The 115,343-nt window shown below is 58.9% G+C and carries 89 protein-coding genes, 4 tRNA genes, 2 pseudogenes and 1 riboswitch (1 of these 96 running past the window's edge); of the genes and pseudogenes, 53 read left to right on the forward strand and 42 right to left on the reverse strand.

The annotated features are described in order from the left end of the window. From AD668_RS06800 to AD668_RS06820, 4 genes are all read right to left on the reverse strand, one after another. Positions 1-1,119 (reverse strand): IS3 family transposase gene (locus AD668_RS06800; protein WP_156322309.1). Its coding sequence is split into 2 segments (ribosomal slippage), with 1,120 coding nucleotides annotated over them: positions 1-885 and positions 885-1,119; the frame shifts between segments, so codons are not numbered across the junction. This gene is flagged as partial in the annotation. 502 nt (positions 1,120-1,621) lie between these two features. Next, positions 1,622-2,869 carry a ribonucleotide-diphosphate reductase subunit beta gene (locus tag AD668_RS06810; protein ID WP_007978181.1) on the reverse strand — a complete coding sequence of 416 codons (1,248 nt, stop codon included), beginning with the start codon at positions 2,867-2,869 and terminating at the stop codon, positions 1,622-1,624. A 526-nt stretch (positions 2,870-3,395) separates the two neighbouring features. Next, the gene (locus AD668_RS06815; RefSeq protein ID WP_053156074.1) at positions 3,396-3,671 is read right to left on the reverse strand and encodes a hypothetical protein; all 276 of its coding nucleotides are present in this window, start codon (positions 3,669-3,671) and stop codon (positions 3,396-3,398) included. 196 nt (positions 3,672-3,867) lie between these two features. Continuing rightward, positions 3,868-4,131 carry a DUF2790 domain-containing protein gene (locus AD668_RS06820; protein WP_053156077.1) on the reverse strand — a complete coding sequence of 88 codons (264 nt, stop codon included), beginning with the start codon at positions 4,129-4,131 and terminating at the stop codon, positions 3,868-3,870. A gap of 474 nt (positions 4,132-4,605) precedes the next feature. Between AD668_RS06820 and acs the strand changes: the two genes are divergently transcribed. The 14 genes from acs to astE all read left to right on the forward strand — a co-directional run bounded on the left by acs (position 4,606) and on the right by astE (position 20,877). Then, on the forward strand, positions 4,606-6,561 hold the full coding sequence (gene acs, locus AD668_RS06825; protein WP_053156080.1) for an acetate--CoA ligase: 1,956 nt from the start codon (positions 4,606-4,608) through the stop codon (positions 6,559-6,561). A gap of 703 nt (positions 6,562-7,264) precedes the next feature. Continuing rightward, a complete protein-coding gene (locus tag AD668_RS06830) occupies positions 7,265-8,038 on the forward strand; it encodes an ABC transporter substrate-binding protein (RefSeq protein ID WP_053156082.1) in 774 nt (257 codons plus the stop codon). Between the two features lie 83 nt (positions 8,039-8,121). Further along, positions 8,122-8,811, forward strand: coding sequence for an ABC transporter permease (locus tag AD668_RS06835; protein ID WP_046819608.1), 690 nt, complete (start codon positions 8,122-8,124; stop codon positions 8,809-8,811). Further along, positions 8,808-9,506, forward strand: a complete 699-nt coding sequence (locus AD668_RS06840) for an ABC transporter permease (RefSeq protein ID WP_053156085.1) — start codon at positions 8,808-8,810, stop codon at positions 9,504-9,506. The genes AD668_RS06835 and AD668_RS06840 overlap by 4 nt, the downstream gene beginning before the upstream one ends. A 1-nt stretch (position 9,507) precedes the next feature. After that, entirely contained in the window at positions 9,508-10,620 is a 1,113-nt protein-coding gene (locus tag AD668_RS06845) for a M14 family metallopeptidase (RefSeq protein WP_053156089.1), read from the forward strand. A 27-nt stretch (positions 10,621-10,647) separates the two neighbouring features. Further along, the gene (locus AD668_RS06850; RefSeq protein WP_053156092.1) at positions 10,648-11,412 is read left to right on the forward strand and encodes an ABC transporter ATP-binding protein; all 765 of its coding nucleotides are present in this window, start codon (positions 10,648-10,650) and stop codon (positions 11,410-11,412) included. Positions 11,413-11,660: 248 nt separating this feature from the next. Then, positions 11,661-12,641, forward strand: coding sequence for a transcriptional regulator ArgR (argR, locus tag AD668_RS06855; RefSeq protein ID WP_053156095.1), 981 nt, complete (start codon positions 11,661-11,663; stop codon positions 12,639-12,641). A 328-nt stretch (positions 12,642-12,969) separates the two neighbouring features. Further along, positions 12,970-14,190 (forward strand): aspartate aminotransferase family protein, encoded by a 1,221-nt coding sequence (locus tag AD668_RS06860; RefSeq protein WP_053156098.1) that lies wholly within the window; start codon positions 12,970-12,972, stop codon positions 14,188-14,190. 221 nt (positions 14,191-14,411) lie between these two features. Further along, entirely contained in the window at positions 14,412-15,431 is a 1,020-nt protein-coding gene (gene aruF / locus AD668_RS06865) for an arginine/ornithine succinyltransferase subunit alpha (RefSeq protein ID WP_053156101.1), read from the forward strand. A gap of 70 nt (positions 15,432-15,501) precedes the next feature. Continuing rightward, entirely contained in the window at positions 15,502-16,527 is a 1,026-nt protein-coding gene (gene astA / locus AD668_RS06870; RefSeq protein ID WP_053156104.1) for an arginine N-succinyltransferase, read from the forward strand. Continuing rightward, complete coding sequence (gene astD / locus AD668_RS06875) at positions 16,524-17,993, forward strand: succinylglutamate-semialdehyde dehydrogenase (protein ID WP_172681801.1); 1,470 nt, start codon at positions 16,524-16,526, stop codon at positions 17,991-17,993. The genes astA and astD overlap by 4 nt, the downstream gene beginning before the upstream one ends. Positions 17,994-18,156: 163 nt before the next feature. Beyond that, complete coding sequence (gene astB / locus AD668_RS06880) at positions 18,157-19,503, forward strand: N-succinylarginine dihydrolase (RefSeq protein ID WP_053156109.1); 1,347 nt, start codon at positions 18,157-18,159, stop codon at positions 19,501-19,503. 60 nt (positions 19,504-19,563) lie between these two features. Beyond that, positions 19,564-19,854, forward strand: a complete 291-nt coding sequence (locus AD668_RS06885; RefSeq protein ID WP_053156112.1) for a hypothetical protein — start codon at positions 19,564-19,566, stop codon at positions 19,852-19,854. A 12-nt stretch (positions 19,855-19,866) separates the two neighbouring features. Next, positions 19,867-20,877: a succinylglutamate desuccinylase gene (gene astE / locus AD668_RS06890; protein WP_053156115.1), complete on the forward strand. Its 1,011-nt coding sequence runs from the start codon at positions 19,867-19,869 to the stop codon at positions 20,875-20,877. 126 nt (positions 20,878-21,003) lie between these two features. On the opposite strand, the gene AD668_RS06895 is transcribed toward astE, so the two are convergent. Then, positions 21,004-21,516, reverse strand: a complete 513-nt coding sequence (locus AD668_RS06895) for a 6,7-dimethyl-8-ribityllumazine synthase (protein ID WP_053156117.1) — start codon at positions 21,514-21,516, stop codon at positions 21,004-21,006. 101 nt (positions 21,517-21,617) lie between these two features. Beyond that, a riboswitch (FMN riboswitch) is annotated at positions 21,618-21,788 on the reverse strand. Positions 21,789-21,984: 196 nt separating this feature from the next. On the opposite strand from AD668_RS06895, the gene ltaE reads away from it, so the two are divergent. The 7 genes from ltaE (at position 21,985) to AD668_RS06935 (ending at position 27,949) form a co-directional block, all read left to right on the forward strand. After that, positions 21,985-22,989, forward strand: a complete 1,005-nt coding sequence (gene ltaE, locus AD668_RS06905) for a low-specificity L-threonine aldolase (protein WP_053156122.1) — start codon at positions 21,985-21,987, stop codon at positions 22,987-22,989. Between the two features lie 146 nt (positions 22,990-23,135). Further along, on the forward strand, positions 23,136-25,754 hold the full coding sequence (gene alaS, locus AD668_RS06910) for an alanine--tRNA ligase (protein WP_053156125.1): 2,619 nt from the start codon (positions 23,136-23,138) through the stop codon (positions 25,752-25,754). 92 nt (positions 25,755-25,846) lie between these two features. After that, complete coding sequence (locus AD668_RS06915) at positions 25,847-27,088, forward strand: aspartate kinase (protein WP_053156406.1); 1,242 nt, start codon at positions 25,847-25,849, stop codon at positions 27,086-27,088. 186 nt (positions 27,089-27,274) lie between these two features. Next, positions 27,275-27,463, forward strand: coding sequence for a carbon storage regulator CsrA (csrA, locus tag AD668_RS06920; protein ID WP_002554426.1), 189 nt, complete (start codon positions 27,275-27,277; stop codon positions 27,461-27,463). Positions 27,464-27,525: 62 nt separating this feature from the next. Continuing rightward, a tRNA-Ser gene (locus tag AD668_RS06925) sits at positions 27,526-27,616 on the forward strand. A gap of 107 nt (positions 27,617-27,723) precedes the next feature. After that, positions 27,724-27,800, forward strand: a tRNA-Arg gene (locus tag AD668_RS06930). Positions 27,801-27,872: 72 nt separating this feature from the next. Further along, positions 27,873-27,949, forward strand: a tRNA-Arg gene (locus AD668_RS06935). A 19-nt stretch (positions 27,950-27,968) separates the two neighbouring features. On the opposite strand, the gene AD668_RS06940 is transcribed toward AD668_RS06935, so the two are convergent. Continuing rightward, positions 27,969-28,487, reverse strand: a complete 519-nt coding sequence (locus AD668_RS06940) for a cell envelope protein SmpA (protein WP_053156128.1) — start codon at positions 28,485-28,487, stop codon at positions 27,969-27,971. Between the two features lie 320 nt (positions 28,488-28,807). Between AD668_RS06940 and mgtE the strand changes: the two genes are divergently transcribed. Beyond that, positions 28,808-30,250 (forward strand): magnesium transporter, encoded by a 1,443-nt coding sequence (gene mgtE / locus AD668_RS06945; RefSeq protein WP_053156131.1) that lies wholly within the window; start codon positions 28,808-28,810, stop codon positions 30,248-30,250. A 100-nt stretch (positions 30,251-30,350) separates the two neighbouring features. Here the strand turns inward: mgtE and AD668_RS06950 are convergent, their stop codons facing one another. The 3 genes from AD668_RS06950 to AD668_RS06960 form a co-directional block, all read right to left on the reverse strand. Further along, positions 30,351-30,677 (reverse strand): Arc family DNA-binding protein, encoded by a 327-nt coding sequence (locus tag AD668_RS06950; protein ID WP_003178899.1) that lies wholly within the window; start codon positions 30,675-30,677, stop codon positions 30,351-30,353. A 410-nt stretch (positions 30,678-31,087) separates the two neighbouring features. Further along, a complete protein-coding gene (locus AD668_RS06955) occupies positions 31,088-31,267 on the reverse strand; it encodes a PA3371 family protein (protein WP_053156134.1) in 180 nt (59 codons plus the stop codon). A 21-nt stretch (positions 31,268-31,288) separates the two neighbouring features. After that, positions 31,289-31,522, reverse strand: coding sequence for a hypothetical protein (locus AD668_RS06960; protein ID WP_053156140.1), 234 nt, complete (start codon positions 31,520-31,522; stop codon positions 31,289-31,291). 290 nt (positions 31,523-31,812) lie between these two features. On the opposite strand from AD668_RS06960, the gene AD668_RS06965 reads away from it, so the two are divergent. Beyond that, positions 31,813-31,889, forward strand: a tRNA-Arg gene (locus tag AD668_RS06965). 369 nt (positions 31,890-32,258) lie between these two features. On the opposite strand, the gene AD668_RS06970 is transcribed toward AD668_RS06965, so the two are convergent. The 3 genes from AD668_RS06970 to AD668_RS06980 form a co-directional block, all read right to left on the reverse strand. Next, on the reverse strand, positions 32,259-32,474 hold the full coding sequence (locus AD668_RS06970) for a hypothetical protein (protein WP_053156143.1): 216 nt from the start codon (positions 32,472-32,474) through the stop codon (positions 32,259-32,261). A 146-nt stretch (positions 32,475-32,620) separates the two neighbouring features. After that, positions 32,621-32,899: a hypothetical protein gene (locus AD668_RS06975; protein WP_053156146.1), complete on the reverse strand. Its 279-nt coding sequence runs from the start codon at positions 32,897-32,899 to the stop codon at positions 32,621-32,623. Positions 32,900-32,914: 15 nt separating this feature from the next. Continuing rightward, positions 32,915-33,838: a LysR family transcriptional regulator gene (locus AD668_RS06980; RefSeq protein WP_053156149.1), complete on the reverse strand. Its 924-nt coding sequence runs from the start codon at positions 33,836-33,838 to the stop codon at positions 32,915-32,917. Positions 33,839-33,976: 138 nt separating this feature from the next. On the opposite strand from AD668_RS06980, the gene AD668_RS06985 reads away from it, so the two are divergent. Both AD668_RS06985 and AD668_RS06990 read left to right on the forward strand, forming a co-directional pair. Next, positions 33,977-35,350 (forward strand): nucleobase:cation symporter-2 family protein, encoded by a 1,374-nt coding sequence (locus tag AD668_RS06985; RefSeq protein ID WP_053156150.1) that lies wholly within the window; start codon positions 33,977-33,979, stop codon positions 35,348-35,350. A 41-nt stretch (positions 35,351-35,391) separates the two neighbouring features. Further along, a complete protein-coding gene (locus AD668_RS06990) occupies positions 35,392-36,774 on the forward strand; it encodes an amidohydrolase family protein (protein WP_053156153.1) in 1,383 nt (460 codons plus the stop codon). A 412-nt stretch (positions 36,775-37,186) separates the two neighbouring features. On the opposite strand, the gene AD668_RS06995 is transcribed toward AD668_RS06990, so the two are convergent. Both AD668_RS06995 and AD668_RS07000 read right to left on the reverse strand, forming a co-directional pair. Further along, positions 37,187-38,764 carry an arylsulfatase gene (locus AD668_RS06995; protein ID WP_053156156.1) on the reverse strand — a complete coding sequence of 526 codons (1,578 nt, stop codon included), beginning with the start codon at positions 38,762-38,764 and terminating at the stop codon, positions 37,187-37,189. A gap of 364 nt (positions 38,765-39,128) precedes the next feature. After that, a complete protein-coding gene (locus AD668_RS07000; protein ID WP_053156159.1) occupies positions 39,129-39,695 on the reverse strand; it encodes a TetR/AcrR family transcriptional regulator in 567 nt (188 codons plus the stop codon). Positions 39,696-39,808: 113 nt separating this feature from the next. Here AD668_RS07000 and AD668_RS07005 point away from each other — a divergent pair, with 113 nt between their 5' ends. The 3 genes from AD668_RS07005 (at position 39,809) to aspT (ending at position 44,278) form a co-directional block, all read left to right on the forward strand. Then, a complete protein-coding gene (locus AD668_RS07005) occupies positions 39,809-40,456 on the forward strand; it encodes a glutathione S-transferase family protein (protein ID WP_256220582.1) in 648 nt (215 codons plus the stop codon). A 493-nt stretch (positions 40,457-40,949) separates the two neighbouring features. Then, entirely contained in the window at positions 40,950-42,572 is a 1,623-nt protein-coding gene (locus AD668_RS07010; RefSeq protein WP_053156162.1) for a mechanosensitive ion channel family protein, read from the forward strand. A gap of 14 nt (positions 42,573-42,586) precedes the next feature. Further along, positions 42,587-44,278 carry an aspartate-alanine antiporter gene (gene aspT / locus AD668_RS07015; protein WP_053156164.1) on the forward strand — a complete coding sequence of 564 codons (1,692 nt, stop codon included), beginning with the start codon at positions 42,587-42,589 and terminating at the stop codon, positions 44,276-44,278. A 9-nt stretch (positions 44,279-44,287) separates the two neighbouring features. On the opposite strand, the gene AD668_RS07020 is transcribed toward aspT, so the two are convergent. From AD668_RS07020 to AD668_RS07055, 8 genes are all read right to left on the reverse strand, one after another. After that, complete coding sequence (locus AD668_RS07020) at positions 44,288-46,384, reverse strand: HlyD family efflux transporter periplasmic adaptor subunit (RefSeq protein WP_053156167.1); 2,097 nt, start codon at positions 46,382-46,384, stop codon at positions 44,288-44,290. Next, positions 46,384-47,730 carry an efflux RND transporter periplasmic adaptor subunit gene (locus tag AD668_RS07025; RefSeq protein WP_172681800.1) on the reverse strand — a complete coding sequence of 449 codons (1,347 nt, stop codon included), beginning with the start codon at positions 47,728-47,730 and terminating at the stop codon, positions 46,384-46,386. Before AD668_RS07025 ends, AD668_RS07020 begins: the two co-directional genes overlap by 1 nt. After that, complete coding sequence (locus AD668_RS07030; protein WP_053156170.1) at positions 47,727-48,518, reverse strand: efflux RND transporter periplasmic adaptor subunit; 792 nt, start codon at positions 48,516-48,518, stop codon at positions 47,727-47,729. The genes AD668_RS07025 and AD668_RS07030 overlap by 4 nt, the downstream gene beginning before the upstream one ends. Then, on the reverse strand, positions 48,499-50,034 hold the full coding sequence (locus AD668_RS07035) for a TolC family protein (protein WP_053156173.1): 1,536 nt from the start codon (positions 50,032-50,034) through the stop codon (positions 48,499-48,501). The genes AD668_RS07030 and AD668_RS07035 overlap by 20 nt, the downstream gene beginning before the upstream one ends. 43 nt (positions 50,035-50,077) lie before the next feature. Continuing rightward, on the reverse strand, positions 50,078-61,408 hold the full coding sequence (locus tag AD668_RS07040; RefSeq protein WP_053156176.1) for a VCBS domain-containing protein: 11,331 nt from the start codon (positions 61,406-61,408) through the stop codon (positions 50,078-50,080). Between the two features lie 268 nt (positions 61,409-61,676). Beyond that, positions 61,677-62,972, reverse strand: a complete 1,296-nt coding sequence (locus AD668_RS07045; RefSeq protein WP_053156179.1) for an OmpP1/FadL family transporter — start codon at positions 62,970-62,972, stop codon at positions 61,677-61,679. A gap of 160 nt (positions 62,973-63,132) precedes the next feature. Then, positions 63,133-63,798 (reverse strand): DUF3313 family protein, encoded by a 666-nt coding sequence (locus AD668_RS07050; RefSeq protein ID WP_053156182.1) that lies wholly within the window; start codon positions 63,796-63,798, stop codon positions 63,133-63,135. 132 nt (positions 63,799-63,930) lie between these two features. After that, positions 63,931-65,961, reverse strand: a complete 2,031-nt coding sequence (locus AD668_RS07055; RefSeq protein WP_082344432.1) for an alkyl/aryl-sulfatase — start codon at positions 65,959-65,961, stop codon at positions 63,931-63,933. Between the two features lie 544 nt (positions 65,962-66,505). Here AD668_RS07055 and AD668_RS07060 point away from each other — a divergent pair. Further along, the gene (locus AD668_RS07060; RefSeq protein ID WP_053156185.1) at positions 66,506-67,327 is read left to right on the forward strand and encodes a hypothetical protein; all 822 of its coding nucleotides are present in this window, start codon (positions 66,506-66,508) and stop codon (positions 67,325-67,327) included. Between the two features lie 323 nt (positions 67,328-67,650). On the opposite strand, the pseudogene AD668_RS07065 reads toward AD668_RS07060, so the two are convergent. After that, positions 67,651-68,032 (reverse strand): annotated as a pseudogene (locus AD668_RS07065) (IS110 family transposase); the annotation flags it as partial. Positions 68,033-68,608: 576 nt separating this feature from the next. Between AD668_RS07065 and AD668_RS29415 the strand changes: the two are divergent. After that, positions 68,609-68,845, forward strand: coding sequence for a hypothetical protein (locus tag AD668_RS29415; RefSeq protein WP_156322310.1), 237 nt, complete (start codon positions 68,609-68,611; stop codon positions 68,843-68,845). Between the two features lie 279 nt (positions 68,846-69,124). Here AD668_RS29415 and AD668_RS07080 read toward each other — a convergent pair whose 3' ends face one another. From AD668_RS07080 to AD668_RS07100, 4 genes are all read right to left on the reverse strand, one after another. Further along, on the reverse strand, positions 69,125-70,498 hold the full coding sequence (locus tag AD668_RS07080; protein ID WP_053156194.1) for a phage/plasmid primase, P4 family: 1,374 nt from the start codon (positions 70,496-70,498) through the stop codon (positions 69,125-69,127). Positions 70,499-70,776: 278 nt separating this feature from the next. Further along, positions 70,777-71,085 (reverse strand): helix-turn-helix domain-containing protein, encoded by a 309-nt coding sequence (locus tag AD668_RS07090; RefSeq protein ID WP_256220584.1) that lies wholly within the window; start codon positions 71,083-71,085, stop codon positions 70,777-70,779. A gap of 137 nt (positions 71,086-71,222) precedes the next feature. Continuing rightward, on the reverse strand, positions 71,223-71,762 hold the full coding sequence (locus AD668_RS07095; RefSeq protein WP_053156199.1) for a hypothetical protein: 540 nt from the start codon (positions 71,760-71,762) through the stop codon (positions 71,223-71,225). A 17-nt stretch (positions 71,763-71,779) separates the two neighbouring features. Next, positions 71,780-73,159: a tyrosine-type recombinase/integrase gene (locus tag AD668_RS07100; RefSeq protein WP_053156202.1), complete on the reverse strand. Its 1,380-nt coding sequence runs from the start codon at positions 73,157-73,159 to the stop codon at positions 71,780-71,782. 328 nt (positions 73,160-73,487) lie between these two features. Here AD668_RS07100 and AD668_RS07110 point away from each other — a divergent pair. Then, positions 73,488-74,710 (forward strand): IS3 family transposase gene (locus AD668_RS07110; RefSeq protein ID WP_172681774.1). Its coding sequence is split into 2 segments (ribosomal slippage): positions 73,488-73,839 and positions 73,839-74,710, totalling 1,224 coding nucleotides; the frame shifts between segments, so codons are not numbered across the junction. 109 nt (positions 74,711-74,819) lie between these two features. On the opposite strand, the gene AD668_RS07115 is transcribed toward AD668_RS07110, so the two are convergent. Continuing rightward, positions 74,820-75,191 (reverse strand): YajD family HNH nuclease, encoded by a 372-nt coding sequence (locus AD668_RS07115; protein WP_053156205.1) that lies wholly within the window; start codon positions 75,189-75,191, stop codon positions 74,820-74,822. 49 nt (positions 75,192-75,240) lie between these two features. After that, positions 75,241-75,927: a spermidine synthase gene (locus AD668_RS07120; protein WP_053156208.1), complete on the reverse strand. Its 687-nt coding sequence runs from the start codon at positions 75,925-75,927 to the stop codon at positions 75,241-75,243. Between the two features lie 95 nt (positions 75,928-76,022). On the opposite strand from AD668_RS07120, the gene AD668_RS07125 reads away from it, so the two are divergent. Further along, complete coding sequence (locus AD668_RS07125; protein WP_053156211.1) at positions 76,023-76,313, forward strand: hypothetical protein; 291 nt, start codon at positions 76,023-76,025, stop codon at positions 76,311-76,313. On the opposite strand, the gene AD668_RS07130 is transcribed toward AD668_RS07125, so the two are convergent. Next, a complete protein-coding gene (locus AD668_RS07130; protein ID WP_053156214.1) occupies positions 76,310-76,783 on the reverse strand; it encodes a cyclic nucleotide-binding domain-containing protein in 474 nt (157 codons plus the stop codon). The genes AD668_RS07125 and AD668_RS07130 overlap by 4 nt on opposite strands. A gap of 143 nt (positions 76,784-76,926) precedes the next feature. Next, entirely contained in the window at positions 76,927-78,981 is a 2,055-nt protein-coding gene (locus AD668_RS07135) for a S9 family peptidase (RefSeq protein ID WP_053156218.1), read from the reverse strand. Between the two features lie 103 nt (positions 78,982-79,084). Here AD668_RS07135 and AD668_RS07140 point away from each other — a divergent pair, with 103 nt between their 5' ends. Genes AD668_RS07140 through AD668_RS07150 form a run of 3 tightly spaced genes read left to right on the forward strand, consistent with a single transcriptional unit; the run spans position 79,085 to position 80,946 of the window. Continuing rightward, entirely contained in the window at positions 79,085-79,582 is a 498-nt protein-coding gene (locus AD668_RS07140; protein ID WP_053156221.1) for a hypothetical protein, read from the forward strand. Positions 79,583-79,614: 32 nt separating this feature from the next. Further along, complete coding sequence (locus tag AD668_RS07145) at positions 79,615-80,391, forward strand: class II glutamine amidotransferase (protein WP_053156224.1); 777 nt, start codon at positions 79,615-79,617, stop codon at positions 80,389-80,391. Between the two features lie 12 nt (positions 80,392-80,403). Then, positions 80,404-80,946, forward strand: a complete 543-nt coding sequence (locus AD668_RS07150) for a DUF2937 family protein (protein ID WP_053156228.1) — start codon at positions 80,404-80,406, stop codon at positions 80,944-80,946. 68 nt (positions 80,947-81,014) lie between these two features. Here the strand turns inward: AD668_RS07150 and AD668_RS07155 are convergent, their stop codons facing one another. After that, the gene (locus tag AD668_RS07155; RefSeq protein ID WP_053156231.1) at positions 81,015-81,929 is read right to left on the reverse strand and encodes a LysR family transcriptional regulator; all 915 of its coding nucleotides are present in this window, start codon (positions 81,927-81,929) and stop codon (positions 81,015-81,017) included. A 146-nt stretch (positions 81,930-82,075) separates the two neighbouring features. Between AD668_RS07155 and AD668_RS07160 the strand changes: the two genes are divergently transcribed. The 4 genes from AD668_RS07160 to AD668_RS07175 all read left to right on the forward strand — a co-directional run bounded on the left by AD668_RS07160 (position 82,076) and on the right by AD668_RS07175 (position 85,799). Further along, on the forward strand, positions 82,076-83,362 hold the full coding sequence (locus tag AD668_RS07160; protein WP_053156234.1) for an MFS transporter: 1,287 nt from the start codon (positions 82,076-82,078) through the stop codon (positions 83,360-83,362). Positions 83,363-83,428: 66 nt separating this feature from the next. Next, complete coding sequence (locus tag AD668_RS07165; RefSeq protein WP_053156237.1) at positions 83,429-84,181, forward strand: 5-oxoprolinase subunit PxpA; 753 nt, start codon at positions 83,429-83,431, stop codon at positions 84,179-84,181. Next, on the forward strand, positions 84,178-84,882 hold the full coding sequence (gene pxpB / locus AD668_RS07170) for a 5-oxoprolinase subunit PxpB (protein ID WP_053156239.1): 705 nt from the start codon (positions 84,178-84,180) through the stop codon (positions 84,880-84,882). The genes AD668_RS07165 and pxpB overlap by 4 nt, the downstream gene beginning before the upstream one ends. Beyond that, a complete protein-coding gene (locus AD668_RS07175; RefSeq protein ID WP_053156242.1) occupies positions 84,879-85,799 on the forward strand; it encodes a biotin-dependent carboxyltransferase family protein in 921 nt (306 codons plus the stop codon). The genes pxpB and AD668_RS07175 overlap by 4 nt, the downstream gene beginning before the upstream one ends. Positions 85,800-85,899: 100 nt before the next feature. Here AD668_RS07175 and AD668_RS07180 read toward each other — a convergent pair whose 3' ends face one another. Together AD668_RS07180 and AD668_RS07185 are read right to left on the reverse strand one after the other, a co-directional pair. Next, entirely contained in the window at positions 85,900-87,078 is a 1,179-nt protein-coding gene (locus tag AD668_RS07180) for a VWA domain-containing protein (RefSeq protein ID WP_053156245.1), read from the reverse strand. A gap of 11 nt (positions 87,079-87,089) precedes the next feature. Beyond that, positions 87,090-87,935, reverse strand: a complete 846-nt coding sequence (locus AD668_RS07185) for a MoxR family ATPase (RefSeq protein WP_053156248.1) — start codon at positions 87,933-87,935, stop codon at positions 87,090-87,092. Between the two features lie 204 nt (positions 87,936-88,139). Between AD668_RS07185 and AD668_RS07190 the strand changes: the two genes are divergently transcribed. Together AD668_RS07190 and AD668_RS07195 are read left to right on the forward strand one after the other, a co-directional pair. Next, positions 88,140-88,370, forward strand: coding sequence for a DUF4160 domain-containing protein (locus AD668_RS07190; RefSeq protein ID WP_053156252.1), 231 nt, complete (start codon positions 88,140-88,142; stop codon positions 88,368-88,370). Further along, positions 88,358-88,858: a DUF2442 domain-containing protein gene (locus AD668_RS07195; RefSeq protein ID WP_053156255.1), complete on the forward strand. Its 501-nt coding sequence runs from the start codon at positions 88,358-88,360 to the stop codon at positions 88,856-88,858. Before AD668_RS07190 ends, AD668_RS07195 begins: the two co-directional genes overlap by 13 nt. Here the strand turns inward: AD668_RS07195 and AD668_RS07200 are convergent. After that, entirely contained in the window at positions 88,855-89,931 is a 1,077-nt protein-coding gene (locus tag AD668_RS07200) for a DUF748 domain-containing protein (RefSeq protein WP_053156258.1), read from the reverse strand. The two genes, AD668_RS07195 and AD668_RS07200, sit on opposite strands and share 4 nt — an antisense overlap. Before the next feature lie 137 nt (positions 89,932-90,068). Between AD668_RS07200 and cysK the strand changes: the two genes are divergently transcribed. From cysK to AD668_RS28625, 3 genes and pseudogenes are all read left to right on the forward strand, one after another. Next, the gene (gene cysK / locus AD668_RS07205) at positions 90,069-91,043 is read left to right on the forward strand and encodes a cysteine synthase A (protein WP_053156261.1); all 975 of its coding nucleotides are present in this window, start codon (positions 90,069-90,071) and stop codon (positions 91,041-91,043) included. A gap of 226 nt (positions 91,044-91,269) precedes the next feature. Beyond that, positions 91,270-92,208 (forward strand): aspartyl/asparaginyl beta-hydroxylase domain-containing protein, encoded by a 939-nt coding sequence (locus tag AD668_RS07210; RefSeq protein ID WP_053156265.1) that lies wholly within the window; start codon positions 91,270-91,272, stop codon positions 92,206-92,208. Positions 92,209-92,657: 449 nt separating this feature from the next. Further along, positions 92,658-92,915, forward strand: a pseudogene (locus AD668_RS28625) (type VI secretion system tip protein VgrG); the annotation flags it as partial. 331 nt (positions 92,916-93,246) lie between these two features. Here AD668_RS28625 and AD668_RS28630 read toward each other — a convergent pair. The 5 genes from AD668_RS28630 to AD668_RS07235 form a co-directional block, all read right to left on the reverse strand. Continuing rightward, a complete protein-coding gene (locus AD668_RS28630) occupies positions 93,247-93,993 on the reverse strand; it encodes an SUMF1/EgtB/PvdO family nonheme iron enzyme (protein WP_256220585.1) in 747 nt (248 codons plus the stop codon). Between the two features lie 423 nt (positions 93,994-94,416). After that, a complete protein-coding gene (locus AD668_RS07220; protein WP_053156270.1) occupies positions 94,417-95,358 on the reverse strand; it encodes a LysR family transcriptional regulator in 942 nt (313 codons plus the stop codon). 69 nt (positions 95,359-95,427) lie between these two features. After that, positions 95,428-96,957 (reverse strand): tripartite tricarboxylate transporter permease, encoded by a 1,530-nt coding sequence (locus AD668_RS07225; RefSeq protein WP_053156273.1) that lies wholly within the window; start codon positions 96,955-96,957, stop codon positions 95,428-95,430. Beyond that, entirely contained in the window at positions 96,954-97,487 is a 534-nt protein-coding gene (locus AD668_RS07230) for a tripartite tricarboxylate transporter TctB family protein (RefSeq protein WP_053156276.1), read from the reverse strand. Before AD668_RS07230 ends, AD668_RS07225 begins: the two co-directional genes overlap by 4 nt. Before the next feature lie 51 nt (positions 97,488-97,538). After that, positions 97,539-98,552 (reverse strand): tripartite tricarboxylate transporter substrate binding protein, encoded by a 1,014-nt coding sequence (locus AD668_RS07235; protein WP_053156279.1) that lies wholly within the window; start codon positions 98,550-98,552, stop codon positions 97,539-97,541. A 449-nt stretch (positions 98,553-99,001) separates the two neighbouring features. On the opposite strand from AD668_RS07235, the gene AD668_RS07240 reads away from it, so the two are divergent. The 6 genes from AD668_RS07240 (at position 99,002) to AD668_RS07265 (ending at position 106,550) form a co-directional block, all read left to right on the forward strand. After that, a complete protein-coding gene (locus tag AD668_RS07240) occupies positions 99,002-100,339 on the forward strand; it encodes an MFS transporter (RefSeq protein WP_053156282.1) in 1,338 nt (445 codons plus the stop codon). Then, a complete protein-coding gene (locus tag AD668_RS07245) occupies positions 100,332-101,303 on the forward strand; it encodes an amidohydrolase (RefSeq protein WP_082344433.1) in 972 nt (323 codons plus the stop codon). The genes AD668_RS07240 and AD668_RS07245 overlap by 8 nt, the downstream gene beginning before the upstream one ends. Continuing rightward, positions 101,300-102,304 carry a 4-hydroxythreonine-4-phosphate dehydrogenase PdxA gene (locus AD668_RS07250; protein ID WP_053156286.1) on the forward strand — a complete coding sequence of 335 codons (1,005 nt, stop codon included), beginning with the start codon at positions 101,300-101,302 and terminating at the stop codon, positions 102,302-102,304. Before AD668_RS07245 ends, AD668_RS07250 begins: the two co-directional genes overlap by 4 nt. Before the next feature lie 320 nt (positions 102,305-102,624). Further along, positions 102,625-103,800: an L-rhamnonate dehydratase gene (locus AD668_RS07255; RefSeq protein WP_053156289.1), complete on the forward strand. Its 1,176-nt coding sequence runs from the start codon at positions 102,625-102,627 to the stop codon at positions 103,798-103,800. A gap of 52 nt (positions 103,801-103,852) precedes the next feature. After that, positions 103,853-104,848 carry an AraD1 family protein gene (gene araD1 / locus AD668_RS07260; protein ID WP_053156292.1) on the forward strand — a complete coding sequence of 332 codons (996 nt, stop codon included), beginning with the start codon at positions 103,853-103,855 and terminating at the stop codon, positions 104,846-104,848. 121 nt (positions 104,849-104,969) lie between these two features. After that, positions 104,970-106,550 carry an aldehyde dehydrogenase (NADP(+)) gene (locus AD668_RS07265; protein WP_053156295.1) on the forward strand — a complete coding sequence of 527 codons (1,581 nt, stop codon included), beginning with the start codon at positions 104,970-104,972 and terminating at the stop codon, positions 106,548-106,550. A gap of 104 nt (positions 106,551-106,654) precedes the next feature. Here AD668_RS07265 and AD668_RS07270 read toward each other — a convergent pair whose 3' ends face one another. Next, positions 106,655-107,563, reverse strand: a complete 909-nt coding sequence (locus tag AD668_RS07270; RefSeq protein WP_053156300.1) for a DMT family transporter — start codon at positions 107,561-107,563, stop codon at positions 106,655-106,657. Between the two features lie 159 nt (positions 107,564-107,722). Between AD668_RS07270 and aceK the strand changes: the two genes are divergently transcribed. The 3 genes from aceK to AD668_RS07285 all read left to right on the forward strand — a co-directional run bounded on the left by aceK (position 107,723) and on the right by AD668_RS07285 (position 114,963). Then, positions 107,723-109,441, forward strand: coding sequence for a bifunctional isocitrate dehydrogenase kinase/phosphatase (aceK, locus tag AD668_RS07275; protein ID WP_053156305.1), 1,719 nt, complete (start codon positions 107,723-107,725; stop codon positions 109,439-109,441). A gap of 169 nt (positions 109,442-109,610) precedes the next feature. Next, on the forward strand, positions 109,611-113,522 hold the full coding sequence (gene hrpA / locus AD668_RS07280; protein WP_053156308.1) for an ATP-dependent RNA helicase HrpA: 3,912 nt from the start codon (positions 109,611-109,613) through the stop codon (positions 113,520-113,522). A 319-nt stretch (positions 113,523-113,841) separates the two neighbouring features. Continuing rightward, positions 113,842-114,963, forward strand: a complete 1,122-nt coding sequence (locus tag AD668_RS07285; RefSeq protein ID WP_053156312.1) for a beta-ketoacyl-ACP synthase III — start codon at positions 113,842-113,844, stop codon at positions 114,961-114,963. 229 nt (positions 114,964-115,192) lie between these two features. Here the strand turns inward: AD668_RS07285 and AD668_RS07290 are convergent, their stop codons facing one another. Then, positions 115,193-115,343: the 3' end of a putative porin gene (locus AD668_RS07290; RefSeq protein ID WP_053156315.1), read on the reverse strand. 1,172 nt of this gene lie beyond the right edge of the window; 151 of the gene's 1,323 nt are visible here — the last part of the coding sequence; its start codon lies beyond the right edge, outside the window; its stop codon occupies positions 115,193-115,195.

Consider the following 115,343-nt stretch of genomic DNA (forward strand, 5'->3'; position numbering starts at 1 on the left):
TTTCAAACTCTACCGGCGACAGCTGATTGTTGAAACCATGACGACGTTTTGCGTTGTAGAACATCTCGATGTAATCGAACACATCACTACGAGCATCTTCCCGCGTGGTGTAAATTTTCCGCTTGATCCGTTCCCGTTTCAGAAGCTGGAAAAAGCTCTCGGCCACGGCATTATCATGACAGTTGCCTCGGCGACTCATGCTGGCAACCAAATTGTTCGCCTTCAAAAAGCTGCGCCAATCGGAGCTGCTGTACTGGCTACCTTGGTCGCTATGAACCATTACCTCTTGTTTCGGTTTACGCCTCCAAACCGCCATCAATAACGCATCAATAGCCAAATCACTGGTCATCTGAGACTTCATTGACCAGCCTACAACCTGACGAGAAAACAGATCCAGCACCACAGCCAAGTACAACCAGCCTTCATATGTACGAATGTAGGTGATGTCGGTGACCCAAACCTTGTTGGGTTCCACGACATCGAACTGGCGCTTCAGCAAATTGGGTGAGGCGACCGCTGGCTTACCGCCGTACTTTCCAGGGCGACGTCGATACCCTGTCTGAGAGCGCAGACCTTCAAGACGCATCAGCCTCGCTACACGATGGCGACCACAGTCTTCACCGACCTCGCGCAGATCGTCATGGATTTTGCGATAGCCATAAACGCCGCCACTTTCCAGCCATGAATGCTTGATCAAACCCAGCAGTCGTTGGTCGTCTTTGGCGCGTGCAGATTGCGGCTCAGACAACCAGGCGTAATACCCACTGGGGTGGACTTTCAGCGTCAGGCAAAGCCGTCGTATGGAATAGTCATCTGCTCGCTGCTTGATAAAGGCGTACTTCAACCGCACTCCTTGGCAAAGTACGCGGCGGCCTTTTTTAAGATGTCTCGCTCTTCAGTAACCCGCTTGAGTTCTGCTCGCAGACGACGCAGTTCAGCGTGCTGATCATCGTCCTGCTGCCGTTCTTCTTGAGGTTTGCTGTAGCGCTTTATCCAGGCGTAGAGGCTATGCGTCGACACGCCAAGACGGGCCGCTACATCAGCGACAGGCAGCTTCTTTTCGGTCACTTGATTGACCGCTTGGATTTTGAATTCTTCGGGGTAACGCGGGTTGCTCATGGCACCTCCTAATTGGCCTCAGTTTAAGGCAAAGAGGTGTCTACGAAACCCGGGGCGATTCAGACTGTTACAGAGAAGAGATCAGACATGGCCGATCTCCAGGATTCGGAGAGTGGCGAGAAGGTTGCGCGCAGGCATATATATTACCTCTACGTTTGGACTTTGGCGGGCCTGACCCCAACGTAGATCGGACATAAGAAGCTCCAACGAGCAACAGCCTCACACAGCCGTACGATAAATCACCAAAGGTGACTGCTCGTCTGTGTAATTGGCTAGCTTTCTACGTTGGGCGTTTCTTAGGCACCTGCCATAGAGCTTAAGGCTGCTTGAGGTCGCTCTCAATACAGACGGCTCTGGAATGTATGTAGGAGATTTAGCTAAAACTGAGATTGCGAGTAAGCGTTTTCCTACTCCATAAAAAAGCCCCGATCAGATCGGGGCTTTTTGCTTTCTCGATTTGTCGACTCAGACTGCAATCGTCAAATCTCGGCAAGCTCAGGAATCAATCCCAGCTCAATGCCCCACCAGTCTGATACTCAATAACTCTTGTCTCAAAGAAATTCTTCTCTTTCTTCAAGTCCATGATCTCGCTCATCCAAGGGAACGGGTTAGTCGTCCCTGGATACTCTTCCTTCAAACCAATCTGGCTCAAACGACGGTTAGCGATGAACTTGAGGTAGTCCTCCATCATCGCCGCGTTCATGCCCAACACGCCGCGAGGCATGGTGTCACGAGCGTATTCGATTTCCAGTTGAGTGCCCTGCAGGATCATCTGCGAAGCTTCTTCCTTCATTTCGGCATCCCACAGGTGTGGGTTTTCGATTTTGATCTGGTTGATCACGTCGATGCCGAAGTTCAGGTGCATGGATTCGTCGCGCAGGATGTATTGGAACTGCTCGGCGACGCCGGTCATTTTGTTGCGGCGGCCCATGGAGAGGATCTGGGTGAAGCCGCAGTAGAAGAAGATGCCTTCCAGAACGCAGTAGTAGGCGATCAGGTTGCGCAGCAGTTCTTTGTCGGTTTCGACGGTGCCGGTTTCGAACTTCGGATCGGAGATCGAGCGGGTGTACTTCAGGCCCCAGGTGGCTTTTTTCGCGACCGATGGGATCTCGTGGTACATGTTGAAGATTTCGCCTTCATCCATGGCCAGCGATTCGATGCAGTACTGGTAGGCGTGGGTGTGGATCGCCTCTTCGAAGGCCTGGCGCAGGATGTACTGGCGGCATTCCGGGTTGGTGATCAGGCGGTACACGGCCAGGACCAGGTTGTTGGCAACCAGGGAGTCGGCGGTGGAGAAGAAGCCGAGGTTGCGCATTACGATGCGGCGCTCGTCGTCGGTCAGGCCTTCCGGGTTTTTCCAGAGGGCAATGTCGGCGGTCATGTTGACTTCTTGCGGCATCCAGTGGTTTGCGCAGCCGTCCAGGTATTTCTGCCAGGCCCAGTCGTACTTGAACGGCACGAGTTGGTTGAGGTCGGCGCGGCAGTTGATCATGCGCTTTTCGTCAACGGCGACACGGGCGGAGGCGCCTTCGAGTTCGGCCAGACCTTCGGCGACGTCGAGCGAGTCCAGTGCAGCTTTGGCGCGGGCCACGGCGGCGGAGTCGGCAGCGGTTACGGCGCGGGCTTCCAGGGCGGCGGCACCGCCGGCGCTGTCGAGACGGTCCATGTTGGCTTCGGTGGCGTGGCCAGCGTTAGCGCTCTTGACTGCTACTTCCGTGTCTTCTTTGTCGAATTCGTCCCAGCTCAGCATGACGTGTCGTCTCCTGCGTGAGGGCCAGTGTGCCCGTGTGAAAATGGATGGTTGGTTTTTCACACAGCCGTACTGGCCGCGTTGGATCTAAAGGAATCGTTTTTTGCAGCAGCTATACGCAGGCATCAAACAGAATTTTGTACGGGGTTCCGAGAGCCTCTGATGGGCGCAGCAAGCTTTGATCGCTTGTGCGGGGCTTCAGACTGGCTTTTCATCCCTGTAAGGGGATATTGCAGGCCCGTTTAAGGCCGCATTATAAGGAAGTTTTGCCGGCTGTGGTGCGGCGAAATGGCTTACAAATCGGTTGACGGGGACGGTTTTTCGATCGGAGTGAGGGTTTACAGGGCTTTGCACGAGGTTGGCGGGGGAAGATTTTTTTTCTTAATTTTTTGCCGCCGATTATTTTTGTTCAAGAAATAACCAAAAAAGGCTTTTTTCACTACATCTTGTGTTTAGGTGGGGTTTTCTCAGGCTCCAGACACAACTAAGCCCGACCGAAGTCGGGCTGTGAAGTCACGCTGGCGGATCAGCTCAGGCGAGCGGCACCGACGTGATCAGCACCATCGGCGGCGAGGCGGGCAGCGCCAGTGTGGTCGGCGCCGTCGGCGGCGAGTTTGCCTGCACCGACGTGATCGGCACCATCGGCAGCGAGGCGGGCGGTGCCGGTATGGTCAGAACCGTCGGAGGCGACAGCTGCTTCAGTGGTGTAAGCCGCTGAGCCGGTGCGGTCATAACCATCGGCAGCGAAGGTGTTGGCAGCCAGGACGGAGAGGGTCAGTGCGAGGATCAGTTGGGTTTTCATGGTCGTTGCTCCAGTTTCGTAAGCGTTGTTTGTGTTGGGTTGCAGTTGATAATACGCCGACTAATTCGATTAAAAAGCGCAAATAAATGCTTAAAGTAATCGAATTAATCGATCATTAAGGTTCGGCACTGCATCTGTCTGATTGCGGCAGGTGGGTCGAACCTTTTGGAGGGGAGGGGAGGGGTGAAGCGGGAGATCAGCCGTTGGAGCAACCGTTGCCCATCATGCTGTATCGCAGGATGTGCCGTTGGCCTTGGGAGTCTTCGTATTCCATTTTCATCGGGACCACTTCACACACGTTAGGCGCTTCGCTCATGGAGATCACTTTGGCGATGTCCAGGTGGGTGGAGTAGGTGTATTCCTCTATGGCCGGTTGTTGCTGCGCGACATCAGTCGGGACCTCGTTGGCCATGGCGGTTGCGCACAGGCTGCTGAGGGCCAGAACTAATAAAGCTTTCATTTCGGATTTACCTTTTGGAGGTCGAAAGGGGGCACGCAATCTTTTTGGGATTGCGTGTGGAGCTTCGGTATCAGGGGTTTTGATTAACTGCCTTCGTGGGGGCTGCAACGTGGTTAATCAGGTTGCCTTGTTGGCGAAGTGGATTTTAGGGGTGAGTGCTTCAGGCATATAGCCGTGGTTTTGATAAACACTTTTGACAGATCCTGTAACAATCCCTGAATAGCCTCTTCTTTTGTAGGAGCGAGCGTGCTCGCGATGAGCCAGAGAGCACCGTGGGGTGTCAGATTGGGCGCGTTATCGTTGACGACCATCGCGAGCAGGCTCGCTCCTACAGGTGCCGCGGTGTTAGAGGGTTTGAGGGCTTATCAGGGCAATTTGTAGGGACTTGTTACTACCATCGTCGAATGGTTCTATAGGGCTGGCCCGGCTACAACTGGGCCATACAAAAACAACTATTCCACCGAGGTAAGAAAGATGAGTGCGGCTTCCCTGTATCCCGTTCGTCCCGAGGTTCTGGCTAACACGCTGACCGACGAGGCGACCTACAAGGCGATGTACCAGCAGTCGGTCGTCAACCCCGACGGCTTCTGGCGCGAGCAAGCCAAGCGCCTCGACTGGATCAAGCCTTTCACCACGGTGAAGCAGACGTCCTTCGACGATCACCATGTCGACATCAAATGGTTCGCTGATGGCACCCTGAACGTTTCCTACAACTGCCTCGACCGTCATCTGGCCGAGCGCGGCGATCAAGTGGCAATCATCTGGGAGGGCGACGACCCTTCCGAAAGCCGCAACATCACCTACCGCGAACTGCACGAACAAGTGTGCAAGTTCGCCAACGCCCTGCGTGGTCAGGATGTGCACCGCGGCGACGTGGTGACTATCTATATGCCGATGATCCCCGAAGCCGTGGTCGCCATGCTGGCCTGTACCCGGATCGGCGCGATTCACTCGGTGGTGTTCGGCGGTTTCTCGCCGGAAGCCCTGGCCGGTCGCATCATCGACTGCAAATCCAAAGTGGTGATCACCGCTGACGAAGGCATTCGTGCCGGCAAGAAGATCCCGCTCAAGGCCAACGTCGACGACGCGCTGACCAACCCGGAAACCAGCAGCATCCAGAAAGTCATTGTGTGCCAGCGCACCGGTGGCGAAATCAAGTGGAACCAGCATCGCGACATCTGGTTCGAAGACCTGATGAAGGTGGCGGGCACCGTGTGTGCGCCGAAAGAGATGGGCGCCGAAGAAGCGCTGTTCATCCTTTATACCTCGGGCTCGACCGGCAAGCCAAAGGGCGTGCAGCACACCACTGGCGGCTACTTGCTGTACGCCGCCATGACCCACGAGCGCGTGTTCGACTACCGTCCGGGTGAAGTCTACTGGTGCACCGCCGACGTCGGCTGGGTCACCGGCCACAGCTACATCGTCTACGGCCCGCTGGCCAATGGCGCGACCACGCTGCTGTTCGAAGGCGTGCCGAACTATCCGGACATCACCCGGGTGGCGAAGATCGTCGACAAGCACAAGGTCAACATCCTCTACACCGCTCCGACCGCGATCCGCGCGATGATGGCTTCGGGCCAAGCCGCTGTAGAAGGCGCCGATGGCAGCAGCCTGCGCCTGTTGGGTTCGGTGGGCGAGCCGATCAACCCGGAAGCCTGGGACTGGTACTACAAGAATGTCGGCAAGTCCCGTTGCCCGATCGTCGACACCTGGTGGCAGACCGAAACCGGCGGCAACATGATGAGCCCGCTGCCGGGCGCTCACGCGCTCAAGCCGGGTTCTGCGGCACGTCCGTTCTTCGGCGTGGTGCCGGCCCTGGTGGATAACCTGGGCAACATCATCGAAGGCGAGGCCGAGGGCAACCTGGTGATTCTCGATTCGTGGCCAGGCCAGGCGCGGACGCTGTTTGGCGACCATGACCGCTTCGTTGATACCTACTTCAAGACCTTCCGCGGCATGTACTTCACCGGTGACGGTGCGCGTCGTGATGCTGATGGTTACTACTGGATCACCGGTCGCGTGGACGACGTGCTCAACGTGTCCGGCCACCGTATGGGCACCGCCGAGATCGAAAGCGCGATGGTCGCTCACCCGAAAGTCGCCGAAGCCGCCGTAGTCGGTGTGCCGCACGACATCAAGGGGCAGGGCATTTATGTCTACGTCACTCTCAAGAATGGTGAAGAGCCGAACGAGCAGCTGCGCCTGGAACTGAAAAACTGGGTGCGCAAGGAGATCGGTCCGATTGCTTCGCCGGATGTGATCCAGTGGGCGCCGGGGCTGCCGAAGACCCGTTCGGGCAAGATCATGCGCCGGATTCTGCGCAAGATCGCGACGGCTGAGTACGATGGGTTGGGCGACATTTCCACCCTGGCCGATCCGAGTGTGGTGCAGCATTTGATTGATACGCACAAGACGATGAATGTCGCGTAAGCGCTGATTCTGAGTCACTGAAAGCCCCGTCAGGTGATTAGCCTTGCGGGGCTTTTTTGTGCCTGAGGGTTTTGTGTTGCTGGGCTGGCCTCATCGCTAGCAAGCTAGCTCCTACAGGGGATTTTTTTGGTGGGGAGGTTTTTGGCGCGACACAAAACCATTGTGGGAGCTAGCCTGCTAGCGATGGCGAGCTTTTCGACACCACATCAACAACAGCCAATAATTATCGGCATCGCTCGTGGGAACATTCCTGCTGTTACCTGCGTTCTTTCAAGTTACTTAATGTGTAACCGCATCGACCCAGCACGGGGCATTGGGAAACGCCAAGCCCCGTTTCAGGGCCTCAAAACCACCGGAAAAAAATAAGACTCTACGCTGCGCTTGCCGGATTAGAAGGGTTTGCCAATAATAGGCCCGCAACTTGCTACATAGATCGGTTCACTGTCTTTTGCTCTCGCATGATTTTGCAGGGCTGTCAACGCGCTCAAACGGCTTTCTCGGTGCTTCTGTAATTAGTTGTCGCATTGAAGAAATATCGGCTTACGGCCTGTCGTTAGAATGCCGATCACTCGCTCGTCGTTGCCCGTGTTGAAATTCAACGCCCGCTTCCCAGGACGCAGCACTGTTTTGCGGTTCCACTCATTCGCATATTGGGCTGTCGCTCACTCTGCCGTTTTAGCCCTTTACCGATGGAGTTCCCAAGATGAAGAAACTCGTGCTGCTTGGCGCCCTGGCACTGTCCGTGCTGTCCCTGCCAACCTTCGCCGATGAAAAGCCTCTGAAAATCGGTATCGAAGCGGCTTACCCTCCATTCGCTTCCAAAGCACCGGACGGCAGCATCGTCGGCTTCGACTACGACATCGGCAACGCCCTGTGCGAAGAGATGAAGGTCAAGTGCGTGTGGGTCGAGCAAGAGTTCGACGGTCTGATCCCGGCGCTCAAAGTGCGCAAGATCGACGCGATCCTGTCGTCCATGTCGATCACTGAAGACCGCAAGAAGTCCGTGGACTTCACCAACAAGTACTACAACACTCCGGCACGTCTGGTCATGAAGGCCGGCACCCAGGTCAGCGATGGCCTGACCGAGCTCAAGGGCAAGAACATCGGTGTGCAGCGCGGTTCGATCCACGAGCGTTTCGCCCGCGAAGTCCTGGCCCCGCTGGGTGCCGAGATCAAGCCATACGGTTCGCAGAACGAAATTTACCTCGATGTGGCCGCCGGCCGCCTCGACGGCACCGTGGCAGACGCTACGCTTCTGGATGACGGCTTCCTGAAGACCGACGCCGGTAAAGGCTTCGCGTTCGTCGGCCCGGCATTCACCGACGTCAAATACTTCGGCGACGGCGTAGGTATCGCGGTTCGCAAGGGTGACGCGCTGAAGGACAAGATCAACACCGCGATCGTGGCCATTCGCGAGAACGGCAAGTACAAGCAAATCCAGGACAAGTACTTCGCCTTCGATATCTACGGCAAGTAACACGGCACGTCCGAAATGGCGCAAGCAGCAGGATTTCTGAGGTTTGCGCCATTTTTTCATCCGAACTTTCGAGGACCTGAATCATGTTGAAAGGCTACGGGGCTGTCATCCTCGATGGCGCTTGGCTGACGCTTCAGCTCGCCTTGTCGTCCATGGTCCTGGCCATTGTTCTGGGCCTGATCGGCGTGGCTCTGCGTCTGTCGCCAGTGCGTTGGCTGGCGTGGCTGGGCGACCTCTACTCCACGGTGATCCGCGGTATTCCCGACCTGGTGTTGATCCTGCTGATTTTCTACGGTGGTCAGGACCTGTTGAACCGCGTCGCACCACTGCTGGGTTTTGACGAGTACATCGACCTGAACCCGTTGGCCGCCGGCATCGGCACCCTGGGTTTCATCTTCGGTGCGTACCTGTCGGAAACCTTCCGTGGCGCGTTCATGGCGATCCCCAAGGGGCAGGCCGAAGCCGGCATGGCGTACGGCATGAGCAGTTTTCAGGTGTTCTTCCGGGTGTTGGTGCCGCAGATGATTCGCCTGGCGATTCCGGGCTTCACCAATAACTGGCTGGTACTGACCAAGGCTACCGCGCTGATTTCGGTAGTAGGCCTGCAAGACATGATGTTCAAGGCCAAGCAGGCGGCAGACGCCACCCGCGAACCTTTCACCTTCTTCCTCGCAGTGGCGGCGATGTACCTGGTGATCACCAGTGTCTCGTTGCTGGCGTTGCGTCACCTTGAGAAGCGCTACTCGGTAGGCGTAAGGGCGGCTGATCTATGATCTTCGACTACAACGTCATTTGGGAGGCTTTGCCGCTGTACCTCGGCGGCCTGGTGACTACCCTCAAGTTGCTCGCACTGTCGCTGTTTTTCGGCCTGCTGTGCGCGTTGCCTTTGGGCTTGATGCGCGTCTCGAAAAACGCCGTCGTCAACATATCGGCCTGGCTCTACACCTACGTGATTCGCGGCACGCCGATGCTGGTGCAGCTGTTCCTGATCTACTACGGTCTGGCGCAATTCGAAGCGGTACGTGAGAGCTTCCTCTGGCCGTGGCTGTCCAGCGCCACGTTCTGTGCGTGCCTGGCCTTCGCGATCAACACCAGTGCCTACACCGCCGAAATCATCGCCGGCAGCCTGCGGGCCACGCCGAACGGCGAGATCGAAGCGGCCAAGGCCATGGGCATGTCGCGCTTCAAGATGTACAAGCGCATCCTGCTGCCGTCGGCCCTGCGCCGGGCGCTACCGCAGTACAGCAACGAAGTGATCATGATGTTGCAGACCACCAGTCTGGCGTCCATCGTGACCCTGATCGACATCACCGGTGCGGCGCGCACGGTCAACGCGCAGTACTACCTGCCGTTCGAGGCGTACATCACCGCCGGCGTTTTCTACCTGTGCCTGACCTTCACTCTGGTGAAGCTGTTCAAGCTGGCCGAGCGTCGCTGGCTGGGCTACCTGGCCCCGCGGAAGCACTGATATGGAACGCATCGATCATGCTTTGCCGTGGAGCCACCTTGGCAGCGAGCGCCAGATTTCGGTGTTCCGTTTCGGTAATGGCGAGCGCAAGGCTTATATCCAGGCGAGCCTCCACGCCGATGAACTGCCGGGCATGCGCACGGCGTTCGAGCTGAAAAAGCGTCTGGCCGAACTTGAAGCCCAAGGCTTGCTCAACGGTGTGATCGAACTGGTGCCGGTGGCAAACCCACTGGGCCTTGGTCAATTGCTTCAGGGTAATCATCAAGGGCGTTTCGAGGCGGGCAGCGGCAAGAACTTCAACCGTGATTTCGTTGAGTTGAGCGCGCCAGTGGCCGCACAACTCGATGGGCATCTGGGCGATGACCCGCACGCCAATATCCAGTTGATCCGCCAGACCATGAGCGATCATCTGGCCGCGTTGCCACCGGCGAGCAGCCAGTTGCAGGGCATGCAGCGCGTCCTGCTCAGTCACGCCTGCACCGCTGATGTCGTGCTGGATCTGCATTGCGATGCCGAGGCGGCGCTGCACATGTACGCCTTGCCGCAGCATTGGCCGCAGTGGCGCTCGCTGGCCGCGCACCTGAACGTGCGGGTCGGTTTGCTGGCGGAAGATTCTGGCGGCAGTTCGTTTGACGAAGCCTGTTCGCTGCCGTGGTTGCGTCTGTCGCGTCTGTTCCCCGATGCGCAGATTCCACTGGCGTGCCTGGCGACTACCATTGAATTAGGTGGTCAGGCCGATACCGGTCGCGCCGAGGCCCAAGCCTACGCCGAGGGCATTCTGGCGTTCCTCGCCGAGCAAGGCTTGATCAGCGGCCAATGGCCGAAACCTGCGCAAGACCCTTGCGAAGGCCTGCCGTTCGAGGGCACCGAATTGCTGTTCGCGCCGCACCCCGGTGTGGTGAGTTTCCTGCGTAAACCCGGCGAATGGGTTGAGGCGGGCGATGAGATTTTTGAAGTGATCGATCCGTTGGCGGATCGGGTCAGCACGGTGTGTGCTGGTACGTCCGGGGTGCTGTTTGCCATTGAACGGCTGCGTTATGCCCAACCCGGTTTCTGGCTGGCCAAGGTGGCGGGGCGCGAAGCGCTGCGTCACGGGCGCTTGCTCAACGACTGACTGACTGTTTTTGTGAGAACCGACCGCATGTACAAGCTTGAAGTCCAAGACCTGCATAAACGCTACGGCAGTCACGAAGTGCTCAAGGGCGTGTCCCTGAAAGCGGCGGCTGGCGATGTGATCAGCATCATCGGCTCCAGTGGCTCTGGCAAAAGTACTTTCCTGCGCTGCATCAACCTGCTGGAGCAGCCGCACGCGGGCAAGATCCTGCTCAACAACGAAGAGTTGAAGCTGGTGGCGAACAAGGACGGCGCGCTGAAGGCTGCCGACCCGAAACAGTTGCAACGCATGCGTTCGCGCCTGTCGATGGTGTTCCAGCATTTCAACCTGTGGTCGCACATGACCGCGCTGGAAAACATCATGGAAGCGCCGGTTCACGTGCTCGGTATATCGAAAGCTGAAGCGCGTGAGAAAGCCGAGCACTACCTGAACAAGGTCGGCGTGGCCCATCGCAAAGACGCTTACCCGGGCCATATGTCCGGTGGCGAACAACAGCGTGTGGCGATTGCCCGTGCGCTGGCGATGGAGCCTGAAGTGATGCTGTTCGATGAGCCGACCTCGGCCCTCGACCCGGAGCTGGTCGGCGACGTGCTGAAAGTCATGCAGGCCCTGGCTCAGGAAGGCCGGACCATGGTCGTGGTGACCCACGAAATGGGCTTCGCCCGTGAAGTGTCGAACCAGTTGGTGTTCCTGCACAAAGGTATCGTCGAAGAAAGTGGCAACCCGCGTGAAGTGCTGGTCAATCCGCAGTCCGAGCGGTTGCAGCAATTCCTGTCCGGCAGCTTGAAGTAATCAAGACTGCCGTTGCGCACCGCGATAGTGCATGCTTCGCGATTTAGAGGCCGACCCCAATCCCCTGTAGGAGCCGGCTTGCCGGCGATGGCGGTATGTCTGTGCCAGATATGCAGCCTGGCCCATCGCTATCGCCAGCAAGCCGGCTCCTACAGGTTTGATCGTTGCTGGTTTTGAGATTTGCGTTCATTTACGGGCTAGCATTGGCCCATGCCTTCATCACTGTTTTTCGCTTCGGATTGCCCACAATGACTGCCCATCGAATTGGTTTCCTGATTTGGCCCAGCACCAAAGCACTGACGCTTGCGCTGGCTGAGGAGGCCTTGCGTGTTGCCCAGCGTGTGCATCCGGACGTGGTCTACGAACTGACGTTCCTGCAGGCCGAACCGCCGACCGAAGGCGCCTGGCAATTGCCCGGTGAAGCGTGGACCGGCAAGCTCGAAAACTTTCAGAAACTGTTCCTGCTCGCTGACGAGCCGCCGACCACAATGGCGCCTGCGCTCAGCAGCGCGCTCAAGCAACTGGTGCGCGCCGGTTGCGTGATTGGCGGCCTGTCGGCCGGTGTCTATCCGCTGGCGCAACTGGGTTTGCTCGATGGCTATCGTGCTGCCGTGCACTGGCGCTGGCAGGACGATTTCGCCGAGCGCTTCCCGAAAGTCATCGCCACCAGCCATCTGTTCGACTGGGACCGCGATCGCCTGACCGCGTGCGGCGGCATGTCGGTACTCGACCTGTTGCTGGCGGTGCTGGCCCGAGATCACGGCGCTGAACTGGCCGGTGCCGTGTCGGAAGAACTGGTGGTCGAGCGCATCCGCGAGGGCGGCGAACGCCAGCGCATTCCACTGCAAAACCGCCTCGGCTCCAGCCATCCGAAACTCACCCAGGCGGTGTTGCTGATGGAAGCCAATATCGAAGAGCCACTGACCACTGACGAAATCGCCCAGCACGTGTGCGTGTCCCGTCGGCAGCTGGAGCGCATCTTCAAGCAGTACCTCAACCGCGTGCCGAGCCAGTATTACCTGGAGCTGCGCCTGAACAAGGCCCGGCAAATGTTGATGCAAACCAGCAAGTCGATCATCCAGATCGGCCTGTCGTGTGGCTTCTCCTCGGGGCCGCATTTCTCCAGTGCCTACCGCAATTTCTTCGGCGCCACGCCGCGGGAAGATCGCAACCAGCGGCGCAGCAGCAGCCCGTTTGAATTGTCGTCGGTGCCTTCCGAGCGCGGCTAGCTCCAGCGCCCGTCGATCATGTGCCCTGTAGGAGACGGCTTGCCGGCGAAGGCGTCCTCAAGGGCCGTGTATGGCTCTGGGCCACCTTCGCTGGCAAGCCAGCTCCTACAAGGGCGCCGGTTTCCCGCGGAACTGCCTATAAGCGCTCGCGACAGTTTAAACTGCGCCTTTGCGACCCTATATGTCGCATTGCCGTAAACCCGGGAAAATCCGGGGTTTGCGCTATAAGAAGTTGTCGCTTGGCGGCAAGGCCGGGCTGAAAACTGTCCTTACAATCCTCACCAAGCTCGCCAGTTTCAGGCGAGTGTTTTCTCTTCAGGAGACTCCGATGTCCGTTGAGCACGCTGCGGTACAACGCGCCGATTTCGATCAGGTAATGGTTCCCAACTATGCGCCTGCCGCATTCATTCCTGTGCGTGGTGCCGGTTCCCGCGTTTGGGACCAGTCCGGCCGCGAGCTGATCGACTTCGCCGGCGGGATTGCCGTCAACGTATTGGGCCACGCGCACCCCGCGCTGGTCGGTGCCTTGACCGAACAGGCGAACAAGCTGTGGCACGTGTCCAACGTGTTCACCAATGAGCCGGCCCTGCGCCTGGCCCATAAGCTGATCGACGCCACGTTTGCCGACCGCGCCTTCTTCTGCAACTCCGGTGCCGAAGCCAACGAGGCCGCTTTCAAGCTGGCCCGTCGTGTTGCGTTCGACCGTTTCGGCAGCGAGAAGTACGAGATCATCGCCGCGCTCAACAGCTTCCACGGCCGTACTCTGTTCACCGTGAACGTCGGTGGCCAGTCGAAGTACTCCGATGGCTTCGGTCCGAAAATCACCGGCATCACCCACGTGCCCTACAACGATCTGGCTGCGCTCAAAGCCGCCATTTCCGACAAGACGTGCGCCGTGGTGCTGGAGCCGATCCAGGGCGAAAGCGGTGTGATCCCTGCTGAACTCGAATACCTGCAAGGCGCTCGCGAGCTCTGCACCGCGAACAACGCGCTGCTGATCTTCGACGAAGTGCAAACCGGCATGGGCCGTACCGGTCATCTGTTTGCCTACCAGCACTACGGCGTGATCCCGGACATCCTCACCAGCGCCAAGAGCCTGGGCGGCGGTTTCCCGATCGCGGCGATGCTGACCACCGAAGACCTGGCCAAGCACCTGGTCGTCGGCACCCACGGCACCACTTACGGCGGCAACCCGCTGGCGTGCGCTGTCGCCGAAGCCGTGATCGACGTAATCAACACCCCGCAAGTGCTGGCTGGCGTCAACGCCAAGCATGACAAGTTCAAGGCGCGCCTTGAGCAGATCGGCGAGAAGTACGGCCTGTTCACCAAGGTCCGTGGCATGGGCCTGCTGATCGGTTGCGTGCTGAGCGATGCCTGGAAAGGCAAGGCCAAGGACATCTTCAACGCCGCTGAGCAAGAAGGCCTGATGGTCCTGCAAGCCGGCCCGGACGTGGTGCGTTTCGCCCCGAGCCTGGTGGTGGAAGACGCCGATATCGATGCCGGTCTGGACCGCTTCGAACGTGCCGCTGCAAAACTGACACAAGCCTGATAGACCCTTCGACGCCTGAGCTATCAGGCGTCGAACCGAATTTTTTATGCCGGACCAGTCCTGACGCCCCCCCTGTAGGAGCCGGCTTGCTGGCGATGAGGCCCTTAAGCCTTGCGACGATCAACCTGCCGCCATCGCCACCAAGCCGGCTCCTGCAAAGGGTGTTTCAAGTTGAACCCGGTGTTTTTTCCTATAAGAGTTTTACGATAAGGAGTGACACCATGCTGGTGATGCGCCCCGCGCAAATGGCTGATCTGGGCGAGGTACAGCGTCTGGCTGCGGACAGCCCGATTGGTGTCACTTCCTTGCCGGATGACGTTGAACGCCTGAGCGACAAGATCGCCGCGAGCGAAGCTTCGTTTGCCGCCGAAGTGAGCTTCAACGGTGAAGAGAGCTATTTCTTCGTTCTTGAAGACTCGACCACCGGCAAACTGGTGGGCTGTTCGGCCATCGTGGCCTCGGCCGGTTATTCCGAGCCGTTCTACAGTTTCCGCAACGAAACCTTCGTGCACGCCTCCCGCGAGCTGAAGATTCACAACAAGATCCACGTGCTCTCGCAGTGCCACGACCTGACCGGCAACAGCTTGTTGACCAGTTTCTACGTGCAGCGTGAGCTGGTGGGTTCGCCTTGGGCTGAACTCAATTCCCGTGGCCGCTTGCTGTTCGTCGCCAGCCATCCAGAGCGCTTTGCCGATTCGGTGGTGACCGAGATCGTCGGCTACAGCGATGAAAACGGTGACTCGCCATTCTGGGATGCCATCGGCCGCAACTTCTTCGACCTCAACTATGCCGAAGCCGAGCGTCTGTGCGGGCTCAAAAGCCGCACGTTCCTCGCCGAACTGATGCCGCATTACCCGATCTACGTGCCGTTGCTGCCGGACTCCGCGCAAGAAGCCATGGGCCAGGTACATCCACGAGCACAGATCACCTTCGACATCCTGATGCGCGAAGGCTTCGAGACCGATCACTACATCGACATCTTCGACGGCGGCCCAACGCTGCATGCCCGCGTTTCGGGGATTCGTTCGATTGCCCAGAGCCGCGTGGTGCCGGTAAAGATCGGCGAGCCGGCCAAAGGTGTCGGCCGACAGTACCTGGTGGCCAATGCCCAGTTGCAGGATTACCGCGCGGTCATGCTCGAGCTCGACTACGCGCCGGGCAAACCCGTGATCCTGGATCTGGAAGCGGCCGAAGCCCTGGGCGTCGGCGAGGGTGCGAGCGTGCGCCTGGTAGCGGTTTAACGTCGCAATTGATGCCTAGAAAGCAGCGAAGTTTCACGGGGGGCGCAAGCGACCCGTCTGAGGAGATAGCATGATCGTTCGTCCCGTACGCAGCAGCGATTTACCCGCTCTGATCGACCTGGCCCGTAGCACCGGCACTGGCCTGACCACCTTGCCGGCCAACGAAGAACGTCTGGCCCATCGGGTCGGCTGGGCCGAGAAGACCTTCCGCGGCGAAGCCGGGCGGGGAGATGCGGATTATCTGTTCGTGCTCGAAGATGACGACGCTCGAGTGGTCGGTATTTCCGCCATCGCCGGTGCCGTTGGCCTGCGTGAGCCTTGGTACAACTTCCGGGTCGGTCTGACGGTCAGTGCTTCCCAAGAGCTGAACATCTATCGCGAAATCCCGACGCTGTTCCTGGCCAACGACCTGACCGGCAACTCCGAGTTGTGCTCGCTGTTCTTGCACGCCGATTACCGCAGTGGTCTCAACGGTCGCATGTTGTCCAAGGCGCGCATGCTGTTCATCGCCGAATTCCCGCAATTGTTCGGCAACAAGATCATTGCCGAGATGCGCGGTGTCTCTGATGAAGCCGGGCGCTCGCCGTTCTGGGAGAGCCTGGGTCGACACTTTTTCAAAATGGAATTCAGCCAGGCCGATTACCTGACCGGCGTGGGCAACAAGGCGTTCATCGCCGAACTGATGCCGAAATTCCCGCTGTACACCTGCTTCCTGTCGCCGGATGCGCGCAACGTGATCGGTCAGGTACACCCGGACACCGAACCGGCGCTGGCCATGCTCAAAAGCGAAGGCTTCAGCTATCAGGGCTACGTCGACATCTTCGACGCCGGCCCGGCCATCGAGTGCGAAACCGGCAAGATCCGCGCGGTGCGCGACAGTCAGGCACTGGTGCTGGCCGTTGGCACGCCGGGCGACGACGCAACGCCGTTCATTATCCATAACCGTAAACGCGATGACTGCCGCATCACTGCTGCACCGGCACGTCTGGCCGCGGGTACGCTGGTGGTCGACCCGCAGACCGCCAAACGTCTTCAACTGAACGCCGGCGACCAAGTGCGCGCCGTGGCGTTGTCCGCTGCCCGGGAGTCGAAATAATGAAGTCGCTATACATTGCAGGTGAATGGCTGGCAGGCGGGGGCGATGCCTTCGAATCGCTGAACCCGGTGACCCAGCAAGTGCTGTGGTCCGGCACCGGCGCCACCCCTGATCAGGTTGAATCAGCGGTGCAAGCTGCACGTCAGGCGTTCCCGGACTGGGCTCGTCGGACCCTGGAAGAACGCATTTCGGTGCTGGAGGCCTTTGCCGCTGCGCTGAAGAGCCACGCTGACGAACTGGCGCACACCATCGGCGAAGAAACCGGCAAACCCCTGTGGGAAGCCGCAACCGAAGTCACCAGCATGGTCAACAAGATCGCGATCTCGGTGCAGAGCTATCGTGAACGCACCGGCGAGAAGAGCGGCCCGCTGGGCGACGCCACTGCCGTACTGCGTCACAAACCTCATGGTGTGGTGGCGGTGTTCGGGCCTTATAACTTCCCGGGCCACTTGCCTAACGGTCACATCGTGCCGGCGCTGCTGGCCGGTAACAGCGTGCTGTTCAAGCCAAGCGAACTGACACCGAAAGTCGCCGAGCTGACGGTCAAGTGCTGGATTGAGGCGGGGCTGCCGGCAGGCGTGTTGAACCTGCTGCAAGGCGCTCGCGAAACCGGTATCGCCCTGGCGGCGAACCCCGGCATCGACGGGCTGTTCTTCACCGGTTCCAGCCGCACCGGCAATCACCTGCATCAGCAATTCGCCGGTCGTCCGGACAAGATCCTCGCGCTGGAAATGGGCGGCAACAACCCGCTGGTGGTCGATCAGGTCGCCGACCTCGATGCCGCGGTGTACACCATCATTCAATCCGCGTTCATTTCTGCCGGTCAGCGTTGCACCTGTGCCCGCCGTTTGCTGGTGCCGCAAGGCGCGTGGGGCGACTCGTTGCTGGCGCGTCTGGTCGCGGTCAGCTCGACTCTCTCGGTCGGTGCTTTCGATCAGCAGCCGGCGCCGTTCATGGGCTCGGTGGTGTCCCTTGGCGCGGCGAAAGCGTTGATGGATGCGCAAGAACATCTGTTGGCCAATGGCGCTGTGGCGTTGTTGGAAATGACTCAGCCGCACGCTCAATCGGCGTTGCTGACACCGGGCATTCTGGACGTGAGCGCAGTAGCCGATCGTCCTGACGAAGAGCTGTTCGGCCCGTTGCTGCAAGTGATCCGCTACGCTGATTTTGAGGCGGCGATCACTGAAGCCAATGACACCGCTTACGGTCTCGCTGCCGGTTTGCTGTCGGATTCCGAAGCGCGTTATCAGCAGTTCTGGCTGCAGAGCCGTGCCGGGATCGTCAACTGGAACAAGCAACTGACGGGTGCCGCGAGCAGCGCGCCATTCGGCGGCGTTGGCGCCTCGGGCAACCATCGCGCCAGCGCTTACTACGCGGCGGATTATTGCGCGTACCCGGTGGCCTCGCTGGAAACGCCGAGCCTGGTGATGCCTGCCACCCTGACGCCAGGCGTGAAGATGGTGTGATGCCCATCGCTGGCAAGCCAGCTCCCACAGGTCCTGCGTCGAACACAAGATTTGTGAACACCGCTGAACCTGTAGGAGCTGGCTTGCCAGCGATCGGCCGCGAAGCGGCCGCCAATCCTTTGTTACTGATGCCTATAAAAAACAGATTCGTGGAGCCTCGCTGATGAAATCCTATGAAGTCAATTTTGACGGTCTAGTGGGGCCGACCCATAACTACGGCGGTCTGTCCTACGGCAACGTCGCCTCCCAGAGCAACAGCCAGCAGTCTTCCAACCCGAAGGAAGCCGCGCTGCAAGGCCTGGCGAAGATGAAAGCGCTGATGGAAATGGGCTTCCAGCAAGGCGTGCTGGCACCGCAAGAACGTCCGGACGTGGCAGCCCTGCGTCGCCTGGGCTTTGGCGGCACCGACGCTCAAGTCATCGAGCGCGCCGCCAAGGAAGCGATGCCGCTACTGGTCGCCAGTTGCTCGGCGTCGAGCATGTGGGTGGCCAACGCCGCCACTGTCAGCCCCAGCGCCGACACCGCGGACGGCCGCGTGCATTTCACCGCCGCCAACCTCAACTGCAAATATCACCGCAGCATCGAGCATCCGACCACCAGTCGTGTGCTGGGCGCGATGTTCGCTGATCAACAACACTTCGCGCACCACGCCGCGTTGCCGGCCGTGGCGCAGTTCGGTGATGAAGGCGCGGCCAACCACACGCGTTTCTGCCGTGAGTACGGCGAAGCCGGCGTCGAGTTCTTCGTGTTCGGTCGCAGCGCGTTCGACACCCGCTACCCGGCACCGCAGAAGTACCCGGCGCGCCAGACCCTCGAAGCGTCCCAGGCCGTTGCCCGTCTGCATGGTTTGAGCGATGACGGCGTGGTCTATGCCCAGCAGAACCCGTCGGTGATCGATCAGGGCGTGTTCCACAACGACGTGATCGCCGTGGGCAACGGTGAAGTGCTGTTCTATCACGAGGACGCGTTTCTCGAGACCGAGAAGATGCTCGCAGAATTGCAGAGTAAACTTGCCAAGGTCGGTGGGAAATTTCAGTCGGTTTGCGTACCGCGTTCCGCGGTAACCGTAGAAGACGCGGTTCGGTCCTACCTGTTCAATAGCCAGCTTCTGTCGCGTTCTGACGGCTCCATGCTGTTGATCGTGCCGGAAGAATGCCGTGGCAACGAGCGTGTCTGGCAATACTTGCAGGGTTTGACCAGCTCCGGCGGCCTTATCCGCGAAGTGAAAGTCTTCGATCTCAAGCAGAGCATGCAGAACGGTGGTGGCCCGGCTTGCTTGCGACTGCGCGTCGCACTCAACGAAACCGAACTGGCGGCGGTCAATCAAGGGGTTATCATGACCGCACCGTTGTACGGCTCGCTGACCGAATGGGTCGACAAGCACTACCGCGACCGCATGACCGAAAACGATCTGGCGGACCCGCAGTTGCTGCTTGAGTGCCGGACGGCACTGGATGAACTGACGCAAATCCTTAAACTGGGCGCGGTTTATCCATTCCAGATCAATTGATCGACGGTGCGTTGTCCGATACGACAGCGCACCGCTTCATCTCAAACGAGAGCGTAAAACATGAGCAATTCCCTGCAGCTGATCCTTGAAGACACCGACGGTACGCAACTGGAGACTTCCTGCACCCGCGTCGCGGTCCTGTGGCAAGGCAAAGAGCTGTGGATCCAGCAGGACGGCCGCGGCCAACTGTTGATCGGCGTGGACGTCGAAGAAGGCGACGCCGAATACGCAAACCTGCTGTTGCGCCCATTGGCGACTAATCTGGTAAGTCTGCAGCTGGAGATGGAACCGGCTGAACTCGGCGACGACGAGGATCACGTTCACGGCCCGGATTGCAATCACGACCACTAAGGAAGCCGCTCTATGCTCGCCCTCGGCAAACTGCTTGAACTGACCCTCGCCGGCCGCGAACCGGCGGAGAAGACTCAACTGACTGTCGAAGGCGTGCGTATGCGCTGGTTGAGCGAAGGTGCGCTGGAAGTCCGGCCACCTGAAGCTCGCGACAATGGCCTGGACCTGCTGCTGTCGGCGGGTATCCATGGCAACGAAACAGCGCCGATCGAGTTGCTTGATCGCCTGTTGCATGACATAGCCCGCGGCGACCTGAAGCCGCGCGCCCGTATTCTGTTCCTGTTTGGCAACCCGGAAGCGATTCGCAAGGGCGAGCGTTTCGTCGAGCAGGACGTCAATCGGCTGTTCAACGGCCGTCACGAACAAAGCAGCGGTTGCGAAGCCCTGCGTGCTTGTGAGCTGGAGCGGTTGGCGGCGAGTTTCTTCAGCCTGCCGGATCGCCAGCGCTTGCATTACGACCTGCACACCGCCATCCGTGGCTCAAAAATCGAGCAGTTCGCCTTGTATCCATGGAAGGAAGACCGCCAACACTCGCGCCAGGAGCTGGCTCGCCTGCGTGCTGCCGGCATGGAAGCGGTGCTGCTGCAAAACAAACCGTCCATCGTGTTCAGTTCCTACACCTACGACAAGCTCGGGGCCGAGGCATTCACCCTCGAGCTGGGCAAGGCGCGGCCGTTCGGGCAGAACGACGGGGTCAATGTGTCTCTGCTGGAAAAACGCCTCAAGCAGATCATTGAAGGTACCGAGCCGGAATTGACCGACACGGCGCTGGACGGTTTGCAGCTCTACAGCGTGGCACGGGAAATCATCAAGCACAGCGACAGCTTCCGCCTGAACCTGCCAGTGGACATCGAGAATTTTTCGGAGCTGGAAGTGGGTTATCTGTTGGCGGAAGACATCGCCAATACCCGCTGGATCATCGAGGAGGAGGGCGCCCGGATCATCTTTCCGAACCCCAAGGTGAAGAACGGCCTGCGCGCCGGCATCCTGGTCGTGCCGACCACCGACGAAAACCTGGCCTGAAACAACACGATTCACTCTGTAGGAGCGAGCATGCTCGCGATGGTCGTCAACGATAACGCTGGGAGTCTGACACCCCGTGGCGCTCTTGGGCCCATCGCGAGCATGCTCGCTCCTACAGGGTTGTGTTTAGACCGCTAGTGCACGCGGCTCGATGCGGCGCAGGCTGCGAATCTTGCGCAGCGTATCCGCACAGGTCTTCGCCGCTTCCTGGCCTTTGTGCACGAAGTGATCGAAGAAGAACTTGTGATGCAGTTCTTCGCCTGCATGGAAGTGGTGCGGGGTCAGGGACACCGAGAACACAGGCACTTCGGTTTCCAGTTGCACTTGCATCAGGCCGCTGACCACCGACTGGGCGACAAACTCGTGACGGTAGATGCCGCCGTCCACCACCAGGGCTGCGGCGACGATGCCGGCATAACGACCGGTCCTGGCCAGTAGCTTGGCGTGCAATGGCATTTCAAATGCACCGCCGACTTCGAAGAAGTCGATGTCGGATTCCTGATAACCCTGGGCAATCATTTCGGCGACGAAGCCTTTGCGGCTCTGGTCAACAATATCCTTGTGCCAGCAGGCCTGGATGAACGCTACGCGCTCGCCCTGATGGTGTTTGCTTTTGCTGTCGATTGCGGTGGGTTGCATGTTCTGACTCCTGTTTGTGTGAAAAACAGGGCTTTATGAATCGAAGGGGATTTGAGGGTACGCGCATGCATGAATGCCTGCGGACGGCCCTATGGTGCCAATCCCGTTCTCTCTTCATCCGGACTATGACCGTCGGCCCCGGGATCACACCGGGTCTGCTGACCTTGTCGCCAGTCACCGCCGAAGCCATGCTGCCGCCAAGCGCTCGCGGGCTATGCGCGTTGCGCGCAATTACCGCCGGTGGGGAGTTGCGCCCCGCCCTGAGAACGTTTTTGCCGCCGAAAAGTGTGGCGGCGCAGCGTTTTTAACACATATTTCCTTTATTCGCATCGGTGCTTTTGGATGATTGTTATCGAGTATTGCGATGTATTAGCGGGCATTATCCTTATCCAAGGGTTGAATATTCATGGGGATGCCCGCAGTAATTCCTCCTGAAAGGGATTTCCCCTGCTTACCGAGGCCAGATTCATGAGCGTTATCGATCTTCGCAGCGACACCGTTACCCAACCTTGCGCCGGCATGCTCGACGCGATGGCCAAAGCCGCCACAGGTGACGATGTGTATGGGGAGGATCCGACGGTCAATCATCTGGAGGCCGAACTGGCCCGGCGCCTGGGCTTTGCCGCCGCGTTGTTCGTGCCGACCGGCACCATGAGCAATCTGCTGGGGCTGATGGCTCATTGCGAGCGCGGTGACGAGTACATCGTCGGTCAGCAGGCTCACACCTATAAATACGAAGGTGGTGGCGCAGCGGTGCTCGGTTCGATCCAGCCGCAACCACTGGACGTGCAGGCCGACGGTTCGCTGGACCTGACGCAAGTCGCGGCCGCGATCAAACCGGATGACTTCCATTTCGCCCGCACTCGTTTACTGGCGCTGGAAAACACGATGCAGGGCAAGATTCTGCCGCTGGAGTACCTGGCCCAGGCCCGCAGGTTTACCCGCGAACATGGCCTGCAACTGCATCTGGACGGCGCGCGGCTGTATAACGCAGCAGTCGGACTGGGCGTCGATGCCCGAGAAATTACCCGGTATTTCGATTCCGTCTCGGTGTGCCTGTCCAAAGGCCTGGGCGCGCCGATCGGCTCGGTGCTCTGCGGCTCCGAGGCGTTGATCGGCAAGGCGCGCCGTTTGCGCAAAATGGTCGGTGGTGGCATGCGTCAGGCCGGGATTCTGGCGGCAGCCGGCCTGTACGCGCTGGATAATAACGTCCAGCGCCTGGCCGACGATCATGCCAATGCACAATTGCTGGCAGAAGGCCTGCGCACGGGGGGTTTCGAGGTCGAGCCGGTGCAGACGAACATGGTTTACGTGGCGATGGGCACCAAGGCCGAGGCGATCAAGGCATTTGCCGGCGAGCGCGGCATCAAGCTCAGTGCTGCCGCTCGTCTGCGCATGGTCACCCACATGGACGTCAGCCGTGAGCAAATCGAGCAGGTCGTCGCGACATTCGTCGACTTTTCCTGCAAGTGATAGGGTTAGCGGTCCAATTGACCGTTTCTATCGTATAAACACGCTGTACCGCGCGCGCAGGGCCGATATAATGCGGCCCTTTGCCGTCGTTTCGTCTGATGACGTTTCGAACAGGCCTTTGGCCGCAGCCTCCGTGGAAGAACCTAATGAAAAGCGCAGAAATCCGTGAAGCCTTCCTTCGCTTCTTCGAAGAGCAAGGCCACACCCGTGTCGCCTCCAGCTCTTTGATTCCGGGCAACGACCCAACCCTGCTGTTCACTAACGCGGGGATGAACCAGTTCAAGGACTGCTTCCTGGGCCAGGAAAAGCGCGCGTACACCCGCGCCACCAGCAGCCAGAAGTGCGTACGCGCCGGCGGCAAGAACAGCGACCTGGAAAACGTCGGTTATACCGCTCGTCACCACACCTTTTTCGAGATGCTGGGTAACTTCAGCTTCGGCGATTACTTCAAGCGTGATGCCATCACCTACGCCTGGACCTTCCTGACCGGCGTGCTGGAGCTGCCAAAGGAAAAGCTCTGGGTGACCGTCTACGCCTCCGACGACGAAGCCTATGACATCTGGACCCAGGACATCGGCGTCCCGGTCGAGCGCATGATCCGCATCGGCGACAACAAAGGCGCGCCTTACGCGTCCGACAACTTCTGGACCATGGGCGATACCGGCCCGTGCGGCCCATGCACCGAGATTTTCTACGATCACGGCGACCACATCTGGGGTGGCCCGCCGGGCTCGCCGGAAGAAGACGGCGACCGCTATATCGAGATCTGGAACAACGTTTTCATGCAGTTCAATCGCACCGCCGATGGCGTGTTGCATCCGTTGCCAGCGCCGTCGGTCGACACCGGCATGGGCCTGGAGCGAATCAGCGCGGTGATGCAGCACGTCAATTCCAACTACGAAATCGACCTGTTCAAGAACCTGCTGAGCGCGTCGGCCGAAGCGATCGGCTGTGAAAATGGCGATCAGTCTTCGCTGAAAGTGGTTTCCGACCACATCCGTTCGTGCGGCTTCCTGATCGCCGACGGCGTGCTGCCGTCCAACGAAGGTCGTGGTTACGTGCTGCGCCGGATCATCCGTCGCGCTTGCCGTCACGGTAACAAGCTGGGTGCCACCGGCAGCTTCTTCTACAAGATCGTCGCGGCGCTGGTCGCCGAGATGGGCGAAGCCTTCCCGGAACTGAAAGCGCAGCAGAGCAACATCGAGCGCGTCCTCAAGGCTGAAGAAGAGCAGTTTTCCAAGACTCTGGAGCACGGCCTGAAGATTCTCGAGCAGGATCTGCTGGAGCTCAAAGGCACCGTGGTACCGGGCGACGTGGTGTTCAAGCTGTATGACACCTACGGTTTCCCGATGGACCTGACCGCCGACATCGCCCGTGAGCGCGAGCTGACCATCGACGAAGCCGGTTTCGAGCGCGAGATGGAAGCCCAGCGCGTGCGAGCGCGTTCGGCCAGCTCGTTCGGCCTGGACTACAACACCCTGGTCAAGGTTGACGTGGCCACCGAGTTCACTGGCTATACCGATACCAGTGGTTCGGCAAAAATCGTCGCCCTGTACAAAAACGGCCAGTCGGTCGATGTACTGAGTGAAGGTGACGAGGGCGTAATCGTTCTCAACAAGACGCCGTTCTACGCCGAGTCCGGTGGCCAGGTGGGCGACTGCGGTTACCTGCAGGCCGGCAATGCTCGTTTCGACGTGCGCGACACCACCAAGACCGGTGGCGCATTCCTGCACCACGGCGTGCTGGCTTCGGGCAGCCTGATCGTTGGCGCGCCAGTGGAAACCCACGTCGATTCTGACGTGCGTCACGCCACTTCGCTGAACCACTCGGCCACGCATTTGCTGCACGCAGCATTGCGCAAAGTACTGGGCGATCACGTGCAGCAGAAAGGTTCGTTGGTCGACAGTCAGCGCCTGCGCTTCGACTTCAGCCACTTCGAAGCGATCAAGCCTGAACAGATCAAAGCGCTGGAAGACATCGTCAACGCCGAGATTCGCAAGAACTCCGCCGTTGAAACCGAAGAAACCGATATCGAAACCGCCAAGCAAAAAGGCGCCATGGCGCTGTTCGGCGAGAAGTACGGCGACAACGTGCGCGTGTTGAGCATGGGCGGTGATTTCTCCGTCGAGCTGTGTGGCGGCATCCACGCCAACCGTACCGGCGACATCGGCCTGCTGAAAATCATCAGCGAAGGTGGTGTGGCTTCGGGCGTGCGTCGTATCGAAGCGGTCACCGGCGCAGCTGCGCTGGCGTACTTGAACGCGGCCGAAGAACAACTCAAGGAAGCGGCCAGCCTGGTCAAGGGCAGCCGCGACAACCTGATCGACAAGTTGTCGGCTGTGCTGGAGCGCAACCGTCTGCTGGAAAAGCAACTCGAGCAGTTGCAAGCCAAGGCAGCCAGCGCGGCGGGCGACGATCTGTCGGCGCAGGCACAGGACGTCAAAGGCGTGAAAGTGCTGGCCGTGCGTCTGGACGGTCAGGATGGCAAGGCGCTGCTGGCGCTGGTCGATCAACTGAAAAACAAACTCGGTCGCGCAGTGATCCTGCTCGGCAGTGTCCATGAGGAAAAGGTCGTTCTGGTTGCAGGCGTAACCAAAGACCTGACTGGCCAACTCAAAGCCGGTGATTTGATGAAGCAAGCCGCTGCGGCAGTGGGCGGGAAGGGCGGTGGTCGTCCAGACATGGCGCAAGGCGGCGGTACCGACGCTGGCGCACTGGATGGGGCACTGGCTCTGACTGTTCCGTTTGTAGAGCAGGGTTTATAAGGCAATGCCTCCGGTCTGCAGTCTAGTGGCGGGCCGGAACGCTGTTTTGAGTGATTATTTGGGCGCCCTTCATGGGCAGAGGCGGCTTTGAAATGGCTTTGATCGTACAGAAATTTGGAGGCACCTCGGTCGGTACTGTCGAGAGAATCGAGCAGGTCGCCGACAAGGTTAAGAAATTCCGCGATGCCGGCGATGACCTGGTGGTTGTGCTGTCTGCAATGAGCGGCGAAACCAACCGTCTGATCGATCTGGCCAAGCAAATCAGTGGCGAAGATCAACCGGTTCCCCGTGAACTGGACGTGATCGTTTCCACCGGTGAGCAGGTGACGATTGCCCTGTTGGCCATGGCGCTGATCAAGCGTGGTGTGCCGGCGGTTTCCTACACCGGCAACCAGGTGCGGATCCTGACGGACAGCGCGCACAATAAAGCGCGTATCTTGCAGATTGATGACCAGAAGATTCGTGGTGACCTGAAGGCCGGTCGCGTGGTGGTTGTCGCCGGTTTCCAGGGCGTCGATGAGCACGGCAACATCACCACTCTCGGTCGTGGTGGTTCCGACACCACCGGCGTAGCGCTGGCGGCAGCCCTGAAGGCTGACGAGTGCCAGATCTACACCGACGTCGACGGTGTCTACACCACTGACCCGCGTGTGGTCTCCGTGGCGCAGCGTCTGGACAAGATCACCTTCGAAGAGATGCTGGAAATGGCCAGCCTCGGTTCCAAGGTGTTGCAGATCCGCGCGGTCGAGTTCGCCGGCAAGTACAACGTTCCGCTGCGCGTATTGCACAGCTTCAAGGAGGGGCCGGGCACCCTCATTACTATTGATGAAGAGGAAACCATGGAACAGCCGATCATTTCCGGTATCGCTTTCAACCGCGATGAAGCCAAGCTGACCATCCGTGGCGTGCCAGACATCCCGGGCGTTGCCTTCAAGATTCTCGGCCCGATCAGTGCCGCGAACATCGAAGTCGACATGATCGTGCAGAACGTTGCGCACGATAACACCACCGACTTCACCTTCACTGTGCACCGCAACGACTACCAGGCCGCGCAAGCGGTGCTGGAAAAGACCGCTGCCGAGCTGGGTGCCCGCGAAGTGGTTGGCGACACCAAGATCGCCAAGGTGTCGATCGTCGGCGTTGGCATGCGCTCTCACGCAGGCGTGGCCAGCCGCATGTTCGAATCCCTGGCCAAGGAAAGCATCAATATCCAGATGATCTCGACTTCGGAAATCAAGGTTTCCGTAGTGATCGAAGAGAAGTACCTGGAACTGGCTGTGCGCGCTCTGCACACGGCTTTCGAACTGGACGCACCGGCCCGACAGGGCGAGTAATGCGTTTGCCAGAGGGCGCGGTCTGACCGCGCCCTTTGTTTTTTGAATGGCGTGACCCCGAGCCTGTTCTTTTGCTCGCGCTGGTCAATACTCAGGCATGTAGGGCTGCGACCGCTCCGGTTGTGGGTCGAGTGCCTTTTTTTTGCAGACTGTTGTCCCTGAAATGAATTGCGTGAGGAGAAAGGTATGCTGATTCTGACTCGTCGGTGCGCAGAAAGCCTGATTATCGGTGATGGCGAAATCACCGTGACCGTGCTCGGCGTCAAAGGAAATCAAGTGCGCATCGGCGTCAACGCCCCTAAAGAGGTGGCGGTTCACCGGGAAGAAATTTACCTGCGTATCAAGAAAGAGAAGGACGAAGAACCAAGCCATTAATTTTTATCGTTTTTTATGTTTGCAAACGGGGAAGAAGCTGGTTAATATACGCCCCGTGTTGCGGAGAGCTGGCCGAGTGGCCGAAGGCGCTCCCCTGCTAAGGGAGTACACCTCAAAAGGGTGTCGGGGGTTCGAATCCCCCGTTCTCCGCCATTATTTGCGTAGTACGTTGTAATCTGGCTTTTTCGGTAAGTTGTTGAAATTACTAGAAAAAGTGTTTGACATAGAGATTAGACGGCCTATAATGCGCGGCAACAAATGCACTCGTAGCTCAGCTGGATAGAGTACTCGGCTACGAACCGAGCGGTCACAGGTTCGAATCCTGTCGAGTGCACCATTTAAGAGTTATTTATAGTAATGTAAGTAACTTGGCTTCAACCAGTTGTGATCTGGTCTAAAAACACAAACTGCACTCGTAGCTCAGCTGGATAGAGTACTCGGCTACGAACCGAGCGGTCACAGGTTCGAATCCTGTCGAGTGCACCATACAACAGAAAGCCCGCTTTTAAAGCGGGCTTTTTGCCGTCTGGGATTTGGCTTTTCCCTTTGTGCATCCCCTCTCGTCAAACTCAATGTGTGCGCTGCGGCCTCGCTGTGTGTCGTAGCGGTAACTCGTGGCCGAATTTCGAATACTGATCCTATCCGGCTTGCCGAGTGCGCTTTCGACATCCTGGCGGCTCATGCCGGCGACCACGCGCTGATTGATGATTGCCTCGCGGCGCTGCCTGGCATTGAGCAAGTTTCCACATTTGTCCTCCTGCTGGCCGACCACGACCGGTTCTCTCCTCGTGGATTTCATACCTGGTGTGTCGCGCATTTCGGATTCCGGCATGAGAGTCATGATGCTTCCAGGTTGAAAGGTACGAATGTGGTGTATCGAAACGCGTTCTCCCGCCTCGCAACTCAATGTCGTGAAGGTGATCCGGCCATCGCCTGCCTCGCAGCGGTTAACGGTGGCAGCGAGCACCGGGGGCGGCAGGTTGAGCAGGGCGAGCAGTAAAAAGTACGGCGCATTCGATTGCATTGATCGTCCTCCTGGACGTGCTGTCAGAAGGGTAGCCGGAACAAATTTCGAGGGCGGTGTGTTTTCTTTTCAGAATGAGTCGTCGCACTTTCATGGGTCAGGACAGTGCTCAAGTTTGTTTCGCAAGCGCTTGTTTCAGCCGCGATTTTTTAACGTTTTAAACCGTCAGGCGGTGTATCATTGCGCCCGTCAGCCCCGCCGGGGCTTTTGGATTTTTTCCATGGACTTACCCAGTAGTTACTCAGCACCCCGTTTTTCCAATCATGAATTGACTGATTGATCCTTCCGGCGCGCCCCGCTGCTGGGAGTGGAGTTCGCCTATGTCTGAAGTTGAAGTAAAGAAAACGCAGGAAAGCTTGCAGGACCGCCTGGCTCAGGTGGTTGAATTGCTGCAGCGCCAGCGAGTTGTCGAAGACCTGACTCATCGCCAGGAAGGTCCGCATCACGATCGGATCGAGAACCTGGTTCATCGGCAAAACCTCGTCGAGTTACAACGCAAGCTCGATGATTTGCACTCCGCCGACGTCGCTTACATCCTTGAAGCCTTGCCTCTGGACGACCGTCTGACGCTTTGGCAACTGGTCAAGGCTGATCGCGACGGCGACATCCTTCTTGAAGTATCAGATTCGGTTCGTGAAACCCTGATCGCCGACATGGACGATCACGAGCTCCTGGCTGCAGCCAAGGACATGGATGCCGACGAACTCGCTGACCTGGCCTCCGAGCTGCCGCGAGACGTCGTCCATGAACTGATGGAGACTCTGGACCTGCAGCAACGCGAGCGGGTGCGCTCAGCGCTGTCCTATGACGAGGAGCAAGTCGGCGCACTGATGGACTTCGAGATGGTGACGATTCGCGAGGATGTCAGCCTTGAAGTGGTCCTGCGTTACCTTCGCCGTCTCAAGGAGCTTCCGGGGCATACCGACAAGCTGTTTGTGGTCGATTACGACGGCGTCCTCAAGGGTGTGTTGCCGATCAAGCGTTTGCTGGTCAACGACCCGGACAAACAGGTTTCCGAAGTGATGGCGAGCGATCCGGTGAGTTTCCACCCGGACGAAGACGCTTACGATGCTGCGCAGGCGTTCGAGCGTTATGACTTGATTTCCGCTCCCGTGGTCGACAAGAACGGCAAGCTGATCGGCCGTCTGACCATTGACGAAATGGTCGACCTTATCCGTGAAGAGAGTGAAAACGAAGTCCTCAACATGGCGGGTCTGCGCGAAGAGGAAGATATCTTCGCATCGGTCTGGAAGTCTTTGCGTAACCGCTGGGCCTGGCTGGCGATCAACCTGATTACCGCGTTTGTGGCGTCCCGAGTGATTGGGTTGTTCGAGGGCTCGATCGAAAAACTCGTGGCGCTCGCGGCATTGATGCCTATCGTGGCGGGCATTGGTGGCAACTCGGGCAACCAGACCATCACCATGATTGTTCGGGCCATGGCGCTGGATCAGGTCAGCACTGGCAATACGACACGGCTGATGCGCAAAGAGTTGGCGGTTGCCTTGATCAACGGCGTGATCTGGGGTGGGGTGATCGGGGTCGTCGCCTACCTGTTGTACGGCAGTTGGTCGCTGGGTGTGGTGATGACCGCGGCGATGATCCTCAACCTGTTGCTGGCGGCTTTGATGGGGGTCTTGATCCCGATGACGCTGGCGCGGCTTGGGCGAGATCCTGCGATGGGCGCCAGTGTGATGATTACCGCGATGACCGACAGCGGTGGTTTTTTCATCTTTTTGGGGTTGGCAACGATCTTCCTGCTCTGAGTTACCGCTCACCAAAACCCGCCGCTCGGCGGGTTTTTTGTGTGCGAATTTCAGGCAAAAAAAAGCCAGCGATCAGGCTGGCTTGGGCTTTCGGGTTGAATCAGGACGCGTCGGCGGCCATTTCGGCATCATGCGCGATCAGCGAAACAAGGGCGTTCTGCTGACGGTGTGAGAGTTGGCGAAAGCGTTGCAGCAACTCGCGCTCGTGCAGCGAGAGCTCTGGGCTGTCCAGGCGCATGCTCAGCTCTTCTCCCAAGGCGCCTTCCTGAATAAGACTCTGCTCAAGGCGTGCGATGATTTCGGAGTTCATGCTGCGATGATGATTGCGAGCCACCTCGGCAATGCGTTCACGCATTCCGTCTGGCAGACGTACGACGAACTTGTCAGCCGTACGGCTGGAATAAATTGCCTGTTTCAATGGGCGCATATATTTAACCGGTTAGTTCAGGGGAGCGGTTTTCGGGATTGGCCGCAGGATGTCTGATAAGACAAGCGCTCTGGCCAAATGTTCAACCTGAATTGATGGAGGCGTGCATCATGCCTCAAGCAAGCCGGATCCTTGGCGTCAATTCTGTGACAAATATTGAACTGGATAAAGGCGTTCTGCCAGCACCATTTGTCAAAAATGCGGACTGGTTTGAAAACTTGGACAAGCGCCTATAGCCGACCGTACTTTTTGACCGACAAACGGCGTTTGAAGGCGTGAACAGGCAAATGCGATCACTGTTTCTTAATTATACAGAGTAGTGGCAAATGGCCGATTTACTAGGTGGCATGCAGTGAGCGAGGAAATTCGGGATGGATGGCAGTCGGTTCAGCCATCCGATAGCGGGGGGATTAACGCAAGACCGGGTCAAATTTGATCTTGCGCCCGACTATCAATGCCAGCACGAACAGCGTGGTGAAAATCCCGCAGGCCAGCAGCGGCAGGGTGAAGGACATGTCCTGGGCCATCATCAAATGGAAAAGGCCGCTCAGTAAGGCGAGGATAAAAAATCCTGCGGCTGATTTGGACATGCTGTGCTCCTCGAGGGTAGATTAAAAAACCAGACGTTCGGCAGAAGGTGCTGGCAACACGACGTTTTCCTGGCTTACGTCCTGACCGACAAACCCACGCTGATCGCTCATCACTGCCAGTTGTGGAGATTCCTGCAGTTGAAGGTAGTGCGGCATGCGTTGGGCCACCTGCGTATCAATGTGATCGGCAAAAAAATGACCACCCAGCAGTATTGTCAGCGTGATCGCATTCGATATTAAAAGGACACGGTTCATGACGCTGGCCTCATTTGTTCTGTGAGAACAGCTAAAGCAGCTCGCATGCCAGACTCTATATGTATTTTTTTCCTTTAAAAACAATTAGATAGGTCGAGTTTTCGAAAGGCTGATGTTGCATTTTGCAATGGTGGCCTTTTGCGGTGATGCATTTTGCACGGTAGGCAACTCTTCGCTCGAAAGAGGCGCTTGCCTACACTTAAAAAGCCCTACGGACGACATGACAAAATCGTGCCTGCCCGTTAACATGCACGCCGTCCATCGCACTGTGAATCATGCGGGGGATTTGTGTCTCAGTAGCTCAATTGGATAGAGCATCCCCCTCCTAAGGGGAAGGTTGGCAGTTCGAACCTGCCCTGGGACACCATATAAATCAGAGGTTTGTACGGTTTTTCTGCTTTTATAATTTGAATGGGGTTACGCCAGGGTTACGCTTCGGTAAAATCAGCGTGATCTTTTTTTTGTAAAAGTGCCCCATTTCTCAGCATGCTATGCAGATAAAGAGGCAGAGCACCGGACAGAAGGTTGTGAGTTACGCTATAGCAGGCACTGCTTGGTACTGGGTCCCTCGTTGGAGTCCAGGCGTGGAGTCAGACAAATAAAGGCCTGCAGCGTTGCAGGCCTTTTTTGCTTTCCGGGCGGGCAAGCATTAGAGATAAAGTAAGTGTCTTGACTCATTGGGGCAGGTGCGTGCCCACGCATCTGAGCCCGCTGGCACCAATGGGTAATATTGTTCTCAATTGCTACGTGGCATGCGCAACGTGCTGTTGATCCTAAGCCCAATGGTTTGCCGCAATACCTTCTCCGCCAGTTCAGCATCAGCGATGCAGGTCCGTCCGCTTTCCGTCACGCCGAAAATTGATTCAGGAATTCGACCCTGATTGCGCGCCTGAATGATGGCGGCTTTTGATATGCCGACGCGTCGGGCGATCTCAGTGATGGTGCATCGCATGACACTTCACCTCGCGGCTACTCTCTGGAAACGTATCTCAGATGATAGCTTTTTCGTATTGCGAGACTTGGCGCGACTAAGTCCTAACTAACTTAAATGAAATAGTCCCTAACATATTAGGCCATCCGTGAGCGGCAGCAGCCCAGTCATAGTTGCCGGTCAGCATCGGCTGAAATTGGCCGATTGTTGCCTGTCGCGAAGGGCTGCAGTTGGACCCTTAGCTGCCGTTGGCCAAAGGCAGAAAACGGCTGTGGATTCAACTGGTCAATGCGTTTTTGGTTTAGCCGGTTGCTTGCCCATAACAACACTGGCACGACGGCCATTGGCAGGATCGATATACGATCGGCGCCCGGATGATTACCACTAAGATCGCCGCTAAGGCGCAGTGACTTCACTAAAGGGGATAGATTTTTCTGAAAGTACATCTGTCTCTTTCCTTTTCAATCCGTCCCTGCTGTCGCTCCCTTCATTTTTCCCATTGATATCGACGTTCGCCCCAGTGCATTACGCAGCCAGGTACCGGCTTTACCCGAGCGCAAACTTGAAGACCAGACCAAGTCGACGCCCACTTTCCAGTCAGTGCACGGGTAAGCCTCCAGCTGCAGTTCCACAAACTCCCCATTGCGACCCAGGGTCTGCATTAATTGCCTGGGCACCGTGGCCCAGCCCATGCCGGCGCGCAGCATGTCCATCAAGGTCAAATAGCTTTCGACGCGCCAATGGTTGGGAGAGTTGAGGTATTCGCTGGTAGGCAATCGGTCCTGGAAGGGCAGGTAGATCAACTGACGGTAGTTGCTCAACTGGTTGAAGCTGACCGTGGGCATCCCGGCCAGCGGATGGTCGTGGCAGGCGACGTTGCTGAAAGTGATGCTGCCCAGGCGTATGAACTGCAGGATCCTCGGGTAATGGGTGCGCGTGCACATCACCCCAAACAAGACCTTTTTCTCCTCGATCATCGCCAGGGCGTCCTGCCCGGAGGGATGCAGCACGGTCAGATCAACATGGGTGAAACGCCGGGAAAACTCTTCCAGCACAGGCGCAAGGGATTCATAGTGAATCGCCTCGTCGATGCTGATCACCAACTCGGTCTCTAACTCCTCCGCCAGGCTGCTGGCACGATTTTCCATGTTGAAGCACTGGCCCAGGATGGCCTCGGCATCACGCAATAAAGCCCGGCCTTCATTGGTCAATTGCGGATAGCGCTGGCTGCGGTCGAACAGGGTGATCCCCAGATCGATTTCCAGATTGCCCACGGAAATGCTCACTGCGGATTGCGACTTGCCCAGTTTGCGTGCCGCCGCCGAAAACGAGCGCTCGCTGACCACCGCTGAAAATGCCGCCAGTTGTTCGAGGGACAACCTCATCGCTGCTCCATTAAAAAAATCAATAGGACCCATTTTTACAACGGGTACGGCTAGGCGCATGTTGGCTGCGCGCTACCCATAACCACAATAACTATTTAACTCATCACTGCCTCGACAACACTTTTCAGGAGAGGACACATGACCCATAGCGTGCACCCAGTCGATCAGCGCCTGCCGCTGATACAAACGGCAGTACTCGGTTTCCAGCATGTGCTGGTGATGTATTCGGCGTGCATCATCGTGCCACTGATTCTCGGCGCGGCACTCAGGCTTCCCAAGGACCAGTTGACCCTCATCATCAATGCCGACCTGTTTGCGGCGGGCCTGGCCACGCTCTTGCAATGTGCGGGCAACCGATTCTTCGGCATCCAGCTACCGATCATGATGGGCGTGACCTTCGCCTCGGTCACGCCGATGATCGCCATCGCCCTGACACCCGGCATCGGCCTGCCGGGTGTGTATGGTGCGATCATCGCGTCGGGGCTGTTCGGCCTGCTGTTCGCGCCGGTCATGGGCCGACTCATGCGCTATTTCCCGCCGGTGGTGACCGGGACTGTGCTGTTGGTGATCGGCATCAGCCTTATGCGCGTCGGCATCGACTGGTCCGCAGGGGGCCAACCGACCCTGGCCAATGGCGGGCCCAACCCGGATTACGGCAATCCGGTCTACCTGGCCATCTCCTTGGCCCAGTTGCTGTTGATCTTGGGGCTCAACCGTTTCGCCAAGGGCTTCATTGCCAATATTGCGGTTTTACTGGGTGTCCTGGTCGGCTTCGCCATTGCCTTCATTCGCGGCGATATTGTTCTTGATGGCATTGCTCAAACCCCCTGGTTCTCCACCATCACCCCCTTTGCCTTTGGCCTGCCAACTTTCGATGTCGTGGCGGTGGTTTCCATGTGCATGGTGATGCTGGTGACCATGGTCGAATCGACCGGGATGTTCCTGGCGCTGGGCAACATGGTTGGCCGGTCGACTACTCGGGAGCGCCTGGTGCGCGGCCTGCGAGCCGATGGCATGGGCGCCATCCTCGGCGGCGTGTTCAACGCATTTCCCTACACTTCGTTCTCCCAGAACATCGGCCTGATTACCATGACCGGGGTCAAGAGCCGCTACGTGTGCATGGCCGGTGCGCTGATCCTCATCGGCCTCGGGCTCTTCCCCAAGCTGGCCTATATCGTCGCCTCTACACCGCAATACGTGCTCGGCGCCGCCGGCATGGTGATGTTCGGCATGGTCACGCTGATGGGCGTGCGCATCCTCGCTACCGTCGACTTCGAGGAGTCGCGCTACAACCTGCTGATCGCCGCCACCAGCGTCGGCATCGGCATGATCCCGATGGTCTCGCCGCTGTACTTTCACCACCTGCCCCAATGGAGCCGGGTGTTCACCGAAAGCGGAATCATCCTCACCGTCGTCACGGCGCTGATCCTTAACCTTGTGTTCAACGGCCCCACCCAGCCAGAAGAAGCCGAGGTCAGTGCAGCCCGTTCCGCGGTACTGGGCGAAAGCTGAGACCCATCTTTTAAAAAACACTCAATAAAAGGTCAAGCATGATGATCAGCGAACTCCTGCGGGCAGACGTAGTGCTCACCATGGACGCCCATAACACCGTCATCGAAGATGGCGCCGTATTGATCACCGACGGCGTGATTGCCGATGTCGGACCGGCGAACGTACTGCTCGCCCGGCATCCCCTGGCCAAGGTCCGGCGCCTGACCGACCGGCTGCTGATGCCCGGCCTGGTCAACACCCATTGCCACTCCGGCATCCTTCGCGGCACGGCGGAAGGGCTACCGGTGTGGGACTGGCTGCAGCAGTACATCGACCCAATGCACCGCGTCCTGCTCCCTGCCGAAGCGCGCCTGGCGTCCATGCTCTGCTACAGCGAGGCCCTGCTGTCCGGCACCACGACCATCGTCGACATGTGGCGCTACATGCACGGCAGCGCCGAAGCGGCCAATGAACTGGGGATACGCGCCGTGCTGGTGCCCTACGTTGCCGAGCACCCGGACCACGACTATTTCGAGACCCTGGATAGCAACGAAGCCTTGATCGAAAGCTGGCACGGCGCAGCCAATGGCCGCATCAACGTTTGGGTCGGCCTGGAGCACCTGTTCTATGCCGTGCCCAAGGCCTGGCAGCGCATCGCCGATATCTGCAAGGCCAATCAGGTTGGCTTCCACACCCACAGCAATGAAAGCCGCTTCGACGTCGAAGAAACCCTGCGCCGCCACGGCATCAGACCGGTGCAGGCCCTGGAAAAATTTGGCCTACTCGATGCCAAAAAGGTGTTGCTGGCCCACTGCGTCTGGGTCGACGACGGCGAAATCGCATTGATGGCCGAGCGCAACGTGGGCGTGGCCCACAACCCAGTCAGCAACATGAAACTGGCGTCCGGTGCCGCCCCGGTGGAAAAACTGCTGGCGGCCGGCGTCGCCGTGGGCCTGGGCACCGACGGCGAAAAGGAAAACAACAACCTGGACATGTTCGAGGAAATGAAAGTCTCATCCCTGCTGGCCAAATTCGCCAGCCTCAACGCTGCAGCCCTCGACGCCTGGTCGGTGTGCCGCATGGCAACCATCGACGGCGCGCGCGCCTTGGGCATGGACAAGCAGATAGGCTCCCTGGAAAAAGGCAAGGCAGCGGACATCATCGCGGTGCGCGTCGACACGCCAAGAATGACCCCGCTGATCACCAAGGGGCCGCTGGCCAACCTTCATCACAACCTAGTCCATGCCGTTCAGGGTGGCGATGTCGACATGACCATGGTGGCGGGGCGGGTGTTGGTTGAAAACGGCCAACTGAAAAACGCCGAACTGGACATGTTGATTACAGAGGTCAACGTCCGTGCTCCCGCCTTGTTTGCCCGACGTAAAATCTGGCTGGACCAAACCGGCGTATCAGTTAACGAGCTTGGTCGAGTGGCTGCTTCATAAAGTCTATCTCCGCGATGCAGGAAAGGGGCGCGTCAATACAGGCTCCGCCCATTTCCTGACGGTGGGAAGTCCTCCTGTAGGAGCTAGCTGCATGCTCGGTTGGCGGCCTGGCGAATCCCTCTGATTTAATCCGCCGCTTTGTAACTATGACCGTCAGGGAACGACCCAAAGTTGACGGTGGCGACAGGTAGTATCGACCCCAAAAATAGTTAATCCGGTTGCTGTTTTTGCCGAAATGAAAAAGCCCGCTTGGGCGGGCTCTGGGACTCACAATAAACGTCGTTGCTCCATCAGATGACTGCAGGAATAGCTGACACCTGCTAATGCTCAAATTGGAAGCGAGCCACTGAGCGTCGAAAGTGTGTAATAGAGGGGATGCGTCCACCCACTGGCGGACGCTATGGAAGTGCATTTACTGTTTTTTCTGCTTCATCTTTTCATCAATTTCTTTGTCTACATCGGCACGAATCTGATCGATGCTGAAGCTCGCCGGCCGCTGGCTTGGCGGATATTCGACAAACGTCTTCAAGAAGGCTGCTGCTCTTTGAGTGCCGTCAAATATTAGGTAGTCGTTCTTCGTGAGCCAATCATAGTATTGGTCAGACACGACGTCGGCACGTTCGTAGGGATCCATGCGCAAGTTGAAGAGTTTGGGGACGCGCAGGCAGGTAAAGGGTTCGCTCCAGACCTTCAATCCACCCGGGGCACGCTGCTCACAGAAGACGATCTTCCAATTGTCGTAACGCATGCCCACTAGATCGCCGTCATCGCTGAAATAGTAAAACTCATTACGAGCACTTTGGTTGGTCTTGCCGGTAAGGTAGTCGAGCTGGTTGAAGCCATCCAGATGGACTTTGAAGTTCTTGCCTCCGACATCAGCGCCTTTGAGCAGGCGATCCTTGATATCGGTATCCCCCGCTGCAGCCAAGAGTGTCGGAAACCAGTCCAGCCCGGAAAACATCTGCGTAGAAACCGTTCCGGGTTTTACTTTTCCAGGCCAACGGATCATCGCAGGAACGCGATAAGCCCCTTCCCAGTTCGAGTTTTTTTCGTTACGGAACGGGGTGGTCGCCGCATCTGGCCAGGACCACTGGTTAGGGCCGTTGTCGGTGGTGTAGATCACGATGGTGTTATCCGCAAGCTTGAGGTCGTCGATGCTTTTGAGCAGCTTGCCCACGTCGCCGTCATGCTCCAGCATACCGTCGGCATATTCATTACCAGGCATGCCGCTTTGGCCTTTCATCGAGTCGCGTACATGGGTAAAAGCATGCATTCGTGTCGTGTTCATCCAGACGAAGAATGGTTTATCAGCCTTAGCCTGTTTTTCAATGAAGCCGATAGCGGCCTGCGTAGTCTCGTCATCGATGGTTTCCATGCGTTTGCTGGTCAGAGCACCCGTATCTTCAATTTTTCCATCGGCGAAACTGTGGATCACCCCACGTGGTGAGGCCGCCTTGACGAAGGCTGCATTGTTCTTCGGCCAGTAAGGGCGCTCTGGCTCCTCCTCGGCATTGAGGTGGTAGAGGTTACCGAAGAACTCGTCGAAGCCATGATTGGAGGGAAGGTATTCATCCTTGTCCCCCAAGTGGTTTTTGCCAAACTGACCCGTTGCATAACCGTGGGCCTTGAGTGCCTGGGCAATTGTCACATCCCTTGCCTGCAAGCCGACCGGCACACCTGGCATCCCTACTTTGGAGAGACCTGTGCGAAGTGGCGACTGCCCTGTGATAAATGTCGAGCGACCGGCCGTGCAGCTGTTCTCCGCGTAGTAATCGGTGAACTTCATGCCTTCTTTGGCAAGCCGGTCGATGTTCGGCGTTTCATAACCCACCACGCCATCAGCGTAGGCGCTGATGTTGGTCTGACCGATGTCGTCGCCGAAGATCACTAGAATATTGGGTTTATCGGCCGCTATGGCGGTTCCCGATAACGTAAAGAGCGAGGTCGCCACAATGGCGAATTTGGGTAACCACTTGCGTATGCGAGTCATCTGACTTGCTCCTTTGCCGGTGGGTCGCAAGGTGCGACTACTGTTTGAGTTCCTACCTCCGATTCAGTATTGCCGCTTTTGACTACGCCCAATCCAGTTATCAAAGGCACCATTCGGCAATCCTATCGACGATAGTCTAGCCATAGGGTTTACTTAGCTTTCAGGCTGCTCAAAGGACAATATGCGACCGACGGTCTTTTGTAATCTGAGCAGCGTTGGGCGTTATGAGGACGCTGCCCGGCATTGAAAATGCGAGCTATGGCATTTGTAATTTGTAATTTACTGTCCGCATTTGGCCGATTGTTGCCTGTCGCGAAAGGCGGAAAACGACCAACGCGGTTGTTTCGTTGTTTGTTATGGCATGTCATGGCTCAACGAGTTGCAAACATCCCTGTTGACAGGCTGTGAGAATCTCTTGTGCCAATTGGTCATCGGCCACAGCTCGAGCCAGTGCCAAGCCACCAATCATCCCTACGGCAATTTGCAGAGCATGCTGGCGTGTATTCGTCTCTGTCGTCGTTTTCAGCCCGGACTCTAGACGTGTGATGAAAGCTGCGAGCACTTGGGTGTAGCTCTCCTGGATGGCTCCGTCCTGCTGAGCAGCATCATTGACCATGAAGGCTAACGGACAGTGCATGCGGCTTGCATCCCGATGGTCCATGCGGAGATAGTCTTTCACTACCTGTTGCAAACCATCTTTACCAGCCTCTTCGAGTATCGCGCCCCCCGCGTTCGCGGCGTTTCTAATAGCTTCGGTGTAAAGCTCCGTTTTGGATGCGAAGTGACTATAGAAGGCCCCCCGGGTCAATCCTGCACTCTCCATAATTGAGTCGATACTGACTTTTTCGAAACCCTCCAGTGCAAAGAGTCGCGCGGCGCTATCCAGAATCATCTGTCGAGTGGTTGCGCGCTGTGTAACAGGCCAGGGCATACGTCTTCTCCTCAGTAAAGCGTGAGATGGAGTATGACAAAACGGGACTTTATGTTCTTGAACATAAAGTCATACCGACCAGAATTGCCGACTCTTCACTCAAGGAGCTACACATGAGATTACACATACTGGGACCTGGATTTAGCACCTTCGTACGTAGTGTCAGACTTTACTGTGAAGAGAAAGCGCTGGATTACACACACGGGATGTACATGGATGGTAATACGATCAGGTTCCACGGCCCTGAACACATGGCACTGCATCCTTTTGGCAAGGTCCCGGTATTGCTGCATGGAGAGCGGAGCGTAATTGAAACAACCACCATTTGCCGCTACTTGGATGAAGCCTTTGCGCATACTTCTCCAAGGCCCGCTGACTTGGCCCAGAAGGTGAAGGTCGATCAGTGGTCCGCTACCTTGGCGTTGTATGCCGATGATCGACTGATACGTCGTTATCTTTTACTGCTGGTTTCACCTGCGCAGCCGTCAGGCCCAATCGATAGAGACGCCGTGGCTATCGCCGAGCCCATGGCTATCCAGACACTTGGGCTGCTGGCGAAGCAATTGGACGGGCAGCAATTTTTATGCGGGGCGGACTACAGCATGGCGGACGCCATCCTGACGCCAATGCTCGATTACTTGGAACGCGTGCCCGAAAGTGCGCAATGGCTGAAAAAAACATCAAATCTTCGTGATTATCTTTTTCGCATGCGATTGCGCCAGTCAGGGCTCAATGTGTTGACCGAGCCGAACTTTAGTTAATGCAGAAACTGATGGACTTATAGTTCGCCCAAGGGCCGCTTTTGGCCGATTCTGTTGAAAAAGTCGTTTCTTCCAGACTGCCCGCATACTGACCGCTGACAACGCCTTTTTTGCGCACCGCTACGCGAAATCTGAGCCCGGCATCCTCTGCTCAATGTAAAGATTCAATCTCAAGCGCGTACTTTTCTACCGTGGAAACCATGGCCGACTTTTTCAACAGAATCGGCCGGTTTCTGCCTGTCGTGACCGGCAGAAGTCGACCCAAAGCCGGCCCTCACCGACCGCGGTTACGGCCAGAAACGGACACTTACGGGCGGACGTTGCCTTTGATTGAGTGCAAATTTAGTAGATGCAAAAATTGAAGAGAAAATGAAGGCACTGCTGTGAGCAATTCAGAGCTGCTCCATCCGCACAAGTCTGACAACTATTTGGCATTGAACTACGCTGCGATACGTACCCCTGACCTGTATTTTGTGAACTAAGGAACTGGCGCATGTGCAGCAGGTTGCGCGCAACATTGTTGATTGTATTGGGAGTGTTCTGGTCTCTCCTCCTAAGGGCCGAAGAAGCTTCGAAATCGGTTGATGCTTCAGCCGTTGCTCTGAAGATCGCCAATCGTAGCATTATGGTGTTCCGGGCCACGTTGCTGGGCGAAGCCCCCGAAACCCGGGTTAAAAGGGCGAAAACCGCAATCAATGAAGCGCTGGATGATGCCGACGATCTGCGTGTCACACTCGATTCGATTCAGAACAGTTATCTGGTGCTGCTGGGCGCCAAGCGTGCCTTTATCGTTTCGCCCAACGACGTCGATGCTACTGAGTACGAGTCGGTGCAGCAGGCCGCCGAAGCGGCAGCTGAAAAACTTCGTCAGGTGGTAGCCGAAACCCAAGAAGCGCGCAGCTTGCGTCTGATTCTGCGGTCATTGGCGGCTGCAGCGCTTGCCACTGGTATTTTTTTCGCTCTGCTCTGGGGGATGGCGTATCTGCGCCGCAGGTTGCAGAGGAAACTGCCTGACTTGATGCATCGGCACACCCAAGCGTTGAAAGTCGGGCGTGTGCAGTTGATCGATGCTAATTACCTCTATCCACTGGTCAGTCGTTTGCTCGGGGTGCTGCGCTGGCTCGTCGTATTGCTGCTCACCTATGAATGGTTAGGGTTTGTCCTGTCGCGCTTTCCCTATACCCGACCCTGGGGTGAAAGCCTCAATAACTACTTATTGGAACTCGTCGACTATTTGCTGCAAGGCGTAGTCGGGGCCATCCCCGGCTTGGGCGTGGCGGTGGCCATCTTCTTCATTGCCCGGGGTATAACGGCTTTTGCTCGGCGGATTTTGCGGCGCATGGCGACGCCCGGTACTTTAAGTTGGCTGAATCATGAAACTCTGCAACCCACCCAGCGCCTGACTTCGCTGGCGATCTGGCTGTTCGCATTGGCCATGGCCTATCCCTATTTACCCGGCGCCGGTACAGATGCTTTCAAAGGCTTGTCGGTATTGATCGGTTTGATGATTTCGCTCGGTGCCTCCAGCGTGGTCGGGCAGGCGGCAGCCGGATTGATCCTCACGTACACCCGCACCTTGCGTCCCGGGGAATTCGTGCGCATTGGTGAATACGAAGGCACGGTTACAGAATTGGGGATGTTTACGACGCGCATCCGAACAGGGCTGGGGGAAGTGTTGACGCTGCCCAATTCGATGATTACCGCAACCGTCACCAAGAACTACTCGCGTACCGTGAAAGGCCCCGGTTATGTAGTCGATACGGTGGTAACCATTGGGTATGACACGCCGTGGCGTCAGGTGGAGGCGATGCTGCTGGAAGCCGCCAGGCGCACGCCGGGTGTCCTCGAAGAACCGCCCGCCCAGGTGTTCCAGACCGCTTTGTCCGACTTCTATCCCGAATATCGACTGGTGGCCCAGGCCATTCCAAGTCAACCCCGGCCGCGCGCAGTATTGCTCAGCATGTTGCACGCCAATATTCAGGATGTATTTAACGAGTACGGCGTGCAGATCATGTCCCCGCACTATTTGGGCGATCCCAGCGAAGAGAAAAAGGTACCGAGGGACAAGTGGTTTGCCGCACCCGCGCAAGAATCGAAGGAATTTGACAGCCATTGAAGGGAGTTCGCACCATGCTTGAGTTTCTGCTTCATGCTTTGCGTACTGATCCGGAAATTGCGGTATTCCTGGCCATCGCACTGGGCGTGTTCATTGGTCGTATTCGTATCGGCAGTTTTCACCTGGGATCGGTGGCTGGCGCTCTCCTCATGGGACTGCTGATAGGCCAGATTGGCCTGGAAGTACCGACGGGATTGAAGTCGGTATTTTTTGTGATGTTCATCTACGCGGTCGGCTTCAAGAGTGGGCCAGAGTTCTTTGGCAGTCTTAACCGCGGTACATTAAAGTTGGTGGTACTCAGCGTGGTGCTGTGCGCAACGGCGCTTGGCTCAATTTTGCTAATGAACGCGATATTCCACTTCGATGCCGGTTTCACCGCCGGACTTGGCGCCGGTGCATTGACGGATACGGCGATCATGGGCACGGCCACCAGTGCCATCAATCAGCTAACGATCGATAGCGTGGCAAAGGCTCAACTCAACAGCCACATGGCGATTGCCTATGCCATCACCTATCTATTCGGCACCATCGGCCTGATTGTCTTCGTAGGCAGCATTGCGCCGAAACTTCTGGGCGTCGATCTTCGGGCGGCGGCCCGAGACCTGGAACTGGAACTGGGAATCGCCAAGGACGAAGACGCGATCACCATCCCCTACACACGCATAGTGGTGCGCGCGCATCAGGTGGCGGGCAGCGGTGCGGCGAATGGGCTGAGCATTGCCGACTTTGAAAAAATGCACGAGTCGCTGACTATTGAGCGGGTGGTACGCGATGGACTGATTATCGAGCGTGATGAAGGCTTCACCCTCAAGGCCGGCGACATCGTAGGGGTCTACGCCTTGCGTGAAGCTGTCGGCCCACTGTCGCAGTGGGTGGGCCCGGAGATCGACCATGCCGAATCGCTGTCGTTTCCGACCCGCGAGGTCGATGTCGTCCTGACCTCACCGGAGTTCGCCGGCAAGACGATTCACCAGGCCAAATCCCGGCTAGAAAATACTCGACGCCTGGGTTGCTTCATCAACACCATCACCCGTCAGGGCTACGCATTGCCGTTGCTGCCCAATACCGTCTTGCGCAGGGGTGATGTGCTGACCCTGACTGGCCGCACCGCCAGCGTCGAGGCATTGGCCAAGCGCTTGGGGCAGATTCGTGAGCGCAACTACAAAAGCGATATTGCCGTGCATACGCTGGGGATGGTACTGGGTTCATTGCTGGGGTTGTTGTCCACCCACGTCGGGATGATCCCGGTGGAACTGGGGATTGGCGGTGGAGTGCTGGTCGCCGCTTTGGTGATCGGGTGGTACAACTCCCGCCACCCGGAAATCGGCGCATTGCCGCCGGCCGCGCAATGGGCGTTCTCCGAGTTCGGCTTGACCGCCTTCGGTGCAGTCGTCGGTTTGCTCGCAGGCCCGGCGGCGTTCGCGGCCATGCGCGAGCAGGGCCTGGCACTGCTGTTGTCCGGCGCGGTGGTGACGATTGTGCCACCGCTGGTGGCCCTATACTTCGGTCGTTACATCCTGCGCCTGCACCCGATGATTCTGTTCGGCGCCCTGGCCGGGGCGCAGACTGAGGCGGCGTCGATGAACAAGATCATCGAGCAGTCCGGCAGCAACACCCCGGTGATCGGCTTTACCGTCTGCTACGCGATTTCCAACGTGCTGCTGGCGGTGTGCGGGCCGATCATCGTGTTTGTGGTGACCGGTTGAAGGGCTGGCCTAGAAACCACTTTCTCGCATGAATACCGCCATCACATGGGTGGCGCCGTCGGCCAGCAGGCTGCGGCGTTCGCCTTCGATCTTCAGGTGGCCACGGGTTTCCCGCAGCGCCGACAAGGGTTCGTCGAGCTGGATCAAGACCTGGAACAGCGCCGCACTGGGAATAAGCGAATGTTCTGCGTTCGTGGTCGGCACCGGCCCGCCATAGCGCGAAGACAGCATGCGGTGAGACAGCTGGCTAGCCCGGGTACTGCCGATCTGCAGCACATGCCCGCCAAGCGGCGTAGTCTGGCCGTCCGGGTAGAAACGCACGCGATCGCCGGTAGCCAGGCGGTGCACCTGATCTTGGGCGACATAGGTATCCACCTGCCAGCTACGCGGATCGATCAGGATGCCCATGGGCTCCTGACGACCGATCCACTGGCCGGCTTTCCAGTCCGGATTGACGTCCAGCCAGACGCCGGCGAAGGGTGTCTGCAGATTGAGCCGGGCGATTTCCGAACGGGCGGCCCGGGCTTCCTCGAATTGTACGTTGAGGCGCTGGCGGGTCACCGCATCTTCGGCGAGGCCGCCGGGATCGGCCAGCAGCCCTGACAATCGGGCTTCGTAGCTGCGCGCATTGGCTTCACTGCTGCGCAGGCGTGAGGTGATGTCCGGCTCGTCGAGCACCATCAGGGTTTCCCCGGCCTTGACTACACCTTCAGGATGGATTGATTGCAGGCGCGCGGGGTACGGCGCGTAGACCCGCAATTGTTGCTCGGCGCGGGCCACGCCCACGGCGTCGATCTGGCTGCGCCAGGGCATTGCCAGGCCGAACAGCAACAGTGCCAGTGCCGCATAAAACAGTACTTTGCGCCGGGGCGGAACGCTCGCGCGATGTTGCCACCAGTGATTGAGTTCGCGTACCACCGGCAGGGCGATAAACCAGGACAGTTCGACCATGAACAAAATGATCCCTAACAGTTTGAAGAAGAACAGGTAGACCGCCAGGGCAATCCCCAGGAACAGCACCAGGCGATACAGCCAGGTCACGATGGCAAAGGTCACCAGCAGCCGCCGTTGCCCGGTGGGAAAGGTCTCCGGCCAGGGCTCCTGCAACCCCAGCAGGTTGCGCCGCAGGGTGACGCGCGCCAGCGCCGATGAGCGCTCATGCAGGTTGGGGAAATCGAGCAGGTCGGAGAGGATGAAATAACCATCGAATCGCATGAACGGACTGGCGTTGAGGGCCAGCGACAGCAGCCAGCTGGTGGTCGCCAGGTAGAGCAGGGCATTGCGCAGGGCGCCCGGATCGCAGAGGGCCCAGCCCAGGGTCGAGAGCCCGGCCAGGGACAGTTCGGTGACGATGCCGGCCGAGGCGATGGCCAGGCGTTGCCGCGAGCGGCTGAGCTTCCAGCTCTCGCCGGTGTCGGTGTAGAGCATCGGCCACAGCACCACAAAGGCGATGCCCATGTGTCCGACGCGCAACCCCAGCCGCGTCGCCACCAAGGCGTGTCCCAGTTCATGCAGGGTCTTGGCGACGATCAGCGCCAGGGCGAAACTGAACAGGCCTTCGGTGGAAAACGACTCGACCACCGCATGGGTGAACACGTCCCACTGCTGCAGGACCAGAATCACCCCGAGCAGGCTCAGGCTCAACACCAGCAGACCGGTGAGCGGATGGAACAGCCAGCCGAGCATCCCGGCCAAGCGTTGCAGCGGTTGTTGCGGGTGCAGCAGTGGAATGCGGAAAAACAGGTAGTGATGCAACCACCAGCGCCAGCTCAGCCAGCTGCCTTGTTCGCCCTTGGCTTTCAAACGATCCAGGGCTTCGGGGCCGGAGCGCAGCAACTGGTGCTGTTCGAGAAACTGGCGGAAGTCGAGGACCTGTTCGACCGCAGGCTTGAGCGCTGTGACTTCGGCAATTTGTTCGCTGATCTGCCGTGGTGACTGGCCCCAGCGCAGCAGGCACTCGAACTCCAGCCAGCCAATGCGGTAGAAGCGGTTGATCACCGTGTCCTGGATGACCCAGGCCGGTTCGCCGTCGTTGCCATCGGCCGCTTCGCTCAGGCGCAGGTCTTCACGCAGGGGCGGCAGGGGCAGGTCTGCGGGGTCGTTCATCACCAGCCACTCCACGCCCGCAACGTCGCCAGCGGTCGGCGCAATAAGTAATAACCGAGCATTACCCGCCCGCCATAGAGCTTGGCGGTGCCGTGCAGGCCGAGGCGCGCATGTGCAGGCGCACCTTCAATACTGGCCAGCAGGCGGTAGGCGACCACACCTTCATCGCTGGGGCGGGCCTGGTAGCTGGTTTCGAGGATCTTGCCCTTGAGCGGTGTCAGCGGGTAAGCGGTGAGAAACAGGGTGACTTCGGCACCGGGCTCCAGGGCGATGGCGTCCGCCACGGCCAGTTGAATCAGCATGGCCGGCTGGCTCGGATCGGCCACCTGCATGATGCGCTCGCCAGTCACCACCGGCTTGCCCAGCCAGTCGTTGGGATCACTGAACACCGCCACGCCGGCCCGCGGTGACAGCACCTGGGTACGCTTGAGCTGGGCCTGTACCGCGGCCAGTTCCGCCCGGCGTTGTTGAGCGCGGCCTTCGAGCAGGGTCAGTTCGTTCTTGCTCTGGGGGTTGTCGAAGGCCCGCTGGCTGGCGGCGAGCAGCTCGGCGTCAGCCACCATGACTTCCTTGCCGAGGACCTCGGCGCGACTGCGCAGCGTTGTTTCGTCGAGGACGAACAGCTGCGTACCGGCGTCCACCGGCTGGTTGGGGCGAACCTGGATCTGCTCGATCACCCCGTCGATGGGCGAACTGATGATCTGTGCCTGGCGCGAGACGATCTCCGTCGGCGCCAGGGCGGTTTGCCGTACAGGCAGCAAGAGCAGCGCGCCCAGCACGATCAGGCCCAACAGCAGTTGCTTGCGATTGGGCCACCAGCGACCCAGGCGCCGGCGCCGGCTCAGTGCTGCCCAGCAGTAGCCCCAGGTGTTGACCAGGCCCTTGAGGTGCGGCCAGAAAATCGCCGGCGGTTCCTGTTCCAGCAGCAGGATCAGCAGGCCGAGCCGTTGTCCGCCACGGTCCTCGACCGGCACGCACCACAATCCCGCTGGCCACCACTCGTTCCAGCCCTCGGCTATTTCCTCGGGAGCGCTGACCTTGTCCTGGCTCAGCCACACCGGCTCGCCTGCGGGCACCTGCGCCGCCAGCCAGCGACTGGCACGTCGCAGCCAGACTAGGTAAGGCGAATCCTCGCTGGGCCGCGCCAGGCCGGAAACGTTCAGCAGCTCCAATGACGAATCGCGCTGGGCAAACACCAGGGCTTGATGAAACGGCAGCAGCGGGTACAGGTCGTTGGCCATGCTGAAGGCCAGGGCGGGAAGGGTTTCGGCCGCCATGGCCTTGTCACGCAGGGCATCGAGTTGCAGCAGCAGATTAGGGTGCGGCAGTGGCTCGTTCATGGTCATGGCTGAGCACTTTTCTGCTGCGCCGTTTCCTCGTTGAACCGTGCGGTGCCGCTCATGCCGGCCATCAGGTCGGGGTATTTTTCGTCGAGGCGGGCTTCGAGCTCGACGGTCTGGGCCACGGCATCGACCCGGGAGTTGATGGCGCTGACATGGGCCGGGTAGGTTTTCGCGGTTTCATGGATGCTGACTTGCAACGGCAGGCCGGGCTTGAGGGATTTGAGCAGGTTGGACGGTACGTTCAGGCGTACTTTCAGGGCGCCGTCGCTGACCAGGTCGAACAAGGGCGTGCCGGCGGTAACGGTCTGGTAAGGCTTGACGTAGACCTTGGCGATGCGCCCGGAGAACGGCGCCAGCACCTGGCAGTAACCGCTCTGTGCCACGCCCATGGCTCGGGCGCCCTCTGCCTTCTGCACTTCGGTATTGGCTGTGGACACTTCGATGTCGCCCACGGCATTGAGCTGGCGTAGTTGCTTCTTCGCTTCGAGGTTCTGTTTGGCCATGGCCAGTTCGGCCACGGCCACCTTGCTGCGGGCTTCGGCTTCGTTGCAGTTGAAGCGCGCCAGCACCTCGTTTTTGCCGACATGCTCGGCGAAGCCGGTCTTCAGCTCGCCGAGGGTGCCGGCCATCTGGCTCGACAGGGTGGTTTCCAGTTCCGCGGCCAGCAGCACGCGAATGGCACTGGCACCTTCCATTGAAGGGGCCGACGGTGTGTCGTCGGCGTTGACGGGCAGGATCAGGCAGGCCAACAACAGGGCCCCGCAACGGGACTCAAGGGCGGTTTTGTGCATTCGGCGTTCCTTGCTGAGAGATGAGCAGGCGTTGCTGTTCTTGTTCGTTCAAGGTGCGCTGGATTTCCCGGGCCAGGGTCTTGACGTCGTGTTTTTCGATTTCCGTGGGCAGCACATCCAGGCCGACCGAGTTGTACAAGCGGCCCCAGGCCGCCTGGGCACTGGAGAACGCCGCTTCGCGCTGATAACGCGAGAGCAGGTAACGACCCTCGGAGCGAATCACTTCAAGTTCGGAACCCAGCGCGCCGGTCTTGGCCGCAGTGGCATAGTCGAGCAGGCTGCGATCGACCCGCAGGCTGTCTTCGGTGAACTCGACTTCCTGGCGCGCCAGTTGATAACGCAGGGTACCGACCCGCACCTGGGTCAGGATCGCCATGGACAGCGCGACGCGGCGGGTATCGTCGGTTTCGCTCTGGGACTTCTGGGCGGCATTGAGCGACGGCAGTTGCAACAGGCGCAGCAGGTTCATCGAGACTTGCAGGCCGGTGGCGTTCCAGTCGTTGTTGTACAGGTATTTGTTGGAGTCGTAGCGATAGCCGAAATCGACGCTGACGTTGGGCCACAGCTGCGCCTTGGCGATGTCGAGGTCTTTCTGGTTGACCCGCTTGCGGTACCACTCCTCCATGATTTCCGGGCGATGCTCGAGCGATAGCTGCTCCAGCTGCGCCATGCTCTGGCGCACTTCGGGCAACGGCGGGTCCGGCATGTCGGCGAGGACCATTTTCGCCCCCGGCGGCAGCGACATTAGCGCGGACAGTTCGGCCTGGGCGAACTCCAGGTCCTGGCGGCGCACGGTCAGCAGGTAGATGGAATCGAGCAGGGCGCGCTGGTAGGCGAGGATTTCCTGGCGCGGCAACAGGCCACGGGTCTCGGCTTCCCGGGCCGAGGTCAGGGCTGTGTGGGTGCGCATCAGCAGCTTGTCCACTTCCGGCAGCAGGCGTTGGGCGCCCAGGGCGCGCCAATAGGCGTTGCGCACATCCTGCAGGACATTCTGCGCGACTTTGCGCCGACGCTCTTCGGCCATGAGGATCTGGTCGGATTTTTGCTGGGTGCGGTAGTAGGCCACGCCGAAGTCCAGCAGGCTCCAGCTCATGCCAAGCCCATACAACTCGCGATAGCGCTCTTCGGAGGTGGATGCGCGCAAGCTGACCTGACGGTCTTCGATGCCGATCGAGGTACCGCCGGAGTCATTGTTGCGTCCGGCATAACCGGCCGACGCCACCAGGCGCGGCAGCATTTCATGGCTGGAGACGTCGCGCAGATCCGACGCGAGGGCGCTTTCCATCAGCTTGAGGCGGTAGTCGAGGTTGTATTTCAACGCCCGGGCTGCCGCTTCGTAAAAGGTGATCGGCGCGCTCACCGGTTCCTGGCCGGAATACATGCGCGTCTGGTCGGCGATGATCCGCTGGCGGTTCTCTTCGTCGGTAGCAGGCTTGGGCTCCAGCGACGAACAGGCACTGAGCAGCAGGGCAGAGGCGATAGCGGTACTGAGAAACCGGGTCGCATTTGTTGGCATGTTCAATCCTTTATGCTCTTCGTATCGATTCTGTTCGAACACTTCAGTTGCCCCGGCTGTCGGGACGCAGACGTTGGGCGGCGTTGCGCAGCTGCGCACTGAATCCACGGGCCGGGCGTTGCTCCTGACGCGGCTCCTGATGCTGCTCAGTTTGCGCCGGGCCACGGGTCAGTTCCGCCGGATCAATGGCGAACAGCGACGGATCGCTGAGCAGGCCGTCGGCACTCAGGCCAATGCGGCCGTGGCGGCCGAGTATCCAGGTCATTTCCATTTCGGCATCACGCCTGCTCTGGCGCACCGCATCCGCAACGTACTGGCCCGGCACCAGGCCCAGGCCATTGCCCAGGGACTCGCTGAGGAATTCGCCGTTGGACGCCAGGCGCAAATTGCTGCCATCGGCGTTCCAGGTTGACAGTTCCAGGGCCAGGGCGGCGCGTTCGACCACCGGGGTGACGAAGACCGCCGGCACCGGGTCAGGCAGCAGCAGGCTGCCGTTGCGGTTGCCCGTATCACGGTCGAAGAAGTTACCCTGGGGTGCCGGAATGAACGGCGTGGCGACGTCCAGAAGGATCACCAATTCGGCCTGGTCGGTGGCCCCGTTGATGTCACTGATGGTGTAGGTGAACACATCCCGCAGCACCTGGCCCAGGCCGGCGGCGGCGAGTACCTGCGGATTGCTCTGGTCGATGGTGTATGTGTAGCTGCCATCGGCATTGAGCACCAGGGTGCCATAGAGACCACGGATCGGCTGACCGATCACGCCCGCCGTACCGCTGCCGTCCTCGGCGCCGGTGCGGATGCCGACCACTTGCAGGTGATCGTTGGCATCCACGTCGCTGTCATTGGGCAGGACATTGCCGCTGGTTTGCGGTGCCCGGACCTGGTCGCTGGCGGTGGCGCTGTCGTTTTGCGCCACCGGGTTGTCGTTGGCGCCTTGGATTACCACGGTCAGGCGCGCATCCGAGGTGGCGCCGGCAGTGTCGCGCATGCGGTAGGTGAAGGTTTCTCTGAGGGTTTCGCCTGCTGTGCGCAAGGCCTGGACAGTAGGATTGCTGTTGTCGATCAGGTAGGTGTAGCTGCCGTCGGCATTGAGGATCAGTTGCCCGTAGCGACCGGTCAACACTTGCCCTGCGCTGGCGGTCTGGCCGTTCTCGCCGGTAACGGACTGCACCTGTTTGCTTTCGCCATTGGCCACGCTGTCGACGTCGCTGTCGTTGCCCAGCACGTTGCCCGTGGCGTTGCTGCCCGGCGTGCCGTTGGCCACGCCGCCGGCCTCGATGGCGGTGGACAGGTCGTCCTGGGCGATGGGCGTGTCATTGCTGCCGTCGACGGTGATGCGCAGTTCGGCGACGCTGGTGGCGCCGAAGAAGTCGGACAGGGTGTAGCTGAAGACATCGGTCAGGGTCTGGCCGCTCTGGCGCAGCGCCTGGACATTAGCCAGGTTGTTGTCGACCGTGTAGTGCCAGCTGCCGTCGGCGTTGAGCACCAGGTCGCCGTAAAGCCCGCGCAGTGTGCTGCCGAGGGCGCCGCTGGTGCCGGTCCCGGTGATGCCGCCGGTGCGGATTTCGCTGACGGTGAGGACATCGTCTTCGACGTCGGTGTCATTGCTGATCACATTGCCGCTCGGGTCGACGCCCGGCTGGCTGTTGTTGAGGCCGCCGGCTTCCAACGCCGTGCCCGCATCGCCATTGGCCACCGGCGCCGAGTTGCGTCCGCGGATGATGATGTGAATCTCCGCCAGGTCGGTTTGACCACCACGGTCAGTGACCTGGTAGGTGAAGTGTTCGTTGAGAAACTGCAGCGGTCCCAATGCCAGGACGGTGGGGTTGTTGGAGTCGACGATGTAGGTGTAATTGCCGTCGGCGCCGATGATCAACTGGCCGAACAGGCCGTTGACCAGGGTGCCGTTGGTGTTGTCGGTGGCCGCGTTGACCAGGTTCAGGCTGCCGCCCGCCGCTTCGGTACCGAAGCGGATACCGGTGACGACAAGACTATCGCCCTGGTCGACGTCGGTATCGTTGGGCAGCACGTTGCGGGTCGGGTTGATGGCGTTGCCCTTACCGTTGTCGGCCACTGCGAGGGCCACATCGTCATTCGCTACCGGAGCATCCCAAGCACCATCGATGCGGATGCTCAGTTGGGCGATGTCCGTGGCGCCTGCGGTGTCGCGCATCTGGTAGGTGAAGGTTTCCACCAGGGAATCACCGACCTTGAGTGCCTGTACCGCCGCCAGGTTGTTATCGACCGCATAACTGTAGGTGCCGTCGGCATTGATCGTCAGGGTGCCGTACAGGCCACTGAGACTCTGGGTAGCGCCCAGGGTGGTGAAGGTGCCGCCGGCGGCTTCGCTGCCGGTGCGGATGTCGGTGACAGTCTTGCTGTCGCCGCTGTCGATGTCACGGTCGTTGCTCAGTACGTTGCCGCCAGGATTGACGCCTGGTGTGCCATTGAAGGTGCCGCCAGCCTCCACGGCCACGGTGCTGTCGTCCTGGGCCAGGGGGTTGTCGTTGGCACCGACTATGACGATGGTCAGGGTGGCGTTGTTGGTGGCGCCGAACAGGTCGCGGACGCGGTAGGTGAAGGTCTCCGTCAGGGTATTGAGCGGTGTGCGCAAGGCCTGCACGCGCAGGTTGTCGTTGTCGACCACGTAGGTGTAGCTGCCGTCGGGATTGAGCAGCAGGGTGCCGAACTGCCCCCTGAGGCCGCCGCCGAAGGTGCCGAACGTGGTGCCCTGGTTGAACTCGATGACGCTCAGGGTCTCGCCGTTGCCATCGACGTCGGTGTCATTGTTGAGCACGTTGCCGCTTGGGTTGAGCCCTGGCCGGTCGTTGTTCAGGCCGCCGGCCTCGGTGGCCAGGTTGATGTCGGGGCGGGCCTCGGGCGTGTCGTCGCGCCCGACGATGGTGATGCTCAGGCTCGCACGGTCCTCGGCGCCACTGGCATCGATCACCGTGTAGCTGAACAGGTCGGCCAGGGTCTCGCCGAAGCGCAGGGCCTGGACCTCGGCCATGTTGTTGTCGAGCCGGTAGTTATAGCTGCCGTCGGCGTTGATGGTCAGCCAGCCATAAGTACCGCGCAATTCGCTGCCCAGGGTGCCCGCGGTGCCGGTGCCGGATTCGCCGCCGGTGCGAACGCTGGAGACGGCCTGCGTCTCGCCATAGTCATGGTCCGGCAGGTCGGCAGGCACCTCGCCACCGTCGACGTCGGTATCGTTGGTCAGCACATTGCCGATCGGGTCCTGGCCGGGACGATTGTTGTTCAGGCCGCCGGCCTCGATGGCGACGGAGGCGTCATCGCCGGCGACCGGGGTGTCGTTGCGGCCACGGATCAGCACGATGATTTCCGCCGAGTCGGTTTCCGGCACCGGCCCGACGCTGTCGCTGATGGTGAAGGTGAAGCGCTCCAGCAGCAGATCGCTGCCGGTGCGCAGTGCCTGCACGTCCGCATTGAGGTTGTCGAGTGCGTAGCTGTAGCTGCCGTCCAGGAAAATCGTCAGCGTCCCGTACAGGCCGGCGAGCACCGTGCCACCGACGTCGACCGCGATCGGCGTGCCGCCGTCACCGCTGCCGCCGGGCTGGATCAGGGTGACCGTCAACGGGTCGCCATCCGGGTCGGTGGCATTGACCAGGACATCGCCGGAAGGGTTGAGCCCCGGCGTGCCGTTATCGATGCCGCCGGCTTCCGTCGCCAGGCCCACCACCAGTTGCGCAACGGGTGGATCGTTGACCCCGTGCACGGTGATGACCAGCTGCGCGGTGTCGGTCAGGCCGTTGGTGTCGGTGATGCGGTAGGTGAAGACTTCGTTGAGGGTTTGTCCCGCCTGCAGTCCCTGGACAAGGGTGTTAGTGCTGTCGACATCGTAGAAATACGAACCGTCGGCGCCGATGCGCAAGGTGCCGTAGAGGCCGGTCACCACCGTACCATTGGCCTCGGTGGTGCCTGCAGTGACGCCGCTCAAAACATCGACGGCCGGGTTGTAGGCGGCCTCGGTTTTACTGATGACGCCATCGACCCGCAGCTGGGTATTGGGCCGGTCCGCCGAGTCGATGTCCTGGTCGATGCCGTTGCCGCCGGCCTGGTCGATGGTGCCCGGCCGGCTCGGGAACAGGATGACGTTGCCGGTCGGGTTGCTTTCCGGCGCTGTGCCGTTGGTCGGGGCTGCTTGAGCTTCGGCGGCGTCGTCGCTGGCCACCGGGTTGTCGTTGGCGCCCTGGATGACGATGCGCAACTGTGCCACGTCGTCGAGGCCGCCGGCATCGGTGACCCTGTAGCTGAAAAACTCGACCAACTGCTGGCCCGGACTCAGGCGCTGCACCGTCAAGTTGTTGTTATCGACTGCGTAGCTGTAGGTGCCGTCGGGATTGATGGTCAGGGTTCCATACAGGCCGATACTCGGGGTGCCCGCGGTCACTGGCAGAAATGCACCCGATGCGGCCTCGGCGACGGGCCGGATGCCCGTCACCGTGCGGGTTTCGCCATTGGCGACGCTGTCGACGTCGGTATCGTTGGTCAACACGTTACCGGTGGCATTCTGACCCGGAGTGCCATTGGCAACGCCACCGGCTTCGACCGCGATGCCATCGTCATCCACGCCAACCGGGGTGTCGTTGGCGCCCTGGATGGTCACGGTCAGGGTGGCCGTCGAGGTGGCGCCAGCGAGGTCGCCGAGTACGTAGTTGAAACTGTCCTGCAGGGTCTGCCCGGTCAGGCGCAGGGCCTGCACCGTGGCATTGTTGTTATCGACCACGTATTCATAGGAGCCGTTGCTGCCCACCAGCAGTTGCCCGTACAGGCCGTTGATTGCCAACACGCCGGTGACGGGCGTCTGGATGCCGGCCCCTGGACCTACCGAGACCACACGCAACTGGTCGGCGTTGGTGGCGATATCGACGTCGGTGTCGTTGGCCAGCAGGTTGCCCCTGGGGTCGATACCGATCACGTTGTTGTTGGTGCCGCCGGCTTCGATGGCGGTGGCAACGTCGTTGACTGCCACGGGAGCGTCATTGACCGGGTCGAGGATGATCTGCAGGGCGTCGGTATCGGTCAGGGCATCGCCTGCGCCGCCCGGCACGCCGTCGCCATCGGCATCGCCATAGTTGCCCTGGTCGTTGCTGGTCACTGTCAGTGTGTCGGTGCCGTTGAAGTTGGTATTGCCCAGGTAGAGCAAGCTGGCCAGGGCGGTATTGACGTTGGCGAGGGTGCCACTGAGGGCCAGGGTCGCGGTGTTGGCGCCGTTGACGATGACGCCGGGCACCGTGGCGCCGAGGAACAACGTGCCATTGCGCACTTGCAGGGTCACCGTGACATTGCGGTCGTTGACGTTGGGATCGCGATCGACATCGATATCCGCCACGCTGATGCCAGCGATGCTCAGCGCCACATCTTCCTGGCCACGCTGGGTACCGGGCAGGGTATTGACCGGTGCGTCGTTCTGTTCGACGTAACCGGAGTCGGCACTTTGCGTGGCGGCATCGCCCAGGCTGATGGTGATCTGGCCGAGGGTGCCGGCATCGGTGTCAACCCGCACGCGCAAGTCGCCCAGGGGCTGCGGGTAGCTGACCAGGCCGGCCGGCACGTCGATGCGGAATACGCCCAGGGGCAGCACGCCAAAGTGGTATTGGCCGTTGGCGTCGGTGACGGTGCTGAACTGCAGGTTGTCGGCCGTGGTGGCCAGGTTGCCGTCGAGCCCGGCCCAGGTCAGGGTCACGGTCTGCCCTGCCAGGCCGGCGCCGTCGGGGGTGGCGCTGGCAGTCGGTGAAGCGGTGTCGTTCCACAGGATCCCGGTGATGACGCCAAGCCCGGCGTTGTCGCGCAGGATGTACTGGTTCGGGCCGACGGTGCTGCCGGTACGCTCGCCATTGACGGTACCGTCGACGCCGACAAAGTTGCCGCCCCAGCTGGTGAAGTCTTCAGGCAGGCTACTCCAGGTCAGGGTCGCATTGCTGCTGGCGACGATGGCGGCATTGGGCAGGGTGACCTGGTAGCGCACCTGAATCTGTGCGCCAACGTCCAGTTGATCGAAGTTCACGCTCACACCACCCGTGGTGCTGAACGTCACGCCAGCGGGCAGGTTGCCCGTGCCAAAGGTGGTGCCATTGATGGTGACGCTGACCAGGGTGTAGTTGCTGCCGCCGGCGAAGCTATCGCTGACTTGCGCATCGAACGCCGGCAGGCCGCCGTTCTGGGTGAAACTCAGTTGCACTGTGGCGCTGCCGCTGGTGCCAGCGGGGTTGGGATCGAAGGCGACGATCTGTTTGTCCAAGCCGCTGAAGCTCGGTTCGACGATACGCTCCAGCACCGTGTCGCTGTTGGCGCGGCCCACGCCGTTGACAATCTCGTGGGCGGAAACCGCCAGTTGCGTGCCGCTGATATTGCTGGCGGTGTTGGTGACCCGCACGTTGAACTCCAGGGAGATACCTTCCAGATCGTCATCGTTGCCGTTGCCATTGACCACGTTGCCGAGGTTGAACGTCACCACCTGGCTGCCGTCGGCATTGGTGACGACCGTGACCCGGCTGGGATCGAACACACCCTGGGGGGCCAAGCCCGAGAGGTCGGGGGTAATCGGCAGTGCTTCGGGGCTGTTCTCGTTGCCGTCGATGTCGAGAGTGCCGCCGACGATCAGGTTGGCATCGCTGACTAGGCCGCCGTTGGAAATGAAGGCAATGCGCAAGGCGTTGACCAGCGCATCGGGGGAGATGAATTCCAGGCCGTTGGCCAGGGTGATCTGGATCTGGTAGTTGGGGTTGTTGCCCTCTGGCACCAGCACCACCACGCGATAGCGGATCACTTCGCCGATGGTCACCTGCTCGGTCGGGGCCGTGGTCGGCGCCGGTGCGGCGGTGTCGGGCAAGCCGCCGACCCGGGATATCTCGATGGCCTGGGCCACGGGGACGATCAACGTGGAAATGTTGCGATAGTCATTGAGCGTGCCGCCGTTGAGCGGGCCATCGACCCCGGTGCGCTCGCCAGCTTGCGGGCCGTCGAGGCTGGTCCATTGCACGGTGGCGACGTTGGCGAAATTCGACTGCGCGGCCGCAGAGGCATTCACCACCCCGGTCAGGCTCAGCACGATGCTGCCACCCTTGGCGATGTCGATGTTGGCACCGTTGACGGTGCGCAACTGGCCACCGACCAGTTCGAAGTCGACGCCACCGTTATTGGTTGCACCGTTCTGATAGAACACGCCGACCAAGGTCACGTTGTCGAGCTGGGTCGGCAGGTTGTCGAGGAAACTGATGTCGAAGGCGTTGAAGTCGCTGCCACCGGCACCGTTGCTGATGGTGATGGTAAAACTGACCGTGTCACCCTGGTCGTAGCCGCCGACGCCGGCAGTGGACGTCAATACCTGAGAGACCTGCAGCGTCGGCTCACGGATGATCACGGTGGGCTGGCCGCCGCTGAGTGCGACGGTGCGGTCCACGGCAACGGCGCCATTGGGCGTGTCGCTGTCCGGGTCGGAGAAGACCAACTGCGCGCTGTTTTGCAGGGACAGGTTGGCTTGGTTGCCGATAACGTTGTTGGCTACCAGCTGCAGGCGGATCACAAAGGTGTTGTTACCCGTCTGGTTGTCCGCCGACACACTGGAAACACTGAAGGTCCAGCGCGCGTCGGCGCCATCGGCGGCCGTGCCGTTGAACGCGCCGATCACCACGCTGCCGGCAAAGTCGGCACCCAGGGCGCCGCTGCCGGCGCGGGTGGTGATGATCTGGTATCCCAGGCCGCCGTTGAAACTGGTGTCCAGGCGCATGCCCGGCGGGATCAGGTCATCGATGCGCAGGTTCTGCGTGCTGCCTTCGGGCAGGGTGACGACAATGTCGTAGCGCATGCTTTCGCCGATCACCAGGTCGCTGCCGGTGGTGTGGCTGGCGCTGGAGTCGCCGTTGTCGAGGCTGCCGTCGGCGAAGACCTTGCTGATCAACGGCGCCGCGACCTGCTGGTTCGACAGGTCGCTGAGGTCGGTCGGGGTGAAGTCGGTGCCATTGTTGACGCTGGCGTAATTGCTCAGGGTCGCGTTCGATTGCAGGGTTCGGCTGGCTTCTATGGTATTGCTGACCAGCACGTCATAGCTGATCACTACCAGATTGGCACCGCTGGCATCGGCCGCGGTGCCGGCTCGGCCGGCGAGCAAGGTGGCCTGGCCGCTGGCGTCGAGGAAGGTGATCTGACTGCCAGTGACGCTGTAATCGACACCTAGCACTAGCGCGGTACCGTCGCCGCGGTAAATCTGCAAGTTGGCCGCCGCCAGACTGCCGCCGACAAAGCTCAGGCCGGTAGGCAGGGTGATGCTGGTGGTGACGTCGTACGCGCCGCCGCCGCCGGTGTTTTCCAGCGCAGTGACCAGGCGCAGGCTATCGCCACCGTCGATGTTGACGATATTGCCGTCGACGGCCGCAAGATCAGTGACGCTACCATTGAAGGGCACCCCGGTGCTGCCCGGCGGGTTCCAGCTGCCGGTGGTGTTGCTGACGCTGCCATTGGTACCGGAGACCACGCCGTGTTTGATGTTCAGCACAGGCTCGGCCACCGACACAATGGCTACCACATCCGAGGAAATCAGCGTGCGGTCGGTGAGGGTGGTTTGCTGGGTCGATTGCGCCAGCACGTCGAGGGAGCGCTGGTCCGCGAAGGGCTGATCGCCCACTCGCACGCTGAAACGGATGACGATGCGGCTGCCCGCGGTGTCCTGGGTGGCAAAGCTGCCGAAGTCGAACACCAGCGAGTTGCCGACGCCGCTGGTCACACTGACCACACCGCCGGCATTGGTATTGCCAGGGCCGAATTGCCACTGGCCGACGTCACTGCCCACGGTCCATGTGATGCCAGTGACGTCGAACAGCGGCAGCGGCAGGTAAGCGGTGAGCTTGAACTGCTCATAGTCGCCGGTGACCAGGTCGTAACTGAGCTCGAAGGTCACTTCATCGCCGGGGCGCAATTCCCCGGTGGCCGGCGGCGTGCCGTTGTTCACTTCGACCAGACTGATGTCCACGGTGCTAGTGGGGATCACGCTGGTGGTGGCGGAGGTGTCGGTTTCGCTCTCGCCGGTGAGGTTGAACGGGTCTTGCAGCAGCGTGCCGTCGACCACTGCGGAGTTACCCAATTCGTCGCCTTCGTTGATCTCCGGTTGCGGGTTGCCCGAGGGCGGCTTGTAGGTCTGGCCGACGATGGCCGAATAACTCAGCACTGCCAGCACCGCGCCTTCGATGCGGTCGTCGAAGGCCAGGTCGCCGTTGAGCCAGCCGCGCACATTGAAGAAGGCGTTGCGCAGGGACTGGCCGATATCGAAGGCCATCGAGGTGCTGCCGTCGGCATTGTTGACCACCGTAGTGACGAGCGTGATGGTCTGCGCGACGCCGTTGATGGTGACGGTCATGGTCGGCGTGCCGCTCAGGGCCTGGCCGTCGCTGAGCTGGTCGCGCACGATCAGTTGGCCTTCGTTGAAGAAGTCCTTGCCGAAGGCGAAGTAGTCGGAAATCGCCAGGTCGAGGTTGTACTGCAACGTATCGCCGGGGGTGATGCCGGTGTGGCCGATGTCGGTCTGCAGGGTCGCGGTCTTGAGCAGGGTGATGGATTTGGCGAAGAACTCGGTGGGGCGCCCGGTGCCGCTGAAATCGATGGTGGTGTTCGGTGCCGTGACGTCCCGGGCGTCCAGCGGCACCCATTGACCGCTGCCGGTCGGGGCGCCGAGGGTGATGGTGACCGCGTCGCCGGTGACCGGGTTGATGACCGGTGCACCATTGGCATCGACTTCCGGTACATAGAACGCCACCAGGGTATCGGTCTTGCCCGTGAGGCTGGCGTATTCCACGGTGAAGGAATTGATGTAGACGTTGTCGGCGGCGATCAGCGCGGCGATTTCCGTCGCGTTGGTCACTACCCTGCCGTCGTGCAGGGTGATCGAGGTCAAGCGTCCGCCAGCGGCGGGGGTAATCGCGGTGACTTGCACGTTGTCCGGCAGCGGCTGGGTAATCACCACGTTCGACAGTGTCTGGCCCGGGGCCGGCGTCGCGCTCAGCGTCAGGGTGCGGCCAAAGTTGGGGCCGGTCGCGGTTTCGCCCTCGGGAGTGTTGAGGGTTTCATTGAAGGTAATGATGGTCGGATGCACCACGAACGCAGCGGTACCGGCCTGAATCAGGCTCGGATCGTTGAGCGGGTTGTCCAGGGCATCGTTGCCGAACTGGAAGCCGCCGCTGGCGCGCAGGGTCAGGTCGGGGCTGCCGTTGGAGAAACTGGTGTCGGCTAGGTTGCTCAGGCTGGCGTTGATCTGCACCGAAATCACCGGTTGCTGATTGGTGACGCTGGCAAAGGGCAGTTCGATCACCACCAGTTGATCGCCGGGGCGCAGGCCGTAGGTCGAGGCGTTGATGACCAGGAAATTGCCGCTGGCGTCCTTGGCCAGGGGGTGGGTGGCATTGCCGGCGGCATCGAAGGTCACCAGGTGGGAAACCAGGTTCTGTCCCAGATAAGTGGCGGAGATGAAGTTCACCCCGTCGTCGCCGTCCCTGCCGGTGGTGGGGATGGCCAGGTTGATGAAGGGCGCGAAGCCGGCCTGGGTCGAGGTGTTGGCGAAGTCCACGGTGAAGCTGAAATTATCGCCCAGCAACACGTCACTGCCGGCGGTGGGCACGGTGGTGGTCGGCGCCGCGTCGGCCAGCAGGCCGTCGAAGCCGGCCATGGCGAAGCTGCTGATGGCGATGCTCTTGTCGATGTCGCCGACCCGGGTTTCCAGGGTCCAGTCGCCACCCGCCTTTGTGCTGCCGGTGTCATTGCTCGACGCGGCGACGTCTGCGCCGGTCCAACGGGCCAGTTCGGTGACCAGGGTTTTACCGGCCGCCCCGGCACCGACATCGCAGCCATAGAGCTGGATATCCGCGCCCTGGGTCAGGTTGTTGCGCCATTGTTCGAGGGTCTGCCCGAGCTGGTCGACGTTGTCTGCGGTGACGGTGCGGTTGCCGAGTGTGAACTGCCCGGAGGCACCATGGGACATGACCTGGATCGAGTCCACCTTGCCCAATTGCGCCAGCGCCGCGGAGATCGCCGCCAAGCCGTCTTCGCCGGGATTGACCACGATGGCGGTGACGTTGCCAGGCAACTGGGCGACCAACTGCTCTCGGTTTTCGATGCGGCTGTCGAGCACCAGTAGCGTTCGCGCAGCTGACGGCGCCTGTTCAGTGGCCGGATGGCCCTCGGTTGGCGTGGCATGGGGGACATCGACTGCGGCGGGGGCACGTGGGGTACCGGCTGGATCATTCTGATGCTGATCCACGGCAGCAGAAGCCGCTGCGCCGTCGAACAGAATTCGGGGCTCCAGTGCTAGCGCCTGACTTTGCGGACGCAAATGAGAGTTGAAAAAACCACACCGCGACTCTTGCATACTGAATCCCTCAAGACAGGGTGAACTCATCCATTGACACCCTCCCCACTATTGGGGACAGGTTCAGCGTAGAACTTTTTCTCGGTTTTTCTAGACTTTTCAGCGATGACCGGACGAAGAACCCGCGCTCTAGCCCCGGATTAGAGCGCCCGGGATGATGAGGCACTTCGTCGCTTTTCAAGATCTTTGGATCAGTTTCTTTCGCCTTCGCCTCTTGCTTTCCCAATCTGACAGGCCTGCAAGTCACCTTCCTGCGATATGCAGCGTGTCAGAAGCGCCAGGTGGCTCCGCCGCCAATGATGTGCAGGGCCGAATTGCGATAGGAGCCCGAAAGGGTTTCTCCCGAGCGTGATTTGGTTTGTTCGACGTCCATGTCACCCATCCAGACCAGGGTGTAGGCCGCATGCAAGTCCAGCCCCTCATCGACCTTGTAGTTGACCCCGGTGGCCAGGCGCCAGGCTTCCCCCATGGGGTTGTCGACGGTGCGATCCTTGTTGTCCACCGCCGAGCTGTCGTAGCCAAGGCCCATGCTCCAGCGTAACTTTGAGTTCACCTGGTATTGCGCCCCGAGGGAGGCATGCCAGGTGTCTTTGTATTGGCGGTCGACGGTACGGCTGACGTCGGCGGCATTGGCGTCGACCTCTACACCAATGTCGCCAAACTCGCTCCAGTCCTGCCAGCCGAGACTGCCCAGCAACTTCCATTGCGGGTTGAGTTCGTGCGCGATGCTGAGCAGCACAGTCTGTGGCACCGACATGTCCAGCTCCAGAGAGTCGACATCCAGACGGCGTAACGCGGCGTTGATGATCGGGTTGTCGACCTTGCGCACGCTGGGGCTGTCTTTGAACTCCAGGTCGATCTTGCTGGTGTAGGCGAGGCCTATCCGGGTGCGTTCATTCAGCCGATAGAGCAGGCCGAGGTTAACCCCGGTGCCGACATCGGTGTCCTTGTACTCCAGTTGCCCATCAGGTCTATCGCGGAGCCCGAGCAGATTGTTGTTGATCGCGGTCTCGTTCCGGTAATAGGCGTACATGATGCGTGGTCCGATGCCGATCGAGAGGTCGTCGGTGAACTTGTGCGCGAATGTCGGCTGAAATGACACACCGATGATTGCCGCCTCCTGGTTGAAATAGCGGCCAGCCCAGTCATCGTCGTAATCCAGGGCTAGGCCGAAGTTGCCGTACATGCCGAAGCCAATGGCCGAGCGTTCATCAATCTGATGGCTGATAAAAAAGCTGGCGCCCGGCAGGTATTGCAAGGCATTGCCGCCTTCATTGCCGTCAAACTGGTTGTTATTGTCGCGAGAGAAACCCAGATCGCCAAGAATGACCTGCGCATTGGCGCTGATCTGGGTACCAGCCAATTCCGTGAGACCCGCCGGGTTACTCATCAGTACGCTGGGGTCTGTCGCCAGCGCAGCGGCACCCGCGTTGGCCAGACCGTTACCTTCCTGCCCCGCCTCGTAGATCAGGATGCCACCGGCCCAGGCATTACCAGTGAGCAAACTCAAACCGAGAGCCAAGGCAGATAAGTGAAACTGGCGTGTCTGGTTGTTTCGATACATTACGCGTCCTCTGCGAAACCGTCAGGCAATGAGGGGGGAGATCCCCCGAGCTCGTAAAGCTCCTGGCGGGAAACGACCAACAGTGCTGCACTTGCTTGATCTGCCCGCCACACAGGTAGCGGGCAGTTGCGCAAGACAAACCTGTTGGTCGAATCAAGCACTACTTGGTTTTGAGTTGTTTGTATGAATTGACGATGTCTTGCGCCCAGATATTGAGCACCGCCTTGAAGTCTTTGGCTTGTACGACTTCCGAGGAGTTTTCCAGATCAGTACCTGCGCCTTTGCGAACCATTTTGGCAACTACCTTGTTGTCGCCACCATCGAGAAACGCGGCTTCAGTGGCCAGGCTGGTGTCTTGGTCGCGGATGCCGGTCGCCGCACTGACTCCGGCAGCGACCAAAGCGATCGGGATAATTTCGTAAGGACGCAGCCCCTTGGTTTTGGCGCTGACGGCCGTAATAGCCGGACGCACAACCAGTACTCCCGGTCCTGGGCCGGTAGCCAGTGGAAGTTCCTTGGCAAAGGCATTTTTTAAGGCCTGATCATAGTACTGTGTAATGCCATTCAGGCTGCTCTGCGGGATTTTTTCGGTCGCTTGCGGTTGGGGGTACAACTGGCTGGGTTCGACATAGACGCTGGTATAGCGACTCACGTCCACGTTCGGGTCAATCCAGCGCATGACGTCCGCACCGGACGGCGATTTCTCCTCTTTCAGAACGCTGTAGTCCTTCAAGAAACCTGAGTACTGCTCAGGATCGACGTAGGGACTAGCACAACCAGCTAGCGCCAGCGTCAGTACACATGCTGCGAATGATTTCATCTGCATAAAAGCTCCGGAGGGATCTGTGAAAGCCAAAAGAAGCGTCGTCGGAAAGTCAGAATGACGGCAGCTTTTTAAACGCTGCCGTCCTCTGAAAACGCGCTCTATGGGCGGTACAACCCCTTAGAAATTGATCCGTTATGGCGTTACGATGTTGAACCAGAAATCGAAGTTATCCATGTAGGACACCAGCTCCTCCAGCTTGCCCTTCGTCCCGTCTTCTTTAATGTCACCCGCAGCCAGCGCATCTTTCAGCGTGGTTTCCTTCAACACGATCTTGTTCAGGGTCTCGCGGCTCAAACTAATCGTCGCATCGGCGTCTTTTGCTGCCACGCCCTCGGTGTGGTTGAGCACGCCATTGACCATCTCTACGGAATATTTTTGCTTGAGATCGGTGAAATCAAAGTTGAGCGACAGATGTTTATCCTCCGCTTTCGGGCCATTCAGACGCATAGCTAGGAAGTCGAAGAACAGATCCAGATCCATGGCCCGCACCGTATCCGGGCTGGCCGTGTCTGGCGTCGGCAGTTTCATCACACCATCGCGCAGTTCCTTGGCGCCGGTGAGGTAGAAGTTACGCCACGGCCCGCTTTCGGCCTGGTAACCCAGCTGCTCCAGGGCATCGGCTTGCAGGTTCTTCGCCGCCTGGCTGCTCGGGTTGGCGAATACAGCGTGGTTGACCACCTCGGCGACCCAGCGGAACTCGCCTTTGTCGTAATATTCCTTGGCTTTTTTCAGCAGCGCCTCTTCACCGCCCATCATTTCCACGTAATGCTTGGCGCCTTCCTCCGGTGGCAGTTCATTCAGCGTGGCTGGGTTGCCGGTAAACCAGCCCAAGTACAGGACGTAAGTGGCTTTGACGTTATGGTTCACCGAACCGTAATAGCCACGGTTGGAGAACTTGGTCGCGATCCCTTTCGGCAGTTTGAACTGCTCGGCGATCTCGACCATGGTGTAACCCTTGTTGGCGAGGCGCAGGGTTTCGTCATTGATGTAGCGATACATGTCGCGCTGGGAAGACAGCTGCTCGCGCACCTCTTTGTTGCCCCAGACCGGCCAATGGTGCATGGCATACATCACTTGGACGTCATCGCCCCAGAGCTTGAGAGTTTCGTTCAGGTACTTCGACCAGGCCAACGGGTCACGGATCTTCGCGCCCCGCAGGGAATAGGTGTTGTGCAACGTGTGGGTAGAGTCTTCGGCGGTGTTGAGCGCTTTCTTTTCCTTGATGTAATAGAGCATCTCGGCCGGTGCTTCACTGCCAGGCGCATACAGGAACTGATAGGTCAGGCCGTCAATAACATGGGTTTCACCCGTGGTCTTGATGATGTCGGTGGGCGGGATCAGCGTCACCGTACCGGCCGACGTGGTGGTACCCAAACCTGCGCCCAACTGACCGGTCGGCGTAGGAGGAAGCAAGTTGCCATACATGTAGCTGGCGCGGCGACTCATGGCGTTGCCGGCCATCACGTTTTCGGCGACTGCATGCTCAATGAAGCCAAGGGGCGCATAAATCTTCACCTTGCCGGCTTTCACATCGTCTTCGTTGACTACGCCGCGTACCCCACCGTAATGGTCGATATGGCTATGGGTATAGATCACGGCCACCACCGGTTTTTTTGGCCGGTGCTGATAGTAGAGCTCGAGTGCTGCCTTGGCGGTTTCAGTAGAAATCAGTGGGTCGAAGACGGTGATACCGTCCTTGCCTTCAACGATGGTCATGTTCGACAGGTCATAGTTGCGAACCTGATAGATACCTTCTGTCACCTCGAACAAACCAGAGATGTTGATCAGCTGCGACTGCCGCCAGAGACTCGGGTTGGTGGTGTCCGGTGCTACCTCGCCTTCCTTGATAAACCCGTATTTCGTTGGATCCCAGATAACATTGCCCGAGGCGCCTTTAATGACCGTCGACGGAAGGGGGGCAATGAACCCTTTATGCGCCAGTTCAAAGGATGTCTTGTCGTTGAACGGCAACTCTTTGAGCAGCGCATTGTTAGCCGCCTTGGTGGCTTCGGATGCAGGTTTTGGTTTCTCTGCATCAGCTGCAAGCGCATGGGTAGCGAATGCGATTGCGGCCACGAGTGAGCAAAGGGTGCCGGCTACTTTGAAGGGGTGCCGTTCGCCTTGAGTGCGGGCGAGCTTTTTCGATTGTATCTCGTGAATCATCTTCCAGTTCCTTCTAGTGGCAATGCGCTATACCAAAAATGGTAATAGCAGGCGTAAATAAAAATAGTAGAAACCGAAACATTTTTCGAGCCATGCAACTAATGAAATTCAATGTGCGGGCAATAATCAGCCGAATCTGGCGATATAGCAGCGTTTGAAGTACGACTGAATCTGTAACTAAATATTACATCTGTGCTACAGCGCTGGCTTCAAACAAATGTATATCGCACAAGTACTTAGCGTGTATCGCTTAATGCTCCAGCCTGTACTAAATGGTTAGTCTGCTAGGTGGTAAATTGAGGCGGTGGGGTCCTACACCCAAGGCGCTGAACCCCCTTATTAGAAAAGTTGAATTGCACTTGGTAGCTCGTGCTTATTGCTACTCGGAATAAACAATGTTTTATCTAGATGTTTAATTCTTGACGTGGTTATTTGGGCATCTATGATGCGACTGATAAAAACAGAGCTGGGCTCCACTAACTGGGGATAATTGCATACACTCTGCCAACGCTTATAACTTGGTCGATTAGAGGTGGTTAAAAAAATGGATTTGAAAGAGCAATGGAGAAACACCACTTCGGCACTGCTCACTTCGTTGTGTTTAGTACCCTTGGCCCAGGCTGAAGATTCGGCAGAACTGGCCAAAAAAGCCCTCAACCCGGTGGCAGCCATGTACAGCCTGCCGGTGCAGTACAACTGGGATCAGAAAATGGGTACGACCGGTGAGGGGATGCACAGCGTGACTAACCTCCAGCCGGTGTTGCCGTTCAGCCTGAACGAAGACTGGAACCTCATTTCCCGCACCATCCTTCCGGTGATCGATCAGCATGGCCTGGCGCCCAATGGCGCCGCGGATAAATCCGGTGTCGGCGATATCACCCAGAGTTTTTTCTTTTCCCCGATAAAGCCGACGGAAGGCGGCTGGATACTCGGAGCCGGCCCGGCGATCCTGATTCCTACCGGTAGTGACGAATTGCTTGGAAGCGAGCAATGGGGGCTCGGCCCAACGGTCGTCGCGTTGAAACAATCGAACGGCTGGACTCGGGGCATTCTTGCCAACCATATCTGGGGCCTCGAAGGCAGCCCGCCCGATGACAAGGACAAGGTCAACCAGACCTTCCTGCAGCCCTTCTTCTCCTACACCAACAGCAACCTCACCACTTTTGGGGTGAACACCGAGTCAACCTACAATTGGCAGTCGCGCGAATGGTCAGTTCCGGTCAACCTTATGGTCACACAACTGTTGAAAATTGGTGGTCAGCCCCTGACGGTGCAAGTCGGACCGCGTTACTGGCTCGATAGTCCAGGCGACGGTCCTCAAGGATGGGGATTCCGTGCGACCGTTACGTTTTTGTTTCCACGTTGAGTTCGATGCGACCTCAGAGGGTGGATGCTTGCCCTGGGTTGGGCTAAGCGTCCGTATATGGACTCCTCCTCGTTGCAAGCCTCCTTTGCTTTGGCGCCCGTGCCGACTGCACACGTATATTCGGCCTCTTACTGCGGCATCGTTTTGATGCAGGGCCATGATGGGCTATTCGCGCGCCGGCTCCCGATCGCTTTTTCGTGCTTTTAGCACTTGGACATTCGAGGGTTTTGCCGACGCCGGTTCGACCGGTTTACCATCGTTCTGGTTGCTTCGCAATCGTGGTTAAGAGTTGTTTCTCTCGTAGAACACGCCGGGTAAATAGATCAGACCGCTGCCTGATTCGGTTGGTAATCAGTACCGTGACGCAGCATCGCCCAAGCCATGCGTGCAGTTTTGTTGGCCAGCGCAATAGCGGCCACATTGGGATGCGATCGCTCGGCTAAACGAACGGCCCACTGGCTGAGCCGATCCTCTTTGGATTTGGCTGTGCGTAGCGCCGAGCGTGCGCCATGCACCATCAATGTATCGCAGATACGTATCACCGCGCTTGCTGATACCGAGCAGTCGATCCTTACCACCAGAACTGTGTTGCCTCGGTGTCAGTCCCAGCGAGGCGGCAAACTGTCGGCCATTGGCAAACTGATGGGCATCACCGAGAGCGACGACGAGCGCTGTGGCGATCATTGGACCGACACCGCGCAGCTGTTGAAGGCGAACGGCGGACGGCTCGTTTGTCGCGATAGCAGTGATCTCGCCGTCGAGCTGGCAAAGTCATGTCACGGTTGTGTGTCGCAGCCGACGACGCATTCCCTGAGGCTTTGGAGACGCTTCGTGCGTGGCTACAAACATAGGCCCATCCTGACACCGTGGTGCGTATGCTCAATAAGTCCGGGCTCTGCGTGAAATTCCCTGAACAGGCGCTTGATTTTCTGAGCCGAGTGGTTGGTGAGCAAACCCAGTGGCCGCCCAGCGAGCTTCACACATGTCTGAACGTAATTCGGACCGCTGCGCCAGAGTTGGAGGCTGATATTCGCTTTGAGCAGTTGCGGATATTCCTGCGCATGCGTGGTCAAGGATGACATAGGTGACCCACTCTACTGGGGTGTGGGCTGGGGAATCTAGCCTGTTACTGGTCACTAATTTTTCGTAATGAACTCGGCGAATATCGGCCTTCGAACTACCGGCGAGGAAAAAGTGCTCCAAAAGAACCTATACCGGGGGTGTGGTCCGCTATTGACGTGCCACTAAATAAAAGAGGTGCGGGGACATCGAGTGGTTCGGATGGCTGAAGGCGGAGGGTGGCGCCGCCCATTGCGGGTGACTGCAGATCAGGCGGGCGGCGCAGCCCGGAGGCACTGCGTACTGTTCGGCCAGGTCGTGGTGATCTATGAAGCCTCGTGCCAGCAGATAGGCCGGCGAACACGCCAGCAGGTCAGCGACACCCGCCAACCATTGGACGCGGAGCGCTTGAACGATGGCTGGCTTGTGCGTCTTCAGCTCAACCAGCAGCTCGGGTGAGGCGGCGTCTCGCAGGCGATCATCACTGCCTGCAGGACAGATGACAGATGTGACAGATGTTTTCATTTATGCTGGAAAACACTGTGTATCTCATGCCTGCAGGCGCTTACTGCTTGGTATGCCACATAAATCTGTCACATCTGTCCTCAACCGTCTTAAAGCCAGGAATTACGGGGCTTACAGCGATGACAGATTGGTTATGAAACTGTCTTCACCTGTCCCCAACTGTCACCCGTGCAGGCCAAACAGCCCTACGTTGCGGCCAGGCTGCTGAGCGAATCACTCGCTCCATGCATCAGGGAAACGAGGATCATCCGTTACCGGTGCGGGCTTGATACGCAACCCCCTGAACCCTCTAGCCTTACTCGACTTCTTCCGCTCGAAACCTCGATTAACCAACATTTGAGTGAAAGCCTTTTCTTTTCTTGGCTCTTCACCGGCGTCCTTGGCGTAGTTACTCCAACTGGTATAAAGAATCTTGTGGGAGTCTTCATAATTTGCGCCTTGCTCGCAAAACTCGTCTAGCCACTGCCCCAATAGGTCTTGATCCTCGAAGTAGGAACTCGTTGCGTCTGACACGACATTCGGGCGCTGAAAACCATTCTGCTGCCAGTCCAGGCAACCGTCGATCATCCAGCGCAGGATGGCAGGCCATTCGACGCGGAGTTTGCTTTCCAGGTCAGGGTCGGGCGTGCTGGGTTTGTTCGTGAACGGGATAATGTGGAGGCGGCGCCTCATGGCATCATCCACATTGTCGAGAGAGGGTTTGTGATTACCGCTGATGACCAGTTTGAACTCTGGGTGGTAGGTGAAGTTGTCACAACGCATAAAGCGCGCGGTGATCGGGTCGCCGCCTGTCATTTGCTTGATCTTCGCCTCGGCCCAATGCCTACCTTCCTCCGTTTCACTTGCTGTGACCAATCGCGCTCCCTTGAGCGCGGCCAAATCAGTCGAGTGCTTGTCGTGCTTACTGGCGGTAAAGGTTTCCATGGCGGCGGGTTGCGCATATTCGCCCTGAATACCGGTCAGCGTGTTGGTGAAAACCGTTTTTCCATTGCCGCCTGGCCCGGAGACGAAGAACAGTACATGTTCGTCTGTACAACCAGTCAAACAATACCCTGCTATTTGTTGCAGGTACCGAATCAGATCAGGATCATTACCTGTCGCTTCATTTAAAAAGTTAAGCCAGAGAGACGGCACAACGTCTTGGGTGGCTGGCATTACCCTTGTTTGACGGGTGATAAAATCTCCTTGGCTTGAATGACGAAGCTCGCCGGTGCGCAGGTTCACGGTACCGCCAGGAGTACCCAGCAGCCAAGGGTCTGTATCCCAGCATTCAGCGGTAACTGCCAGAGCGCGGGCGGAACGGGCCAGTCGCTCGACGGCGTTGACAGTCGCGTGCCTCAAGTAAGTCGGTTTTCCGTTAGCACAGGCTCGGCAAACTTTGCGTGCATTGTCTAAAACAAGATGAATGTCATCCCTTCTCCAGCAATTCCCATCCCAAACGTACCAAGTTCCCGACGTGTGACAGTAGCGGAGTTTATGGCGGTAGAGCTCCTCGAAGACTAGGGCAAATTGGTCCTCACTCTGCTCACCCCTATAAGCTTCAATCGTTAGCGCTTCAGAGGGCTGCGACTTGCTGGCGTCATTCATTGCTGCGTACTCCTTCCATGACGTAGCCCTTTGAAATCAGACAGCTGCATTGGCGCATCCTCGGGCCAGGTTGGCTGTGTCACTCCACAACCGAGCCCGGCAGGGGCCTTGGCTGCGGCTCTTATCCGCTTGACCAACTCCAGGCGGTTTTTCAGGGCGCTATCGAGTTTGAGTTGGAATGTAGTAAACCAATACATGTCGGAACTCCCGTGGGGCGCAATACCCGGTGAGCAGAGGGTGCCCCACGCAGTGACGATTGGGGTTGTGCGGCGCACAAATCAGACGATTTTTCCGGTATGGGTCACGGTGCGGCGGGCGAGGAACCTGGCGAGGTCGTCGACCCGGTAGCGAACCAGTCGGCCCGACTTGACGAAGGGGATGTTGTAACGTCCCAGCGAACGCCAGATCGACAGGGTATTGGGGCTGACATCCAGCACATGGGCTGCCTGTTTGTCATCGATCAGGACGGGGGGAGCAATGGGGTCGTAGCCCAGCGATTTGGAAATATCTTCGCGGTACATGTTGACCATGTCTTCGAACGAGATCTCGGTGATGTTATGAAAGTCTGGGGTAATGGCTTTGGTCATGGCATGGCTCCGTGTTCAATTTTATGGTCACGTCTTGGAGGGCGTGATGGAGTCATGATTGAGGAATGCGCAGAAAAAAGTTGGCCCAAACAGAATCATTTTTGGGCCGATTTGTGGTTGTCCTGCGAAGAGTCAGGCTAACGGAGGTTCATCCATTCAACCCAATGAATTTCAACGGCGCCTAATAATCGCATTGAGGTTTCCTCCGATGTGCGGGCGCCTTGTTCATCGGCTATCCGCGTTTTGGCTCGTTGCCGTTCCTGTTGGGTCAGCCTAGGGCGCTCCCCCCAAGGGATGTCATATGTGCGGCTTTCATCAGGAATGGCAGACTTCTCAATAGCCTCCAAGAATGCCGCTGCCCGGCGTTTGTCCGCCTTGGTGGGCCAGCGACAGCGACCACGGCGCAGACCGATGTTTGTCACATAATCCAGTGCCCAGCACGGAGTTGGACAGCCCCATTCCTTGCAGCACTCCAAGGTTCGCCAAACCCACTCCGGATTGCGTTCGTGAGCTCTCAGTTTCGGATGTGGCGCTTGGAAACGGAAAAACCAAAAATACTGAGCGAGTCGGGTGACGTAGGCCCTGTTAACGTCATCGAGGTCAGCAAACGCCACCAGGCTCGGCACCATGCTGTCGCCCGGAAAGTACTTATCGATCAGCAGAGCGAATGACGACATTCCGCGACCCTCCCGCTCTAGCGTTTTGTTGTTGAGCAACGGGTTGGCAGCACTGTAACCGTAGCTGCTTGCTTCAGGCCGGCGGCTTCGAGCATGGCATGAGTCGCGGTATTGACGGACTGGCGCACCGGGTCGAGGTCGAGACGGGCATAGATGCGCGTCGACTCCAAGCTCTTGTGGTTAAGGCTTTTGCCGATGATCGCCATGGAAGCGCCAGTCTTGGCCTGCCAGCTACCTAAGGTGCGGCGCAGGTCATGAATGCGCAGGTCAGTCATGTCGTAGATGGCTGGGTCTATATGCTGAGTACTGGCGATAGCGCGGTAATGCGTCTCTGCAGTGAATGGAGCCTCGGCCAAGAGCTTGTTGGCGTGCTGGCGCTCGACTTCGCTGAGTTTGTTTTCAGTTTCTAACAGTTCAAGGATGCGGTAGGTGGTAGCGCGTCGAAGAATCGTTGCCCAAGCTGTTTTTGGCTCTACCAAATGGCCGGTCTTACCGGTGCTGGGGAACACGAATTGCGATGTGCCGACGTTAAGCCTGCGTGATCTCAGGATGCTGACTGCCTCGGGTGAGAGGGTGACGTTCTGTGGTGTACCGTTCTTAGTAATGCCAATGCGCCAGACGCCTGCCTCTAGGTCAATATCGCGCCAAGCCATTTCTTGTAAATTTGAACGGCGGGCTCCAGTTAGCAGCGACAGCAAAAAATAGTCATGCAGCGTGGAGGCTCTCATCGCGGTCAGCAGATGGGGCAGTTCGTGCGGAAGGGCAAAGCGGTCGCGCTCGACGGCTTCGTTTTTCTGAATGCGGCTTGCTGGGTTGAGTTTGTCGAATAGCTCTAAGTCGATGGCGAAGCTAAACACCGCGGAAACAAGCCTTACGGCCCGATCAGCTTGGGCGTGGCTCTTCATCGATGCCTTGGTGTGAATAGATTTCAGCTCGGAGCGGGTGATCTGGCTGAGCTTTTTGTTTTTGATTGTGCTCAGGTAAATGCGCAATACATCGGCATAGTTGACCTTGGTTTTCTCGGTCAGGTGCGTGCCGTTGCGTTTCTTCTTTTCGATAAGGTAGCGGTTGAACACTTCAATGAATGTCGGCTCGCCACGAATCGCACGGCGTGCCTTGGCTGGGCTGCCCCCTGCCTCAATCTCCGCATTGATCGCAGCTGCGGATTTTCGCGCCTGCTCTACGGTCATAGCCGGGAAACTTCCCAATGTTATGCGTTCTGGCTGTCCTCCTTTTATCCGACGATACACAGAAAACGTCTTGCTTCCGGTTGCTGAAACACGGAGCTGCAAACCTTGAGCTTTTGTGTCGTGATAAACCTTGCGTTTGCCAGCCTCAGGCGTTGGTAGCCTCACTAGCCTGTCTTTACCGAACGTGATGCGTACTTCGTCAGCCATGCCGCGCCCTCCAGTTGGGGGTTACACTGGGGTTACGGTTTAGGTCTAATTTGGTCTATTTTCGTGTAACCCCATTCAGATGATTTTAGATTGAAAGCAAGGATCTGTGTAGCTTCGTTGAGGGAGGTATACTTTAATATATATGGTAACCTTCAAACTCCTAAGGGGAAGGTTGGCAGTTCGAACCTGCCCTGGGACACCACTCATTATCAGCCTTCAGCTGTCAAAAAAAGCCTCTCCAGAATTTTGATCTGGAGGGGCTTTTTTGTACGCCTTGTCCCGTCCTGAATAAGGTTTACACCTTCTGACCTATTTTCAGGAGGGAGCAATGGATTCGGGGAAAAGGCGCAGTCAGCGCGATTACACGCTGGCTTTTAAATTGTCGGTGGTCGATCAGGTCGAAAAGGGCGAGTTGAGTTATAAAGAGGCTCAACGGCGCTATGGCATCCAGGGTCGGTCAACGGTGTTGGTGTGGTTACGCAAGCATGGTCGGCAGGATTGGAGCCAAGGCGCGTCTATTCGAGTGCTGAGGAAGAGTTCCATGGCCGAGTCCACGGTACCGCTGTCACCCGAGCAGCGGATCAAAGAGCTTGAAGAACAGCTTGAACTGAGCAATCAAAAGGCTCAGTTTTTCGAGGCTGTCGTAAACGTCTTGAAGAACGACTACGGTGTATCCATCGTAAAAAAGCGACCCGGCAAGTCCTCGCGCAAGGGCAAGTCAAAGACCTGAGTATCAGCAGGGCTTGCCTGTTCATGGGCATTTCACGTCAGGCTTATTACAAGCGCAACCGAGCGTTTGATGCGAAGGCTGGCGACGATCAAAAGGTCGTGGATTTCGTCTTGGAAAAGCGGCGGCGCCAGCCAAGGCTGGGAACACGCAAGCTGCATTATATGCTGCATGCCGAAGCAGAAACGAGTCTGCGGGTGGGGCGCGATCGCCTGTTCAGCATCCTGCGAGAAGCGCGAGAATTGGTCCCTCGCAAGCGGGCATACCACAAGACCACCCACAGCCATCATCGATTTCGCCGCCATCCAAACCTACTCAAGGCAGGCCCGCAGCAAATCATTGCCTGTGCTCCTGAGCAAGTTTGGGTTGCGGATATAACCTATCTGCCTACCCAGGAGAGCGTTGCTTATCTGAGCCTGATCACCGACGCCTACTCGCGCAAAATAGTGGGACATCATGTGCATGAGAGCTTGCATACAGAGTCGGTGCTCAAAGCGCTGAAGAAGGCTGTAGGAGGAAGGAAAACCAAGCAGCCGCTGGTTCATCACTCAGACCGTGGGGCGCAGTATTGCTCCGACCTTTATCAGCGTTTTCACACCAAGCACGGGGTCATTTGTTCGATGACCGATGGCTATGACTGCTATCAGAACGCGATGGCGGAGCGAATAAACGGGATTTTGAAGACGGAGTTTTTGCTGCATCGCCCCAAGAACCTGGCCGACGCGGTGAGAATGGTTGATGAATCGGTGCTGATCTACAACGCGGAGCGGCCACATCTGGCCTTGAAATACAAAACGCCCGATGCGGTGCATCGGGCGTTTTGAGACTGAAACAGGTGTAAACCTATTTCAGGACTAGACATGGATTTCAGTTCAACACAGGCTCCCTGTGGGCGCGGGTTTGCTAGCGAACAGGTCCGCCGAGGCGCTGGATTTACTCTTCTTTCTTCATCAGGCCCGCCAGCGCCGCAAACGGGTTATGCGTCGCCTTGGCGATTTTCGGTGTGCTCAGCGAACCTTCGCCGAAATACTGCTGGTCGGTATACCGGGAGTGTTCGTTGTCGTGGCAGTACAAACACAACAGCTCCCAGTTCGATCCGTCCTGCGGGTTGTTGTCGTGGTTGTGGTCACGGTGGTGCACGGTCAGTTCGCTCAGACGCTTGCCGGAAAACTCACGGGCACAGCGGCCGCACACGTGCGGGTACATTTTCAGGGCCTTGTCGCGGTATCCCATTTCCTTGTCGCGCTGGTTGTCGGCGAGGATGCGGTCCAGTTTCGACGTGTTGGTTGGGGTGGACGAACTCATGGGTTCACCTTTGTAGAAAGACTAATGACGGTTATGCAGCCAGTTTAGCTCAGCCCTTGAGCTTCTCGGCAATCCAGATCGTGTGGCGGGTGCCTTTGTTGCCGTGCGCGAAGACTTGCATCTCTTCGGCCTTGAACCCGGCTTTTTTCAGTTTGTCGGAAAATTGCCGGTCCGCGCTGGCCGACCAGACCGCCAGCACGCCTTTTGGTCGCAGGGCTTTGGCGCAGGCGCTCAGACCGCCGGCGGAGTACAGCCAGCTATTGGCTTTCTGGGTCAGGCCTTCGGGGCCGTTATCGACATCGAGCATGATCGCATCGAAGCCCTGCGGCTCGGCTTGCAGGACCTTGGCCACGTCTTCCAGGCGAATCACGGTGCGTGGGTCTTCAAGCGGTTTACCGGCTTTCTCGCCCAATGGGCCTCGGTTCCACTCCACGACGCCGGGCACCAGCTCAGCGACGACCACTTCGGCGCTCTTGCCCAGGTGCTTGAGCGCCGAGGCGAGGGTAAAGCCCATGCCCAGTCCACCGATCAACACGCGCGAATTGGGCCGGCCGGCGACCTTGCGGCAAGGGATCTCGGCCAGGGCATCTTCGGAGCCGTGCATGCGGGTGTTCATCAATTGCCCGCCGTCACCACCCTGGATCTTGATGACGAAATCCTCGCCGTATTCGAACAGGCACAGGGCACCGCCGTTTTCAGGAATGGGGGTGGTGTCGAGCAGAACGAAACGTTTCATGGGGCTCACTTGAAGAAAATTGGCAGAACTCGGGGGGGCAAACAGACGCAGTTGGGAGTAGCCTGTTCATGACAACAAGGCCAACGGAGTCATTGATGAAGCGCACCATTCTAACGGCCATTGCCCTGACCGCGCTCGCGATAACTGCAGTGCAGGCCCAACCGTTGCAGACCATGCCCATCAGTCCCGCCGCGATGCCCGGTTCACCTGGCACCGCAACACCCACGCCGTATCCGCAAATCAGCCCTGCGCCATTGCCCAGAGTCGGCCCGGGTAGCAGCGGTCCACCGTTGGTGCCCATCAACAAGCCGAGCCCCCCGGCCAAGGACCAGCCACTGCCTGGACTGGAGTCTAATCCACCGAAACCCAAGCCACCGGGTGGTTAGACCTGCTGGGAAAGCAATTGCCCATCGGCCATACGCAAGCGTTTTGAGAGGGAAACGGCGAGGGCGCGGATGATCTTGGCAGCGATTTTCGGTGCGTCGTTGAGCATCTTTTCCAGCGAATCCTTACCCAGGTTGAGCAGCTGACAATTGCTCGCCGCCACGCAGCTGGCCGAGCGCCGTTCGCCGTCGAGGACGGCCATTTCGCCGAACGAGCGACCGCTGCGCAATGTAGCGATGGTTACTCGTTGCCCGTCAGCGGTGGTTTTCTGCACCGCGACCTGGCCGGTGTGGATGATGCACATGAAGCTGCCGGCATCGCCCTCCTGGAAAATCTGTTCGCCCTGGGCAATGGTGCTGATGCTGAAATAGCCCGATGCAGCGGCAAAGTCTGCTGGCAGCAGTTGATTGAACAGGCCGCAGTCCATCAGCCAGTCGCGAATTTCGTTATTCAGTAGAGTGGGTTCTGACATGTCGTCACGGTCTTTTTGTTATGTCGATGGTTCCGGGGGGGAGCAGCCAATGCAGGAGCGAGCAGGTTCGCTCCTGCATTGGCTTTTGTGTTGTATCGGCACCTGGTGTGCTGAATTAAGACCGACACAGCGCACCAGGTTCCTCAGGCGATACCCAAAACGTTGAACAAAAATGCGTATTCGAGCGCTACGTCACGCAATCCCTGATATCGCCCGCTCATCCCGCCGTGCCCGGCGCCGAGTTCGGTTTTAAGCAGCAGGGGACTGCTATCGGTTTTGGTCGCGCGCAATTTCGCCACCCATTTGGCCGCTTCCCAGTATTGAACGCGACTGTCGTTGTAGCCGGCGATGACCAGCGTCGCCGGATAGGCTTGCGCGGTGACGTTTTCGTACGGGGCGTAGGCCTTGATCCGATCATAGACATCCGGCGCTTCGGGATTGCCCCACTCGTCGTATTCCGTCACGGTCAATGGCAGATCCGGGTCGAGCATGGTGTTGAGTACGTCGACGAACGGCACTTCGGCAATGGCCGCGCCAAACAACTCAGGCCGCTGGTTGAGTACGGCGCCGATCAGCAGACCGCCGGCGCTGCCGCCGCTGATCGCCAGTTGTGGCGCGGTGGTGAAGCCTTTGGTGATCAGGTGTTCGGCGCAGGCAATGAAATCGCTGAACGTGTTGTGCTTGTGCTCCTGTTTGCCGGCTCGATACCAGGCTTCCCCCAGTTCGCCGCCGCCGCGCACGTGCGCTATGGCAAACGCCATGCCGCGATCCAGCAGGCTCAGGCGTGCGTGGGAGAACCATGGATCGAGGCTTTCGCCGTAGGCGCCATAGCCGTAGAGGTACAGCGGCACAGGTTTACCAAGGTCTTGACGCCTGACCACCAGACTGATCGGCACTTGCGTACCGTCCGGCGCGGTGGCCCACAGACGCTGGCTGACATAGGCGTCGGCATCGAACGGGCCGAGCACCGGGGTTTGCTTGAGCACTGTCTGCTCGCCGCAGGCCAGGTCCAGCTGACGGATCTGCGCCGGGCGGTTCAGTGCTTCATAACGCAGGCGAATGCGCTCGCTGGCGAATTCCAGGCTGTTTTGTACGTGCAGGCTGTAGGCAGCGTCCGGTAATTGCACGCGATAAGGCGACAGACCTTGCGGGTGAACTTCAATGACCGGCAGGCCGCCGATCCGCAGGCTCAAGGTCATGGCGCCAGTGTTCAGGCTTACCCCGTCGATCATCACGGCGTCCCTATGGGCAATCAGGTTTTGCCAGTCGGCCTCGAACGGCGCACCGCCGGTATCGACCGCGGTGTACAGGGCGAAGTTGATGCCGTCGCGGTTGGTACGTATGAACCAGGTCCACTGTCCGTCAAGCGCACCGTGGTCGACGTCATACTCATGGTCCTCGACCCGGGGCGCGATGCAGGTAAAGGTTTGCTGAGGCTGGTTGGCATCGAGTACCCAGACTTCGCTGGTGGTCTTGCTGCCCAGGGACAGCAGCAATTGCTGTTCGGAACTCGAGCGATAGCAATGCATGAAGAAACGGCCGTCAGCCTCATGGAACACTTCTTCGGCTGCCGTGCCGTCCAGACGATAGCGGTACAGTTTGTGTGGGCGGTGCGTGTCGTCCAGTTCGCCGAAAAACAGCGTCAGGCTGTCGTTGGCCCAGGTCATGCTGCCGTCGCAATCCTGGAATTCCAGTTCGCTGACACGCCCGTTGGATAATTCCTTCACGAACAGCGTGTAAATCTCATCGCCCGTGGAGTCGATGCTGTACGCAAGACGCTGATGGTCCGGGCTGATGCTGAACGCGCCAAGCGAAAAGAAGCCGCCGTTGGCGAGCTCGTTCGGGTCCAGGAGCAGTTGTTCCTGGTTTTCGTCGAGGGTCAGGCTGTCATCGACCGGACGCGGGCAACGGTAGTGCCGGGCATATTCGTCGCCCGCCGTGGTGCGGGTGTAATACAGATACGGCCCCCAAGGCGAAGGAAGGGATAAGTCCGTCTCGAGAATCCGCCCCTTGATTTCCTCGAACAGCGTTTCGCGCAACCCGGCCTGATCGGCGGTTTGTGCTTGCTGATAGCTGTTTTCAGCCTTGAGGTAGTCGAGCACGGCCTCGGTGTCGCGTTCTTGCAGCCAGGCGTACGGGTCGGGGCCTTCAGCCTTGTGGGCGATCGGGGCGTCGCAAATGTTGGCGGATGTGGGCATGAAGGGCTCTCGAAAAGTGTACTGAATAGGGGTTGGCAACCTACATGAAGGAGCCTGACGGACGAAAAGCCGTTATCATAAGCGCCTCTTTGCCTGCCTTGCCATGGACACCATGACCGAGAACGACTATCTGATCGCTTGGGGCCTCTACGCCTTCGCCGCTTTGGGCTGCCTGTTGGTGTGGATGCGCATTACCCACTGGATGTGGCGTTGGCTGCGTGAACCGCTGCGGCTGCTGATGGCGGTGCTGTTGTTCAGCCCGACCATCATCGACCCGGTGAAGGATAAAGTCGCGCCGGCCATCGCCATTACGGCTCTGGACCTGCTGTTCAAGGTCGGCAACAACGCGTGGCGGGCGATTTCCGATCTGTTCATGTACGGCATGATCGCCTTCGGCCTTTATCTGGTGATGGTAGCGATCCGCTTCCCCATCGAGCGTGCTTCCAACGCTCGCAAAGAACAGTCTGCCGCCGCCAGGGCCGCTGCTCGGGCCGACGAGCCAGAAGAGGATCATCCGTTCGGCGGTGCCGGCGATGATCGCTACGGTCGTCCACCTGTACCGAGCAATCCCCAGCGGATGCGCGTCGAACCCCGTCTATAACCTTGCCCTGCCATTGAGCGAGAGTCCCGAACATGTGTGAGTTATTGGGCATGAGCGCCAATGTCCCGACCGATATCGTGTTCAGCTTCACCGGGCTGATGCAGCGCGGCGGACGCACCGGCCCGCACCGCGATGGCTGGGGTATCGCTTTCTATGAAGGTCGCGGGCTGCGGCTTTTCCAGGATCCGGCGGCGAGCTGCGAGTCGGAAGTCGCCAACCTGGTGCAACGCTATCCGATCAAGAGCGAAGTGGTGATCGGGCATATCCGCCAGGCCAACGTCGGTAAGGTCTGCCTGTCCAACACCCATCCGTTCGTCCGTGAACTGTGGGGACGCAACTGGTGTTTCGCACATAACGGCCAACTGGCAGATTTTCAGCCGACTACCAGTTTCTACCGCCCCGTCGGCGATACCGACAGCGAGTCGGCGTTCTGTGATTTGCTTAACCGCGTGCGTGCGGCGTTCCCTGATCCGGTCGATGTGGAAGAGCTGCTGCCGGACCTGGTAGCAGCGTGCGCTGAATACCGCAGCAAAGGTGTGTTCAACTGCTTGCTCAGTGATGGCGACTGGCTGTTCTGCTATTGCTCGACCAAACTGGCGCAGATTACCCGACGTGCACCTTTCGGCCCGGCGCGCTTGAAAGATGTCGATGTGATCGTCGATTTTCAGGCCGAAACAACACCCAATGATGTGGTCACCGTGATCGCTACCGAACCGTTGACCGAAAACGAAACCTGGACCCGTTACGAACCGGGTCAATGGAGCCTGTGGCGACGCGGTGAATGCGTCAGTCAGGGCCAGACTTCCTAAGGATTGTTCCCCATGTTGCTCAGTTACCTACGGCTGGTGTTGTTCGCAGCAGGCCTGTTGATCGGTGTCCAGGTGCCGGGGTTCATCAACGATTACGCCAAACGGGTCGAGGCGCACCTGATTGAGGCCCAGGCCGGGTTGAGTGGATTTCAGGGCACTGCCAACCAGTTTTTCAAGGGCGACATGCAGGCTTTGGTGGCTCATTACCGCGCCAGCGAAGACCCGATCTTTCGCAGCGATGCCGACAGTCTGAACAACCTGCTGACCCGTCAGGTGGCGCTGGACAAGCAGTTCCAGGCGATGCAGGGCCCGTGGTACATCCGCTTCCTGCAAGTGGTGCTGGCCGCCGATCCGGACATTCGCAAGGAAACCTGGAATGGCTACAGCTATCAGATCTTGCTGACTCCGGAGGCGATGATCTGGGGCATGAGCGGCGCGTTGCTGTTGTCGTTCGGGATCGAGTGCCTGTTCCGTCTGATCGACTGGGTGGTGCTGGGCGGCAAGCGTCTGCGCCAGAGCCGGCCGATTGAAGAGCGGGATTTGCGCGGTTTGTAAGAAAAGATCGCAGCCTTCGGCAGCGCGCTCATCTGTAGGAGCTGCCGAAGGCTGAGATCTTTTGATCTTCAGCGATTTAAAACGATGTAGCCCTCACCCACCTTCCGCGCATACCCCTCCAGCACCTGCTGACACAACGCCACAATTTCCTCGACCCACTCCACGCCCACCCGCCACGACACCACCACTTGCAAGTTCGGTGGTCGTTGATCGATGTCGAGCAAGGTCAGTTCGCCTCGCGCCAGTTCCTCGGCCACCAGCACCGGCGGCAAGGCGCCGATGCCAAAACCGTCGCGCAACAAGCGGGTAATCGCCGACACCGAATTCACGCAGTTCAGCCGTGGCGCCAACACGCCGGCGGCCTGCATCAGCGCGAGCACTTCCTGATGCGGATGGGAGTTTTTCGAATAGGTAATGATCCGCTCATTGGCCAGGTCGGCGATGCCAGAATACTCGCGGTTGTAGATGGAATTGCTGGCGACGATCCAGCCCATCGGGTGACTCGCCAGTTCCAGGCTGCGCACGCTTTCATGGCGCAGCAAATCAGTTTGCAGGATCACATCCAGAAAGCCTTTTTGCAGCTGATCGCAGAGGTTAAGCGAGGTATCGGCCACCAACTCGATTTCCACCCGTGGATAGTGATCGGTCATCTGCGCTACCAACGGGCTGAGCCAGGTATGGATCACCGTGTCCATCACGCCGATGCGCACGCGCCCGGCCTTGCTCGAACGGGTTTCGATCGACTGTTTCAGCGCCTGCATGGTGTCCATCATCTGCTCGGCGTAATCGAGCACTTTCAAGCCTTCGGGCGTCAGGCTGACGCCGCGCGAATCGCGCAGAAACAACTTCACCCCCAACTCGCTTTCCAGCACGGCAATACGGCTGGAAATCGACGCCTGGGTAGTGAAGAGCTTGTCGGCCGTCAGGCGAAAACTCTTGAGCCGGGCGACCCAGACAAAGGTCTCGAGAAACTTCAGATTCATCGGATAAGAATTTCTTATGGCTAAGGCGGGTTTTTATTAGTTGGACGCCGCAGGGGCGCGCGTCCAAAAATCGACGCATCCGGTTCCCACGATAGGCGTCGTCGGGGCTCAGAACAATACCAATAAAATCAGCGCGGAGATTTGCCATGAGTGCGCCCGACACCACTGCCATCCCGAAAGCAACGGCCCGGCCGGGACCTTTCGACTGGTATCGCAACATCAATCAGCAGGAACGTCGCACCTTCTGGAGCTGCAAGATCGGCTATGGCCTCGATGGCATGGACACGCAGATGCTCAGCTTCGTGGTGCCAACCCTGATTGCGATGTGGGGCATTACCACCGGGCAGGCCGGGCTGATTCATACCAGCACCCTGATTGCCTCGGCCATCGGTGGCTGGGTGGCGGGGATTCTCTCCGACCGCATCGGTCGCGTTCGCACCCTGCAACTGACTGTGCTGTGGTTTGCGTTTTTCACCTTCCTCTGCGGCTTTGCCCAGAGCTATGAACAACTGTTGATTGCACGGACCCTGATGGGCTTCGGTTTCGGCGGCGAATGGACGGCCGGCGCGGTGCTGATCGGCGAAGTGATTCGTGCCCAGGACCGTGGCAAGGCTGTCGGCATGGTGCAATCCGGTTGGGCTCTGGGCTGGGGGCTGACGGCGATTCTGTATGCCTTGCTGTTCTCGGTACTGCCGCCGGAAGACGCCTGGCGCGCACTGTTCATCCTTGGCATCGTGCCGGCGATTTTCGTGATTTTCGTTCGCCGGTTGGTCAAGGATCCGGAAATTTACCGTGAAGCCAAGGCTAAACAGGAACCGAGCAATCCGTCGAAGTTCTACGAGATCTTTGCTCCCGGCATGCTCTTCACCACGTTTCGCGCTTCGTTGCTGACCACCGGTGCATTGGGCGGCTACTACGCCATCACTTCCTGGCTGCCGACTTTTCTGAAGAATGAACGCGGTCTGAGCGTACTCGGCACCGGCGGTTATCTGGCGATGGTGATCATTGGATCCTACGTTGGCTACGTTATCAGCGCTTATTTGACTGACATCCTCGGACGAAAAAAGAACTTCATCCTGTTCGCGGTCGGCTCCTTCACCATCGTCCTGCTGTACACGCAACTGCCGGTCAGCAACGGCGTGATGCTGTGGCTGGGCTTCCCGTTGGGTTTCTTCGCCTCGGGGATTTTCAGCGGCATGGGCGCGTTTCTGACCGAGTTGTTCCCTACACGCATTCGCGGTTCGGGCCAGGGTTTTTGCTACAACATCGGCCGTGCGCTGGCGGCGTTGTTTCCGCTGCTGATCGGCCTGCTCAGCCAGACAGTTCCGCTGAGTGTAGGCATCGGTGCCTTTGCGGCAGTGTCCTACGGCGTGGTAATCCTCGCGGCCCTGAGCCTGCCGGAAACCCGTGGTAAACAACTGGATGCGCAGTAACTGATAACCTGCGGGCTCAGAAATGTCCCGCAGCTAAAAAGAATAAAGCCTACAGGAGTGTTCATTGTGAGCCGCCTGCTATTGAACTGCGATATCGGCGAGAGCTTCGGCAGCTGGACCATGGGTCTGGACGCCGAGGTCATGCCCTTCATCGATTGCGCCAACATCGCTTGCGGTTTCCATGCCGGCGACCCGAGCATCATGCGCAAGACCGTCAGCCTGGCTCTCAGCCACGGCGTGCAGATCGGCGCGCATCCGGCCTATCAGGATCTGGTTGGTTTCGGGCGACGTTCCATGGCCTATGCCACCCAGGAACTACAAGACATTGTGCATTACCAGATCGGCGCCCTCGATGGCATCTGCCGTGCCCAGGGCGGGCGGGTAAGCTACGTAAAACCTCACGGCGCGATGTACAACGACATGATGGCCAATCCGGCGCAGTTGCGTGCGGTGCTGCAAGCGGTAGCGTCCTATGACCGCAACCTGCCGCTGATGCTGATGGCGACCAGAGACAACAGCGCCGCCCAGCAGTTGGGCGATGAGTGCGGTGTGACCCTGTGGTTCGAAGCCTTTGCTGACCGCGCCTACGATAGCGCCGGCAGGTTGGTGGCGCGACAAACGCCGGGGGCCGTGCATCACGACCCGGAGGAAATCATCGAACAGGCGCTGATCATTGCCCGTGGCGACGACCTCACCGCCAATGACGGTAGCCCTTTGCATCTGCAAGCCAACACCCTCTGCGTGCACGGCGACAATGCCCATTCGGTCGCCGCCGTGCAACGCATCCGTGAAGCGCTGAACCGGCAGCACACATCATGAAAATACGGGTAGAAATCGTCGCCCTCGATTGCCTGATGGTGCGTCTGTTCGATGAGATCGCCGAAGCCAACATGCCATGGATGCTCGCCGCCAGCGAAAGTCTGCGTGCGGCGTTCGCTGATCATCTGATCGATCTGGTGCCGTCCTATACGACATTGATGGTGCATTACGACCTGACTGCCTTGAGCCCGGATCAAGCGCGGGAATTGATTGCCCAAGCGTTAATCGATCTGTCGCCCAACGCGCGCACTCGCGGCACCTGCCATGTGTTGCCGGTGTGGTACGACTTGAGCGTGGGCCCTGAGTTGGACCTTCTGGCGCAGCGCAGCGGACTTCCGGTGGAGGAGGTGATTCGCCGTCACAGCGCACATGAATATCAGGTGTTCGCCCTGGGTTTTGCGCCCGGATTTGCCTTTATGGGGCTGGTGGAAGAAGTGCTCGCCACGCCGCGCTTGAACACGCCACGCAAAAAAGTCGCCGCCGGCAGTGTCGGCATCGCCGAACGGCAGACGGCCGCATACCCAGTGGTATCGCCAGGTGGCTGGAACCTGATTGGTCGTACCCCGGCGAAATTGTTCGATCGAAATCGCGATGGATACAGCCTGATGCGACCGGGCGACACCGTGCGCTTTGAAGCGATCGGCCATGCCGAGTTCATCAATCTGGGCGGAGATGACACACCGTTGGAGGCCTTGGCATGAGCCGTTTGACAATTGAAGCGAGTACACCGCTGTGTCTGTTGCAAGATGCCGGTCGATTCGGCGTGCGGCATCTGGGCGTGACCCAGGGCGGCGCGGCTGATTGGCGTTCGATGTCGTGGGCTAACTGGATGCTGGGTAACGGACTGGATGCGACGGTGATCGAAATCACCCTCGGCGGTTTCACCGTCGTGGCCGAGGACGATTGCGTGCTGGCGCTGGCCGGGGCGGATCTGGGGGCACAAGTGGATGGCGAGGTGTTGGCACCCTGGCGCAGTTTCCGCTTGCACAAAGGCCAGCGTTTGCAGTTCACCCAGCCATTGCTCGGCGCTCGCGCCTATCTGGCCGCCCCCGGCGGGTTTGACGCACCGAGGGTGTTGGGCAGCAGTGCGACGGTGGTCCGTGAAGAACTGGGCGGGCTGGATGGCATGGGGCGGGCCTTGAGCAAAGGCGCAAGTTTGAGCAGTGCGGGCAATTCGCTGATGTTGTTGCGCGAGCTGACGGCCGACCAGCGCCCCGATCTGACTCTGGATACGCCTTTGGATCTGGTCCTTGGCGCTCAGATTGGCGAGTTCAGCGGGCAAAGCCTGTTCGATGCCTTCAACACTTCCTGGACCCTCGACAGCCGAGCCGACCGGATGGGCATTCGTCTGTTGGGCAAGGCGTTGCAGTACCAGGGAAAACCGATGATTTCCGAAGGCATCCCGTTGGGCGCTGTTCAGGTGCCACCGGACGGTCAGCCGATTGTGCTGCTCAATGATCGACAGACCATTGGCGGTTATCCGCGATTGGGGGCGTTGACGCCGTTGGCGCTGGCGCGGCTGGCGCAGTATCTGCCGGGAGCGCAGGTGTGGTTGCGGCCGGTGGTGCAGGAAGTGGCGCATCGCGAACAGGTCGAATATCTGCACCGGTTCAGGTGACCCCCTGTAGGAGCCGGCTTGCCGGCGAAAGCAATCTTGATCCTTGTCGCGACAGATCGGACGCCTTCGCTGGCAAGCCAGCTCCTACAGGACAGAGGTGTTACTTGGACAAAAACCGCATCCCTTCCTCCAACCCCCGAAGGGTCAGCGGATACATCTGGTCGTCGATCAAATCCCGTACGATGTTGGTCGACGAGGTATACCCCCACGTGTCTTTCGGGTACGGATTGATCCAGATGAGCTTCTTGTACTTCTCCTTGAACCGCTGCATCCAAACGTAACCGGCTTCTTCGTTCCAGTGCTCGACACTGCCGCCCGGCTGGGTGATTTCATACGGTGCCATGGCAGCGTCACCGATGAAGATCACTTTGTAGTCGGCGCCATACTTGTGCAGCAGGTCCATGGTCGAAGTGCGCTCGGAGGTGCGACGCATGTTGTTCTTCCACACCGATTCATAAATGAAGTTGTGGAAGTAGAAGTACTCCAGATGCTTGAACTCGGTCTTGCAGGCCGAGAACAGCTCTTCGCAGATTTTTACGTGCGCGTCCATCGAGCCGCCGATGTCGAACAGCAGCAACAATTTGACCGTGTTGCGTCGCTCCGGACGCATCTGGATATTCAACAACCCGGCGTCCTTTGCGGTGTGGTCGATGGTGCCATCGATGTCCAGTTCCTCCGCCGCGCCCTGACGGGCGAACTTGCGCAGGCGACGCAGGGCGACCTTGATGTTGCGGGTGCCCAGTTCCACCGAATCGTCGAGGTTCTTGTACTCGCGCTGGTCCCAGACCTTGACCGCTTTACCCTGGCGCTTGCCGGCATCACCGACCCGAATACCTTCTGGGTTGAAGCCGCCGGAGCCGAACGGGCTGGTGCCGCCAGTGCCGATCCACTTGTTGCCGCCGGCATGGCGTTCTTTCTGTTCTTCCAGGCGTTTCTTGAACTCTTCGATCAGTTTGTCCAGGCCACCGAGGGACTGGATCGCCGCCCGCTCTTCGTCGGTCAGCGAGCGCTCGAATTCCTTGCGCAGCCAATCTTCTGGAATCAACGCCTGCAAGTGGTCATCGAGTTTTTCCAGACCATTGAAGTAGGCGCCGAAAGCGCGATCGAACTTGTCGAAATGCTTTTCGTCCTTTACCAGGATCGCCCTGGCCAGGTAATAGAACTCGTCCATGTCGGCGAAAGTCACGCGCTGTTTCAGCGCGTTGATCAGGTCCAGCAGCTCACGCACCGAGACCGGCACCTTGGCTGCGCGCATTTCATTGAACAGGTTGAGCAACATGGCGTTGGCCCTTATCGACTGCCGCGACGGCTCATGAACGCCAGACGCTCCAGCAGTTGCACGTCCTGTTCGTTCTTGACCAAGGCACCGGCCAGCGGCGGGATGGCCTTGGTCGGATCACGTTCGCGCAGCACCGCTTCGCCGATGTTGTCGGCCATCAGCAGCTTCAGCCAATCGACGAGCTCGGAGGTCGACGGCTTTTTCTTCAGGCCTGGCACCTTGCGCACGTCAAAGAACACGTCCAGCGCTTCGCTGACCAGGTCCTTCTTGATGTCCGGGTAGTGCACGTCGACGATTTTTTGCAGGGTGTTGCGGTCAGGGAAGGCGATGTAGTGGAAGAAGCAGCGGCGCAGGAAGGCGTCCGGCAGCTCTTTCTCGTTGTTGGAGGTAATGATGATGATCGGACGTTTCTTGGCCTTGATGGTCTCGTCGATCTCGTAAACGTAGAACTCCATCTTGTCGAGTTCTTGCAGCAGGTCGTTCGGGAACTCGATGTCGGCCTTGTCGATTTCGTCGATCAGCAGGATCACACGCTCTTCGGACTCGAAAGCCTCCCAGAGCTTGCCCTTTTTCAGGTAGTTGCGAACGTCGTGGACTTTTTCCGTGCCCAGTTGCGAATCGCGCAGACGGCTCACCGCGTCATACTCGTACAGGCCTTGATGGGCCTTGGTGGTCGATTTGATGTGCCAGGTGATCAGCTTGGCACCAAAGGATTCGGCCAGTTGCTCGGCGAGCATGGTCTTGCCGGTGCCCGGTTCGCCCTTGACCAGCAATGGCCGCTCCAGGGTGATGGCGGCGTTGACCGCCAGCTTCAGGTCATCGGTGGCGACGTAGGCCTGGGTGCCTTCGAACTTCATCTGCTAATCCTCGAACGGTAACGCCGACCTGAACGAGGCAGGGCGGGGCGCAATAAAATGGTCAGCGCCGACTATAACGCGGTGCCCGGTCGACTGTGAACGCAGACGGCTTATTCAGTCTCTGAATGGGGCGTCACATCTTGACTCAGTCTCGGCGGCTAGCCAGTATTGAGCTATCGCCATATTGGCGATAGCTTGCCGGGCATGTCTACTAAATATCGATTTCGCGATACGTACCGCATTCAGTTGCGCGAAAAGGATCATCCACCGCCGCATGTTCATCTGACGGGTGGCGGGCCGGACGTCATGCTCAGCCTGGAAACCATCGAAGTGATGGTCGGCAAGGCACCGCCGCTGATTATCAAGGAAGCGCTGGCGTGGATCAGAGCCTATCAGACGCAATTGCTGGAGGAATGGAAACGATGTTACCCATGAAACGACCCCGTTTGTCGGCCGTGCAGGCGTTGTCGGATTACCGGCTGGCGCTGACCTTCATCGACGGTCAGCAACTGACCCTGGATTTGAGCCATGACTTGCAGGCTTTTCCCGGCTTGCAGCCATTGCAGGGAACTGCTTTCGAGGCCGCCTCCCTCGGTGACGACGGCTGGTGCGTCGAATGGCCGGAGCCGGATATCCAGATAGGCGCCGACACCTTGTATCTGAATGCCCTCGCGCAAAATGCGTCCGACGAAAATACTCGGATTTTTATAGATTGGCGTGCCCGCACCGGGCTGCCGCTCAATCAGGCCGCCGAAGCGCTGGGAGTCAGCACCCGCAGCATCAGCCGCTACAGCAGCGGTCGCGAAGCGGTGCCACGTTCACTGGCCTTGGCGTGTCTGGGTTGGGATTTTCTGCAGCAGCAAATGAAGCAGTCCCAGGCAGCGGAGAAAACAGGTCGCTACGTCGTTACGCGTAAACCTTAACCCGCTTCCGGCTTCGGTCGCTCGTACCGCGCATTGAAGGCCTGAACGAAGCCATTGCGCAAAATCTGTAAAAACGCCTGGAACGCACTGATATTTTGTTGATGCACATTGCCTTTGAGTTCGACGCGCGTGGCGAACTGGTTTTTGCCCTGGTTTTTCAAAACGGTCTCGGTACCACCGACCAAAGCTTCCCAGATCGAGCGAAACAGGCCTTTGTCCTTGTTTTCCACGTCCTGTTGCCAATTGAATACGTCAACATCGCGCAGCAAAGGCTTGATGTAACCGGTAAGGCGTCCTTTGTCGGCCTTGGCTTCTATCACCACATCGCCATGCCCGGCGTTGAAGTCGAACTTGCCGTAGGCCGCAGCGAAGTCGTTCATGCGCTTGAGCTGGATATCCGTGGCCCTCATCCGGAATTCGAAATCCTCGAAATTGCTCAAAGGATCGAACGTCGCCGTGGTTTCCAGCGGCGCGTGCCCCAGCAGCAGCGCCTTGCCTTCGAAGCGCGCATCGCGCTTGCCTTCTTTGTCGACCACGTTGGTCAGGTTAAAGATGCTGGCGTTGACCTGCGTGGCATTCATGTTGACCGGCGGTTTGGAGTTGAAATTTCGAAAAGTGAGTCGACCGTCATGAATCCGTACTTCATCCAGGGTGATCGGCAGTAATTTGCCCAATTGCGCTCGCCAGTCAGTGCCTTCACCGGTCTGTGAGTTTTTCTTGTTGGCTCCGCCATCGACGAAATTCACTTCGGGGTCAAAAAATTGTACTTGGGCAACGACCGCGTGGTCGTACCACAGGGAATGCCAACTGACCGAAAGATCGATCAACGGCGCATTGACGAAGGGCACCGGTACTTTGCCATTGACCTTGACGATTCTAAGTCCGTTGATTTTGTAGGCGCCGCGCCACAGTGCCAGGTCAACGTCGACGATTTGCCCCCGGTAATCACCCATGTCAGCCAGCTTTTCATTGAGGTAGTTGCGCACCAGATAGGGCAGGGCGAAGTGCAGGGTAATCAGCAGCGCAACGAGGGCCGCGAAGGTCCACAGGGGCCAGCTGTAGCGACGTTTCATGATGGCAAATCTCTGGCGATGTAAAGCCATTGACTGCGCTGACAACAGGACGTTCGACCTGACTGGACGCCTACGGGCAAGAGGCTTACCTTGATGCCCTGTTTTTAATGTTGCAGATATGAGTCAAGGACATAGCCATGAGCCGAATTTTCGCTGACAACGCCCATTCCATTGGCAATACACCGCTGGTGCAAATCAACCGGATCGCCCCGCGTGGCGTCACTATCCTGGCCAAGATCGAAGGTCGTAACCCGGGGTACTCAGTCAAGTGCCGGATCGGCGCGAACATGATCTGGGACGCTGAAAGCAGTGGCAAACTCAAGCCGGGCATGACCATCGTCGAGCCGACTTCCGGAAACACCGGCATCGGCCTGGCCTTCGTGGCTGCCGCCCGTGGTTACAAATTGATGCTGACCATGCCTGCCTCCATGAGTATCGAACGGCGCAAAGTGCTCAAGGCTCTGGGAGCTGAACTGGTGCTGACCGAGCCCGCCAAGGGCATGAAAGGCGCCATTGAGAAAGCGGGTGAAATTGTTGCTGGCGATCCGTCCATGTATTTCATGCCGGCTCAGTTCGATAACCCGGCCAACCCGGCCATCCACGAAAAGACCACGGGCCCCGAAATCTGGAACGATACCGATGGTGCTGTCGACGTGCTGGTCGCAGGCGTCGGAACGGGCGGAACCATCACGGGTGTTTCGCGGTATATCAAGAATACCCAGGGCAAACCGATTCTTTCGGTGGCGGTGGAACCGATTGTCTCCCCAGTGATTACTCAAGCGTTGGCAGGAGAGGAGATCAAACCGAGCCCGCACAAGATCCAGGGCATCGGTGCCGGTTTTGTACCAAAGAACCTTGATCTGTCGATTGTCGATCGCGTTGAGTTGGTCAGCGACGATGAGTCCAAGGCGATGGCCCTGAGGTTGATGCAGGAAGAAGGGATTTTGTGCGGCATCTCTTGTGGCGCAGCAATGGCGGTGGCGGTGCGTTTAGCCGAAACCCCGGAAATGCAGGGCAAGACCATCGTGGTGATCTTGCCGGATTCAGGCGAACGTTATCTCTCCAGCATGCTGTTCAGCGATCTGTTCACCGAGCAGGAGAATCAGCAGTAAGGGGCTGGTGCAGGCCTGATGGTGAGGGGAAACCCTCGTCATCAGCAGGAGGTTCAGATCAGCTGGCGTTCAGGTACTTGGTGTTATTAACAGTGGCTTTGTTGCGTAACTGTTAAAACTGAATGTTGAGTCAGGCGGTTATTTCCGTGATTGGCAATGTTTATCATGCCAAGGGCAGCGTCGGGTAAATGGCGTTGCAGTCTGAATTGTTAACAAGGAGTTGTAGATGAACCTACCCTTCGTCGCGAAGGCGTCGTTATTGCTGCTATTTATTGGCAGTACCCTATATGTGCATTTACGTGGCAAGGCGCGGTTGCCTGTCCTGCGTCAGTTCGTCAACCACTCGGCGTTGTTCGCACCTTACAACGCCTTGATGTACCTGTTTTCAAATGTGCCTTCAAAACCTTACCTCGACCGCAGCAGGTTCCCTGAACTGGACGTGCTCAAGGACAACTGGGAAACCATACGCGACGAAGCGTTGGAACTGTTCGATGAGGGTTACATCCGCGCTGCCGAGAAGAACAACGACGCCGGATTCGGTTCATTCTTCAAGAAGGGCTGGAAGCGTTTCTACCTCAAGTGGTATGACAAACCACTGCCATCGGCGGAACTCCTGTGCCCGAAAACAGTGGAACTTGTCAGCAAGATTCCTAACGTGAAGGGCGCGATGTTTGCGCTGCTACCAGGTGGCAGTCACCTCAACCCGCATCGCGATCCATTCGCCGGTTCGTTGCGTTATCACCTGGGTCTGTCGACCCCCAACTCCGAAGATTGCCGCATTTTCGTCGATGGTCAGGTTTACGCCTGGCGTGATGGTGAGGACGTGATGTTCGATGAGACCTATGTGCATTGGGTCAAGAACGAAACCGAGCAGACCCGGGTCATCCTGTTTTGCGACATCGAGCGACCACTGAGTAGCCGAATGATGACCGGCATAAACCGTTTCGTCAGTGGCTTCCTTGGGCGCGCCACGGCACCGCAGAATCTTGATGACGAGCGTGTCGGCGGGATCAATAAGGCGTACGCCTGGAGCAAGTGCTCCAGCGACAGAATCAGCGGTGTGGTCAAACGATGGAAGCGCCGTTACCCCGAGGCTTACCGTGTATTGCGACCGGTGCTGGCGGTAATGGTGCTGGGGTTGTTGGGGTATTGGTTGTTTGCCTGAGCCCTGCATCCAACGAATAAGCAACCGGCTGGAGACGACGAGCCTGCTCGCAGGATGTTGATCGTCGCCGGCCTGGTTTTCGTATTCCGCAAAACCGCATAAACCCGAGAAGGCTCGAGACATTTGTCCTGGGTTCTTTTTTCGGTTCGCTGCCTTTGCCTGTTCTGGCGCAAGGAAGCCGATATCCCAGATTGTAATCCCATGGTCGTAGTGCGAGATCCGTGAGTGCCTGCGCGCCTGCAGCTGCCTGTTGTCGTGCTCACTGCCTGCCGTTTGCAGACATAACATTCTGTAGTGCCGGAAGGTTCGTGCGGCAAATCAGGAAGCTTCCTACATAAACTCTTTTTCCTCCTTGTTAGCGTGCTCGGCACTGTTTGCATGCAGACCACCGAGGGTTTGGATGCTGCGTTTCATTTCCTCTCTGCTTCTCTCAGCTTAAGGACAAGCCTATGTTCGCGCCGGCCAATACCGCGCATTTCGAACTGCTGATCCCTTCTGTGCGCAACGATTTCAAGGTCCTGGCGTTTGACGGTGTCGAAAGCATCAGCACCTTGTATGCGATCCGGGTGGAGTTGGTCAGCGAGTACCCGGATCTGGACCTGGAAAGCCTGCTCAGTCAGCCGGCCTTTCTCCGGTTCGGTCACAACGGCGAAGGCCTTCATGGGCGTATCGAAGAGGTGTCAGTCGGTGCGTCCGGCAAGCGCCTGTGTAGTGGTCTAATGAAACCGGAAACCATTGGCCCCATGGTTTCCCTGCTGACGGAAGGGGTTGTGGCAGGAGTGAGCGGAATGTTCATCGAAAAACAAGAGCAGGCGCTGGTTGTTCTGTTGTCCGAAGTGATGGCCTGGAAGCCGAGCAATGCCTGGCGCAAAGACGATGTACTGTTGGCTGCACACAACAGCGGCAGGTTTGATGGTTTGGCGTTGGCAGTGAGCAATAATGAGGACGCATACACAACGCCCTCATTGTTTCCGCTCTATAGCGGTTGATCGGACTGAATAGCACAGCGGAAGCCATCGCCTGCGAAATACCCATTTTTTATACGCTCATCAGCCAGCGTCGCACTGTACTCGCGCTGAATACTGGCTCTTCCGGATAGTTCGATCCTCTGCGAATCCGAAGTGTGCCTGTTTCGGGGCCGGTAGGATTTTCCACTGGTGAGTTACGGTAATAATTTTTTCCGTACCAATCATTCACCCAATCGGTGGCGTTTCCAGAGAGGTTGTAGATCCCAAGGGGGTTAGGAACAAAACTATCAACTGCGAAAGTACGACCAGATCCCGGATTGGGAAAGTTGCGCCCATAATTCAGGCTGCCATTGTCGGTGGGGAACATTACCCATTGACCACGATTACGTGCGGCATATTCCCATTGAGCCTCAGTGGGCAGATCCACGGGAAACCCACTTAGCCCCCCTAACCAACCGCAGTAGTCCTTGGCTTCCTGCCAGCTTTTTACTGGTGCAGGTAGATTAGGTGCAAAACGCTTGAACTTTAAATTTTCCCGCTCACGATATTCAGCGTCAAACAATGGTTTGCCTTGAGCAATAAAAAACAGATCGAAATCTCTCAGCGTCACTTGAAATTTCGAAAAGGAGTAACTGCTCAGCTTAACGAGATGAACGTAGTCGTCGTCAGCATCCCTGCTGATACGCCCCATCCGTTCCGGCTCCACACCGCAGGGCCAGTCACACATATTTGTTGGGTTATCATCGAACGGCCAACCAAAATCCCCCATTTGAAATTCACCTCCCTCGACAAACACCATGTTATCCAGTGATAGCACCACAGTGTTCAGCAGCTTGCCGCGAACTTCGGTGGGAAGTGCTGGGTGTTGTTGCTCAATGGTCGCGGCGATCTGGGCTACTTTGCCGGGCGAAAGGAAGCGGTAACGTTTGTGCCTGACATCCCGTGAGCAATAGAGTGAGACCTGTTAACAATACCTGTCTGGTCATGGACGGGTCCTTGCATGTATAGGCTTGGCTAGACTTGCAAGGTTATCATTGGTTGTTATTTCAGTATTAAGCATTAAAGGATGATTTTGCTGTTAGCTTGTTTTTCGGAAAAGTCCTACTTGAATATCGGAGTTATCTTATGAAGTTGTTGAAGTTTGTAAATATTCTTTAGTTATTGCTGTCTGATCATCCAACGGATCGAATGTGGATACCGGGAGAGTTTTTGGAAAGATACGGGGCGTAACCCGCGCTTCTTATGTGCTCAGCGTGTGCTCGGCCCGCACCGAATTCATGAACGCCTGCATCGCCGAAGACTGGATGCGATGTCGGCGGGTAATCAGCCCATACGGCGGCAGTCGCGCTTCGAATTTGATCGGCAACACCGCCAGCAGATCCCGGCCGGGGTAATCCTCGACCACTGAAACCGGCGTCACCCCGAGCATGTCGGTCTGTTGAATCAGCGACAGCAAGGTCATGATCGATGTGGTCTCGACGATGCTGCTCGGAATGTCGACGCGGGCGTTGTGAAACACCTGATTGATAATGGCGCGCATCGGACTTGGGTGTTGTTGCAGTACCCAGGTCATGTTCTGCAATTCAGCCCAGCTCAGTTGCGTGGCTTTCGCCAGTGGATGTTGTGCACCGGCAATCACGCACAAGGCTTCTTCGCCGAGACTGTCGAAAAGCAACTCTTCGGCGCGGGCACCTGCGGGAATCCGTCCCAACACGATGTCCAGTTGATCCTGCAACAGTGCCTGCACCAGCACGTCGCTGGTGTCGACCTGAATGCTCATGGACAAGCGCGGGTGGCTTTTCTTCAAGGTGGCGATGGTGCGGGTCAGCAGCCCCGAGGCCAATGCCGGAATGGCACCCACCGCGACCCGGCCCAGGTTGCCGGATTCGAGGGCGACCAGTTCTTCACGCATGCCGCTCAGTTCGGCGAAGACCATCCGCGCGTAGTAGATGACGGTTTCCCCGAACGGGGTAGAGCGCATGCCCCGGGGCAGGCGTTCGAACAATTCCACGCCGAGCAGATCCTCGGCTTCGTGGAGCATCTTGGTCGCCGCCGGTTGAGTCATGCCGATGTGGTCGGCAGCGCGGCGCAACGAACCGAATTCCTGCAACGCCAGCATCAGCCTCAGCTGGCGCAGACGAAGTCGACTATGGATGACATTGGCAACAGGAATTCGGGTCATGGGCCGCGCTCGCAAGAAAGTCTGCGGCAAGCCTGACAACAAATGTCAGGCGTTGCCAGCATTGCTGTGTCACAGCACCGATTTTGGCTTGGCGACGTGTGGTTTACGCAGGCCGATCAAGAGGCCCAAGGCCTTGGAAATCAGCGGCCAGAACAGCATCAGCAGGGCCGCCGTGGTCAGGCTGCCCACCAGCGGGTTGGACCAGAAAATCCCTAGGTGCCCGTCAGAAAACAGCATCGATTGACGGAATGCATCTTCGGCTTTGTCGCCCAAAACCGCAGCCAGCACCAACGGCGCAATCGGGTAGCCGAGCTTCTTGAACAGATAACCCAGCGCGCCGAAGCCCAGCATCAGCACCACGTCGAAAAACGAGTTGTGCACCGAGTACGCACCGATGGCGCAGACCATGATGATGATTGGCGCGATGATCGAGAACGGAATGCGCAGGATCGAAGCGAATAGTGGCACGGTGGCCAACACCACGATCAGGCTCACCACGTTGCCCAGGTACATGCTGGCGATCAGGCCCCAGACAAAATCATGTTGCTCGACGAACAGCGTAGGCCCGGGATGCAGCCCCCAGATCATCAAGCCGCCGAGCATGACCGCGGCGGTGGCCGAACCCGGAATGCCGAGGGTCAGCATTGGCAACAGAGCGCTGGTGCCCGCCGCGTGGTCGGCCGTCTCGGGTGCGATCACGCCTTCGATTTCGCCTTTGCCAAAGTTGTCGCGGTTCTTCGAGAAACGCCGTGCCAGGCTGTAGCTCATGAACGACGCAGCGGTTGGGCCGCCGGGGGTGATGCCCATCCAGCAACCGACCAGGGTGCTGCGCACGATCGTCCACCAGTAGCGCGGCAGTTTTGCCCAGGTGCGCAAGATCACCATCGGTGTAATACGTGCATGTTCGCCACGGAACACCAGACCTTCTTCGACGGTGCAGAGGATTTCGCCGATGCCGAACAGGCCGATCACCGCCACTTCAAAGCTGATGCCGGTCATCAGGGTCGGTTGGTCGAAGGTCAGGCGCAGGTTGCCTGACACGGTGTCCATGCCGACAGCCGCCATGGCGAAACCGATCATCATCGCCACCACAGTTTTCAGCGGCGGGTTCTTGCTCATGCCGATGAAGGTGCAGAAAGCCAACAGGTACACCGCGAAGAACTCCGGCGAACTGAAAGACATGGCGAACGCGGCGATCTTGGTCGACAGGAACGTCAGCAGCAGCACCCCGCACAATGCGCCGATCAGTGCCGAACTGAATGCGGCGGTCAATGCCTCGGCGGCGCGACCTTCGCGGGCCATCGGGTAACCGTCGAAGGTGGTCGCCACCGATGAGGGCTCGCCGGGAATGTTGAACAGAATCGAGGTGATCGAGCCGCCAAACAGCGCGCCCCAATACATGCACGACAGCAAAATGATCGCCGACACTGGCGACATGGTGAACGTCAGCGGTAGCAAAAGCGCCACGCCATTGGGGGCGCCGAGGCCGGGCAGGACGCCGACCAGAATGCCCAGCAGTACGCCGATCACCATCAAGCCGATGTGGCCTGGGGTGAGGATCAGGTTCATGCCTTGCAGCAGGGAGTCGAACTCGCTCATTTGAAGTTTCTCCCGGCCAGGGCAATCCAGTCGCCCATCGGGCCGGCATCCAGCGGCACCTTGAACCACAACGCGAAAATCAGGTAACTGGCGAGCACCGCGCCGAGCGATACGCTGCCAATCATCCACTTGCCGTACGGCTTGACGCGAACCTTGTCACGCCACATGAACCAGGCGATGAAACACGCCGAGGCCACGTAGATGCCGGTGAACGGCATGGCGGCGACGAACAGTGCAATCGGCACGAACACCGACAACACTTGCCGGAATGCGTCGCGACTGACGAAAGCCACGCTCATGGCCTGCCAGCGCACCAGCGTCAGTACGGCGTTGCCCACGCTCGCGGCGCTCAGCAACAGGCCGATATAGAAGGGGAAGTAACCCGGCTCGGGGCCGGCATCACCCCAGCCGATGCCTTGTTCAACACTGCCGAACATCACCACGGCGCCGATCAGGGTGGTGAACAGCGTCAGGCCGAGTTCGACCCAGCGGGTGCCGACCAGTGCCGGTGAATCCGAAGAATGGGACATGAAATACCTCCAGCAGGAGACGCTCGCCCGCAGGCGAGCGGCCGCGACAACTTAGTTTTTCAGCCAGCCGGCTTCTTTGAACACCGGGGTGACGCGGGCGGTGTCTTTTTCGATGTAGGCGGTCAGTGGTTCGCCTTCAAGGAAGGTCGGCACCAGTGCGTTCTGTTTCACGTAGGCCTTGAACTCAGGCGTTTCGGTGACTTTGCGCATCAACTCGACATAAAACGCCCGTTGTTCGGCGCTGATGTCGCCGGGCATGAACACGGTGCGCGGGAAGCGATATTGGTCGATGCCCAGGCCTTGTTCATGGCAGGTCGGTACATCGGCCCAGGATTTGTCGCCGGCGACTTTTTCGGTGTAGCTCATGCGTTCTTTACTGAACACACAGAGCGGCTCGATCTGGTCTCCGCGCCATTGACTGATGCTTTCGCTAGGGTTGTTGACGTTGGCGGCGATGTGTTTGCCGGCCAGTTGCGTTGCGGCTTCGCTACCGCTCTTGAATGGGATGTACACCAGTTTGGCGTTGTTGGTCTGGTTGAGCAGCAGGGTCAGGGTCTGGTCGACGTCCTTGGACTGGCTGCCGCCCATGCGCAGGTTGGAGGGATCGGTCTTGACCGCTTCGTAGAAACTTTTTGCATCCTTCCACGGCGCGCCTTTATAGCTCCAGAGGATGAAGTCGTCCTCGGCCACGGCGGCAATCGGCGTCAGTTCCTGCCATTGGTAACCGAGCTTGGAGACCAGCGGCAACAGGTAGATGTTGTTGGTGCCGATCACCAGTTTTTCCGCGTCGCCCTTGTTCATTTTCATGTCGAGGAAGGCTTCGGCGCCATTGCCGCCACCCTTGTTGAGGACGATGGTATTGACGTCGAGCAGCTTGTGCGTGGTGATGATCGACTGGATCAGCCGACCGAGCTGGTCTGTGCCGCCACCTGGGCCACCGGCGACAACGATTTCGACGTTCTTGTCCGGTTGCCAGGCGTGAGCCAGAGCAGGAAGGGCGCCGGCGGCGACCAGTGTGCAACCAAGAAACAGACGGGATGTGCGACGGACGAATGCATTTCGCATGATGGAAGGGCCTCGTTTTTGTAGTTGTTATGAGTAGTGACTTGTCTACGTTCGAAAGCTGCAAGCCTGGCCTGAGTGTGTGAAGGTCCTGGCGTGGCGTCTAGTCAAAACAATACATACACCGATAGCCTGGGGTTATAGGAGTGGGAGCGAGCCTGCTCCTACAAGGATCTGAGTTGAAAGGTCATTGAAAGCACGGCATGACATAACCCGTGGCTATCACCTGATTTCAAGTTTTGATTAGACGGTTATCAGTGAGCCTTCGATAGTGTTCAACAACGCCGCAGCATACGCGGCACAACGCCAATCCTGTAGGAGCCGGCTTGCTGGCGATAGCGGTGTGTCAGGCGCGCCATCAATGTTGATTGATGCGCCGCCATCGCCAGCAAGCCGGCTCCTACAGATCGACGTTTGCATCTGCACAACAATAATAAAACGAGGTACGCACCATGGCTCGATCCAGTGCTTCCCTGAGCCTGCCCGACGCAAGTGTCCAGACGCAGGCCGCTGCTCCCGCGCAAGCCAGTGCCAAAGCCAGCGGTGTACGCTGGAAGATCTTCGCGATCATCTTCGCCCTGACCATGGTCAACCTGATTGACCGGGTATCGCTGTCCATCGCCATGCCGACCATCGCCCACGAATTCTCCCTGTCGCCGAGCCTGCAAGGGCTGATCCTCAGCAGCTTTTTCTGGGCGTACGCGTTGTTGCAGATTCCCGGCGGTTGGCTGATCGATCGCTTCGGCCCGCATCGGGTCATCAGCTGGTCAACCGGGTTGTGGGGCACCTTTCAGGTATTGGCAGCGTTTGCTACCGGCGGCTTGTCGCTATTGTTTGCGCGGGTGGCGCTGGGCGCGGCGGAAGCGCCGTTGTTCCCCTCGGGCGGCAAGCTGATTTCTTTGTGGCTGGCCCCGAGCGAACGCAGTCGCGGCGCCGTGTTGATGGACAGCGGCAGTCCATTGGGCGTGGCGCTGGGCGGGTTGATCATTGCGTACCTGATCGCGTCGCTGGACTCCTGGCGCCTGGCCTTTGTGATCGCCGGGATTGCCACGTTGGTGCTGGCCTGGGTGGCGCGGCGTTACCTGCGCGATGACCCGGCCTGTCATCCGCAGGTCAATGAAGCGGAGCTGGAAAAAATCAATGTCGGACGTGCAACCCCTGCCGCCGAAGCGGCGCGGGTGCCGGTCAAGGGGCTGGGCATCGCCGCCCGTTCCCTGAGTGGTTTGCTGATCGGACGGGCCAGTTGGGCGATGGTGTATTTCGGTCTGCTGACCTGGGGGCCGAGCTATCTGGCCCAGGCTCGCGGCTTCGATATCAAGGGCATTGGCGCCGCGACGTTTGTGATCTTCATCTGCGGTGCGCTGGGTTCGTTGACCGGTGGTTTCCTGTGCGACGGTTTGATCCGCAAAGGTGTCAGCCGAGGTGTCGCGGTCAAAAGTCTGCTGGCGTTTTCCGGGCTGGTCGCTCTGGGTGCGTTCCTGATGCTGCCGACCCTGACCAATCCCTACGCGGCGGTGGCGTTGTTGGCCATGACCGCATTTTTCCTGATGTGGGGCAGTCTCTACTGGAGCTTCCCGGCGCTGCTGGCAGCCCCGGCGCGAGTCGGTTTGATCGGCGGCGTCATGAACATGGCCGGCAGCACCGGCGGCATCGCGGTGCCGATTCTGGTGGGGGTGATTCTGCAAGCGGCCGGTGGTTTTGCCCCGGTGCTCGGGTTCTTCGCGGCGTGTTCGGCAGTGTTTGTGCTGGCGACGTTGTTCATCAGCCTCGACGAGGTGCGTCATGACTGAGCTCTTACTGAAAAAAGCCTGGAACGGCCCGATCATCGACGCCCATCATCACTTCTGGGACCCCACCGTCAACGACCATCCGTGGCTCGCGCCCGAGGCCAACATCCCGTTTCGCTACGGCGATTACACCGCGATCAAACGCCGATATTTTCCCGAGGATTATTTCGCCGATGCAGGTCCGCACAACATCGTGCAAACGGTGTACGTCGAGACCGAATGGAACCCTGAAGACCCGATTGGCGAAACCCGTTTCATCGAGCAACTCGCCGCTCGCTACGGCGTGCCGAATGCGGTCGTCGCGCAAGCCTGGCTCGATCATCCGGACGCCATCGATGTGCTCACCGAGCAGGCGCGCTTCAAGCATGTGCGCAGCGTGCGTCACAAACCGGGCGGGCCGGCCGCGGCGTCGCAAGTGGGTCACATGCGCAGTCTGATGAGCGACGAGCACTGGCGCCGCAGCTACGCCGCACTGGAAGGCCTGGGCCTGCACTTCGATTTGCAGACGCCTTGGTGGAACCTGCACGAGGCCGAACGCCTGGCCCGGGATTTCCCTGGCATCACGCTGATTCTCAACCACGCCGGGTTGCCCAATGACCGCAGCGCCGAAGGCCTGGCCGCCTGGCGCCTGGCAATGGCGCGGCTGGCCCAGTGGCCGAACGTCGTGGTGAAAATTTCTGGCCTGGGGCAGGGCGGCCAGCGGTGGCGCGCCAAGGACAATGCCTGGATCGTGCGCGAAGTCATCGCCATGTTCGGCAGCCACCGGGCGATGTTCGCCAGCAACTTTCCGGTCGACAGCCTGTGCGGCTCGTTCGACGACATCTACAGCGGTTTCAAATCCATCGTCGCCGATCTGCCCTGGGCTGATCAGGAGCGACTGTTCTACAGCAACGCGCAGCGTGTTTATCGCTGCGAGCCTTGCGCCATTGACCGGGCGCAGCCTGAACCCTTGAGGAGTGAAGCATGAAAAAATCCACCATCGCGATGGTCCTGGGTGACCCTGCGGGCATCGGTCCGGAATTGATCGCACGCCTGCTCGGCGAGTCCGACGTGCGCCGCAAGGCCAACGTGATCCTGATCGCCGACGAAGCGGAAATGCGTCGCGGCATGCGCATCGCCGGGCTGGAATTTCCATATCGACGCGTGGAGTCGCTGGAGCAAATTTCCTTTGTTGATGACACGCCACTGCTCTACGACTTTCGCGGCGACACGGTCGGTGAGTTCCCGCGCAGTGAAGCCAGCGTGGTTGGCGGTCGCTATAGCCTCGATACCCTGGAAGTCGCCCTGCGCCTGACCGAGGCCGGCACGACCGACGCGGTGCTGTTCGGGCCGTTGAACAAGACTTCGCTGCACATGGCCGGCATGGCGCACAGCGATGAGTTGCACTGGTTTGCCGAGCTGCTGGATTTCCACGGGCCGTTCTGTGAATTCAATGTGCTCGACAATCTGTGGACTTCACGGGTGACGTCCCATGTGGCCTTGAAGGATGTGCCGGGGTTGCTCAGCGAAAAGCGGGTGATCGAAGCGATCCAGTTGATCGACACCGCGCTCAAGCGCAACGGACTGGAAAAACCGCGCATCGGCGTGTGTGGGTTGAACCCGCATAACGGCGATAACGGCTCGTTCGGCCGCGAAGAACTGGACATCATCGGCCCGGCCGTGCGCTCGGCACAGACGTTGGGGATTGAGGCGCAAGGGCCGTATCCGGCGGATACGATTTTCCTCAAGGTCCAGGGCGATGCCAGCGCCTTCGACGCGGTCGTCACGATGTATCACGACCAGGGCCAGATCGCGATCAAGCTGATGGGTTTCTCTCGCGGCGTGACGGTGCAGGGCGGTTTGCCGATCCCGATCACCACTCCGGCCCACGGCACGGCGTTTGATATCGCGGGGCAGGGCAAGGCGAATGTTGGTGCGATTCGCCAGGCGTTCGAGATTGCTTGCCGGATGGGTGGCAACCGCTACTGACTTTCAGACCCACGAAACCCCTTGTAGGAGCTGGCTTGCCAGCGATGACGGCCTGACAGACACCCTTGAAGTGACTGTCGGGCCGCTATCGCTGGCAAGCCAGCTCCTACAGTTTTAGGTATTGCCCCGATAACTCGATCTACGGGATAACTGCTTTTTGCGATCACCCCTGGTTATCGCCGGATACGCATAAGTGATTATCCGCAGCCCCCGGGCGCTGGCTAAAGTCGGCCCATCGAATGCCAAAGCCCATCCATCCAGAGGCTCTGCGCACACGACCAACAATGACAAGAAAGCCGGCAGCCCAAGGAACTGTATTCATGAAAATCAAAGCGATCCGTACCCGAGTTTTCGAGTGGAAAGGCAAAGTCGTCCCCCCTCAAGCGCACTTCTGCACCAACGCCAGCGACATCCTGTTCGAGCGCGGCGACGCCATGGGCTCGTTCCGTTTCCACGGCTGGCTGGTGGTGGAAGTCGAGACCGACACCGGTCTTGTCGGCATCGGTAACTGCGCCCTGGCGCCGCGTGTGGCCAAGGAAATCATCGACACCTATCTGGCGCCGATCGCAATTGGCGAAGATCCGTTCGACAACGAATACATCTGGCAGAAAATGTACCGCCAGAGCCATGCCTGGGGCCGCAAAGGCATCGGCATGGCCGCAATCTCGGCCATCGACATTGCCATCTGGGACATCATGGGCAAGGCGGTGAACAAACCGGTGTTCAAGCTGCTCGGCGGGCGCACCAAGGAAAAGATCTGGACCTACGCGTCCAAGCTCTACGCCAACGACAACCTCGACCTGTTCCTCGAAGAAGCCCAGGGCTACCTGAGCCAGGGTTTCACCGCGTTGAAAATGCGCTTCGGTTACGGCCCCAAAGACGGCCCGGCGGGCATGCGCCGCAACATCGAACAGGTGCGTGTCTTGCGTGAACTGGCCGGCCCGGACGTTGACATCATGCTCGAATGCTACATGGGCTGGACCCTGGAATATGCCCGCCGCATGCTGCCGAAACTGGCCGAATTCGAACCGCGCTGGCTCGAAGAACCGGTGATCGCCGACGACATCGAAGGCTACATCGAACTGAAGAAAATGGGGATCATGCCGATCTCCGGCGGCGAGCACGAATTCACCTCCTACGGCTTCAAGGACCTGCTGGAACGCCGCGCCGTCGACGTCATCCAGTACGACACCAACCGCGTCGGCGGCATCACCGCTGCGCGCAAGATCAACGCCATGGCGGAGGCCTGGTCGGTGCCAGTCATTCCCCACGCCGGGCAGATGCACAACTACCACCTGACCATGTCCACCACCGCTTCGCCGATGGCCGAGTTCTTTCCGGTATTCGACGTCGAGGTCGGCAACGAACTCTTCTACTACGTGTTCAAGGGCGAGCCGCAACCGGTCAACGGCTACATCCAGCTCGATGACAACAAACCGGGCCTTGGCCTGGAAATCTCCGATGAATACCTGAGCGATTTCAACATCATCGAATGACCTTCAGGCGCCGCTTTCGGGCGGCGCCCGGCTGACTTGTCGGAGGCACAACATGCACCTGATTCAATTTGAAAACACTGACGGCGAGCGTCAGGTCGGGCTGGTCGCCGGGGCGCAGATTCTGGTGGTGCGCGACACACGCAGCACCCGAGAACTGGCGTTGGCGGCGATTCGCGGCCAACGCAATCTGCAGGAAGAAGTGGCCTTGCGCGGCACCGAACCCGGCCCGGATTACGCGACGCTGTTGCAGCAACGCAAGGTCCTGCCACCGCTGGATCACGAAGACCCGGCCCATTGCCTGATCAGCGGCACCGGCCTGACGCATCTGGGCAGCGCCGCCACCCGGGACAAAATGCACCAGCACGACGGCGAAGTCGAAGCCGGCATGACCGACACCATGCGCATGTTCAAGTGGGGCCTGGAGGGCGGCAAGCCACAAGCGGGGCAGGTCGGCGCGCAGCCGGAATGGTTTTACAAAGGCGATGGCAGCATTGTCGTGCGCCCCGGTGCGGACTTCCCCGTGCCGCCGTTTGCCGAGGACGCTGGTGAGGAGCCGGAGCTGACCGGCCTCTATGTGATTGGCGACGATGGCCAGCCGTATCGCGTCGGTTATGCGCTGGGTAACGAGTTCTCCGACCATGTGATGGAGCGGCGCAATTACCTGTACCTCGCCCATTCCAAGCTGCGCAGCTGTTCCTACGGTCCGGAGCTGCGTGTCGGCGAGTTACCCAGGCATCTGGTCGGCACCAGCCGGATCAAGCGCAACGGCAAAACGATCTGGGAGAAAGAGTTTCTCAGCGGCGAAGACAACATGTGCCACAGTCTGGCCAACCTCGAGTTTCACCACTTCAAATATGCGCAGTTTTTGCGCCCCGGCGATGTCCATGTGCATTACTTCGGCACCGCCACCCTGTCGTTTGCCGACGGGGTGAAAACCCAGCCGGGGGATCGCTTTCAGATCAGCCTCGACGCGTTCGGTGCGCCGCTGGTCAACGGCATCGGCGAGAGCGCTCAGCCGTTGGCCATCGGCCAGGTGCGCACACTCTGACCCTGTAGGAGCCGGCTTGCTGGCGATAGCGGCGCATCAATCAACATTGATAGCGCCTGACACACCGCTATCGCCAGCAAGCCGGCTCCTACAGGTCTGCAATCGACCAAGGAATTTCGACATGACCACGTTACTCGGACACAACTACATCGGCGGTCGCCGCAGTGGCAATGGTACGACGCAATTGCAAAGCCTCGATGCAACGACTGGCGAACCGCTCCCCGGATTCTTCTTTCAGGCATCCGAAGCCGAGGTGAATGCCGCTGCCGACGCCGCCTCGGCGGCGTATCCGATCTACCGCAACCTCAGCGCGGAAAAACGGGCCACCTTCCTTGATGCCATTGCCGATGAAATCGATGCGCTGGGCGATGACTTTGTCGCCACCGTGTGCCGTGAAACGGCGCTGCCGGCCGGACGAATTCAGGGCGAGCGGGGGCGCACCAGCGGCCAGTTGCGTTTGTTCGCCAAGGTGTTGCGGCGCGGGGATTTCTACGGGGCTCGCATCGATCGGGCATTGCCCGATCGCCAGCCGTTGCCGCGTCCGGATCTGCGCCAATACCGCATCGCGCTTGGGCCGGTGGCGGTGTTCGGTGCAAGCAACTTTCCGCTGGCATTCTCCACCGCCGGTGGCGATACCGCTTCGGCACTGGCTGCCGGTTGCCCGGTGGTGTTCAAGGCTCACAGCGGGCATATGGCGACGGCCGAGTGGGTGGCAGACGCAATCATTCGCGCCGCCGAGCGCACGCAAATGCCGGCAGGCGTGTTCAACATGATCTACGGAGGAGGTGTCGGCGAGTGGCTGGTCAAGCACCCGGCGATTCAGGCCGTGGGCTTCACCGGTTCGCTCAAGGGCGGCAATGCTCTGAGCCACATGGCCGCGAACCGACCGCAGCCGATCCCGGTGTTTGCCGAGATGTCGAGTATCAACCCGGTGTTCCTATTGCCCGATGCGTTGGCCCGGCGCGGTGAACAGATCGCGGCACAACTGGCCGGTTCGGTGACGATGGGGTGCGGTCAGTTCTGCACCAACCCCGGCCTGGTGATTGGTTTGCGTTCGGCGCAATTCAGCACCTTCCTGGAAACGTTTTGCGCGAGCATGAACCAGCAACCGCCACAAACCATGCTCAACGCTGGAACACTGGCCAGCTACAACCGAGGCCTGGGGGCGCTGCACGAACATCCTGGGCTGACCCATTTGGCAGGTAAGCCACAACACGGAAATCTGGCGCAGCCGCAGGTGTTCAAGGCCGATGTCAGCCTGTTGCTCAAGGGCGATGAATTGTTGCAGGAAGAGGTGTTCGGGCCGACCACCCTCGTCATCGAAGTCGAGGGTCGGGCGCAACTTGCGGCGGCGTTGCGGGGATTGCGCGGGCAATTGACGGCAACGCTGATCGGCGAGGCCGATGAGTTACTGGAGTACCGCTGGCTGGCTGAATTGCTGCAGGAAAAGGTCGGGCGAATTCTGCTCAACGGTTATCCGACCGGGGTCGAAGTCTGCGAGGCCATGGTGCATGGCGGACCGTATCCGGCGACCTCGGATTCGCGTGGCACGTCGGTTGGCACGCTGGCGATTGATCGTTTCCTGCGGCCGGTGTGTTTTCAGAATTATCCAGATGCGTTGTTGCCCGAGGCGTTACAGGACAGCAATCCGCTGGGGATTCGGCGGTTGGTGGATGGGGAGGTCACTCATTCAGCTTTGTAGTGCCTGAGCCGACGCTATCGCTAGCAAGCCAGCTCCTACAGGGTTATACGCGTCCTTGTAGGAGCTGGCTTGCCGGCGATGGCGTCATCAGCAACACCACCGAATTACTTGGCATTTATCTGAGCCACCTTTACCGCCGTCGGCTTCAACACCATCCACAACGCCAGCGCAATCAACATCCCGCCATACACATGGGCCATCGACAACGGCTCATCAAGAAACAACCCGCCCCACAACACACCGAACAGCGGGATCAAAAAGGTCGTGGTCATCGATTTCACCGGACCAATCGAAGTCAGCAGACGGAAGTAGATAATGTAGGCAAACGCCGTGCAGCCCAGCCCCAAGCCCAGCAACGATAGCCACACGCTCCAGCCACCCCAGCTCGCGGGTGGTTGGCTGATCACGCTGTAGCCGAACAGCGGCAGCAGAAACAACGTCGCCCCGAGCATGCTGCCCAGCGCCGACAAACGGCTGTCCAGACCACCGGCCTGATCGAGCCAGCGGCGGGCCAGAAACCCGGCGAATCCGTAGCATGTAGTCGCAAGCAGGCAGGCGACGGCCCCCATCAGCAGTTCCATATCGAACGCCACCGGACCGGCCCGGGTCAGCACGCCCACGCCGAACAACCCCAGGAACACGCCGCCAAGTTTGGCGCCGGTGAGCCGTTCATGGAAAAACAGCCCGCCGATCAGCACGCCCATCAAGGGTGTCGTGGCATTGAAAATCGACGAGTAACCCGCTGGCAGCACCTGTGCGGCTACCGAATACAGAGTCGCCGGAATCCCGGAGTTGATCACCCCGAGCAGCATCACAGTCTTGAGTTTGCCCTTGAAATCCCAACTGATGCGCATCAGTCCAAGAATCACCAGCAATCCGGCAGCGGCGATCGATACCCGGAAAAAAGCGGTGGGAATGCTGCCAATCACCGGGGCGATGATGCGCATAAAAAGAAAACTCGCACCCCAAATGGCCGCCAGGGACAGTAAACGGAATGTATCGACGGGGCTCACAGCGCGTTCCTTCCTTGATGAAGGGGCGAAAGTGTTGCTGAGTGTGTGATCGATGGCAACCGAAAACCGCGCGTTTAATTCGCCCGGAAAATTACGCTTCTCCTGCACCCGGTTCACTGGCTAAGCTCAAGGCTTTCGAATTCCCGCAGAGGTCTCACCATGCCGCAGCAATGGCCAGCCGCCGATATCGCCCGCTTGATCCTCGATGGCTTTGACGATTACCGCGAGCATTTTCGCCAGATCACCGACGGCGCCCGGGCCCGTTTCGAACAGGCCAAGTGGCAGGAGACTCAATCGGCGTCAGCGGCGCGGATCAATCTGTACGAAGAAAAGGTCAGTGAAACGGTGGAGCGACTGCGCACCGCGTTTGATACCGACACCCTGGACGTCAGTTGCTGGCCGCTGGTAAAAAGCGCCTACATCAGCCTGATCGACCTGCGTTTCGACGATGAACTGTCCGAGACCTGGTACAACTCGATCTTCTGCGGGCTGTTCAGCCATGACCTGATCAGCGACGGCTGCATGTTCATCCACACTACCCGGCCGAGCCTGCGCCGGGCCCGCGCTGCGCAAACCCGCACCTATAAGCCTCATGGGCAATTGTCCGGCATGCTCGCGAGCATTTTTGCCGACTACCGCTTCAGCGAGGAATACGCCGACCTGCCCGGCGACCTCAAGCGCCTCGAAGCGCAGTTGCGCGAGAACCTTCCGGACTGGGTGTGCAAAGACCCGGAGCTGAGCGTCGAACTGTTTTCTTCCGTGCTCTACCGCAACAAGGGCGCGTACCTGGTGGGGCGCATCTACACCGCTGATGAGCAATGGCCGCTGGCGATTCCGCTGCTGCACCTCGAAGGTCGCGGCATCCAGATCGATGCGCTGATCACCGACGAGGCGGACGTGTCGATCATCTTCTCGTTCACCCGTTCGTACTTCATGGTCGATGTGCCGGTGCCTGCGGAGTTCATCGGCTTCCTCAAGCGCATTCTGCCGGGCAAGCACATCGCCGAGCTGTACACCTCGATTGGCTTCTACAAGCACGGCAAGTCCGAGTTCTACCGGGCATTGATCAATCACCTGGCCAGTACCGACGACCAGTTCATCATGGCCCCCGGCGTGCGCGGCATGGTCATGAGCGTGTTCACCCTGCCGGGGTTCAACACCGTGTTCAAAATCATCAAGGACCGTTTTTCGCCGTCGAAAAACGTGGACCGTGCCACGGTGATCGAGAAGTATCGCCTGGTGAAAAGCGTCGACCGCGTCGGACGCATGGCCGATACCCAGGAGTTCGCCGATTTCCGTTTCCCGCTAAGCAAATTCGACCCGGCGTGCCTGGAAGAACTGCTGGAAGTCGCGCCGTCCACGGTCTCGGTGGAAGGCGACACGGTGCTGATCCGCCACTGCTGGACCGAGCGACGCATGACCCCGCTGAACCTGTACCTGGAAAACGCCAACGAGGCGCAAGTACGCGAGGCGCTCGAAGATTACGGTCTGGCGATCAAACAACTGGCGGCAGCGAACATTTTCCCCGGCGACATGCTGCTGAAGAACTTCGGCGTCACCCGCCACGGCCGGGTGGTGTTTTATGACTACGACGAGATCTGCTTCCTGACCGAAGCCAACTTCCGCCATATCCCGCAGCCGCGGACCCCGGAAGACGAAATGGCGTCCGAGCCGTGGTATTCGATCGGTCCGCTGGATGTATTTCCCGAGGAGTTTCCGCCGTTTCTGTTTGCCGATTTCGGCCAGCGCAGGTTGTTCGATCAACTGCATGGCGAGTTGTACAACGCCGATTACTGGAAAAGCCTGCAGGAGGCGATTCGGGGGGGGAAGGTGATTGATGTGTTTCCGTATCGGCGCAAGGGCCACGATACCGAATAACCCCACCCCCCCTGTAGGAGCCGGCTTGCCGGCGAAGGCAATCCTGAGCCTTGCATCGTCAGTGCGGACGCCTTCGCCAGCAAGCCGGCTCCTACAAGGGATCTCGTTCGTCCTTCAAATCTGCGACAATCGGCACCCTGCGCCACTAGACGACTGAATTGCGTACCCGATGACCGACGAATCGCCCTCCATCGACAAACTGCTGAAAAACCTCGATCACGCCATGCTCGCCGACCGCCACCGGCTGCGGCGGCAGTTGCTTGAGCTGCGCAAGAAACCCGACGAGGCCAAGCTGGCCCAGTGGGTGGCGCGGATGCAGGCGTCCTGCGATCAGGTGCTGGCGCGCAAGGCTAGCCTGCCGGTAATCCGTTACGACGACAGCCTGCCCATCGCCGCCAAGCGCGACGAAATCAAGAAGGCGCTGGAAAAGCATCAGGTGCTGATCATCGCTGGCGAAACCGGCTCGGGTAAAACCACCCAGTTGCCGAAGATCTGCCTGGAAATCGGTCGCGGTCAACACGGCCTGATCGGCCACACCCAGCCGCGCCGGATTGCTGCGCGCAGCGTAGCCAGTCGCGTAGCCGAAGAATTGGGCACGCCATTGGGCGCCTTGGTCGGCTATCAGGTGCGGTTCGAGGATCAGAGCGATTCCAACACCCTGATCAAACTGATGACCGACGGCATTCTGCTGGCAGAAACCCAGAACGACCGCTACCTGGAACGCTACGACACGATCATCGTCGACGAAGCCCACGAACGCAGCCTCAATATCGACTTTCTGCTCGGCTACCTGAAAACCCTGTTGCCGCGTCGCCCGGACCTGAAAGTCATCATCACCTCGGCAACCATCGACCTGGAGCGGTTCTCCAGGCACTTCGACGATGCGCCGATTGTCGAGGTGTCTGGCCGCACCTTCCCGGTGGACACCTGGTATCGACCGCTGACGCTTGAGCAGGACGAAGAGGGCAACCGCGTCGAGGACGACCTGACGGTGGATCAGGCGATCCTCGCCACCCTCGATGAAATCGCCGCGTTTGAGCGCAGCGAACGCCGCAGTCCCGGTGACGTGCTGGTGTTCCTGCCGGGCGAGCGTGAAATTCGTGACGCGGCAGACATGCTGCGCAAGGCCCAGCTCAAGCACACCGAGATTCTGCCGTTGTACGCTCGACTGTCGCCGGCCGAGCAACAACGGATTTTCCAGTCCCACCCTGGGCGTCGCGTGGTGCTGGCGACCAACGTCGCGGAAACCTCGCTGACCGTGCCGGGCATCCGTTACGTGATCGACAGCGGCACCGCACGCATCAGTCGCTACAGCTACCGCGCCAAGGTCCAGCGCCTGCCCATCGAAGCGGTTTCACAAGCCAGCGCCAACCAGCGTAAGGGGCGCTGCGGACGGGTCGAACCGGGTATCTGCATCCGCCTCTACAGCGAAGAAGATTTCCTCGGGCGTCCGGAATTTACCGACCCGGAAATCCTGCGTACCAACCTCGCCGCCGTTATTTTGCAGATGCTGCACCTGCGCCTCGGCGAGGTCACTGCGTTTCCGTTCATCGAACCGCCGGATGGCAAGGCGATCAGCGACGGTTACAACCTGCTGCAGGAGCTCTCGGCAGTGGACCGCAACAGCCAGCTTACCCCGCTCGGTCGTCAGTTGGCGCGGCTGCCGGTGGACCCGCGCATGGGGCGCATGCTGATTGAAGCGGCCAGGCTCGGCAGCTTGCAGGAAGTGCTGATCGTCGCCAGCGCCATGTCGATCCAGGACCCGCGCGAGCGACCGCCGGAACGCCAGCAAGCGGCGGATCAAGCCCATGCTCAATGGAAAGACACAGATTCGGATTTCGCCGGACTGGTCAATCTGTGGCGTGGTTTTGAAGAACAGCGCCAGGCGCTGACGGCCAGTCCATTGCGCAATTGGTGCCGCAAGAATTTCCTCAATTACCTGCGCTTGCGTGAATGGCGTGACTCCCATCGCCAGTTGAGCCTGATCTGCCGCGACATGCAGTTGAGCCTCAATAAAGAGCCGGCGGATTACCCGAAACTGCACAAAGCGGTATTGGTGGGCCTGCTCAGCCAGATCGGCCAGAAAACTGAAGATGGCGATTACCTCGGTGCGCGTCAGCGGCGCTTCTGGATTCATCCGTCGTCGGGCATCGGCAAGAAGCGCCCGCAGTGGCTGATGACCGCCGAACTGGTGGAAACCACCAAGCTCTACGCACGTATGGTGGCGAAGATCGATGCCGACTGGATCGAACCGCTGGCCGGGCACCTGATCAAGAAAAACCACTTCGAGCCGCATTGGGAGAAGAAGCGCGGCCAGGTGGTTGCGTTCGAGCAGATCACCCTGTTCGGCTTGATCGTGGTCGGTCGTCGTCCCGTGCACTACGGCCCGGTCGACCCGGGGGTGTCCCGCGAGTTGTTTATTCGTGAAGCGCTGGTGCGTGGCGAAATTCAGTCCCGTGCCAAGTGTCTGACCGCCAACAAGCAACTGCTGGAACAACTCGACGAGCTGGAAGCCAAGGCCCGTCGCCGCGACATTCTCGCCGACGAAGAAACCCTGTATGCCTTCTACGATGCAAGGCTTCCGGCGGAGATCCACCAGACCGCGACCTTCGACAGTTGGTACCGAATCAACAGCCAGAAAGACCCGCAGCTGCTGATCATGCGCGAAGAGGACGTACTGGCCCGCGAAGCCAGTGAAGTCACCGCCCAGCATTACCCGGACACCCTGCACATCGGCGATCTGGAATTGGCCTTGAGCTACCACTTCGAACCGAACCATCCACGTGACGGCGTGACCTTGCGCGTGCCGGCACCACTGTTGCCGATGCTGCCGCCGGAGCGCCTGGAATGGCTGGTGCCGGGTTTGATCGAAGCCAAGTGCATTGCCCTGGTGCGAAACCTGCCCAAAGCCCTGCGCAAGAATTTCGTGCCGGTACCCGATTTCGTCAAAGCGGCGTTGCAGCGCATGACCTTTGCCGAGGGCTCGCTGCCCCAGGCGTTGGGCCGTGAGCTGCTGCGCATGACCGGCGCTCGTGTCAGCGATGAAGCCTGGAGCGAAGCGGCGCAGCAGGTCGAAAGCCATCTGCGGATGAACCTGGAAATCGTCGATGCACAGGGCAAGTTCCTCGGCGAGGGCCGTGATCTGGCTGAACTGACGGCCCGCTTTGTCGAAGCCAGCCAGGCTGCTTTGGCGGTACCGCAAACCGCGAAAAGCCAGCAACCGGTCGAGCCGAAAGTGTTCGCTGCCGTGGCCGAGAAAACCCAGCAGAAGATTGCCGGGCTGTCGATGACGGTTTATCCGGCCTTGGTGGAAGAGGGCGGTACGGTCAAGGAAGGCCGCTTCTCGACGCCAGCCGAAGCCGAGTTCCAGCATCGTCGTGCGTTGCAACGCCTGCTGATGCAGCAACTGGCCGAGCCTGCCAAGTTCCTGCGTGGCAAGTTACCGGGCTTGACCGAATTGGGCCTGCTGTACCGCGACATGGGACGTGTCGATGCGTTGGTGGAAGACATTCTGCTGGCCAGCCTCGACAGCTGCATTCTTGAAGGTGAAGACCCATTACCCCGTGACGGCGCCGGTTTGGCATCGCTGGCCGAGCGCAAGCGTAGCGCCTGGACCGAGCACGCCGAACGCGTGGCGAAGCTGACGCTGGAAATCCTCAAGCTGTGGCACGGTCTGCAAAAACGCTTCAAAGGCAAGATCGACCTGGCGCAAGCCGTGGCCCTGAACGACATCAAACAACAACTCAGCCATCTGGTGTATCCGGGGTTTGTCCGGGAAACGCCGATGCAGTGGCTCAAGGAATTGCCGCGTTATCTCAAAGCCATCGAACAGCGCTTCGAAAAAATCGGTGCCCAGGTGCAGCGGGACAGGGTCTGGAGCGGCGAATTGTCCGGCCTGTGGACGCAATACCAGACCCGCGCCAACAAGCATGCCCAGGAAGGCAAGCGCGATCCGCAGTTGGAACTGTATCGCTGGTGGCTCGAGGAGTACCGGGTTTCATTGTTCGCCCAGCAGTTGGGGACCAAGGTCCCGATCTCCGACAAACGCCTGAGCAAGCAGTGGACCCAGGTCGAACCCTGACACGGCCCCCTGTAGGAGCCGGCTTGCTGGCGATGGCGTTCTTCAAGGCGCTTTCGCCAGCAAGCCGGCTCCTACAGGTTAGCCATCCCCATTCCGAAACGCCGTTTCAGGTCAAGTCATCTCGCAAATAGGGCGAAAACCCAAGGTTTATGGCAAACTTCGCGCCTATAAACGCCGGCCCCGCGGTTTTGAGCCTTCACGCTGCGGGCAGGCCGGAATAAAGCGATGCCAGGTTTGCCTCCCCGGATGGGAATAGACCCCTTGTGTGTTGGTACGTCGGTGCCAATGCTTTCTGCCTGAACAGATTAGAGACACGACCATGCATAACGTCGTCATCAGCGGCACCGGCCTGTACACCCCGGCCAGCAGCATCTCCAACGAAGAGCTGGTGCAGTCTTTCAATACCTATGTGGCGCAATTCAACACCGATAACGCCGACGCCATCGCACGTGGTGAAGTCCAGGCGTTGACCGAGTCCAGCGCAGCCTTCATCGAAAAAGCGTCCGGCATCAAGAGCCGCTTTGTCATGGACAAGGAAGGCATCCTCGACCCGCAGCGTATGGCACCGCGCCTGCCGGAGCGTTCCAACGACGAGTGGTCGGTCCTTTGCCAAATGGCCATCGGCGCTGCCGAGCAAGCCTTGCAACGTGCCGGCAAGACCGCGGCGGACATCGACGGCGTGATCGTCGCCTGCTCCAACCTGCAACGCGCTTATCCGGCGATTGCCATCGAAGTTCAGGAAGCGCTGGGCATTCAGGGCTTCGGCTTTGACATGAACGTGGCGTGCTCCTCGGCGACCTTCGGCATCCAGACCGCCGCCAACAGCGTGAAGCTGGGCCAGGCCCGGGCGATCCTGATGGTCAACCCTGAAGTTTGCACTGGTCACCTGAACTTCCGTGACCGCGACAGCCACTTCATCTTCGGCGATGCGGCCACTGCCGTGATCATCGAGCGTGCTGACCTTGCGACGTCCAAGCATCAGTTCGATATTGTCAGCACCAAGTTGCTGACCAAGTTCTCCAACAACATCCGCAACAACTTCGGCTTCCTCAACCGCGCGGCGGAAGAGGGCATCGGTGCCAAGGACAAATTGTTCGTGCAGGAAGGCCGCAAGGTGTTCAAGGAAGTCTGCCCAATGGTGGCCGAGCTGATCGCGGCGCATCTGGAAGAAAACCAGCTCAACATCAGTGACGTGAAGCGTTTCTGGCTGCACCAGGCCAACCTGAGCATGAATCACCTGATCGTCAGGAAACTGCTCGGCCGCGACGCCACCGAACAGGAAGCGCCGGTGATTCTCGACACCTACGCCAACACCAGCTCCGCAGGTTCGGTGATTGCGTTCCACAAGAACCAGGATGATCTGGCTGCCGGCTCGCTGGCGGTGCTCAGCTCGTTCGGCGCCGGATACTCGATTGGTAGCGTGTTGCTGCGCAAGCGCTGATCGTGTTGCTGTAACTAAAAAAGATCGCAGCCTGCGGCAGCTCCCACGGGATCGAGTTTATCGATCAAGGTAGGAGCTGCCGCAGGCTGCGATCTTTTTTGTATGTGGGTAAAGCCAAAAAACAAACAGCCCGGCGATGAAGTATCGGAGGATGATGGGGACCGATACATCAACACCAGGCTGTAAAAGGGGCTCAGGCATCCTTGCCGGAGGCGTGTAGCGGGGTGAATCAGAACTTCGCTTCAGCATCCAGTTGCAGGGTGTTGATGTCGGAGTCCTTGAGGGTCGCGTTGGTGTAGTCAGAGTTAGCCATGAAGTACGTCGCGCCCAGGGTGAAGTTCTTGTCCAGTTCGTAGCTTACTTTCAGCTTGCTGCCGCGT

Source organism: Pseudomonas sp. P1.8, from assembly GCF_001269805.1.
GTDB lineage: Bacteria > Pseudomonadota > Gammaproteobacteria > Pseudomonadales > Pseudomonadaceae > Aquipseudomonas.

Excerpts from the sequence above, each read along its gene's own strand:
- astE (WP_053156115.1), top strand. The coding sequence starts at position 19,867 with ATGCTCGCCCTCGGCAAACTGCTTGAACTGACCCTCGCCGGCCGCGAA.
- AD668_RS06970 (WP_053156143.1), bottom strand. The coding sequence starts at position 32,474 with ATGCGATGCACCATCACTGAGATCGCCCGACGCGTCGGCATATCAAAA.
- AD668_RS07125 (WP_053156211.1), top strand. The coding sequence starts at position 76,023 with ATGAAGCGCACCATTCTAACGGCCATTGCCCTGACCGCGCTCGCGATA.
- acs (WP_053156080.1), top strand. The coding sequence starts at position 4,606 with ATGAGTGCGGCTTCCCTGTATCCCGTTCGTCCCGAGGTTCTGGCTAAC.
- AD668_RS06850 (WP_053156092.1), top strand. The coding sequence starts at position 10,648 with ATGTACAAGCTTGAAGTCCAAGACCTGCATAAACGCTACGGCAGTCAC.
- AD668_RS07200 (WP_053156258.1), bottom strand. The coding sequence starts at position 89,931 with ATGAAACGTCGCTACAGCTGGCCCCTGTGGACCTTCGCGGCCCTCGTT.
- pxpB (WP_053156239.1), top strand. The coding sequence starts at position 84,178 with ATGAAAATACGGGTAGAAATCGTCGCCCTCGATTGCCTGATGGTGCGT.
- AD668_RS07195 (WP_053156255.1), top strand. The coding sequence starts at position 88,358 with ATGTTACCCATGAAACGACCCCGTTTGTCGGCCGTGCAGGCGTTGTCG.
- AD668_RS07220 (WP_053156270.1), bottom strand. The coding sequence starts at position 95,358 with ATGACCCGAATTCCTGTTGCCAATGTCATCCATAGTCGACTTCGTCTG.
- AD668_RS07150 (WP_053156228.1), top strand. The coding sequence starts at position 80,404 with ATGTTGCTCAGTTACCTACGGCTGGTGTTGTTCGCAGCAGGCCTGTTG.
- argR (WP_053156095.1), top strand. The coding sequence starts at position 11,661 with ATGACTGCCCATCGAATTGGTTTCCTGATTTGGCCCAGCACCAAAGCA.
- AD668_RS07040 (WP_053156176.1), bottom strand. The coding sequence starts at position 61,408 with ATGCAAGAGTCGCGGTGTGGTTTTTTCAACTCTCATTTGCGTCCGCAA.
- AD668_RS06960 (WP_053156140.1), bottom strand. The coding sequence starts at position 31,522 with ATGAACCGTGTCCTTTTAATATCGAATGCGATCACGCTGACAATACTG.
- ltaE (WP_053156122.1), top strand. The coding sequence starts at position 21,985 with ATGAGCGTTATCGATCTTCGCAGCGACACCGTTACCCAACCTTGCGCC.
- alaS (WP_053156125.1), top strand. The coding sequence starts at position 23,136 with ATGAAAAGCGCAGAAATCCGTGAAGCCTTCCTTCGCTTCTTCGAAGAG.
- AD668_RS06995 (WP_053156156.1), bottom strand. The coding sequence starts at position 38,764 with ATGACTCGCATACGCAAGTGGTTACCCAAATTCGCCATTGTGGCGACC.
- AD668_RS07045 (WP_053156179.1), bottom strand. The coding sequence starts at position 62,972 with ATGTATCGAAACAACCAGACACGCCAGTTTCACTTATCTGCCTTGGCT.
- AD668_RS06980 (WP_053156149.1), bottom strand. The coding sequence starts at position 33,838 with ATGAGGTTGTCCCTCGAACAACTGGCGGCATTTTCAGCGGTGGTCAGC.
- AD668_RS07055 (WP_082344432.1), bottom strand. The coding sequence starts at position 65,961 with ATGATTCACGAGATACAATCGAAAAAGCTCGCCCGCACTCAAGGCGAA.
- AD668_RS07120 (WP_053156208.1), bottom strand. The coding sequence starts at position 75,927 with ATGAAACGTTTCGTTCTGCTCGACACCACCCCCATTCCTGAAAACGGC.
- AD668_RS07210 (WP_053156265.1), top strand. The coding sequence starts at position 91,270 with ATGAACCTACCCTTCGTCGCGAAGGCGTCGTTATTGCTGCTATTTATT.
- AD668_RS07230 (WP_053156276.1), bottom strand. The coding sequence starts at position 97,487 with ATGTCCCATTCTTCGGATTCACCGGCACTGGTCGGCACCCGCTGGGTC.
- araD1 (WP_053156292.1), top strand. The coding sequence starts at position 103,853 with ATGCACCTGATTCAATTTGAAAACACTGACGGCGAGCGTCAGGTCGGG.
- AD668_RS07140 (WP_053156221.1), top strand. The coding sequence starts at position 79,085 with ATGGACACCATGACCGAGAACGACTATCTGATCGCTTGGGGCCTCTAC.
- AD668_RS07175 (WP_053156242.1), top strand. The coding sequence starts at position 84,879 with ATGAGCCGTTTGACAATTGAAGCGAGTACACCGCTGTGTCTGTTGCAA.
- AD668_RS07160 (WP_053156234.1), top strand. The coding sequence starts at position 82,076 with ATGAGTGCGCCCGACACCACTGCCATCCCGAAAGCAACGGCCCGGCCG.
- AD668_RS07080 (WP_053156194.1), bottom strand. The coding sequence starts at position 70,498 with ATGAATGACGCCAGCAAGTCGCAGCCCTCTGAAGCGCTAACGATTGAA.
- AD668_RS06915 (WP_053156406.1), top strand. The coding sequence starts at position 25,847 with ATGGCTTTGATCGTACAGAAATTTGGAGGCACCTCGGTCGGTACTGTC.
- AD668_RS07010 (WP_053156162.1), top strand. The coding sequence starts at position 40,950 with ATGTGCAGCAGGTTGCGCGCAACATTGTTGATTGTATTGGGAGTGTTC.
- AD668_RS06820 (WP_053156077.1), bottom strand. The coding sequence starts at position 4,131 with ATGAAAGCTTTATTAGTTCTGGCCCTCAGCAGCCTGTGCGCAACCGCC.
- AD668_RS07020 (WP_053156167.1), bottom strand. The coding sequence starts at position 46,384 with ATGAACGACCCCGCAGACCTGCCCCTGCCGCCCCTGCGTGAAGACCTG.
- AD668_RS07050 (WP_053156182.1), bottom strand. The coding sequence starts at position 63,798 with ATGCAGATGAAATCATTCGCAGCATGTGTACTGACGCTGGCGCTAGCT.
- AD668_RS06955 (WP_053156134.1), bottom strand. The coding sequence starts at position 31,267 with ATGTCCAAATCAGCCGCAGGATTTTTTATCCTCGCCTTACTGAGCGGC.
- cysK (WP_053156261.1), top strand. The coding sequence starts at position 90,069 with ATGAGCCGAATTTTCGCTGACAACGCCCATTCCATTGGCAATACACCG.
- AD668_RS07035 (WP_053156173.1), bottom strand. The coding sequence starts at position 50,034 with ATGCCAACAAATGCGACCCGGTTTCTCAGTACCGCTATCGCCTCTGCC.
- AD668_RS07030 (WP_053156170.1), bottom strand. The coding sequence starts at position 48,518 with ATGCACAAAACCGCCCTTGAGTCCCGTTGCGGGGCCCTGTTGTTGGCC.
- AD668_RS06985 (WP_053156150.1), top strand. The coding sequence starts at position 33,977 with ATGACCCATAGCGTGCACCCAGTCGATCAGCGCCTGCCGCTGATACAA.
- AD668_RS07240 (WP_053156282.1), top strand. The coding sequence starts at position 99,002 with ATGGCTCGATCCAGTGCTTCCCTGAGCCTGCCCGACGCAAGTGTCCAG.
- AD668_RS07190 (WP_053156252.1), top strand. The coding sequence starts at position 88,140 with ATGTCTACTAAATATCGATTTCGCGATACGTACCGCATTCAGTTGCGC.
- csrA (WP_002554426.1), top strand. The coding sequence starts at position 27,275 with ATGCTGATTCTGACTCGTCGGTGCGCAGAAAGCCTGATTATCGGTGAT.
- AD668_RS06830 (WP_053156082.1), top strand. The coding sequence starts at position 7,265 with ATGAAGAAACTCGTGCTGCTTGGCGCCCTGGCACTGTCCGTGCTGTCC.
- AD668_RS07155 (WP_053156231.1), bottom strand. The coding sequence starts at position 81,929 with ATGAATCTGAAGTTTCTCGAGACCTTTGTCTGGGTCGCCCGGCTCAAG.
- AD668_RS07265 (WP_053156295.1), top strand. The coding sequence starts at position 104,970 with ATGACCACGTTACTCGGACACAACTACATCGGCGGTCGCCGCAGTGGC.
- aruF (WP_053156101.1), top strand. The coding sequence starts at position 14,412 with ATGCTGGTGATGCGCCCCGCGCAAATGGCTGATCTGGGCGAGGTACAG.
- AD668_RS06835 (WP_046819608.1), top strand. The coding sequence starts at position 8,122 with ATGTTGAAAGGCTACGGGGCTGTCATCCTCGATGGCGCTTGGCTGACG.
- astB (WP_053156109.1), top strand. The coding sequence starts at position 18,157 with ATGAAATCCTATGAAGTCAATTTTGACGGTCTAGTGGGGCCGACCCAT.
- aceK (WP_053156305.1), top strand. The coding sequence starts at position 107,723 with ATGCCGCAGCAATGGCCAGCCGCCGATATCGCCCGCTTGATCCTCGAT.
- AD668_RS07115 (WP_053156205.1), bottom strand. The coding sequence starts at position 75,191 with ATGAGTTCGTCCACCCCAACCAACACGTCGAAACTGGACCGCATCCTC.
- AD668_RS06940 (WP_053156128.1), bottom strand. The coding sequence starts at position 28,487 with ATGCAATCGAATGCGCCGTACTTTTTACTGCTCGCCCTGCTCAACCTG.
- AD668_RS07235 (WP_053156279.1), bottom strand. The coding sequence starts at position 98,552 with ATGCGAAATGCATTCGTCCGTCGCACATCCCGTCTGTTTCTTGGTTGC.
- AD668_RS06885 (WP_053156112.1), top strand. The coding sequence starts at position 19,564 with ATGAGCAATTCCCTGCAGCTGATCCTTGAAGACACCGACGGTACGCAA.
- aspT (WP_053156164.1), top strand. The coding sequence starts at position 42,587 with ATGCTTGAGTTTCTGCTTCATGCTTTGCGTACTGATCCGGAAATTGCG.
- mgtE (WP_053156131.1), top strand. The coding sequence starts at position 28,808 with ATGTCTGAAGTTGAAGTAAAGAAAACGCAGGAAAGCTTGCAGGACCGC.
- AD668_RS06815 (WP_053156074.1), bottom strand. The coding sequence starts at position 3,671 with ATGAAAACCCAACTGATCCTCGCACTGACCCTCTCCGTCCTGGCTGCC.
- AD668_RS06810 (WP_007978181.1), bottom strand. The coding sequence starts at position 2,869 with ATGCTGAGCTGGGACGAATTCGACAAAGAAGACACGGAAGTAGCAGTC.
- AD668_RS07090 (WP_256220584.1), bottom strand. The coding sequence starts at position 71,085 with ATGACCAAAGCCATTACCCCAGACTTTCATAACATCACCGAGATCTCG.
- AD668_RS07135 (WP_053156218.1), bottom strand. The coding sequence starts at position 78,981 with ATGCCCACATCCGCCAACATTTGCGACGCCCCGATCGCCCACAAGGCT.
- hrpA (WP_053156308.1), top strand. The coding sequence starts at position 109,611 with ATGACCGACGAATCGCCCTCCATCGACAAACTGCTGAAAAACCTCGAT.
- AD668_RS07025 (WP_172681800.1), bottom strand. The coding sequence starts at position 47,730 with ATGACCATGAACGAGCCACTGCCGCACCCTAATCTGCTGCTGCAACTC.
- AD668_RS07250 (WP_053156286.1), top strand. The coding sequence starts at position 101,300 with ATGAAAAAATCCACCATCGCGATGGTCCTGGGTGACCCTGCGGGCATC.
- AD668_RS06845 (WP_053156089.1), top strand. The coding sequence starts at position 9,508 with ATGGAACGCATCGATCATGCTTTGCCGTGGAGCCACCTTGGCAGCGAG.
- AD668_RS06895 (WP_053156117.1), bottom strand. The coding sequence starts at position 21,516 with ATGCAACCCACCGCAATCGACAGCAAAAGCAAACACCATCAGGGCGAG.
- AD668_RS07225 (WP_053156273.1), bottom strand. The coding sequence starts at position 96,957 with ATGAGCGAGTTCGACTCCCTGCTGCAAGGCATGAACCTGATCCTCACC.
- AD668_RS06990 (WP_053156153.1), top strand. The coding sequence starts at position 35,392 with ATGATCAGCGAACTCCTGCGGGCAGACGTAGTGCTCACCATGGACGCC.
- AD668_RS07180 (WP_053156245.1), bottom strand. The coding sequence starts at position 87,078 with ATGTTGCTCAACCTGTTCAATGAAATGCGCGCAGCCAAGGTGCCGGTC.
- AD668_RS07285 (WP_053156312.1), top strand. The coding sequence starts at position 113,842 with ATGCATAACGTCGTCATCAGCGGCACCGGCCTGTACACCCCGGCCAGC.
- AD668_RS07255 (WP_053156289.1), top strand. The coding sequence starts at position 102,625 with ATGAAAATCAAAGCGATCCGTACCCGAGTTTTCGAGTGGAAAGGCAAA.
- AD668_RS07100 (WP_053156202.1), bottom strand. The coding sequence starts at position 73,159 with ATGGCTGACGAAGTACGCATCACGTTCGGTAAAGACAGGCTAGTGAGG.
- AD668_RS07245 (WP_082344433.1), top strand. The coding sequence starts at position 100,332 with ATGACTGAGCTCTTACTGAAAAAAGCCTGGAACGGCCCGATCATCGAC.
- AD668_RS07145 (WP_053156224.1), top strand. The coding sequence starts at position 79,615 with ATGTGTGAGTTATTGGGCATGAGCGCCAATGTCCCGACCGATATCGTG.
- AD668_RS06950 (WP_003178899.1), bottom strand. The coding sequence starts at position 30,677 with ATGCGCCCATTGAAACAGGCAATTTATTCCAGCCGTACGGCTGACAAG.
- AD668_RS07005 (WP_256220582.1), top strand. The coding sequence starts at position 39,809 with ATGAGATTACACATACTGGGACCTGGATTTAGCACCTTCGTACGTAGT.
- AD668_RS06840 (WP_053156085.1), top strand. The coding sequence starts at position 8,808 with ATGATCTTCGACTACAACGTCATTTGGGAGGCTTTGCCGCTGTACCTC.
- AD668_RS06860 (WP_053156098.1), top strand. The coding sequence starts at position 12,970 with ATGTCCGTTGAGCACGCTGCGGTACAACGCGCCGATTTCGATCAGGTA.
- AD668_RS07000 (WP_053156159.1), bottom strand. The coding sequence starts at position 39,695 with ATGCCCTGGCCTGTTACACAGCGCGCAACCACTCGACAGATGATTCTG.
- AD668_RS07060 (WP_053156185.1), top strand. The coding sequence starts at position 66,506 with ATGGATTTGAAAGAGCAATGGAGAAACACCACTTCGGCACTGCTCACT.
- AD668_RS29415 (WP_156322310.1), top strand. The coding sequence starts at position 68,609 with ATGGCTGAAGGCGGAGGGTGGCGCCGCCCATTGCGGGTGACTGCAGAT.
- AD668_RS07185 (WP_053156248.1), bottom strand. The coding sequence starts at position 87,935 with ATGAAGTTCGAAGGCACCCAGGCCTACGTCGCCACCGATGACCTGAAG.
- astA (WP_053156104.1), top strand. The coding sequence starts at position 15,502 with ATGATCGTTCGTCCCGTACGCAGCAGCGATTTACCCGCTCTGATCGAC.
- AD668_RS06975 (WP_053156146.1), bottom strand. The coding sequence starts at position 32,899 with ATGTACTTTCAGAAAAATCTATCCCCTTTAGTGAAGTCACTGCGCCTT.
- AD668_RS07130 (WP_053156214.1), bottom strand. The coding sequence starts at position 76,783 with ATGTCAGAACCCACTCTACTGAATAACGAAATTCGCGACTGGCTGATG.
- AD668_RS07095 (WP_053156199.1), bottom strand. The coding sequence starts at position 71,762 with ATGTCGTCATTCGCTCTGCTGATCGATAAGTACTTTCCGGGCGACAGC.